At 45.5% G+C, this 115,343-nt stretch carries 90 protein-coding genes and 1 pseudogene (1 of these 91 running past the window's edge); 47 read left to right on the top strand and 44 right to left on the bottom strand.

Going from position 1 to position 115,343, the window contains the following annotated elements:
* From BWI96_RS22510 to cysM, 4 genes are all read left to right on the top strand, one after another.
* A protein-coding gene (locus BWI96_RS22510) for a VCBS repeat-containing protein (RefSeq protein ID WP_232793751.1) crosses the window boundary here: on the top strand, positions 1-395 show its final stretch. The gene continues 736 nt to the left of window position 1, outside the view; the window shows 395 of its 1,131 coding nt (coding positions 737-1,131); its start codon lies beyond the left edge, outside the window; its stop codon occupies positions 393-395.
* 7 nt (positions 396-402) lie between these two features.
* Complete coding sequence (locus BWI96_RS22505; protein WP_232793750.1) at positions 403-2,301, top strand: FG-GAP-like repeat-containing protein; 1,899 nt, start codon at positions 403-405, stop codon at positions 2,299-2,301.
* Positions 2,298-3,599: a vanadium-dependent haloperoxidase gene (locus BWI96_RS15110; protein WP_106637391.1), complete on the top strand. Its 1,302-nt coding sequence runs from the start codon at positions 2,298-2,300 to the stop codon at positions 3,597-3,599. Before BWI96_RS22505 ends, BWI96_RS15110 begins: the two co-directional genes overlap by 4 nt.
* Positions 3,600-3,706: 107 nt before the next feature.
* On the top strand, positions 3,707-4,582 hold the full coding sequence (gene cysM / locus BWI96_RS15105; protein ID WP_106637390.1) for a cysteine synthase CysM: 876 nt from the start codon (positions 3,707-3,709) through the stop codon (positions 4,580-4,582).
* 58 nt (positions 4,583-4,640) lie between these two features.
* Here cysM and BWI96_RS15100 read toward each other — a convergent pair whose 3' ends face one another.
* Together BWI96_RS15100 and yihA are read right to left on the bottom strand one after the other, a co-directional pair.
* Positions 4,641-5,084, bottom strand: coding sequence for a DUF5606 domain-containing protein (locus BWI96_RS15100; RefSeq protein WP_106637389.1), 444 nt, complete (start codon positions 5,082-5,084; stop codon positions 4,641-4,643).
* A gap of 164 nt (positions 5,085-5,248) precedes the next feature.
* Positions 5,249-5,860, bottom strand: coding sequence for a ribosome biogenesis GTP-binding protein YihA/YsxC (gene yihA / locus BWI96_RS15095; protein ID WP_106637388.1), 612 nt, complete (start codon positions 5,858-5,860; stop codon positions 5,249-5,251).
* A 665-nt stretch (positions 5,861-6,525) separates the two neighbouring features.
* On the opposite strand from yihA, the gene hemE reads away from it, so the two are divergent.
* Positions 6,526-7,557 (top strand): uroporphyrinogen decarboxylase, encoded by a 1,032-nt coding sequence (gene hemE / locus BWI96_RS15090; RefSeq protein WP_106637387.1) that lies wholly within the window; start codon positions 6,526-6,528, stop codon positions 7,555-7,557.
* 70 nt (positions 7,558-7,627) lie between these two features.
* Here the strand turns inward: hemE and BWI96_RS15085 are convergent, their stop codons facing one another.
* The 7 genes from BWI96_RS15085 to corA all read right to left on the bottom strand — a co-directional run bounded on the left by BWI96_RS15085 (position 7,628) and on the right by corA (position 14,496).
* Positions 7,628-8,608, bottom strand: a complete 981-nt coding sequence (locus tag BWI96_RS15085; protein ID WP_198555268.1) for a bifunctional heptose 7-phosphate kinase/heptose 1-phosphate adenyltransferase — start codon at positions 8,606-8,608, stop codon at positions 7,628-7,630.
* Positions 8,609-8,691: 83 nt separating this feature from the next.
* On the bottom strand, positions 8,692-9,315 hold the full coding sequence (locus BWI96_RS15080) for a porin family protein (protein WP_106637385.1): 624 nt from the start codon (positions 9,313-9,315) through the stop codon (positions 8,692-8,694).
* 163 nt (positions 9,316-9,478) lie between these two features.
* On the bottom strand, positions 9,479-10,228 hold the full coding sequence (locus BWI96_RS15075; protein ID WP_106637384.1) for an outer membrane beta-barrel protein: 750 nt from the start codon (positions 10,226-10,228) through the stop codon (positions 9,479-9,481).
* 158 nt (positions 10,229-10,386) lie between these two features.
* Positions 10,387-10,815 carry a c-type cytochrome gene (locus BWI96_RS22500; protein ID WP_232793749.1) on the bottom strand — a complete coding sequence of 143 codons (429 nt, stop codon included), beginning with the start codon at positions 10,813-10,815 and terminating at the stop codon, positions 10,387-10,389.
* Positions 10,816-10,841: 26 nt separating this feature from the next.
* The gene (locus BWI96_RS15070) at positions 10,842-12,701 is read right to left on the bottom strand and encodes a PVC-type heme-binding CxxCH protein (protein ID WP_255400700.1); all 1,860 of its coding nucleotides are present in this window, start codon (positions 12,699-12,701) and stop codon (positions 10,842-10,844) included.
* A 5-nt stretch (positions 12,702-12,706) separates the two neighbouring features.
* The gene (locus tag BWI96_RS22950; RefSeq protein ID WP_255400699.1) at positions 12,707-13,459 is read right to left on the bottom strand and encodes a PVC-type heme-binding CxxCH protein; all 753 of its coding nucleotides are present in this window, start codon (positions 13,457-13,459) and stop codon (positions 12,707-12,709) included.
* An 89-nt stretch (positions 13,460-13,548) separates the two neighbouring features.
* Positions 13,549-14,496, bottom strand: coding sequence for a magnesium/cobalt transporter CorA (gene corA / locus BWI96_RS15065; protein WP_106637383.1), 948 nt, complete (start codon positions 14,494-14,496; stop codon positions 13,549-13,551).
* A gap of 1,230 nt (positions 14,497-15,726) precedes the next feature.
* On the opposite strand from corA, the gene BWI96_RS15055 reads away from it, so the two are divergent.
* Positions 15,727-16,500, top strand: coding sequence for a hypothetical protein (locus BWI96_RS15055; protein ID WP_157830383.1), 774 nt, complete (start codon positions 15,727-15,729; stop codon positions 16,498-16,500).
* 36 nt (positions 16,501-16,536) lie between these two features.
* Here the strand turns inward: BWI96_RS15055 and BWI96_RS15050 are convergent, their stop codons facing one another.
* The 4 genes from BWI96_RS15050 to tpiA all read right to left on the bottom strand — a co-directional run bounded on the left by BWI96_RS15050 (position 16,537) and on the right by tpiA (position 19,788).
* Positions 16,537-17,043: a GNAT family N-acetyltransferase gene (locus tag BWI96_RS15050; RefSeq protein ID WP_106637380.1), complete on the bottom strand. Its 507-nt coding sequence runs from the start codon at positions 17,041-17,043 to the stop codon at positions 16,537-16,539.
* 82 nt (positions 17,044-17,125) lie between these two features.
* Positions 17,126-17,575 carry a hypothetical protein gene (locus BWI96_RS22495; protein WP_232793748.1) on the bottom strand — a complete coding sequence of 150 codons (450 nt, stop codon included), beginning with the start codon at positions 17,573-17,575 and terminating at the stop codon, positions 17,126-17,128.
* Positions 17,575-18,648, bottom strand: coding sequence for a hypothetical protein (locus BWI96_RS22490; protein WP_232793747.1), 1,074 nt, complete (start codon positions 18,646-18,648; stop codon positions 17,575-17,577). Before BWI96_RS22490 ends, BWI96_RS22495 begins: the two co-directional genes overlap by 1 nt.
* Positions 18,649-19,032: 384 nt before the next feature.
* Positions 19,033-19,788, bottom strand: a complete 756-nt coding sequence (gene tpiA / locus BWI96_RS15040) for a triose-phosphate isomerase (RefSeq protein WP_106637379.1) — start codon at positions 19,786-19,788, stop codon at positions 19,033-19,035.
* Between the two features lie 216 nt (positions 19,789-20,004).
* On the opposite strand from tpiA, the gene BWI96_RS15035 reads away from it, so the two are divergent.
* From BWI96_RS15035 to ispF, 3 genes are all read left to right on the top strand, one after another.
* The gene (locus BWI96_RS15035; RefSeq protein ID WP_106637378.1) at positions 20,005-21,252 is read left to right on the top strand and encodes an aspartyl protease family protein; all 1,248 of its coding nucleotides are present in this window, start codon (positions 20,005-20,007) and stop codon (positions 21,250-21,252) included.
* Positions 21,253-21,449: 197 nt separating this feature from the next.
* On the top strand, positions 21,450-22,136 hold the full coding sequence (locus BWI96_RS15030) for a hypothetical protein (protein WP_106637377.1): 687 nt from the start codon (positions 21,450-21,452) through the stop codon (positions 22,134-22,136).
* Between the two features lie 148 nt (positions 22,137-22,284).
* Positions 22,285-22,764: a 2-C-methyl-D-erythritol 2,4-cyclodiphosphate synthase gene (gene ispF / locus BWI96_RS15025; protein ID WP_106637376.1), complete on the top strand. Its 480-nt coding sequence runs from the start codon at positions 22,285-22,287 to the stop codon at positions 22,762-22,764.
* Between the two features lie 204 nt (positions 22,765-22,968).
* Here ispF and recR read toward each other — a convergent pair.
* A pseudogene (recR, locus tag BWI96_RS15020) lies at positions 22,969-23,576 on the bottom strand (recombination mediator RecR).
* Positions 23,577-23,677: 101 nt separating this feature from the next.
* Positions 23,678-23,971, bottom strand: a complete 294-nt coding sequence (locus tag BWI96_RS15015; RefSeq protein ID WP_369804180.1) for an ATP-dependent Clp protease adaptor ClpS — start codon at positions 23,969-23,971, stop codon at positions 23,678-23,680.
* Positions 23,972-24,281: 310 nt separating this feature from the next.
* On the opposite strand from BWI96_RS15015, the gene BWI96_RS15010 reads away from it, so the two are divergent.
* From BWI96_RS15010 to BWI96_RS14980, 7 genes are all read left to right on the top strand, one after another.
* On the top strand, positions 24,282-25,736 hold the full coding sequence (locus BWI96_RS15010; protein WP_106637374.1) for a sodium:solute symporter: 1,455 nt from the start codon (positions 24,282-24,284) through the stop codon (positions 25,734-25,736).
* Between the two features lie 286 nt (positions 25,737-26,022).
* Positions 26,023-26,871 (top strand): hypothetical protein, encoded by an 849-nt coding sequence (locus BWI96_RS15005; RefSeq protein ID WP_106637373.1) that lies wholly within the window; start codon positions 26,023-26,025, stop codon positions 26,869-26,871.
* Positions 26,872-26,892: 21 nt separating this feature from the next.
* Positions 26,893-28,434 (top strand): phosphatase PAP2 family protein, encoded by a 1,542-nt coding sequence (locus BWI96_RS15000; protein ID WP_232793746.1) that lies wholly within the window; start codon positions 26,893-26,895, stop codon positions 28,432-28,434.
* Between the two features lie 33 nt (positions 28,435-28,467).
* Positions 28,468-29,607, top strand: a complete 1,140-nt coding sequence (locus tag BWI96_RS14995; protein WP_106637371.1) for a DUF3179 domain-containing (seleno)protein — start codon at positions 28,468-28,470, stop codon at positions 29,605-29,607.
* Between the two features lie 63 nt (positions 29,608-29,670).
* Entirely contained in the window at positions 29,671-32,064 is a 2,394-nt protein-coding gene (locus BWI96_RS14990) for a TonB-dependent receptor domain-containing protein (protein ID WP_106637370.1), read from the top strand.
* A 93-nt stretch (positions 32,065-32,157) separates the two neighbouring features.
* Positions 32,158-34,116 carry a maltotransferase domain-containing protein gene (locus tag BWI96_RS14985; protein ID WP_106637369.1) on the top strand — a complete coding sequence of 653 codons (1,959 nt, stop codon included), beginning with the start codon at positions 32,158-32,160 and terminating at the stop codon, positions 34,114-34,116.
* Between the two features lie 919 nt (positions 34,117-35,035).
* A complete protein-coding gene (locus BWI96_RS14980; protein ID WP_198555266.1) occupies positions 35,036-37,789 on the top strand; it encodes a CHAT domain-containing protein in 2,754 nt (917 codons plus the stop codon).
* 94 nt (positions 37,790-37,883) lie between these two features.
* Here the strand turns inward: BWI96_RS14980 and BWI96_RS14975 are convergent, their stop codons facing one another.
* From BWI96_RS14975 to BWI96_RS14960, 4 genes are all read right to left on the bottom strand, one after another.
* A complete protein-coding gene (locus tag BWI96_RS14975) occupies positions 37,884-38,630 on the bottom strand; it encodes a hypothetical protein (protein WP_106637367.1) in 747 nt (248 codons plus the stop codon).
* The gene (locus BWI96_RS14970; protein WP_106637366.1) at positions 38,620-39,222 is read right to left on the bottom strand and encodes an RNA polymerase sigma factor; all 603 of its coding nucleotides are present in this window, start codon (positions 39,220-39,222) and stop codon (positions 38,620-38,622) included. Before BWI96_RS14970 ends, BWI96_RS14975 begins: the two co-directional genes overlap by 11 nt.
* A gap of 220 nt (positions 39,223-39,442) precedes the next feature.
* Positions 39,443-40,285, bottom strand: coding sequence for a 23S rRNA (guanosine(2251)-2'-O)-methyltransferase RlmB (rlmB, locus tag BWI96_RS14965; protein ID WP_106637365.1), 843 nt, complete (start codon positions 40,283-40,285; stop codon positions 39,443-39,445).
* On the bottom strand, positions 40,261-41,535 hold the full coding sequence (locus tag BWI96_RS14960; protein ID WP_106637364.1) for a GWxTD domain-containing protein: 1,275 nt from the start codon (positions 41,533-41,535) through the stop codon (positions 40,261-40,263). The genes rlmB and BWI96_RS14960 overlap by 25 nt, the downstream gene beginning before the upstream one ends.
* Positions 41,536-41,761: 226 nt before the next feature.
* Here BWI96_RS14960 and BWI96_RS14955 point away from each other — a divergent pair, with 226 nt between their 5' ends.
* From BWI96_RS14955 to mtgA, 3 genes are all read left to right on the top strand, one after another.
* The gene (locus BWI96_RS14955) at positions 41,762-42,532 is read left to right on the top strand and encodes a class I SAM-dependent methyltransferase (RefSeq protein ID WP_106637363.1); all 771 of its coding nucleotides are present in this window, start codon (positions 41,762-41,764) and stop codon (positions 42,530-42,532) included.
* Between the two features lie 123 nt (positions 42,533-42,655).
* Positions 42,656-43,789 carry a radical SAM family heme chaperone HemW gene (gene hemW, locus BWI96_RS14950; RefSeq protein ID WP_106637362.1) on the top strand — a complete coding sequence of 378 codons (1,134 nt, stop codon included), beginning with the start codon at positions 42,656-42,658 and terminating at the stop codon, positions 43,787-43,789.
* A 158-nt stretch (positions 43,790-43,947) separates the two neighbouring features.
* The gene (gene mtgA, locus BWI96_RS14945; RefSeq protein ID WP_106637361.1) at positions 43,948-44,622 is read left to right on the top strand and encodes a monofunctional biosynthetic peptidoglycan transglycosylase; all 675 of its coding nucleotides are present in this window, start codon (positions 43,948-43,950) and stop codon (positions 44,620-44,622) included.
* Here the strand turns inward: mtgA and BWI96_RS14940 are convergent.
* Positions 44,619-45,197, bottom strand: a complete 579-nt coding sequence (locus BWI96_RS14940) for a Maf family nucleotide pyrophosphatase (protein WP_106637360.1) — start codon at positions 45,195-45,197, stop codon at positions 44,619-44,621. The genes mtgA and BWI96_RS14940 overlap by 4 nt on opposite strands.
* A gap of 112 nt (positions 45,198-45,309) precedes the next feature.
* On the opposite strand from BWI96_RS14940, the gene BWI96_RS14935 reads away from it, so the two are divergent.
* On the top strand, positions 45,310-45,849 hold the full coding sequence (locus BWI96_RS14935) for a GNAT family N-acetyltransferase (RefSeq protein ID WP_106637359.1): 540 nt from the start codon (positions 45,310-45,312) through the stop codon (positions 45,847-45,849).
* A 54-nt stretch (positions 45,850-45,903) separates the two neighbouring features.
* Complete coding sequence (locus BWI96_RS14930) at positions 45,904-47,757, top strand: hypothetical protein (RefSeq protein ID WP_157830381.1); 1,854 nt, start codon at positions 45,904-45,906, stop codon at positions 47,755-47,757.
* 721 nt (positions 47,758-48,478) lie between these two features.
* On the opposite strand, the gene BWI96_RS14925 is transcribed toward BWI96_RS14930, so the two are convergent.
* Both BWI96_RS14925 and BWI96_RS14920 read right to left on the bottom strand, forming a co-directional pair.
* On the bottom strand, positions 48,479-49,327 hold the full coding sequence (locus BWI96_RS14925; RefSeq protein WP_106637357.1) for a TraB/GumN family protein: 849 nt from the start codon (positions 49,325-49,327) through the stop codon (positions 48,479-48,481).
* Between the two features lie 122 nt (positions 49,328-49,449).
* Positions 49,450-51,594 carry a S9 family peptidase gene (locus tag BWI96_RS14920; RefSeq protein WP_232793745.1) on the bottom strand — a complete coding sequence of 715 codons (2,145 nt, stop codon included), beginning with the start codon at positions 51,592-51,594 and terminating at the stop codon, positions 49,450-49,452.
* A 190-nt stretch (positions 51,595-51,784) separates the two neighbouring features.
* Here BWI96_RS14920 and BWI96_RS14915 point away from each other — a divergent pair, with 190 nt between their 5' ends.
* Positions 51,785-52,897 carry an AI-2E family transporter gene (locus tag BWI96_RS14915; protein ID WP_106637356.1) on the top strand — a complete coding sequence of 371 codons (1,113 nt, stop codon included), beginning with the start codon at positions 51,785-51,787 and terminating at the stop codon, positions 52,895-52,897.
* A 63-nt stretch (positions 52,898-52,960) separates the two neighbouring features.
* Here BWI96_RS14915 and BWI96_RS14910 read toward each other — a convergent pair whose 3' ends face one another.
* The 3 genes from BWI96_RS14910 to BWI96_RS14900 form a co-directional block, all read right to left on the bottom strand.
* A complete protein-coding gene (locus tag BWI96_RS14910) occupies positions 52,961-54,973 on the bottom strand; it encodes a plastocyanin/azurin family copper-binding protein (RefSeq protein WP_106637355.1) in 2,013 nt (670 codons plus the stop codon).
* 55 nt (positions 54,974-55,028) lie between these two features.
* Positions 55,029-56,852: a family 16 glycoside hydrolase gene (locus BWI96_RS14905; protein WP_106637354.1), complete on the bottom strand. Its 1,824-nt coding sequence runs from the start codon at positions 56,850-56,852 to the stop codon at positions 55,029-55,031.
* A 179-nt stretch (positions 56,853-57,031) separates the two neighbouring features.
* Positions 57,032-58,702, bottom strand: coding sequence for a sodium/solute symporter (locus BWI96_RS14900; protein ID WP_106637353.1), 1,671 nt, complete (start codon positions 58,700-58,702; stop codon positions 57,032-57,034).
* Positions 58,703-58,993: 291 nt separating this feature from the next.
* Between BWI96_RS14900 and BWI96_RS14895 the strand changes: the two genes are divergently transcribed.
* Positions 58,994-59,620 (top strand): DUF4230 domain-containing protein, encoded by a 627-nt coding sequence (locus BWI96_RS14895; protein ID WP_106637352.1) that lies wholly within the window; start codon positions 58,994-58,996, stop codon positions 59,618-59,620.
* A 597-nt stretch (positions 59,621-60,217) separates the two neighbouring features.
* Here BWI96_RS14895 and BWI96_RS14890 read toward each other — a convergent pair.
* A complete protein-coding gene (locus tag BWI96_RS14890) occupies positions 60,218-61,684 on the bottom strand; it encodes a M17 family metallopeptidase (RefSeq protein ID WP_106637351.1) in 1,467 nt (488 codons plus the stop codon).
* 135 nt (positions 61,685-61,819) lie between these two features.
* Here BWI96_RS14890 and BWI96_RS14885 point away from each other — a divergent pair, with 135 nt between their 5' ends.
* From BWI96_RS14885 to BWI96_RS14875, 3 genes are all read left to right on the top strand, one after another.
* The gene (locus BWI96_RS14885) at positions 61,820-62,119 is read left to right on the top strand and encodes a hypothetical protein (RefSeq protein ID WP_106637350.1); all 300 of its coding nucleotides are present in this window, start codon (positions 61,820-61,822) and stop codon (positions 62,117-62,119) included.
* Between the two features lie 193 nt (positions 62,120-62,312).
* A complete protein-coding gene (locus tag BWI96_RS14880; protein WP_106637349.1) occupies positions 62,313-65,291 on the top strand; it encodes an FAD-binding and (Fe-S)-binding domain-containing protein in 2,979 nt (992 codons plus the stop codon).
* Between the two features lie 347 nt (positions 65,292-65,638).
* Positions 65,639-66,925, top strand: coding sequence for a hemolysin family protein (locus BWI96_RS14875; RefSeq protein WP_106637348.1), 1,287 nt, complete (start codon positions 65,639-65,641; stop codon positions 66,923-66,925).
* 53 nt (positions 66,926-66,978) lie between these two features.
* Here the strand turns inward: BWI96_RS14875 and BWI96_RS14870 are convergent, their stop codons facing one another.
* Positions 66,979-67,224: a hypothetical protein gene (locus BWI96_RS14870; protein WP_106637347.1), complete on the bottom strand. Its 246-nt coding sequence runs from the start codon at positions 67,222-67,224 to the stop codon at positions 66,979-66,981.
* A 220-nt stretch (positions 67,225-67,444) separates the two neighbouring features.
* On the bottom strand, positions 67,445-68,653 hold the full coding sequence (locus BWI96_RS14865) for an acetyl-CoA carboxylase biotin carboxylase subunit family protein (protein ID WP_106637346.1): 1,209 nt from the start codon (positions 68,651-68,653) through the stop codon (positions 67,445-67,447).
* An 87-nt stretch (positions 68,654-68,740) separates the two neighbouring features.
* Here BWI96_RS14865 and BWI96_RS14860 point away from each other — a divergent pair, with 87 nt between their 5' ends.
* Positions 68,741-69,934 (top strand): MFS transporter, encoded by a 1,194-nt coding sequence (locus BWI96_RS14860; protein WP_232793744.1) that lies wholly within the window; start codon positions 68,741-68,743, stop codon positions 69,932-69,934.
* Between the two features lie 229 nt (positions 69,935-70,163).
* Here BWI96_RS14860 and BWI96_RS14850 read toward each other — a convergent pair whose 3' ends face one another.
* On the bottom strand, positions 70,164-70,973 hold the full coding sequence (locus BWI96_RS14850) for a TerC family protein (protein ID WP_106637344.1): 810 nt from the start codon (positions 70,971-70,973) through the stop codon (positions 70,164-70,166).
* A gap of 146 nt (positions 70,974-71,119) precedes the next feature.
* On the opposite strand from BWI96_RS14850, the gene BWI96_RS14845 reads away from it, so the two are divergent.
* The gene (locus BWI96_RS14845; RefSeq protein WP_106637343.1) at positions 71,120-72,139 is read left to right on the top strand and encodes an SDR family oxidoreductase; all 1,020 of its coding nucleotides are present in this window, start codon (positions 71,120-71,122) and stop codon (positions 72,137-72,139) included.
* Positions 72,140-72,307: 168 nt separating this feature from the next.
* Here the strand turns inward: BWI96_RS14845 and BWI96_RS14840 are convergent, their stop codons facing one another.
* From BWI96_RS14840 to BWI96_RS14830, 3 genes are all read right to left on the bottom strand, one after another.
* A complete protein-coding gene (locus BWI96_RS14840; RefSeq protein WP_106637342.1) occupies positions 72,308-73,240 on the bottom strand; it encodes a homoserine kinase in 933 nt (310 codons plus the stop codon).
* Positions 73,241-73,374: 134 nt separating this feature from the next.
* A complete protein-coding gene (locus BWI96_RS14835) occupies positions 73,375-74,271 on the bottom strand; it encodes a transglutaminase family protein (RefSeq protein WP_106637341.1) in 897 nt (298 codons plus the stop codon).
* Positions 74,261-76,870 carry a circularly permuted type 2 ATP-grasp protein gene (locus BWI96_RS14830; protein ID WP_232793743.1) on the bottom strand — a complete coding sequence of 870 codons (2,610 nt, stop codon included), beginning with the start codon at positions 76,868-76,870 and terminating at the stop codon, positions 74,261-74,263. The genes BWI96_RS14835 and BWI96_RS14830 overlap by 11 nt, the downstream gene beginning before the upstream one ends.
* Before the next feature lie 556 nt (positions 76,871-77,426).
* Between BWI96_RS14830 and BWI96_RS14825 the strand changes: the two genes are divergently transcribed.
* Entirely contained in the window at positions 77,427-78,968 is a 1,542-nt protein-coding gene (locus BWI96_RS14825; protein ID WP_106637340.1) for a SulP family inorganic anion transporter, read from the top strand.
* A 59-nt stretch (positions 78,969-79,027) separates the two neighbouring features.
* On the opposite strand, the gene thrA is transcribed toward BWI96_RS14825, so the two are convergent.
* From thrA to BWI96_RS14805, 4 genes are all read right to left on the bottom strand, one after another.
* Entirely contained in the window at positions 79,028-81,481 is a 2,454-nt protein-coding gene (gene thrA, locus BWI96_RS14820; protein ID WP_106637339.1) for a bifunctional aspartate kinase/homoserine dehydrogenase I, read from the bottom strand.
* A 246-nt stretch (positions 81,482-81,727) separates the two neighbouring features.
* Positions 81,728-83,491 carry an ABC transporter ATP-binding protein gene (locus BWI96_RS14815; protein WP_106637338.1) on the bottom strand — a complete coding sequence of 588 codons (1,764 nt, stop codon included), beginning with the start codon at positions 83,489-83,491 and terminating at the stop codon, positions 81,728-81,730.
* Between the two features lie 37 nt (positions 83,492-83,528).
* A complete protein-coding gene (tsaE, locus tag BWI96_RS14810) occupies positions 83,529-83,960 on the bottom strand; it encodes a tRNA (adenosine(37)-N6)-threonylcarbamoyltransferase complex ATPase subunit type 1 TsaE (RefSeq protein WP_106637337.1) in 432 nt (143 codons plus the stop codon).
* 18 nt (positions 83,961-83,978) lie between these two features.
* Positions 83,979-84,440 carry a YkgJ family cysteine cluster protein gene (locus tag BWI96_RS14805; RefSeq protein ID WP_106637336.1) on the bottom strand — a complete coding sequence of 154 codons (462 nt, stop codon included), beginning with the start codon at positions 84,438-84,440 and terminating at the stop codon, positions 83,979-83,981.
* Between the two features lie 195 nt (positions 84,441-84,635).
* On the opposite strand from BWI96_RS14805, the gene BWI96_RS14800 reads away from it, so the two are divergent.
* On the top strand, positions 84,636-85,679 hold the full coding sequence (locus tag BWI96_RS14800; RefSeq protein WP_106637335.1) for a Gfo/Idh/MocA family oxidoreductase: 1,044 nt from the start codon (positions 84,636-84,638) through the stop codon (positions 85,677-85,679).
* Positions 85,680-85,785: 106 nt separating this feature from the next.
* A complete protein-coding gene (locus tag BWI96_RS14795; RefSeq protein ID WP_106637334.1) occupies positions 85,786-87,009 on the top strand; it encodes a chorismate-binding protein in 1,224 nt (407 codons plus the stop codon).
* Positions 87,010-87,693: 684 nt separating this feature from the next.
* Here the strand turns inward: BWI96_RS14795 and BWI96_RS14790 are convergent.
* Entirely contained in the window at positions 87,694-92,505 is a 4,812-nt protein-coding gene (locus BWI96_RS14790; protein WP_106637333.1) for a translocation/assembly module TamB domain-containing protein, read from the bottom strand.
* Positions 92,506-92,646: 141 nt separating this feature from the next.
* Between BWI96_RS14790 and tsaD the strand changes: the two genes are divergently transcribed.
* A complete protein-coding gene (tsaD, locus tag BWI96_RS14785; protein WP_106637332.1) occupies positions 92,647-93,645 on the top strand; it encodes a tRNA (adenosine(37)-N6)-threonylcarbamoyltransferase complex transferase subunit TsaD in 999 nt (332 codons plus the stop codon).
* A gap of 158 nt (positions 93,646-93,803) precedes the next feature.
* Here tsaD and BWI96_RS14780 read toward each other — a convergent pair whose 3' ends face one another.
* Both BWI96_RS14780 and hisB read right to left on the bottom strand, forming a co-directional pair.
* Positions 93,804-94,142, bottom strand: a complete 339-nt coding sequence (locus BWI96_RS14780) for an ArsC family reductase (protein WP_106637331.1) — start codon at positions 94,140-94,142, stop codon at positions 93,804-93,806.
* A 323-nt stretch (positions 94,143-94,465) separates the two neighbouring features.
* Complete coding sequence (gene hisB / locus BWI96_RS14775; protein WP_106637330.1) at positions 94,466-95,599, bottom strand: bifunctional histidinol-phosphatase/imidazoleglycerol-phosphate dehydratase HisB; 1,134 nt, start codon at positions 95,597-95,599, stop codon at positions 94,466-94,468.
* A gap of 454 nt (positions 95,600-96,053) precedes the next feature.
* Between hisB and BWI96_RS14770 the strand changes: the two genes are divergently transcribed.
* The 5 genes from BWI96_RS14770 (at position 96,054) to BWI96_RS14750 (ending at position 100,923) form a co-directional block, all read left to right on the top strand.
* The gene (locus BWI96_RS14770; protein ID WP_106637329.1) at positions 96,054-97,796 is read left to right on the top strand and encodes a DEAD/DEAH box helicase; all 1,743 of its coding nucleotides are present in this window, start codon (positions 96,054-96,056) and stop codon (positions 97,794-97,796) included.
* Positions 97,797-98,065: 269 nt separating this feature from the next.
* Complete coding sequence (locus BWI96_RS14765; RefSeq protein ID WP_157830378.1) at positions 98,066-98,476, top strand: hypothetical protein; 411 nt, start codon at positions 98,066-98,068, stop codon at positions 98,474-98,476.
* 247 nt (positions 98,477-98,723) lie between these two features.
* Positions 98,724-99,332 (top strand): hypothetical protein, encoded by a 609-nt coding sequence (locus BWI96_RS14760; RefSeq protein WP_106637327.1) that lies wholly within the window; start codon positions 98,724-98,726, stop codon positions 99,330-99,332.
* Positions 99,333-99,530: 198 nt separating this feature from the next.
* Positions 99,531-100,130 (top strand): hypothetical protein, encoded by a 600-nt coding sequence (locus tag BWI96_RS14755; RefSeq protein ID WP_157830377.1) that lies wholly within the window; start codon positions 99,531-99,533, stop codon positions 100,128-100,130.
* Between the two features lie 181 nt (positions 100,131-100,311).
* Entirely contained in the window at positions 100,312-100,923 is a 612-nt protein-coding gene (locus BWI96_RS14750; RefSeq protein WP_106637325.1) for an outer membrane beta-barrel protein, read from the top strand.
* A gap of 3 nt (positions 100,924-100,926) precedes the next feature.
* On the opposite strand, the gene BWI96_RS14745 is transcribed toward BWI96_RS14750, so the two are convergent.
* On the bottom strand, positions 100,927-101,550 hold the full coding sequence (locus BWI96_RS14745; protein ID WP_369804177.1) for an O-methyltransferase: 624 nt from the start codon (positions 101,548-101,550) through the stop codon (positions 100,927-100,929).
* 230 nt (positions 101,551-101,780) lie between these two features.
* Entirely contained in the window at positions 101,781-102,167 is a 387-nt protein-coding gene (gene apaG / locus BWI96_RS14740; protein ID WP_106637324.1) for a Co2+/Mg2+ efflux protein ApaG, read from the bottom strand.
* Between the two features lie 174 nt (positions 102,168-102,341).
* Here apaG and BWI96_RS14735 point away from each other — a divergent pair, with 174 nt between their 5' ends.
* Positions 102,342-103,007 (top strand): uracil-DNA glycosylase, encoded by a 666-nt coding sequence (locus tag BWI96_RS14735; protein WP_106637323.1) that lies wholly within the window; start codon positions 102,342-102,344, stop codon positions 103,005-103,007.
* A 511-nt stretch (positions 103,008-103,518) separates the two neighbouring features.
* Here BWI96_RS14735 and BWI96_RS14730 read toward each other — a convergent pair.
* Both BWI96_RS14730 and BWI96_RS14725 read right to left on the bottom strand, forming a co-directional pair.
* Complete coding sequence (locus BWI96_RS14730; protein WP_106637322.1) at positions 103,519-103,890, bottom strand: cyclic nucleotide-binding domain-containing protein; 372 nt, start codon at positions 103,888-103,890, stop codon at positions 103,519-103,521.
* 166 nt (positions 103,891-104,056) lie between these two features.
* Positions 104,057-104,764 (bottom strand): Crp/Fnr family transcriptional regulator, encoded by a 708-nt coding sequence (locus BWI96_RS14725; protein WP_106637321.1) that lies wholly within the window; start codon positions 104,762-104,764, stop codon positions 104,057-104,059.
* Between the two features lie 312 nt (positions 104,765-105,076).
* On the opposite strand from BWI96_RS14725, the gene BWI96_RS14720 reads away from it, so the two are divergent.
* Both BWI96_RS14720 and BWI96_RS14715 read left to right on the top strand, forming a co-directional pair.
* Positions 105,077-107,485, top strand: coding sequence for a heavy metal translocating P-type ATPase metal-binding domain-containing protein (locus BWI96_RS14720; protein WP_198555265.1), 2,409 nt, complete (start codon positions 105,077-105,079; stop codon positions 107,483-107,485).
* Between the two features lie 26 nt (positions 107,486-107,511).
* Complete coding sequence (locus BWI96_RS14715) at positions 107,512-108,258, top strand: acyl-CoA desaturase (protein WP_106637320.1); 747 nt, start codon at positions 107,512-107,514, stop codon at positions 108,256-108,258.
* Positions 108,259-108,567: 309 nt separating this feature from the next.
* Here the strand turns inward: BWI96_RS14715 and BWI96_RS14710 are convergent, their stop codons facing one another.
* Positions 108,568-108,792 (bottom strand): hypothetical protein, encoded by a 225-nt coding sequence (locus BWI96_RS14710; RefSeq protein ID WP_106637319.1) that lies wholly within the window; start codon positions 108,790-108,792, stop codon positions 108,568-108,570.
* A 135-nt stretch (positions 108,793-108,927) separates the two neighbouring features.
* Between BWI96_RS14710 and BWI96_RS14705 the strand changes: the two genes are divergently transcribed.
* The 7 genes from BWI96_RS14705 (at position 108,928) to BWI96_RS14680 (ending at position 114,808) form a co-directional block, all read left to right on the top strand.
* Positions 108,928-109,341: a group III truncated hemoglobin gene (locus BWI96_RS14705; RefSeq protein ID WP_106637318.1), complete on the top strand. Its 414-nt coding sequence runs from the start codon at positions 108,928-108,930 to the stop codon at positions 109,339-109,341.
* A gap of 108 nt (positions 109,342-109,449) precedes the next feature.
* Positions 109,450-109,593: a cbb3-type cytochrome oxidase assembly protein CcoS gene (ccoS, locus tag BWI96_RS14700; RefSeq protein WP_106637317.1), complete on the top strand. Its 144-nt coding sequence runs from the start codon at positions 109,450-109,452 to the stop codon at positions 109,591-109,593.
* Between the two features lie 26 nt (positions 109,594-109,619).
* Positions 109,620-111,782 carry a cytochrome-c oxidase, cbb3-type subunit I gene (gene ccoN, locus BWI96_RS14695; RefSeq protein ID WP_106637316.1) on the top strand — a complete coding sequence of 721 codons (2,163 nt, stop codon included), beginning with the start codon at positions 109,620-109,622 and terminating at the stop codon, positions 111,780-111,782.
* Positions 111,783-111,877: 95 nt separating this feature from the next.
* Entirely contained in the window at positions 111,878-112,033 is a 156-nt protein-coding gene (locus tag BWI96_RS21660) for a hypothetical protein (RefSeq protein ID WP_157830376.1), read from the top strand.
* 71 nt (positions 112,034-112,104) lie between these two features.
* Entirely contained in the window at positions 112,105-112,893 is a 789-nt protein-coding gene (locus BWI96_RS14690) for a cbb3-type cytochrome c oxidase N-terminal domain-containing protein (RefSeq protein ID WP_106637315.1), read from the top strand.
* A 3-nt stretch (positions 112,894-112,896) separates the two neighbouring features.
* Complete coding sequence (ccoG, locus tag BWI96_RS14685; protein WP_106637314.1) at positions 112,897-114,276, top strand: cytochrome c oxidase accessory protein CcoG; 1,380 nt, start codon at positions 112,897-112,899, stop codon at positions 114,274-114,276.
* A gap of 106 nt (positions 114,277-114,382) precedes the next feature.
* A complete protein-coding gene (locus tag BWI96_RS14680; RefSeq protein ID WP_106637313.1) occupies positions 114,383-114,808 on the top strand; it encodes a FixH family protein in 426 nt (141 codons plus the stop codon).
* Positions 114,809-115,343: the final 535 nt, after the last annotated feature.

The following is a 115,343-nucleotide window of genomic DNA, read 5'->3' as shown; positions in this document are numbered from 1 at the left end:
GTCAGAAAACCTTGCAGCTTCAGGAAAATTACGAGTCGTATGAATTAATGCTGAAGCAGGATTTGCACAAGCAGTTCATGCGAAACATGCTTCAGCTTAATAATGGCGACGGCACCTTCAGCGAAATTGCCCAGACCGCAGGCATTTCTAATACGGACTGGAGCTGGAGTCCGCTCATGGCCGATTATGATAATGATGGGTACAAAGATCTTTTCGTGTCGAACGGGTATCTGCGGGATTTTACCAATAAAGACTTTTTAAAATATTGGGGTGATTACAAGATTCGCAAAGCGATGGATCGCGAGCCGATGCAGTTAATGGACTTAATTAAAGCCATTCCTTCGAGCCGTTTGCCCAACTACGTTTTAAAACAACCACGACCTCACGTTTACTAACAAACAAATGGAATGGGGGTTAACCAATCCCTGCGTATCAAACGGAGCCGTCTACGCCGACCTGGATAATGATGGTGATCTGGAATTAGTCGTTAACAATATCAATGAGCCTGCTTCTATTTATCAAAATCTGAGCCGGGAAAATAACGCCAGTAATTACCTGCAATTCAGACTGCGTTCACCCAAAGGCAATAGAAATGCCCTCGGTGCCAAGGTAACGATTTATACGAAAGGAAGTCTGCAATATCAGGAGCTGATGCCTGTGCGGGGTTATCTCTCCTCTCAACCGCTTACCTTACATTTTGGCTTAGGTACCTATACCAACGTAGACTCCGTTCAGATCATCTGGCCAGATTTATCGTTTGAAGTACTTAGAAACATAAAAGCCAATCAGCGTCTGGTGGTTGAACAAAAAAATACGAAACCCTGGGTAGCGTCGGCGATAAAGAAGCCCGTTTTATTCGAAAAAGTAAAACCGCTCATTACGCATACCCACCAGGGTTACTCGGAAAATGATTTTAAACGCCAGCCCTTGATGCTGTCTATGTATTCTCAATCGGGGCCTGTCTTGGCCAAAGGTGATGTGAACAAAGACGGCCTTGAGGATCTATTCATCAGCGGAGATCAGAGTAATACCGGAAAAATTCTGATTCAGCAAAAAGACGGAACCTTCAAAGGCATTGATAAGCTGGTTATTGGGGATGAAACTACTTCCGCCGCCTCCGCCGCAGTATTCTTTGATGCGAACGGTGATGGCTACGACGATTTATACGTGGCAATGGGGGGTTATTCGCTGTTCGAGCCGAATACCGCTTCGCTACAAGATCTTTTGTACCTGAATGATGGGAAGGGCAACCTAACGCTTTCTGCCCTACCCAGTGTCAATGCCAGCAGTAAATCATGCGTGCGTGTCGCTGATTATGATTTGGACGGCGACCTTGATCTTTTCGTAGGCGGTAGAGTTATTCCCGGAAAATATCCACTGAGCCCTTCTTCCTATTTACTGGAGAACAAGGGGAAGGGCGAATTTATCGCTCATCGGTTTCCGATTAACGGAATGGTAACGGATGCTCAGTGGGAAGATCTGGATCAGGACGGGCGAAAAGATCTGATTATTTGCGGAGAATTCATGCCCATTAAGGTTTTCAAAAATACGCCTGAAGGTTTCACCGATCAGAGCAGTCAGTATTTTTCACAGGAGGAAAATGGTTTCTGGTCTTCGATTCTGGTTACCGATTTGGATAATGATGGCGTAAAAGAAATCATTGCCGGGAATCTGGGTACCAATTCCCAAATCAAAGTATCACCCGAACAACCCGGCGAACTTTACTATGCCGACTTTGATAAAAACGGATCGATTGACCCCATCTTCTGTTTTTACATGCAGAACAAGTCTTATCCGTTCGTAAGTCGGGATGAATTGAACGATCAGATTTTTCCGATGCGTAGGAAGTTTATTTCCTATAAAGATTATTCAGAAGCCACGATTGACCGTATTCTCACGCCCGAACAACTTAGTTCAGCCCTTAAATGGACCGTTACTGAAGCTCGTAGCTTACTGTTCCGTCGGGATCAGGGCAAGTTCAAAAAAGAGATTTTACCGATTCAATCGCAGTTTGCCCCCATTACTCAGATTCTTGCGGGAGACTTCAGTCAGCACCATCAAACGGACCTATTACTGCTGGGTAACAAGTCATTTAATCGCCTCAAGCTCGGTACGATGGATGCCAACTATGGCTGTCTGCTCAAAGCTAAGGGATTAGGATTTGAATATGTTAATCAGGGAGAATCTGGCTTATCCGTCGACGGCGACGTGAAATCTGCTTTACAGCTACGGGTTAATAATCAGAATTATTTAGTCATTGGGGCTTTTGACCAGCCTTTACAATTCTACCATTTGAAATGAAACGTTTTCTGTTACTTTTCTTTAGTAGCCTTTCCATTACCTGGGCTCAGAAACCTAACCCTACCCAGCATTTACAGCCTTCTGTTTTTGCGGTAACGATGGTAATGATTCACGACGTGGTGAATCCTCCGGCAGCAGCCCGTTTTTACTCCTATTGCCTGATGGGTGCTCAGGAATTTGTTTCGGGTCAGGATAAGAAAATCCCCTCGCCTACGCTGCTTGCTAAGAATTTCAAAAAGCCGGACTTGAGTTCGTTGAAATCGTACGATTATGCGATGGCAGCAACCTATTGCATCCTGGAAACAGGTCGGCTCATTCTGCCTTCGGGTTATATGCTGGAAGAAGACGAAAAGAAATTGGTGGACGCGTGGAAGCAGGAAGGCAAAAGTCAACAACTCATTGACGAGGCCATTGCGGCGGCTCAGTTAATGGCCAAACACGTCATTGCCTATTCTACAACTGATCAATACGGCAAGCTCAGCACACGCCTGCGTTACCGTCCCATCAAAGGTGATGGTTACTGGTACCCAACGCCTCCAGGGTATATGGAAGCCGTGGAGCCTCACTGGAAAACCATCCGGCCTTTTATGCTGGATACTTGCAATCAGTTTGCCCCTAAGCGTCCGGTTACCTTCAGTCGAGACACTACCAGTGACTTTTATAAAATTGCTTATGAGGTCTATAAAGAGGGCAAGGATCTAAGCCCGGAACACCGAGCCATTGCTTCTTACTGGGACTGTAATCCCTTTGCCATTAATACTTCCGGCCACATGATGATTGGCTTCAAGAAAATCAGTCCGGGCGGCCACTGGATGAACATTACCAGCATTGCTACTACTCAGGCCAAGCTTAGCTTTAATCGCTCGGTTCTAGTTTTAGCCACTACGGCAATGACGCTACACGACTCCTTCATTAGTTGCTGGGATGAAAAATACCGCAGCAACCGGATTCGCCCGGAAACCTACATTCAGCAAAGTATTGACAAAACCTGGCAACCACTGCTACAGACCCCTCCGTTCCCTGAATATACGAGTGGCCACAGTGTGGTTTCAACCGCTGTAGCGGAAGTGTTAACTTTTTTTATAGGGGACGATTTTGCCTTTACGGATAACACAGAAGTCATTTTTGATCTGCCTACCCGGCAATTCAAGTCTTTCCGGCAGGCAGCAGCCGAGGCTGCTGTTTCACGTTTATACGGAGGCATTCATTACCGGGACTCTATTGAACATGGGCAGGAACAAGGCCGAAATATTGGCAATTATGTTATTGCCCGGGTAAAGAAGGCTGGCTACAAATAGAGTTCTTAAACAGATAAACGTAGATAATCTATAGAATCATGAGGCATTACCATACGCAACCCATTACTTTGCTCTGACGTTATTCGTTAGACAATCATTTGTTTGTTATGGCTTTACTTCTCGATTTTATAGGCAATACTCCGCTGGTTGAGATTACTCGCCTGCATGCTAACCCTAAGGTTAGAATTTTTGGTAAGCTGGAAGGACATAACCCCGGCGGTAGTGTAAAAGACCGTCCGGCTCTGAATATGATCCGCAGTGCTCTGGAACGAGGCGAGATCAAGGCAAATACGGCTCTCATTGAGGCCACCAGTGGGAATACGGGCATTGCCCTCGCCATGATTGCCCGACTCTATAATTTGGACATTGAGCTGGTTATGCCCCAGAATTCAACCCGGGAGCGGGTATTAACCATGGAGGCTTTCGGAGCGAAAGTTACCTTACTGGAAAGCATCGAAGCCTGTCGGGATTATGCCCAGGAAAAAGCAGATAACGGCACGCACTTTCAGCTCAATCAGTTTGCGAACCCCGATAATTACCTGGCTCATTACAAATCAACGGGGCCAGAAATCTGGAGAGACACCAATGGCACCATTACCCATTTCGTAAGTTCGATGGGTACGACCGGAACCATTATGGGAAACTCACTTTATTTGAAGGAAAAGAATCCTGACATTCAGATTGTGGGCTGCCAACCTACAGAAGGATCTTCCATTCCGGGTATTCGTCGCTGGCCCCAGGAATATTTACCGAAGATTTTTGACCCCAGCCGGGTAGATCGAATCATGGACGTAGCAGAAGCTGATGCCATTGCCATGACCCGTACATTAGCTCAGGTAGAGGGGATTTTCGGTGGCATGAGCTCGGGCGGGTGCGTTTCGGCGGCCCTTCAACTTGCCGAAGAGCTCGAAGAAGGAGTCATTGTTTGCATCATCTGCGATAAAGGTGATCGTTATTTATCAAGTAATCTTTTTGGTGAGTAATGACAGAAAAAGCCCCAAAATCGAAATTTCGGGGCTTTTTCATCCAGTTAGGTTACCCTTAAGCTGCGGTTTCTTCTTCTGTAGAGTTTTCTTCCGTAGCCGTTTCGAAAGCCTCTGGCAGGTATTGAGACAACAGGTTATACCAGGAGATCATTTTGCGGATATCCGAAGCATATACTTTCTCACGATCAAATTCAGGGAAAACCTCGCCTAAAAATTCACGTAAATCGGCATCACTGGCGTTTTTCGTGTCCACGTCTACTTTCTCGCCGTGTTTTTCACGAATCGCTAGAAAAATATCAGGAAGAGGTTTTGACCCTTCTTCATTATCCGAATAAACCGAGATTTCTTTCAATACAGAAACGCGAGCATTCGCTCCCACTACCGTACGACCTTTTTTCTCATCAATAGTCTCCACAATCACTCCCGTACGGGTTGGCTTCAGGATTCGGTACAGACCGGGTTTTCCGGAAATGTGGGCAATTTCTTTTAACAATTCCATGTAATCAAAGTTGTTGTGGCAAATAAGCGTTTTTAAGCTTAGGTTCGACCTTTTACCTATCTGTCTAATTATCAACAGATTAGCTTAGTCAAATCAATTTCTTTTCTATCAAAATAGAATGGTTTTCGGTAACCGAACCACAAAAGTAGCCAATCATCAGGCTATTACCGCTGGGCACCCCGAAAATCCGCATTCAATTCTCCAATGGCTTCGGCAATTTCATCGCGACCTAAACCGTCAACGGATGAGGTTACAAAGTATTTCGGCATTGCGGTAAAAAATTGGAGAAAGCCTTCCTTATACTTTTTTACCTTTTGCTCCAACTGACTTTTTGATAGTTTATCAGCTTTGGTAAAGACGATGTAAAATGGAACTTCAGCCTCTGTTAACTGTGACATAAATTCCAGATCAATCGACATGGGGTCATGGCGAACATCCACCAGCACGAACGTACACACTAGGTTGGGGCGATTTTGGAGGTACCCAAAAATCATGGGTTCAAATTTATCCCGCTCGCTCTTACTGATTTTTGCATACCCATAGCCCGGTAAATCGACCAGATACCAGGTATTGTCCACTGAAAAGTGGTTGATTAACTGGGTTTTACCCGGGGTCTGCGAAGTTTTAGCCAGATCTTTCCGACGTACCAGTGAGTTAATCAGGGAAGATTTACCCACGTTCGACCGACCAATAAAGGCATACTCGGGCCGATCAGGTTTGGGGCATTTCTCCCAATCTGTGTTACTCACCACAAAAGCGGCTTCTTTAATCTTCATGCTCTTAATATTTACAGCAAAGGTAAGGCTCAGTTTTCAGTTTTCCGTTTTATTAGGTAGAGACACGACTTCATCGCGTCTAGCCGGGCAATGCGAATCATTTGAATCGTAACAAGAACCGCCTCTTACCCAGACGCAATGAAGTCGCATCTCTACTTGAAATGCTTGATTGCTATGATTTTTCAGATGGGCAATCATCCGCCTTGGTTGGTGTCCTCACCAACCATTGAGCCTTTATGAATGGCTGGTGAAGACACCAGCCAGGGGCGGGAGCATGTAATTATATACGCCCCCCGGATTGTCATCCGAGGCTATCCAGCCTGGGGCTACCCATATTCAACCCCTCTGGGGTTATACCTCCCATTTCCAAACAACTCGCATCCACCATGGTTGGTGTCCTCACCAACCATTATGCTTTTAGTAAGGGCTGGTGAGGACACCAGCCAGGGCGGGAGTACCTATTATACGAAAACCCGGGATTGTCATCCAGGTCGATCCAGACCGGGGCTATTACTTTCATTTTAAAACCTCTTCCCTACCTTTATCGGTTTTTCCCTCCCAAACCCCAAACCCCAAACCGCAGCGGCGGCCGCTCTAAACTCTAAACCAACTGAAAACTCTAAACTGAAAACTGAAAACTCTAAACTGAACCTTACCTTTGCGGCATGGAAATTCTTCAGAACGATTTGTTTTTACGAGCGGCTCGCGGCGAACAGGTAGAACGCGTACCCGTTTGGATGATGCGACAGGCAGGACGTATCCTGGCTGAATACCGCGAAGTTCGGGCCAAGGCCGGTAGCTTCATTAACCTTTGCACAACGCCTGAACTGGCAGCCGAAGTAACCATTCAGCCCGTAGATTTGCTGGGCGTAGATGCCGCCATTATCTTTTCCGATATTCTGGTAGTGCCCGAAGCAATGGGCTTACCTTATGAAATGATCGAAGCCCGTGGCCCCGTTTTTCCGACTACGGTTCAGACCTTGCAGGACGTTGAGAAGTTAAAAGAAGTCGATCCTGAAGTAGAGTTGAAGTATGTGCTGGATGCCATCCGCATCACCAAAAAAGAATTAAATGGTCGGGTTCCGCTCATTGGTTTTGCCGGAGCTCCCTTCACCATTCTTTGTTACATGATTGAAGGGAAAGGTTCAAAAACATTCTCAGTAGCCAAGAAATACCTTTACGCCGAGCCCGAGCTTTCCCATAAACTTCTGCAAAAAATTACGGATACTACGATTGCCTATTTAAAAGCTCAGGTAGCGGCTGGGGCCAATTTGGTGCAGTTATTTGACTCCTGGGCGGGCATTCTTTCGCCTCAACAATACCGGGAGTTTTCGTTGCCTTATATCTCTCAGATTTGCGACGCATTGCAGGCGTTGGTTCCCGTTACGGTATTTGCCAAAGGGGCTTTCTTTGCTCGACGGGAAATGAATGCGTTGAATTGTTCGGTAGTAGGCCTCGACTGGAATATGGACATTGCCGAAAGTCGCGAAATGATTCCTTCGAAAGTATTGCAGGGTAACCTGGACCCTTGTGTGCTTTACGGCAGTTTCTCGGAAATTAAGAAGCAAACACAAGAGATGCTTCGTCAGTTTGGCGGTCAAAAGCACATTGCTAATCTCGGCCATGGGGTATATCCCGACACCAATCCTGATAAAGTGCGTTGCTTTATTGATACCGTAAAGGAATATCAATTTTAAAAGGAATAAATAACAGAAGGGTTGAATGATAGAATTGGTACTATCATCAACCCTTCTGTTATTCATAACGCTACAAATTAGCTACTAAAGCTTCGGCTAGTAAGAGCGATTTGTTAATAGGTACTACGCCCACTTCTTCACACACCAGCCCACCACCTAAATTAGACAGACCAGCGATGCGTTGGGGACTTAAGCCTAAGGCCACACAACAGGCGGCAATACTAATTACCGTATCTCCAGCCCCAGAAACATCCGAAATTTGACGAATGTGGGCCGGTAAGTGGCATTTTTCTTCCTTGAAGTCAATATAAACGCCGCGTTCGGAGAGCGTAATAAGCGTTCCATCGAGCGACAGAGCGTCTTTTAATTTCTGAGCAGCTGCTTCCAGTTCTAAAGGAATTCGAACATCAAAACTGATATTGAGTCCTTCGCGTAATTCTTTCAGATTGGGCTTGAAAAGCGTAGTGCCGTGGTAATGTAGGAAATTCCGCTTTTTGGGATCTACAACCGTTGGAATACCGTGCTCTTTTGCAAAACTGACTACCTGCTGAATCAGATCAGCCGAAATAACGCCTTTATCGTAATCTTCGAAGATAATAACCTGACACTGAAGAGCCAGCTCTTTAATTTTCTGCAAGAGACTTGCTTTTTCTTCCGTTGAAATAGGAGCTTCCGTCTCGGTATCAACCCGCACCACCTGCTGGCTTCCAGCAATAATTCTTTCCTTCACCGTTGTAATACGATCCCGGCTACGAACAATGCCCCGGGTAACTAATCCTTTGCTTTCCAGAAGATTGCATAACTCATCTCCGTACGAATCCGTACCAATCACGGAACAGGCGATGGCCTGGGCTCCCAGAGCTTGAACGTTCAGTAACACGTTTCCAGCCCCACCTAAACGGTATTCCCGCCGCTGGGCTACCACTACGGGTACGGGGGCTTCGGGAGAAATCCGGTCTACCCGACCAAAGACGTAACTGTCAATCATTACGTCTCCAATCACCAATACTTTTAATTCATTGAATGCTTCAAAGACAGCAGGTAATAACATAATATCTAATAAAATAGCTCAGAAACCTTCGCTGAATGATTCTATTCTTGCAATGGGGAAATACGTTCGAATGACCGCTCAACTTAAAATATATTGTCAAACAAGTAACTGATACTCAGACCAAAGGTTTGGTTCTTCGCATTTTGTGACATTTCTGACACATTCGCCAGTCCTTGCTGATAGAAAGCCGAAAGCTGGAAAAAATCAAACTGCACGCCTATGCCGCCCTGCACGCCATAATCGAATCGTTGTAGATCATAATTGAAACGAACACTATACTCCGTTTGAGGCTGACCGCTCTCCCGTTCGATGGTTTTTCCTCCCAATCCACAGGCTACATAACCACCTCCAAAAAGCAGAAATTTGGTATTCCTTTCTTCATTACCCAGTTTCAGTGTTACGTTGACGGGTAAATCCAGGTAATTGAGCGTGGTACTAGCCCGACGAGTATCCTGCTTAAAATCAGCAATATAACCGCGTTGAACAAAGAGTAAGGTCGGTTGAATAGTCAGATTGCCACTGCTGGTAAGCGGAATATCAGAACCTAGTCCCGCGTGAAAACCGGCTTTGGAAATTGGGGCATCCAGTTCAGAGCTTAACGCCTGACTCATGCTTGATACATTTCCGCCTGCCTTAAAAACTAACTTGCTCTGAGCCATTGCTCCCAGTGGAGCTAACAGGAATAAGAGCCAGGTAAAGAATTTCATACTAATGAGTTTTGAATGTGGGGTTTAGATTTATCTCAAGTATTAATAGCCAGAATGAGAGATTTGTTTTGAAAAACTCTACTTGTTCTTCTTACCTGCTGGCTCATTCCTTAAACCTAAACTATTTCAAAACGCAGTCCTTAAAAAAGTGATGCTAGAAAAGCTAGAAAGCATCATCAAAAAAGTAATTGATAAACAGACCGAACGAACGGTTAGTAATCGAACCACCTGAACCCAGGTTGGAGAGATTGGCTAATCCCTGGCTATAAGTAAGTCCAAAAACGGTATAATTGCGTCGAATACCTACGGCTAAGTTAATGCCGTAATCCAGGCGTTTGAGGTCACTTTTAAAGGGATCTACTTTCCGGGTTAAGTCTCGCTGGTCTGGAATAATTCCGAGATTAGACGAAGTAGAGTCGTGAACAAACTCTACGGTACGGTATCGAATCGTGTTTTTGCCATATACTCCTAAGCCTACGTAACCTCCCGCAGAAGCATAGAATTTGGTTCTTTCTCCGCCTACTTGCAAGACCAGATCAATGGGAACATCCACATAATGCAGGGAATTCCAGCTTCGATTTCGGGGAACGATGGTAGAGGCCCGGCGAGTATTATCAACTTTACGGTATACCACCTGCTCATCAAATTTCTGCTGCGACCAATAGCCTCGGGGGCTGTAACGTAGGCCGACATTCAGACTTAATAACTTAGGAACAAATTCAATATTGCGGGCAAAGCCAAACGTGAAAGCGGGTTTCAGAACAGGATCTCCGGTATTTTCAACCAGATTACGATTCATATCCGTGCCATTCAGCCCCATTTTAAAGACCCACTTCGGATCGGACTCACGCTGAGCAAATAGTGAAGTGGAAAGTAATGCTAATGAGATACTGAGAAAGCAGATTTTTTTCATGTGAAGGGAATACGACTACGTGTTGGAAACGCAAAGAAACGAAAGGATTTGAGAATGGCGTGCAAATACCCGTCAGATCAATCGCATTTAACTATTTCTAAGAGCGAAAAAACGAGAAGACCGGATCAAGATCCGGTCTTCTCTAACTTATTACTGCTTTATTTCTTTTTTAGAGTCATGAGGTATTCTACCAGATCGGCCAATTCCTGTTTGCTCATATTTTCGTGCAAACCAGCAGGCATCATAGAATCCTGCTGCTGTTTCATGCTCTTCACCTGCGTCATTTTTAAACGCTGGGCAGTTCCTCCGGGGTATTTCAGGTCCAGATCCGATTCGGTTTTACTAGCCACAATACCGACCAGATTGGTTCCGTCTTTCAGTTGAACATTCCAGCCTTCAAATCCAAAACTGATTCCGGCAGAAGGATAAAGAATCGCCATGTACTGGCCTTCCTTGGGTAACTTCGATCCGATCTCGGAAAGTTTGGGGCCAAAATCTGCTCCCTGTCCATTAATCTGGTGGCAAACTGCACAGTTTTGAGCGAAGACTTTTACGCCACGTTGCACATCTCCCGATAAGCTTACCATTTCCTCGATTTTAGGAATCGGTTTTCCTACACTGGTTTCGCCACCCAGGTATGTTGCCGCTCCTTCGGAATAGCTTTACGCCAGGCCGTTGCCACGCCCTGCACTGCATACAGAATATAAGGTTTTTCGATTTTCCCTTCCCGTAGCAAAATCAGAATTCGATCTTCACCCAGCATAGACCCGCCCAGATTCCGAGTTGCTAACTGACGCAACCATTGAGGCTGGCTCTTGGATAAAGCCAGTTGCTCCATAATTTCAATCGATTCTTTCTTTCCTACTCTACGTAATGCCGCCAGCGTTTTTCGAGTTTTATCCTCGTCTTTTCCCGCCAAAATCGCTCTCACTGTTTTGCCTCCCCCCTGCTGTAACAATAAATTCATGGCGGTTGAACCGATATGCTCATTGTCAGGATTTAAGGCAATTGCTAATAACTTCCCATTTTCTTCGGGTAAAGCATAGCGAGCTTCATATTCCAGGTACTCCTGCTGACTAAGCGTGGCCATCAACTTCTTCAGCACCGATTTCGCCGCAGGTGTAGCTTTTACAAACTCAGGATCAAGATGTCGCAAGGCTAATCTGGTTAACTCCGCCTGACGAGGATTATTCCCGATCAATAGCTTCATCAGAGCATCACTCTTGGCCTTTCCTGTATTGAAATCAAACGCCCGAAAATACCGTAAGCGTTCTTTGGAAAGCGACAAGCGATCATCTGCTGCCAGCTTAGCCAGAAAGGGACTGGCTTTTTCGGTACGGGCCCGCCAAACCAGATCCCGCTCGGCTTTGGTTTCGACGGGGTTTGGGTGACGTTTCAGGTAAGCCGCAAAATAGGAATCCCACTGCTCGTCGGCTCCTACCCCTAAAGCTTCCAGATACCAGCGATCTTGCCCATCATACTTCTCTGCCAGATTGGCCCATAATTCCGCTGCTTCTGGTGACTTCTGATGACGTAGAGCAATAGCACACTCCCGACGAACCTGGGCGGAAGTATCAGCCGATAATTTTTTAATGAAAGGAATAATATCCGCTTGCTGCTGACGAGCCGCCCGTAAACCCGCTATCCGAAGATTCGGATTAGCATCATTCAGGGCTTCTTCAATGACTGCATTGCCTTTCATCTTCGATAAAATCCAGAAAGCACGGGCCTGCATCCGGGGGTTTCCATCCGAATGCCAAAGTTTGGTTAAGGCAGGCACAGCTTCATCTCCCATGTGCATCAGGGCATTCCAGGCTTTGTACCGAATTGACATATTCGGGCTTTGCAGGGCGGCTAATGCACTGTTGGGATCTTCGTAGTTATAGGAAGGAGCCGTATAAGGCCGCCCCTGGGGAGCTACGCGATACACACGACCACGCGTCTGGTCGCCCGCCTGGTGCCCGCCTACGCCAGGATCGTACCAATCGGCAATGAGGATAGACCCGTCAGGAGCTACACACACATCCGCCGGACGAAACCAGCTATCTCCTTCGTTTTTAAGAATATTCTCAATGGAAGCCGAATAACCTGCCCCATCAGCCTTGACGGGATAACTCCGAACTACGTTATGCCCCGGTTCAGCATGAATCATCTGATTACGATACACTTCCGGCAAAAGGTTACCTTCGTAGATGACCATTCCGGTGGGTGAACCACTACCCGTTTGTAATAAATTGGGGACCACGCCGGGATCGTTCAAATGCCAGTGACGATACGGAATTTCTTCTTCCATATTGGTGCGATAGGCTGGCCAGTTTGCTCCTGTCACTTCATCGGTATAGCCATAATTTCCCCCTTCGAGGATGTAATTGATCCGAACGCCTTTATTGCCATCGTCATCATTATCCGACTGCCAGACGGTGCCGTAACTATCCACCGCTAACTCAAAGGGATTACGAAAGTTGTGAGCCAAAACCTCTACATTCTTGAAATCGGCATCACAGCGGAAGCTACGCCCTGTTTGAGCTTACTCTTATTGCCCGTTTGAATAGGGTTACCAAACTGGTCTTTAATGAGGTTACCCTGAGCGTCTTTGAGCTGTTTGCCTTCATTTCCGAAATTGAAATAAAACTTCCCGTCGGGGCCAAACACAAACGTGTGCATGCCGTGATCGTGTTGCTCACCTTCAATACCCTGAAAAATGATGGTCTTTTTATCGGCTTTATCGTCGCCATCGGTGTCCTCAAATAACCAGACGTAAGGGCTTTGCGATACAATGGCTTTATTGCCCAGCACCAGAATTCCCAGCGGGGCATTTAATTCAGGTCCCTGATACCAGACTTTCTGAACATCCGCCTTTCCATCACCATTGGTGTCTTCCAGAATGATTATTCGGTCACCCTTGTCTGTGGTAGGATTCCCGTTAATAGCTGGGCGGTAATTATACGCTTCCGTAATCCAGACTCTTCCCCTTTCATCAATATCCATATTGGTAGGATTTTGAAGCATGGGTTCCGTCGCGAACGTTCTAACTTCCAGCTCATGCGAAGCTTTTAGCGTTTTTAACGCATTTTCGGGTAACCGTTTCTGTGCATCCGTCAGAACAGAATCCATCAATGCATTGATCGTTCGGGCAATCGGATGTTGCTGAGCTGCCGTCAGCGAAAGCATTAATCCGCCCACCGACAGCACCAGCCCCCAGCGAAGGGGATGAGAACTATTTCCTTTCATAGTATCAATAAGTGTTTAGAAGTCACCTAAGCTTTTATATATAATTCGAGGAATTATACCCTTTACTTACTGAAAATAATTCTGAATTATTAAATCCAGTGTTTACGCCGGAACCAGCCCAGAACGGCCACCGAAGAAAAGAGCATCATTGCCAGTGACAACCAGAAACCAAACGCATGACCAGTGGTCGGAATGGTATCAAAGTTCATCCCGAAAATACCCGCGATGAGCGTGGGCGGCATAAACACGATGGTTACTACCGTAAAGATTTTAATGATCTGGTTTTGTTCCAGATTGACTAGACCCATAAAGGTATTTTGCAGATATTCCAGTCGCTCAAAATTGAACGTCGAATATTCCAACAGGGAGCTAATATCCTTAAGAATCAGCCGTAAACGCTCACGATGTGAATCAGGGAAAAGGGAGCTTCGGTGAATGTTGGAAAGTACCCGCTGCTTATCAATAATGGTTTCCCGCAGCAACATCGTATTTTCCTGAAGCGTATTGATCCGAATCAGTAACTCCTGGCGGGGCTTCTGATCAGCAGTTAGTGATTTTGACAATAAAGACACATCCCGGGAGATTGATTCCAGCAAATCTGCATCCGTCTCAATCCGGGTTTCGAGTAAAAGGATCATGATGTCGGCTCCCGTCTGAAAGGTTTCATCACCCGTTACCTTCATCCGTTTCACAGTATCAGCGAAGGTCTTGGAATCCCCCCGACGGTACGTAAAAAGAACGCCGTTTCTTAAAATCATAGAAACGGGATAGGTGCGAAATCCTTCCGAGTCCAGACTCAGAAAGTTCGAGTTGGCATTCAGAGAATCGTTTTGCTCAAAGAATCGGGCAGAACTCTCAATTTCAACAATTTCCTGTGGGGTTTGAAAACTTACCATGTACTTGTTTTCTACCCACTCTTCTTCTTCCTGATTAGCCGACTGCAAGTCAATCCAGATCACATTTTGTAGGTGACCTAGTTCCTTTACATCGTTTTCTTTCCGAATCTGCTTCCCGTCTTTATAGTAAATTCTAACCACGTTGCTGCCTGTTATACTCGTTTGTTCTTCAAAACAAACAACTTGTCACGACAGAAACAACCCCCTACTGAGGCTTTACTATTTTCAAATGGTAAGCGACTCCGTTCTGAGGGCTCAGTTGAAGCTCAAAAAGTCGGTGAAATAGACCAGCTCAATGTCAAAAAGAAGATTACTGCCCTGACAAATGGCATCCGTAGAAATGGCAATACACGGATAATGATGAGGTTTAGGTAAGGGAAGCCATTCAGGAACCTGATGACCCGGCCAGGCTTTTTCGTAGGTCCCACTTAAAGCTAAAAGGTGTTTTAAATACTCTTCTTTGGTTTTGACGAGTTTTTTTTCATACTAATTTAATATAGGCGGATACCAGGATTAATAAAAAAGCCCAGCCCTTATGGGGCTGGGCCTTAGTTGCAAGAGTAGGTTAATTCAGCGAATTTTGTAATGTAACTGCTGGCATCTTTCGCGTCGAAACCAACAATGGGGGACATGATTAAAACTTTAACAAATAAATTCTACTTATAAATCCAATAATTACTATACTAGTAAATTAAAGAATATTTATAAGTAAAACTCGTTTGCTGAATCAATCTAAATACTTTATTAAAACTGACGGTTATTTAACTTTTACAAATTAATTAAACATTTTTTACAAAAACCAAGTTTAACTAATTATTCTATTTATCTAGGTGAGTTGTCATATCAAATATTTCACCGTCTCCCTACAACTATCACTAATAGACACCCTAAGAATTTCTACTTGCTAGAGTGACACAAAAAACGGCATTACAAACCCACAATTACAATTTTCAGCTATAGACTATGTATAGACAGGGTTATAATTCTGTATCACCTCTATCAATTCTGTAACCAATTATCTGTTACATTATGCCCTCACTTTTAAAAAAAATATTCAAACAAGTTCCAAAGGAGTATTTAAACGATTTTGAAAAACATCGTCAGTATTTAATTCGAAATAGAATTTATTTATTAACGTGGGCTGCTGCTGCTTATTTCATAGAACTAATTATTCTTAATTTTCTAGCTTATCATAACGGATCGACTTATGATGATGGAATAGATGGCTATCTTATTTATTCTCAGTTTCTAATTTTATTGTGTATTATTTCTGCTATTTATACCTTATCTAACTGGCCTAAAGATGGTCAATTATTAGCAGGTAAAACACGATATGTTTATTACTTTAATCTAATCATTACCTGTTCTTACTTGTTTATTCGATCCTTGTTGGTTTATCAAGCCCGGCAAAGTATTGTCTTTTACATTGTATCGCTCATCACCTGTCAGGTTATTTTCTTTACTGACTGGAAGCCCCGCCTGATCATTTCACTGATAGGTGTTACTTCTATGGTGCTGATGGTTCACTCCATTCCGCTGGATAATTCCGGGGAACAGATCATTCGGATGTTTGAATGCACAGGGATGACGGTTATGCTTTTCATTGCCTCCACGCATTTTTATAACATCGAAGTGCAATCTTTTTTGCACTTGCATGTCATTAATCAGCAGAATTCAAAACTGAGTACTTATACCAAGTTACTGGAAAAGGAGAAAGAACAGCGGGAAGAAGAACTGGAACAACGCAGTCGAGAGTTGACGAGTTATACCCTTCAGGAAGTAAAGTCCAGCCGTTTTCTGGAGGAAATCCGACAAACGATTTTACAGGAAAAAGCAGGTGACGTTCGAAAAATACCTCAACTGATTACGAATCATCTGCACGGTGAAGCCAAATGGAGTTACTTCAAGGATGTGTTTGAAAACGTACATCCCGATTTTTTCAATCGAATTACTGCTCAGTTTCCATCGTTAAATCCGAATGATATTCGTCTGATGGCTTTACTGAAAATGAATCTTAGTACCAAAGAAATTGCGGATATTCTGGGCATTTCTCCACAGAGTGCAAATACAGCCCGGTATCGACTCCGAAAAAGGTTAAACCTGAAACCTGAAGATGAGCTGGAGACACTGATCAGAAATCTATAACTAAAAAGACGTTGCTGCCACAACGTCCTCCATTCCCTAGCGACTTAGCTCCCAACGCCACATGATTCCATCCTGGGCGTGTTCTACTTCTCCTATTTTCTTAAAGCCCACTTTCGTGAGCACTTTCGTCGAAGAGTTTTCTTCGGTCAGGGTGTGGGCTACGATGAGATGAACTTCAGGAAAAGTAAAGGCATAGTCCACCAGGGCATTGGCTGTTTCGGTAGCTAAACCTTTCTCACGGTGGCTTGCTTTAATTTCATACCCAATTTCCACTTCTCCTTTTTCGTTGGGCTGGCCTTTATAGCCGCAGCTACCAATGAGCAGGTTATCCGGGCGATAAACAATGAGATGGCCTCCCCACTTTTCCAGCGAAGGGTCTTTTTTCACCTGCTGATAAAACTGAGCAAACGCCGAAGCATTTTCCGTCCAGCGACGGGGCACGTTGGCTCCTATGACTTGACTTAATACGTTATTTCCAGCCAGAACGGCCTCCCAAAGATTTAGATCACAGGGCAATAGTCGAAGACGGGAAGTTTCTATCATGCAGAATTTTCAGTACGAGTGGGGTGAATATAAAAAAAAGCGGGAAAGAGCTCTTTCCCGCTTCCGAATGACTCTAAATAACTTAATCCGTAAAAGGTACGAAATCACGGAAAGTACGTTGCAAACTCCGGTCCTGCTGTTCAGCATTCTTAGGCTTGTTACGATCCTGCCAGCCTGCGTCAAGCTCCAGAGCAATCAAATCGTTTACTTTCATGGATGCTTCGAAATCATCCAGATCTTTAGCAAATGTCTGCCCATTCTGGCCCCGACGGGCGGATTTCAGGTTGTACTTCCGGGCAAAAATGTCACCCTTGGTTTGAAGTTCGTTTCGCTTTACAATAATCTTGTTTAATTGATCCACTAAGGGGCTGATCGAACGGCCAATTACTTCAGTAGCTTCCAACGTGCCTACAGTCGCAGTTGCGGTTCCACCTACGGTAGGTATGATTCTTCTGGCATTCACAGCAGAAGCCCCGTCTCCGTTGATTGTCAACGGAGTAATGGCTGTGCCTGCCCCAATACCTGCGTTCATTACCGAGCGATTTTTTTACCCGATTTAGCTCTTCTGTATAGACGGCTTAACTCCTCCTGCTTTTCACTTAACTGAGCAATCAACTCCCAGGCCCGAATTAGGGAGGTGCGATACTGCGTATAAAGCTGAATATCCTTTTCCCGCTCATTTACCGCGTTTTCTACAGTTACGTGAATGCGTTTCTCATCTCGCTTCTGACTTTTATCGATCACGAAAAAAGTAAGGTTAAAGCCCAGCGTGTCCAACGGATCTTTTACGAAATCGTAATCGGGCCGCCAGATAAATTCGTACTGTGTATTGGTATTTTTCTTTAAGGCTTCTTTGGGGATCGAGCGGTTATCTGACACAAAGGAGAACTCCTGAATATCCTGGTCACCATTAGGATCGGTCAGATACAATGCCAGGTTCAGCGTAGTGTTTTCCCGTAGCCTGATGTTCTGTGAATTGGGAACGACGGACACCACTGGCGGTAAGTCCATCTGCGTGACGTCTATCTTTAAACGTCCTTTAGTCCGGGCTTTCGTAGGCTGATCTTCCACGTAAAACTCAACGTACAAAGGTGACGTTTTTAGTTTGTTAAACTGGGTTTGAGAAGGTTTCCAGCTAAACTCACCCTGAGCAGATAAACGGGCTCCTTCGGGTAACTGATCCGTGATAGGAATAAAAACCAAGGGATCGTGATCCGGGTCGCGAACTTCGTTAGGGTCAATCTGATACGTATTCTGAACGTTGAATTGTACGTAGAAAGGCTTCAATTCTCCCACCAGTGGGGGACGGTTCACGTGTAATACTCTAAACTCTACGCTTCGGCGAGCTTCTTCTCCTCTATCGTTACTAACTTCAAAAAGCACCGAAAAACCTTTATTCCCCTGAATCCGGTCTACCAGATCGTAACCTGGGGTCCAGTTAAAATAGCCCAGCGAATCGAGCGTCATTCCTTCCAGTTGACCTTCGGGAATATTGAAATGCACCCGCGTACTGTCCTGGTTAGGTTTGATCTGAATTTTGAATGTAAATGGCTTCCCTTCTTCCAGTACATTCCAGTTTGGAGTGCTGGGAAATATGATTTTCATTCCTGTTTGTCCGGGTACTGATGATTGAGCCTGGCTTACAGCAGACCAGCAAACTGCTACCACAAATAGGACGAAAGAAAGTCTTGTCTTGAAATGCCTTTTCATTGCGGTTATATCATGGCTAAGGTTTATTCCCTCTTGGTACGAACAAAAATGCCATTTATTGCTAATAGAGCGTATTTAGTACTAAAAAGAGGAAACGAGCGTGGCAAAAATAGGAAATTCTGAGTTAGAATAATCGGAAGCCGAAATTGGATTTTTTAAAAATTACGTTCTTAGCAGCTAAATGGTTTACCAGCGACAAAAAAGAATGAGTGATTTTCCAGTAATTGGAGTCCCACTCATTCTTTCAGGTACTATGTATCAGGCTAGTAGATTTGGCAATTAGATTGCTTTTACAATCTCCACAAAATCACGTGATTTCAGCGAAGCTCCTCCTACCAGACCACCGTCTACGTCAGGGCTGGCAAAGATCTCAGCGGCATTGGCAGCATTCACACTTCCACCGTACTGAATGGTAGTGTTATCAGCTACTTCCTGACCATATTTTCCAGCGATGTGGCTACGAAGAGCCGCATGCATATCCTGAGCCTGCTGAGCAGAAGCCGTCAGTCCCGTTCCAATCGCCCAGATAGGTTCGTAAGCGATAACAATCTGGCCAAACTGTTCCGCCGAAAGGTGAAATAAAGCGTTCGTTAACTGAGTCTGAACGATAGCGATGTAATCTTCATTCTGACGTTGTTCGAGCGATTCGCCGCAACAGAAGATGGGCTTTAGACCATTTTCCAGGGAAATATTTACTTTTTCAGCAAGAATTTCATCCGTTTCTCCAAAGTACTGACGACGCTCACTGTGACCCAGAATGACGTAAGGGATACCCACAGACTTCAGCATAGACGCCGAAATTTCGCCCGTATAAGCTCCAGAAGATTTCTGATGGCAGTTCTGAGCTCCAATGGAAACACGGCCCGTGGCGTACTGCTGCAAGGTAGATAAATACAGTGAAGGCACGCAAAGAACTACTTCTACGTCACTGGTTACTTCATCGGCAATCATATTAACCACTTCCGAAGTCAGAGCTACTGCTTCGTCAGCTGTTTTGTTCATTTTCCAGTTACCTGCAACAATTTTTTTTCTCATGCTTGAAAAAATATAAAAATCAGAAGAATATTTTTAATTAATCAAATAGTGCCTTTCTGATTCAGGAAAAGCCTTTTTTGGTTATTTATTCAGGCGACGAAAGTAAGGAAAATCCCTGAAAGTGCCGAAATGATCCTCATCATCAAAGCATACCCTCTTGATTATGAGCAAAAAAGCTTCTAAATTAAAGGCAGTTCTGTACTAAATCACGAAGCAATGAAATATGCTCTACCACTCGCACTTTGGTTCGGGCTGGTAATCGGTCTGTCAGAGCTCTGCCAAGCTCAGGAACGATTTGGCCTGCATCTTCAGGGACGTCACAAAACAACCCGAATTCCCTTCGAACTTCACTCTAATCTCATCATTGTCCCCATGAAGGTCAATGATTCTGATACGCTACGCTTCATCCTCGATTCCGGCGTTTCTACCATCCTGATCACTGATCCCAAAGTTCCCGCCGTCCGGCATATGAAACCCGTGCGGAGAGTGCACATTTCCGGGGCCGGTGAAGGGTCCGACCTATCGGCTACAGTCATGGTAGGCAACCGCATTCAAATGGGTTACATGAAAGGCTTCAACCAGAATATTGTAGTACTGGATCATGATATTCTTCAAATTTCGGAATACGTAGGCATACCCGTTCACGGCATCTTTGGCTACGAGCTATTCAATCAATTTGTGGTTACCATTGATTTTTCCCGCAAGGAGTTAATCCTTGAAGAACCCAGCCATTACCGCTATAAAGCGAAAAAAGGCGATCAGTTTCCCATTACCATCGAAGACGCCAAGCCTTACCTCAACGCCGTCGCTCTGGTCGATAAGAAGCGAACTGTTCCCATCAAAGTCGTGATTGATACCGGAGCGGGCCACGCCCTTTCGCTGGATGTCAATTCCCGCAATCAGATTCCTTTACCTAACAAGGTCATTCGCACGCAGTTGGGCCGAGGACTGAATGGCGTTATTAACGGCAGCCTCGGCCGAGTAGAGAAAATTCAGATTGGTCATCTGGAACTGAATAACATCATCGCCTCCTTTCCCGATAGCCTGGCCTACGGCATGAAGCTCTCCAAGACCGTTGATCGTCAGGGAAATATCGGTTGCGAATTACTCCGGCGATTCAAAGTAACTTTCAATTACCCGCAACGATACATCGTTCTGAAACCCGTGCGTCGAAGAATTCGGGAAGCTTTTGAGCATAACATGAGCGGCATAGACATCGTAGCCAGAGGTTCGCATTTTGATGAATTCATGATTGAACGCGTTGAGCTGAATTCTCCTGCTTCACTGGCGGGGCTTCAGGCTGGAGATCAGCTCATTAGCGTCGATGGCGAGTTTTGCCGATCCATTACCATGTCTGATTTATATAAAATTTTCCAGCGGGGTGAAGGCAAAGAAATCATTATGGCTATCCGTAGGAAAGGCGAACTCCTGGTTACTACTTTAACCTTAAAACGAATTATCTGAGCATTTCTCCTTAATTAACGTATATACTAAAGGGTTCAAACATAGGTTAACCTTCTTGTATAAATCGCTTTATGGTTTAACAAATTAATAATTTCATTAGCCCCTTTTCGTAAATTTCTTAACCTGGAAAAAGGCTAGGCATTAATTTTTATGCCTATTTTTGGTTTAACACAAGTCAACCAAACGCCGCCACGTTTATGAAACTACGTTATCTTCTTCCCTCGATCATCTTCTTGCTATTAAGCTCTCAGGTTCAGGCCTCTATCGATCCTCCCGGTAAATTCTCTTTTGGCGTACTCGGTGGTACACTGGGATACGGCGGAGAGTTTGGTTACCGCTACAGCGATGACTCACACTGGCAATTTCGCCTGGGTTATACGCACATCGGTTACAAGAAGCCCTTTAACGTTGAGATCAACAAAGATACCAAGGCTCAGTTTTCACCTTTGGTACGCATGAACCTGGCTCAAATCAAGGCCGATTACCACCCTTCCCTGCATAGTTCTTTCCGCATAACGGGCGGTATCGCTTACCAGATTAATCCCAGATACAGCGTTTTAGGGAGCTCCGAAACGGGTTTAGTTATTGATGATGTCAATATTAACCCGGAAGACTTAGGTCAGGTAGAAATTCGCTTGAAGTGGTGGAAGTTAACCCCTCACCTCGGCATTGGGGTAGGCCGGGCCGTTCCCCGCAAACGCGTAGGTGCTGGTTTTGAATTGGGCTGTTATTACCTCGGAAGTCCTAAAATTGATTTCTGGACGAATGGCTTACTTGACGAAACAACCATCCCCGATCAGATTCCCAAAATTGAGCATAACATGCGTAATTACAGTTTCTTACCCTATTTGCTCGTTTCATTACGCGTTCGTTTAGGCGATTAGATTTTATATACTTTTAAAAAATGGCCGATGATGAATCGGCCATTTTTGTTACTACTGCTGGGGCCATTCAAGTTATTACCTAAAGTTTTCCGACAAAATCGGGGCTTTGCTTTAGTTTTGCCTTTCAAATTTACCTTAGCTATTCATTATGTCATTTCGAATTGGTCACGGTTACGACGTTCATCAACTGGAAGAAAACCGACCTTTCTGGTTAGGTGGAATTCTGATTCCTCACACACACGGAGCTAAAGGACATTCAGACGCTGACGTGGTTTGTCATGTCATTTGCGATGCCCTGCTCGGAGCCGCCAACCTGCGTAACATTGGTTACCACTTTTCGGATAAAGATCCGCAGTGGAAAGGCGTTGATTCCAAAGTACTGTTAAGCCGGGTGCTGGAAATGATCCGTGAAAAGGGGTATGAGGTGGGTAACATTGACGTTACTGTCGTGCTTCAGGAGCCTAAGCTTAATCCTCACATCCCAACCATGAAGGAGGTATTAGCGAAGGTGATGAACATCTCAGAAGAAGATTTATCCATCAAAGCGACTACTTCCGAGCATTTGGGTTTTGTGGGCAAGAAAGAAGGAATTGCCGCTCACGCCGTTGCCTTAATTGAGCGAAAATAATAAACAATTGAGATGAAAATTACGTAGCGACGCAACGCATCTCGTCGAGGCTCTACATGTACCTCTAAAGAAAGACCCTACCTTCGCCTATGCATTTTCAGGAGACACAAGCCGTGATTGTGACTCCTGAAAAATGCTAACAAAAAAATGCCCCAAAGCAGTTACACACTACTTTGAGGCACTCGATTTTCGTCAGCCGCTTTCCTATTCGTAACTCACACGACCAATAATACTTCGGCCCAGTGTAATTTCATCGGCATATTCCAAATCACCACCAATAGGAATACCCCGGGCGATGGTGGTAATCTTCACGGCATATTGACGCAAGCGTTTCGTTAAATAAAACGACGTAGTATCGCCCTGCATCGTGGGGCTTAAAGCCAGAATTACTTCCCGAATTTCATTTTTCGGATCAGCCACTCGCTCCATTAAAGATTCAATCTGCAATTCAGCGGGTCCAACGCCCTCGAGTGGGTTAATCAAACCACCCAGTACGTGATATACCCCGCGAAACTGAGCTGTATTTTCAATGGCCAGTACATCGCGGGTATCCTCCACCACGCAAATCAACTGGGCATCCCGACGGGGGTTGGCACAAATCTGGCACAAATCTTCATCAGCAATGGTATGACACTGTCGGCAATAACGCGTCTGCGTACGCATACTAACCAGAGCATCTGCTAGTTGAGATGTTTGCTGTTCTTCGCGTTTGAGCAAATGTAAAGCCAGACGGAGAGCTGTTTTTTTCCGATTCCCGGAAGTTTACTAATCTCTTCGACGGCGTCTTCAATAAGTTTGGATGGATAATTCAAGAGAAATGCTGGCTAGTTGAATGGCCTGAACTAGTCAAATTCCCGTGGGGAAGTACCCCGAAATTTGCTTCCTGACCGGCCCATTCTTACTGTTGATTTTGTTAAACCACTTCGGCACTAATGCCCCGGTTACAAATGGCATTACGCATGGGAGCCAATTCCTCAAAGGCTCCTTTTTTCACTGAACATTTTCCTTTGAAATGAATCAGTATCGTACATTGTTCGGCTTGCTCGGGCGAATGACCGCAGACATCAATGAGGGTATCAATCACCCAGTCAAACGTGTTGACATCGTCATTGAAGACCATCAGATCATGTTCCTGAGTATCTTCCACTTCTTCCAGAACATCTACGCCTTCTTCTTCCCAAGGTTTCGGTAAGGTGTTCATCCACATGGCTATTTCCAGTAAATCAGTTACTTAATGAGAACAAATTTAACCTTTATAACCCGCATCCCCAACCGAAGGTTCATAGAAGTTTTAGATTCTTAGTTAAATAAAAACAATTGATGAAAAACGAAATTCGTGAGCTTGCCAACCGCTTCTTTACTCGACTCTACCTAAGCCTTTTACACGGCCTAATTGCCGTTCTTGAGCCTTTCCCAAAACTTCAATTTTGCCGTTCTCCTATCGCTTTTGCAAATATTTGGTCATATTTAAGGCTTATTTACGTTAGATACCTCTATTACTCGTCCCTGTTTCATTCATGAATGCTTACCTGGCTCTTGCTATTCTCCTGGGTTATTTTGCAGTGCTGGTGGCCGTTTCGTTCTATACTTCCCGCGGAGCCGACACACACACGTTTTTTACCGCCAACAAACAATCGCCCTGGTATCTGGTGGCGTTTGGAATGATTGGCACTTCGCTTTCCGGGGTTACCTTCATTTCCGTTCCGGGGAATGTGAGTACCTCCCAATTCACGTATTTTCAGGTCATCCTGGGTTATCTGGTGGGTTACTTCGTCATCGCCACGGTACTCATGCCCATGTATTACCGGCTGAACCTGATCTCGATTTATACCTATCTGGACAAAAGGTTTGGGTTCTGGTCGTATAAAACCGGGGCGGGCTTTTTCCTGCTTTCCCGAACGGTGGGTTCGGCGGGACGGATGTTTATTGCCGTGCAGGTATTGCAACTGGCCATTTTTGATCGTTTCGGTATTCCTTTTGAGGGAACGGTCGTTTTCGCCATTCTCCTCATCTGGATTTATACCTTCAAAGGCGGTGTTAAAACCATCATCATTACGGATACGCTCCAGACCTTTTTTCTGGTCACTGCTGTTTTCCTCACCGTTTTCCTGATTGCCAAACAGTTAAATCTGGATTTTGGCTCGCTCTGGACGACCGTTCAATCCAAGAGTTACTCTAAAGTTTTTGTGTGGGACTGGGCTCCCAAGAATAACTTCTTCAAAGATTTCGTTTCTGGAGCTTTCATTGCCATCGTAATGACGGGATTGGATCAGGATTTGATGCAGAAAAACCTCACGTGCAAGAATATCGGAGAAGCTCAGAAAAACATCCTCTGGTTTTGCGTCGTGCTGGTAATCGTGAACTTTGCGTTTCTGAATCTGGGAGCATTATTACTGGTCTATTCTGAACAAATGGGTATTGCCATTCCGGCCAAATCAGATGATCTATATCCGATGCTGGCATTGGGTAATCACTTCGGACCTATTGCAGCCATTACATTCCTGTTGGGCATTACCGCTGCTACCTACGCCAGCTCCGACTCCGCCCTGACGGCCCTTACTACTTCGTTCTGCATTGATTTCCTGAATATTGAGAATTACCCCGAAAAACAACGTCAACGCATCAAGACCTGGGTTCACCTGATGTTTTCGTTTCTATTCCTGCTGGTGATTATTCTCTTCAAACAGCTCAACAGCCAATCTATGATTCGGACGATTTTTGACCTGGCTGGTTATACGTACGGGCCTTTGCTGGGTTTGTATACGTTCGGGCTTTACACCAAATGGTCCGTGAAAGATCGTTATGTGCCTTTTGTCTGTCTGATCTCCCCCCTGGTCACGTACATTTTGGTGGATCATTCGCAGGAGTGGTTCCATTATACCTTCGGTTTCGAAAAGCTATTGTTAAACGGACTGCTTACTTTCGGCGGATTATTATTACTTAAAAAGCCCGAACGCGAATTATCTTTCTAAACATTACTCTGCTAAATCTGAGTAAAAACGCTATTTCTCTATCATTTGAAGGGAAGTAGCGTTTTTTGTTGGAATATACCTTGCTTAAAATTTGTTTTTCAAAGACTTACGTTCGTTCATTATATCCAAACTGTATAGTATCTTTAAACCCAAATTTTAAGTATTCACTCCCCCAAAATCATACTATATGCCTTTTTTTACTTATCTAAGATCACTTAGATTAGGGATATGGGCTACTCTCCTGTGGACTAGTAGCCTTTACGCACAAACTCCCACTGACGGAATCATGATGGGTAAAACCCTGATTTGTAACGTTGCCAGTTATTCCAACAGTCAATGGGATCAGTATTGGGAAGGCACGCTTAAACGCCGCAATGCCAACCTTGGCACCTTTACTGGTCAGAACGTCATGCTGATGAGTGCGTACGGGCTCACCAAAAATCTCAACGTTATGGCCGGATTACCCTACATCTGGAATAAGTCCGACGGGGGTCACTTTTCTCGTCAGGAAGGTATTCAGGATCTTTCGCTGTGGTTAAAATACCGGCCTTTAAAAGCAGAAACTTCCATCGGCACTTTTGGCTTACTGGCCACGGGCGGCATCTCTATTCCGATGAACACCTATATCCCTGACATGTTGCCTTACTCGATTGGTCTTCGTTCGAAAACGGCGTCAATCAAAGGTATTTTTCATTACAAAATCAAAGGCATTTACCTGACCGCTCACGGAGGGTACATTCGCCGCAGTAATATCCAAATTGACCGCGATTCTTATCAGGCGGGTGGCAAAGTGTATGATACCCATGAAGTGGCCGTGCCAGATGTGGTAGATGCTTCGGCTCGTTTAGGTTACATAAACAAATACGTTCAGGTAGAAGGCTTTATCGAGAACATGACTAGTCAGAGCGGCGATGATATTCGTCGGCAGGACATGCCCTTTCCTACCAACCGCATGAATCAGACTTCGCTGGGTGGTATGGCCAAGGTTCATTTATACCTGAAAAACGGGACGTTCTTTTCGCTCTTCGGTCAGTATGGTCAGGTAACGGCAGGACGAAACGTAGGTCAGGCCCGAATGTATACCGTGGGTATTCAGCATACGTTTAGTGTGACAGGTCAAAAAATCATTATGTAAGCCCTTATGACTCTCCTAACCATGCCTTATAAATTTCTACGATTGTTAACCCTGGCCGGATCGGTACTTTTTCTGGCTAGTTGCGATAAAAGCGTTGACCAGCCTACGCTGGAAGTGTATGAGCCTGCCGGGCTCGACGAAAATGGGGGCCAGTGGAAAACCATTGTGCTGAGCTCTACCGACGAGGTAACCGTTTCTGCTCCACAAGCCCTCGAATCATCCAGCTATAAAGCTGAACTTCAGTCCTTAAAAGATTTAAAAATTACGCCTGAACAACAAAAAACGGTTGATTTCTGGGCTGTTGGTGGCGTTTATCGCTGGAACGAAATAGCCCGGACGCTGGCAGCTAATTATAACCTCCCACCGGTATACGACGAAATTCAGAAGAAATATCCCGTCCCCGATCCCGCGAACCCAAAGGCCGAACCTAAATTTCCCTTTTGTAACCCTCCGTATGCTTCCCGGATGTTTGCCTATCTGGGCGTAGCCCAGTACGACGCTTTGGTAGCGGCCTGGAAGTATAAATACCAATACAGTCGCCTGGCTCCTTCGAAAGTAGATGCCAGTATTACTGCTACTTTACCCGTCAGCAGTTTACCTTCCTATCCTTCCGAAGATGCGGTGGTGGCGGCGGCTTCGCTGGAAATTTTGAAGGTGATGTTCCCCGGTGAAGTGGATAAACTCAATGCTTATTACGAAGCCCACCGTAACAGCCGGATCTGGGGCAAAGCCAATGTTCAGAGCGACCTGGATGCGGGTGAAGCTTTAGGAAAAGCCATAGCTGCCAAGGTAATCGCCCGAGCCAAAACCGATGGTATGGGAGCAGCCAATAATCAGTCGGCGGTTCCGGCTATGATCTCTGCTGCCAAAGCTCGTGGATTGAAAACAGAATGGGTAAGTCTGGATGCACCAGCCCGGCCACCGATGTTGCCCACCTTTGGTAATGTAAAAACCTGGAATTTCAACGAAACTCAAAAAGTAGCCATGCGGCCCAGCCCGCCGCCAGCTTTGGGATCGGCAGGTTTTGAAAAAGACCTTCAGGAGCTACGTGGGATGGGCAAAACCCTGACCCGCGAGCAACACCGCATCGCTTCCTACTGGTCAGACGGCGTGGGCAGTTTCACCCCTCCCGGACACTGGAATCGCGAAGCCGCTAACCTGACTCGCAAGTATAAAGAAAATGAATTACGGGCTGCCCGTACCATGGCTTTGGTAGGCACTTCATTAATGGATGCCGGTATTGCCTGCTGGGATACGAAGTTTTATTATTACACGCCACGGCCCTTTCAGGTTGACCATGCGGTGCGTTCAACGATTGGCACACCAAACTTTCCCAGCTTCACTTCTGGTCATTCAACGTTCTCGGGAGCAGCATCTACCGTTTTAGCCTACCTATTCCCGAACGAAGCGGATGCCATGATGGTTCTAGCCAATGAAGCCTCTATCTCCCGGATTTATGGCTGTATTCACTACCGCTCGGATTCGGAAGTAGGATTAACACATGGAAATGCCATCGGTCAGTACGCCATTAAGCGAGCTCAGAGTGACGGAGCCGGGCGTTAAGTCACTGATTACTTTTCATTACCCTTGCTCACTATGAAGATTTTATTTTATGCTGGATTAGTCGGTCTGGTATTATTTGAGTTAATGCACATTTATTTCATTATGCCGCTGCCCGGCAGTCAGGAAATGCCACACTTGGAAGTGGCTTATTTTCTTAACCGCTGGCAGTGGTCCTTTCGCGTTGGGGCTGCATTATTAATTTTAATCGGTGTTATCCCAACGTTTACGGCTTACGGTAAAAAATGGATCCCTATCCTTTCTATGCTTATTACTGCCGTACTCGTTTCATTGATTCATTATAAATTGGACGCGGCAGAACTCTTTCATGAGCCGGATATGGTTCAGTTAGCCCCCGCCTCTGGTAATCACGTCGATCCTAAACATTTAGTTCTCGGCGTGGTGATGGGTAAGGAAGCCCGGGCTTACCCTATTCCGTTTCTCGCCTATCACCATCAGGTTCGGGATACTGTTGCCGGAACGCCCATCCTGGTTACCTATTGCTCCGTTTGTCGAACGGGACGTGTGTTTAGTTCGCTCGTGGATGGTCAGCCTGAAACGTTCCGGCTGGTAGGAATGGATCATTACAATGCTCTTTTTGAAGATACCCATACGCATAGCTGGTGGCGACAAGCCAACGGGGAAGCCGTGATTGGTTCATTAACCGGAACGCATTTACCCGAAGTGGTAAGCCAGCAGGCAACCCTGAGCGAATGGTTAACGCTACATCCCAACAGTCTGATTTTCCAGGGTGATCCTGCGTATGCAGCTCAGTATGAAACGGATTTCAAGTACGAAGAAGGCACGAAGACGGATGAGCTAACAGGAACCGATCATCAATCCTGGCACGATAAATCCTGGGTAGTGGGTATTGACGCAGGTCAGGCTTCGAAGGCTTACGACTGGAACCGTCTGAAAAATCAGCATGTGATTAATGATGTCGTGGGTAACGTTCCCGTCTTGCTCGTGCTGGCTAAAGATAATGCCAGCTTTTTCGCCTATCAGCGACCCGACGTGAATACCACTTATCACCTCGAAAAGGATTCACTTATTACTACGGGCCATGCCTATGATCTGGCGGGACGTTCGTCTTCGGGACGATTGCGACCTCTGCTGGCTTCTCAGGAATTCTGGCATAGCTGGCGAACGTTTCATCCCAAAACCGAGAGGTATTAACTTTTCTGACGGCTGAGAATTTAGAATCTTCAGCCGTTTTTTCACCTTATCCCCAGAACACCCTTGAAAAATTTTACTTCATTTTTCCTCATTCTATGGTTTTTCCCCTGCTTTGCTTTCACTCAAACCCTTATTCAGGGACGGGTTCAGCAAACGAATGGAGAGGGCTTGCCCGGTACGGTTATTCGGGTCAGCGGAAAAACGCTGGAAAGTGATGCGGCGGGAAATTTCCAAATCGAATTACCCGCCGGGCGGCATACTTTTCGGGCTTCTCATATTGGTTTCCAGACCTTTCGGCAGCTCATTACCGTTCAGAAAAGTCCTTCGCAAAAACTGATCATTACCCTAAATGAATTCATTGAAAATCTACAGGAAGTATCCATACGGGAAGGGGCCGACCGTTCTGTAAAACCCATGGCGGATGTGCAGGGCACGTATCTGCTTTCAGGCAAACGCTCGGAGGTCATTTCGTTAAATCAGGTGGATGCCAATATTCCCGAAAAAAACGTCCGCCAGGTCTTTGCCAAAATTCCGGGTGCCTTTGCATATGATATGGATGGTTCGGGAAACCAGATTAACCTGGCCACCCGGGGTCTTGATCCGCACCGGGGTTGGGAATATAACATTCGCACCAACGGCGTTCTGACCAATTCGGATTTATACGGCTATCCAGCCAGTCACTTTTCATTACCCCTCGAAGCTGTCGAACGGATTGAATTGGTACGTGGAAACGCTTCCCTGCAATACGGGGCTCAGTTTGGCGGCATGTTGAACTACGTGCTGAAAGGGCCCGATTCAAGCCGGGCAGTTGCTTACGAAACCATCAACAGCATTGGTTCTTTCGGTTTACAAAGCACCTTCCATCGCCTCAGCGGAACCGTAGGAAAGCTGAGTTACAACGCCTATTACCACCGCCGGACTTCGGATGGGTATCGTAAAAATGGAAATTCTATTGCTGAAGGACAGTTTGTAAGTCTGAATTATGCCTTCCGTTCTAACCTCGTTCTACGGGCTGAGTTAGGCCGGTCGTATTACCAGTATCACATTCCTGGTCCGCTGACGGATGCTCAGTTTGCTCAGGACCCGCGTCAATCCACTCGTTCCCGCAACTACTTTAGTCCTGATATTTATTTACCTTCCTTACGGCTCGACTGGACTATTTCTCCCCGAACAACTCTCCAGGCTACGGCTTCGGCTGTATTGGGTCAGCGAAACAGTGTAACCTTCGAAGGTTTTGCTACTCGGCTAGATACCATCAGTCGCGTAACGGGTCAATATGCTAATCGTCAGGTAGACCGCGATCAGTTTCATAGTTATACCTTCGAAACACGAATGCTGCATCGGTATCAAATTCAGCGTGTGTCCGCTACTTTCATTGGCGGCGTGCAGTTAATTAATAACGATCTTCATCGTCGTCAGTTAGGCCGAGGTACCACGGGCACTGATTACGACCTGAGCATTACTGGTGATTATGGACGCGACATGCACTACAAAACGCAGAACATAGCATTTTTTGCGGAAAACCTTTTTCAGATAACCCCTCAGTTCAGTCTTACGCCCGGCATTCGAGTAGAAACTGGGGTTACGAATCTTTCTGGACGACTGGCTTACACAGATGCTTCAGCCATTCCGCCCAAATTGAGTCATCGTTTTCCTCTGTTAAGTATAAATGGTCAGTACCGCCTGAACAAAAGTGTGAATCTGTATGGTGGCTGGGCCCAGGCGTATCGTCCAGCGGTTTTCAAGGACATTATTCCCGGTTCCATTCTTGAAAGAGCCAACCCTAATACTTCCGACGCTCGTGGTTCTAATGCTGAGATGGGGATTCGTGGAAAAGAATTCGATGATCGCCTCACTTTTGATATTACCGCTTTTGATCTACTCTATCGGAACCGTCTGGGCAGTCAGATTATTACCGAAGGAGCGAAGTCCTTTATCTATAAAACCAACATTGGAGATAGCCGCACTCGCGGGATTGAAGCCTACGCAGAATACGCGTTCATCCAGCGTCCCCGCACCCGCGTTTCAGTATTTACTTCTACATCCTACATGGATGGCCGTTATATCAAGGGTTTCGTTTCGAACGGAGCTGAGAATATTAATATCAGCGGCAACCGTATTGAATCCGTTCCTCGATGGATCAGTCGGAATGGCCTGCAAGTGAGTCATCAGGGCTTTTCAACCACTCTGCAATACAGCTACGTATCCAAAACCTATGCCGATCCTTTAAATACGGTAAAACCATCGGCAACGGGTGGCGTAGGCCTGGTTCCTGTGTATGGATTGATCGACTGGTATGCTACCTATCGCCTTAATAGAAGCCTGACGATTCGGGGTGGAATTAGTAACCTCACTAATAAAAGTTACTTTACCAAACGTCCAACCATGTACCCCGGACCGGGCATCTGGTCATCAGATGGTCGTAGTGTACAGCTAACGGTTGGATTAAAAATCTAAAATTAACCAGCCTTCTTAATAAGGTGGCACGAATACTTCTACTTTTATTGCAAAAGAATTTCCGTGCCATCTTTTTATTTTCGGCTAGTTACTATGCATTCCTTAGAGCATTGGGCAGGTCAGCAACGGGTATTAATTACCCGGGTAAGTCCTGAAGTAGACGGCGGACGTTTTGCCGTCAAAGCGATTGTAAATGATCCTGTTTCTGTTCAGGTGGATTTATTAGTAGACGGTTTTGATCTGCCTTCGGGTTACCTGCTCTTCCGACACGAATCCGAAACGGAATGGCAGCGTGTTTCTTTACAGTCGCTGGGAAATGATCGATACGAAGCCACGTTTTACCCCCAGCAAATCGGACTCTATTCGTATACTTTCGAGGCCTGGGTAAATCATTTTCTAACCTGGCAACGAAACATTACCCGACACGCACGCGATTTTCAGCCCGTCGAAGATGAATTGAAAATAGGAATTCATTACCTGAAACGCATTTTAGCTCAGGCTTCCCCCGAAGATCACTACCTCATTCAGGAAGCCATTGGATTATTCCAAAATCCCGATCGGCATCAGGAAGCAGTTACCAAAGCTCTGAGTCAGCAAATGACGCAGTGGATTGAGAATTATCCCCTTATCGATCACGTCAGCACATATGCTCAACCCTTCCCTTTATCTGTAAGTCGGGAAAAAGCCGTTTTTTCTACCTGGTATTCACTTTTTCCCCGCTCCACTTCTACCGACCCTTTAAAATCAGGGACCTTCCAAACCACCATTGAGGTATTACCTAGAATTGCTTCAATGGGATTTGACGTATTACACCTGCCACCGATTCATCCCATTGGTCGTCATTTTCGGAGAGGAAAAAATGATACAGCTCCTGCCCAAAGTACGGACCCGGGTGTTCCTTATGCCGTAGGAAACGAGCAGGGAGGCCACGACAGCATTGCCCTTGAACTAGGCACGCTGGCTGATTTTAAGGCCTTAATCAGAGCAGCCCAGCAGCAGGGTATTGAAATTGCTATGGACTTAGCCATTCAATGCTCGCCCGATCATCCCTGGGTTAAGCAACATCCCGACTGGTTCATTGCTTTGGATAACGGTACTTTTCAAACTGCCGAAAATCCACCGCATAAATACGAAGACAGCTATTGTCTGAATTTTGAAACCGATGATTGGCAGAATCTATGGAAAGCTATTCGCGACCTGGTTTTCCAATGGGCCGAATGGGGCGTTCGCATTATTCGGGCCGATCAGCCCCACGGTAAACCTTTTGCTTTCTGGGAATGGTTGATTACAGAAACGAAACAAACCCATCCTGACCTGATTTACCTGGCCGAAGCTTTTACCAGTCCGGCCAAAATGCAGGAATTATCAAAACTGGGCTTTGATCAGAGTTATACCTATTTCATCTGGAGAAATCATAAATCAGAATTAACCGATTATCTGAAAGAGTTGACCGAAACCAACGTCAGGCATTATTTACGCCCCAATTTCTGGCCTAATACGCATGATATTAACCCATACAGCTTGCAAACAGGTCTGGAGCCCATTTTCCTGACTCGTTATTTTCTGGCTGCCACTTTGTCTTCCAACTGCGGCATTTTCGGGCCCAGTTTTGAACATATGGTTCACGAAGCCTATCCGGGTCGGGAAGAATACCTAAATTCTGAAAAATATGCAATCAGACATTGGGACTGGACGCTCGAAAACAAACTAACGCTTTTCATCCGACTACTGAACCGTATTCGCCGGGAAAATTCAGCTTTGCAACGAACGAACAATCTAAGCTTCGTTCCCATTACCAACGATGCGTTACTAGCTTATCTGAAAACTCATCCGAATGGGAATCGCATCTTATGCGTTGTAAATCTGGACCCGCACCATCGGCAATCGGCGGGAATCCAGGTTCCGCTCTCCTTAATCGGAAAACAGGCAGATCAACCCTTCACCGTTCATGACTTATTAACGGATAACCGCTGGCAATGGCAGGGTGAATGGAATTACATTGAGCTCGACCCCACTATTTTACCCATGCATCTCTTTCGAATTGAAGATTAGTTCTGAAGAGACGTATAGCGTAGTAACGGATGCCGCTTGTTCTTGCAATGCATTTTGCTTTTAACCTGAGCTCTACATTCAGCTTCTGCGACCATCAGATGTAGAGCCATGCATTTGTCTCGAAGTAGCTGATAGCTAGACAATCCTGAGCCGGAAGCGGATGAGCAAAGAAGCGATAAAAAACAGCCCTAAGTAAAAGATTACTTAAGGAGTATTTCTTAGAAAAGTACAATTAACAATTTAAGAAAACAGGGTTGGATAGAAAGATCAAAAAATCTTTTCTGAAAAAATTTTATATTTTTTTTATTATCACAAATCATTAATAGTCAGATGTTTATAAAATTATTAAACGATAAGTAAAAAAAAATTTCGTTTCCCTAGGTTACATTTTGCCTTCCCGATTGATATAGGTGTGAATTCGGGACATAAAACTTAATAAAATGAAAAAAATTGCACGCCTTTCTGTATACAGCTTGTTGCTGTCAGTTAGTCTTTTCTCGTTTACTTCATGCCAGCGTGAAGAAGAAATCACTCCTACAAAGCCCAAGTCAGGAGTCGTGCAAGATGCCTCTGAAAGCGATTTCCCTCCTACTCCGATCATTCGTCGATAGGTAGAATAACAATATAAGGACACACGGAATTTCCACCTGCCCTAAAAATATAGTACTGCGTCTTTGTATCCAACGCATCCGCATTTAAGCAGTACTGCATTAGCCAAAATATCACCTTCGGAACGCACCGCCAGGCTTCCGAAGGTTTTGGCGTTTTTAAGGGTTTATTTGTATTTTGCTTTATTTTGCTGAAGCAAAAAATTGCGAATAATTATATGTTTTTATTCGGAAAGAATAGAATCAATCTTAGCTATGTTATAGGGGTGTTGATGTTCATTCTAACGAATGCGTCCGCACAGAAAAAATCTTTGTCTTATCAGCAACAAATTCAGCTTTTACAGGCCGGTGCAGAAGATGCTTATCAGAAAGGATACAATGATAAAGCTGTAGCGTTATATAATCAGGCTATATCGTTAGCCGCTCAGGCGAAAGATATTTCTTCAGAAGCCAATTTATTAGTGGAGTCCAGTAATCTCAATTTTTCCAATGGTAACTCTTCCGAGGCTATTTATTATTGCTCGAAAGCCTTAAAAATCATTCCTAAATCTTCCTTAGATTCTACTCGATTCAAAGCTTTCTCAAACCTAAGCTACTTTTATTCAACACTTTACAAAAACGACTCTGCCCAATATTACTATTCACTAGCCGATCGACTTCTGGAACAAAAGCCGGTTTTAGTTAATCAGACCCCCATGTACGTGGCTGCTTATTATAATCAGCACGGCATGGATTATAACAATATTGGTGACTTCAGTCAGGCTGAAATCAATTTTCAAAAAGCCCTTCATGTAGCCTATCAATACAAGCTTGAGGCATTATACACCTACCTTGAAAATAATTTGAGCGGACTTTATGTCAATCTGGGTAAGTATGATCAGGCTTTAGCCATTGCATTGCCCAGCCTCAAGAACAGTAAGGAAAAGGTCACAACTATTTCTTACCTAATCAATATTAGCCATATCTATTTTCTGTTAAACAAATTCCCCCAGGTAAAACTCTATTTAACTAAGGCTCAGAACCTTATTAATTTATACAAGAAGGAAGACGTTAAAGAAGCATTTGACTCAGAACCTATGCTCTGGAGGAATTGGGGACAATATTATGCCGCCATTGACGAAAACTTGAAAGCTCTATCGGCTTATAATAGATCGCTTGAACTGGGCCTGAGAAGGTGGGGAAAACACCATACGTATCTATCCCTCATCTACAGAGATAAAGCTAAGCTTCTGCAAAAGCAAAATGATTTAACCGGAGCATTGAATAACTATCGTTATGCGATGAATGCCGTATATATAGGCTCGACACTGCAGTCGTTTCAGGATTTGCCCGACCTGAATAATGGCATAATTTCAGAGCCTGATTTGCTTGAATCGCTCATTGGCCAAGCTGCTGTTCTCCGGCAATTACCTAACCAGAATCTTTACTTAAAACCCAGCTTTCAATCCTACCAGTTAGCCTTAGAACTGGCCGAGCGTATTCGTCTGAATTACGATGTAGCCGATACTAAACTTTTGTTCGGTCAACAGATCGCTGCCGTCAGTGAAGAAGCTCTGTCGGCAGCCTTTGACTTATATCAGAAAACAAAGCAGCCTTATTACTTAAAGCAGGCGTTTCATTTTACTGAAAGCACCAGAGGTTCAACGCTTTCAGACGCCAGAAGAGAACAGGCTTTGAAGAAAACGTTTGTTCCGGAACCGCTGCGGATCGAAGAAAGTCAGCTTAAATCTTCGATTTCGGCATTAAAGGTTCAATTAATGCAGCCCCTGTCGGAACAGGAAAAAAAACCGATTAAGTATAAAATGCTCGAAGAAGAGCTAAAGCTGGATAAGCTCCGACAAAAACTTCGAAAATTCATTCCCTTGCAACAGCTTCGGGCTAGTCAACCCGTGCAGATTGCTACCCTTCAGAAAGACCTCCTCGATCCTACTACAGCCTTGCTTTCGTACGTTATGACGGCTCGTAGTTTGTACGCATTCGTTATTACTTCGCAACAGGTTAAATGGGTTGAAATTCCTTTCGGACCTAATGAAAGAAACGTCATTGCCCATCTTCAGCAATGTCTATATGATAACCCCGGACTAGACCCTTATAAGGGCCACAAATGGGCCAATCTTGCCTATAATAGTCTTTTCCAACCCATTAAAGCATTCTTGTCCAAAATTGATCGTCTCATTATCATTCGGGATAAGGAGTTAAACTATTTGCCTTTTGAAGTGCTGGAGCAAAGTACCAGTGGTCGGGATTACCTGTTGAAAAATTACTCTATTCGTTATGCCTACGGAGCCTCTATGGCTCAGATTCAACAGATCAATGGATTGACCAGAGGGACTAAACAGGCTCTGGCGATGGCTCCTTTTTCGGATTCTTCCGTCCAGAAAAATCCCATGCGGGACAAATCCCTAAATCCGTTACCTGCTTCGCTGGAAGAAATTCAGGCCGTTGGCGGAACGCAGTTTGTGAATAAAGGGGCTACTAAAGCTGAATTTTTAGACCATTATAAAACAGCAGAAGTCATTCACCTCGCCACTCATGCCCGAACGGATGATAAAGAGGCAGAGCGTTCGTTTATTGCATTCTATCCTAACAATCACAACTATAAACTTTATACCGACGAGCTTTACAACCTTTCCTTCAGCCATACACAAATGGTAGTGCTGAGTGCCTGCGAAACGGGTCGTGGACGTTTGCATCGCGGAGAAGGACTGATGAGTTTGGCCCGGGGGTTTTTATACGGCGGCTGTCCTAGTGTAGTAACGACGCTCTGGAATGCCCACGATCAATCTTCGGCCTTTTTATCCGAACGACTTTATTTTCATCTGCACCAGGGGTTACCCATCGATCAGGCTCTACAAAAAGCTAAGCTGGATTTTTTTGCTTCCCCACTCGGAGCGTCCTACGATCATCCTTATTTCTGGGCCAATCTGGTGCTGATTGGCGACGCATCGGTCGTCTATCAATCGCACTGGACAAACATAGGCCGCATTGCTTTAGGCTTTACGTTGCTCGGCGGAATTTTCCTCCTTATTTTTCTGGCCCGCCATCGATTAACCTCTAAAAAATAGAAACCCTTCCCCGGGACGAAGGAAGGGTTTTGGGGTTGGATGTTGCTTGTACTCTTTAATTTTTTAACAGATGGTTATAGGTTGAACAGGAATCCTATCCTATTGTTTTTTCTTCACTTTTACCGAACCATTTAGCGATTCTGATCTGCCAGCTAATTTTTTGCCGGTCTAACCAGCTAATGTCATAGCTAAATTCGGGGTTGCTGATGATTTGCTGATACATGCTTTCTGCTTCTTCAGGCTGGTTATCCTGTAAATAGGCAACCGTCAGATACCATCTGGAAGCATCCTTGAAGTAAGGACGAACCTCACAATCAATCACTTGCTGAAGTCTTGGAATAGCATGAGTCGGTTGTTGAGTCATAACGAACGATCGACCGGCATAGAAATTCTCAAAGCAAATACGACTGGGTTGCTCCGAAATTCTGGCCTCGCCGCCCCGTAAAGCCTGATTCAGCGTATCACCTACGCGAATTGGACTGAGGGTAATATACGTCGTGAAAGCTATCGTTACCGCAGCAGCTGTACCAGCGGACCATTTCCACCAAGGCACAGCGGCCCGATTGGGGGTATGTAAAGGAATAACAGGGGTTTCTTCTTCAGTCTCCTCAGTTTCTGTATTCCATTCTTCTACTTTTTCCGCATGAATTTCTGCGACCAGATCAGCCAGCAAAAAATCATCGATTACCGAATCGGCCTGTTGCATAAATTCAACTTCGCGGGCAAATTCAGCATTGGTATTCAACTCCTTTTCGAACTCTTCACGTTCGGAGGGAGAGAGAGCATTCTGGAGGTAGGATTCAATCCATTCCATTTGCTCCTGGCCTGATTTAGGTCTCATAGCGAAAGAGGGCTTTGAGTTTTTGTAAACACTTGTACTTTTCATTAATGGCAACGCGTTCGTTTTCGAACCCCATCTTCTGGGCAATTTCTTTCATAGAAAGCCCGTCTCGGCGATAGGCTGTCAGTATCGTCTGACACCTCTCCCCAAGGAGCTTAAATAACTGTATATAACGTTCCTGTTCTTCCCGTTCTTCCATGATCCGCTGGGCAGAAGCATCCCAGGAATCCTGTCCTTTACCTGTTGCTTCCATCTCCTGAACGTACTCACGCATCAACCCACGCTGTTTTAATGTATTCCGCCAACGGTTCTTGGCCAATACAAATAAAAACGCTTCAATCGTTGTTCCCTCTTGCAGTTCAAAGCTGCCTTTTCGAACAGCCTGTACGAAGTTGAGAACCGTAGTCTGTACTAAGTCGTCAGCATCGTGGGAATCCCCCCCATTTTGCATAACGAAGTATCGAACAGGGCTGATATGATGATTATATACATCCCGAATAGCCTCATTTAATTCGCGACGATCATTCGAACGGAGCCGAGCGACTAACTGTTCCTGGCTCTGAGTTCCTGTCAATACCTTGAAATTTTGCATATATCAATCGAGAGAGCAAAATGTAACCTTAACTTTCTAAAAAAAATTTAACTATACTTACAAATAACTGATTTTCAGATACTTAATTTTTAATTAAAATAACAAACTTGAACTCCTCCGAGTTTCTGATTCCAGTCAATTCAAGCCATCTGTTTTTGCCGTTAGGCGTAAAAAAAGGCCATTCTTGGTAGAATGGCCTTCCTGTTATTTTAAGAAAATCTTATGAAATTCGCTGACGGATGGCTTCGTACAGAATAATTCCATTCGCTACCGATACGTTCAGCGAAGCCACTCGCCCCGCCATTGGAATACTTACCAATTCATCGGCGGTGCGTAGTAACTGATCTGAGATGCCATCTTCCTCCGACCCCAGGATAATGGCCGTGGGTACCGAAAAATCGGCTTCGTACAAAGTCTTGGAAACCTTCTCCGTACAGGCGACTACCTGAATACCCGAATTTTGCAGGAAACGAACCGTTTCCAGTAAATCGTTTTCCCGGCAGACGGGTAAGAAGTTCAGAGCTCCTGACGACGTTTTCATCGCATCAGAGTTAATTTGGGCTCCCCCTTTAGCGGGAATGACTAAAGCCTGAACTCCGGCACATTCAGCCGTACGGGCAATGGCTCCGAAATTTCGAACGTCCGTGACCCGATCCAGCACCAATAGTAAGGGCGTTTTACCCTGCTCAAAAATATCAGCAACGACATTTTCCAGTTTGGCGTAATGAATCGCTGAGATAAAGGCAATAACCCCCTGGTGGTTCTTACGGGTAATCTGATCCAGCTTTTGCTTGGGAACTTTCTGCGTAGGAATGTTTCTCAAACGAGCAAACTCCAGCACTTCTACGTTACCCAGCTCTCGCTGAACTAAAAGCTTATCAATTTCCTTTCCCGCCCGGATTGCCTCCAGTACGGGCTGAATACCAAATATAAACTCTGACTTTGCCTCGCCCTGTGGCCTTGGTCTAGGCCGGGCATAAAAAGGCTTTTTCTCGCGATGTTCGCCACCCTCTACCCTTGCTCTGGGCTCATCACCCTCTACTCGATTTCCCCGTTTCTCCATGCTTCGACGGCCGGATACCAGATCGGCTGGAATTCTACGAATCTTGAAAGTTCATAGTGGTCTTCCACAAACTGGTTGTTCCGTTTATTGAACGTAAAATTTATTTCTGAAAATTGTGAATTTCTTTTGGTGTACACCCATACTTCGCGGTCTTTACTGCGATTAACACGATTGGGTGTCCCCATGATAATATAGACCATTCCCCGGTCGGTTTTCCAACCTTCCTTGTAAGACGTAAATAGAGCGTTGGCCCGTTCTACACGTCGGTAAAATGAGGCGATGGTCCGTTTAGCCGTTTGTTGATTTCCGTTTGAAACCGCCAGCCAATACCGGTCCAGCGAACGTTTAGCCTCAGGCCCATTCCGTAAGTCATTGATTTCCTGATTGGTACTCATGTAAACCAACGGACGGGCCAGTTGCTGAGGATAGGTATACCGAGGGTATCGATCGGCCACGCCAATAATGCCAATTCCATAGGTATCCGTCGTGTCCCGAACGATGTAATGCAACCCTTCCTGATTGATGCGGAAGGTTTTATTCGTGGCAATCCGGGCGGAAGAATCTACAAAAAGTCGCTTAGGCTGAGGCCTCAGTGTAGCCATGGGCGGCAGGGCGACGTCAAAATCGAAGTTGTAATGAAAGATATAAAAACTTGTATCGATTTTATTCAAACTGGCGAGCTGAACCGTATCGCCCTGGCGAACGAAATTTTCCAGTAATGGCGTTTTTCCTTGAGCGTCAAAAAGAGCATAATAATCGCCTACTTTTCCCGAACGGAACCGAACGAAGGTATCGTGCGTGGACATGCCTCCCTTGGCATCGGTAATTTCCGTCATTACAACGCCCGTATAAACCTGCCCTTCCGGCTTGGGAACATCAAACCAGACGGTGAAGTAAGATCCTTCAGCATTTTTCTTTCGGGTGAAGTTCTGACCTTCGGCTAAGGTAAGTTGCTTGTTGGACTGTAATTCCTGACGACTGTTATAATCGGGTAATACTTTAAAACGAACCCGAAATTCCTGAGCGAATTCAGCCGCTGATAACTCGCGATCCGGCTGAATGTGAACGTACGTACGAATCTGAGAACCATTATCCAGGAAACGGCTTCGCACTGAAAACAAAAATGCATCAGACGAACGGTTTACGGAGCTTCCCCCGGGCACTGCCGTACGCGATTGGGTCTTGACGGACGACGACTTGCAGCCAGCCAATACGATCAAGATGGAGCTTAGGTAAATCAGGTGTTTCATGAATTCATGGACGAATGGTACAAAGATGCGTTATTTTCTTAAGATCACCCCGAAAATGAGGGGCTTGTCTGAAAGCTATAACGAAAAAATGGCTACTTCTCACTTTCAATCGCTCAGAAATTTTCCGGTTTTGACGGGAAGGTGGTATTTTTGAATCCTGAATCACGAAATTTTAAGCGGAATTCGTTTCTATCCAGATACGTTACTCGTCCGTTTTACTGATACCATGTACAAAACCACTGAGATTGCGTCTTCTGAAATTGCCTCAGATAACCCCATTCACCAACGTTTGTTATTCCCCTACATTGAAGCCGCCGGGCTGGTGAGCGGAAATCTTTTGGAAATCGGTTGCGGTACGGGCCGCGGCGTGGCAGTACTGGCTCCTTCGGTTCAGCATTACACGGGCGTGGATAAAAACGAGCCTTTGATGAACAAGTTAAGTCAGCAATATCCGGCTTTTCAGTTCATTGATATGTTTCTGCCACCACTGAAGAATCTTCCCGATAATCATTTCGATTACATCGTTACTTTTCAGGTAATCGAACACATCGAAGATGACGACTTTTTTATCCGTGAAGCCTATCGGGTTCTGAAGCCCGGAGGAAAACTGATTCTGACCACGGTTAACCGGAAATATTCCCTGTCAGTGAACCCCTGGCACGTTCGTGAATACTCGGCTACGGAGTTAAAAAATCTAATCCTGAAGTACTTCCCCACCATTGATACCAAGGGTATTCATGGCAATGAAAAAGTCTGGAGTTACTACGAGCAGAATAAAAAGTCCGTTCAGAAGATTACGCGTTTCGATATTTTCGATCTTCAGCATCGCCTGCCCCGTCGCTGGTTACAGGTTCCTTACGACATTGCCAATCGACTAAGCCGAAATCTCATTCAGAAGTCTGATAATACCCTCGTTTCTGACATTACCTACAAAGATTACTTCCTAAACAACGACGCCGAGAATTGTTTCGACTTTTTTTACGTTGCAACTAAGTAGTTTTCAGTTGTCGGTTTTCTGTTTTCAATTAATGATCTGACCATTTTTAGCTTGGCATTAACTGAGAGAGCATAACACTCTTTTACTAAAACTGAAAACCGACAACTGAAAATTGTAAACTGAATGCATTTATACCTCCACATTCCCTTTTGCCGGCAGGCTTGTTATTATTGTGACTTTCATTTCAGTACGTCTCTGAACGGACGAGCTGACATGGTGGAAGCCATTAGCCGGGAAATTGTTTTGCGGAGAAATTACCTGCCCAGCCCTCAACTCGACACCATTTACTTTGGCGGCGGTACTCCCTCACTTCTGGAAGAAGCTGATTTTCAGCAAATCTTTCGCACCATCCACGAGCAGTTTTCGGTTAACCCAGCCGCTGAAATTACCTTGGAAGCCAATCCTGATGATCTTTCACTGGAAAAGCTAAGGATATTCAAACGGGTGGGGATTAATCGATTAAGCATTGGCATTCAGTCTTTTCACGAACCCCATTTGAAGCATCTGCATCGCATTCATTCGGCAGAAGAGGCTCAGCACTGCGTGCGTATGGCCCAGGACGTGGGGTTTGAAAACATTACTATCGACTTAATTTACGCCATTCCATCCAGCGAAGCCGATCCGCACGCCATCTGGCGAAGTGATCTGGCTAAGGCTATGGACTTAAACGTGCCCCATATTTCGGCGTATTGCTTGACCATCGAACCGCAAACCGTTTTTGGTAAATGGCTAAAAAGCAAACGTATTGCCCCCATTGACGATTCGTTCGCGGCGGAGCAGTTTCAAATTTTACTGGAAACCTTACGCAAACACGGCTATGAGCAATACGAAATTTCCAACTTTGCCCGTCCTGGTCGTCATAGCCAGCATAATAGCAGTTACTGGCTTCAGCACCCTTACTTAGGCGTTGGGCCGTCGGCTCATAGTTACGATGGACAGCAGAGCCGACAGCACAATCTTTCGCACAACACGCAGTACGTCTCTGCTATTCAACGGGAACAGATTCCCGCTGAGATCGAAGAGCTTAGTGAACAGGATTTGATTAACGAATACGTGTTAACCAGCCTCCGCACCCACTGGGGAACGAGTCTGAAACGGATGCGTGAACTCTCTTCAGCAGGTTTTAGCTTCATGGAAACCGTATTACCTGAGTTAAAAGCCAAAGGCTGGATTCGGGAAGAAGAATCCATGATTTACTTAACCGAAGCGGGCAAATTATTTGCCGATCGCGTAGCCGAGGAGTTATTCTGGGTTTAGGGTTTTTTAGGGGTACGTTCGTCAAAATTGCCGCCAGCGTGTATTTTTGCTGTACTCTCGTCCCGGCTGACTGCCGAAGAAACCCTATTCAGACGCAGAGCTGACCACTACTCAACGTTCTCTATGCCCGCTCCCAAACCAACGAATACCTACCGTTCCTGGCCTCAGCAGGTTCTTCGTTTTTTGGCAAAATCCTTTTCTATTTTCTGCTGATTTCCATCGGTGGGACACTGATTTTCCGGTTTGTACCCATTCCCTTTACCTGGACGATGCTTGATCGGAAAATCAGTAATGGCGGCACCATCCATTACGACTGGACTTCCTACGATGAGATTTCGCCCGAAATGGCCCTGGCCGTCATTGCCTCAGAAGACCAGCGTTTTCCCCAGCATTTTGGCTTTGATTTTGAAATGATGGGGAATGCCTTCAAGGGTAATTTGAAAGGCCGACGCATCAAAGGAGCCAGTACCATCAGCCAGCAGGTAGCTAAAAACGTGTTTCTCTGGCAGGGCCGCAGTTACTTCCGAAAAATTATGGAAGCCTGGTTTACTTTGTTAATCGAAGTCATCTGGGGAAAACAGCGAATTCTGGAAGTCTACCTCAACGTAGCCGAAACGGGTCCCATGACTTTTGGCGTAGAAGCTGCTGCCCAGCGGTTTTATGGAAAAACGGCCGCTCAGCTCAGCCGCAGTGAAGCCGCCCGCATTGCCGCCGTATTACCCAGCCCCAACCGCTTTTCAGTTACCAACCCTTCCGGTTATGTAATCCGCCGCACCAATGCTATTACCCGCCAGATGCGGGCGTTGGGCGGCAAAACTTACCTGGTTTTTTAACGTCTGATTTTAGCACTCAGGGCTTCATAAACCCGGTGGATGGGTAAGCCCATCACGGTAAAATAAGATCCCTCCAGCCAATCAATACCGACCATTCCGATAAAATCCTGCACGCCATAGGCTCCGGCTTTATCGAAAGGGCGGCAGGCTTCGAGGTAATAATCAATCTCCCAATCCGTTAATTCCCGAAAATGGACGCGGGCTGTGTCGGCAAAGCTTAAGGTCTGTTCCGCACTCATCAGGCATACACCCGTAGTTACTTCGTGAGTATGACCCGAAAGCAGCTTTAACATTCGCCGGGCATCGGCTGGATCAGTAGGTTTATTTAATATTTTTTCGTTGATTCGAACAACTGTATCTGCTGTTAACACCAGGTTATTTTCTAACACAGGCCGAAATGCTTCTGCTTTTTTTCGGGCTAAAAACACAGGCACTTCCTGACTAGGCATATCTTCGGGGAAATCTTCTTCCGTAGGTAATACCTGTACCTGAAAAGAAAAACCTGCATCCCGCAGAATTTGCTGCCGACGCGGAGAGTTAGAACCCAGAATTAAGGGTTGAGTGAGCAAAAGCATAGTTTAGAATTTCATTGACCGGGGTTGTTGGATCAGCTTTACCCAAAGGTTTTCACTGAATTTAAAACAACCCCCTGATCAGATCGGTTGATACGATCTAACTTTTTTTGATATGAGCGACACCGCAAAAGTACCGGTTCAGGTTCGTCCGGGCACCAAAGAAGATGCAAAGATTATCGCAAAACTTGCCACGGAAACCTTGAGAGAAGCTTTCGCCGAGCACGAAAATTCAGCCGATACGGAAGCATATATCACCCAATATTTTCATAAATTAAGCGTACAATCGGAGTTGGCAGATCCTAAAAACCATCCCTTCTGGATTGCTCTGGACGGGGAAGAGGCCGTAGGGTATGCCAAGCTGAATCGTAAAACCGAAAAGCCCCGTAACCTCAAAGGATTCAGGGCCGTTGAGCTTCAGCGACTCTACGTCTACGAAAAAAACAAAGGGGCCGATCTTGAAAAGCAGTTACTGGAACTGGCTTTACAGCAAGCTCGAGAGGATAAATTTCAGGCGGTTTTTGTAAGCGTTTGGGAGAAAAACGAACAGGCCCTGAATTTTTACGCAGAAATGGGCTTTGAACGTTTTGGCTGGCACTATTTTCTCTTTGGATTTGGTCGCCAACGTGACTTTTGGATGGTTAAATATTTGTGACAGTTGATCGCTTCGGGACGCATCTTTTCTTTCTTTCTATTCCTGATCGGATGTATGGCATTGCCATATACTTGTCTGGCTCAGGAACCTAAGAAAACCGTTGCAGATTCCATCAAAATACTAACCCCAGCCGAACGAGACAGTATTCGTTACACCAACCTTCGCCATTCCATGCGAAAACGGAAGTGGACCAGCGGCATTTATGATTTACTGTTTCGATACCCTTACAATACAAATGCCCAGAGCCAGAGTGTATCTAAAATTGAAGACAATCCCTTTAAGGTTCACGATGGTAAACACATCCGTAATATCTCTATCAAACGGCTGGAAGTGTTCGGCCCTACCGTTTACGATACTACTCGTGTTGCTCAGGGCTGGATAGAAAAACTGGGCAACCGACTTCACCACGATACTCGCGAAAGCACCATTGCTAAATCGCTGCTCTTTTTTAAATCGGGCGACGAAGTGAACCCCGATGTACTAAAGGATAACGAACGGATCATGCGGCAAACGCCGATCTTTCACGATGCTCGTATTTTCCTGATTCCGGTACCGGGTAGTCGCGACCTGGTGGATGTGCTGGTAATTACACAAGATGTCTGGTCGCTGATTCCTGATGGCAGTGCGGGTGGCTTTAATAACTTTAGTTTTGCCGTCGAACAAAAAAACGTACAAGGCATGGCTCACGCCTGGAAAACAGGCATTAGTTATAATGCCACTGCTCCTTACCAGCCCTTTGAATTTTTCTCCCGTTATACCCTGCCCTACATTGGTCGCTCGCTGACGACAACACAGTTTTATGCCGAAGATTTTCGGGATCGTAAGCGGTTTGGTGGACGTATTGAGAAGGACTTCATTCGTCCCGAAATTCAGTACGCTGGAGCCTTTGAAGCCACCTATCTGGTAGAAAATAAATTTGTTTTCATTGACCCGAATTCTGATACTACGGTTCGTTCTACTCTGCGTTACTGGTATCAGGATGCCTGGCTGGGGCGAGCATTCCGGCTGGGGTTCCGGGATCGTAAACTGGATCGTCGTTCACGTTTAATTGTGGCTCTTCGCACCAGCGGTTATAGTTACATCAATCGGGATAACCTTCCCGAAGAGGCGGCTCCTCTCTTTCCAACGTCCCGACAATACCTGGGCAGTGTAGGTTACTCTAACCGAAATTACCAAAGGGACGTATTGATCTACGGTTTCGGTCGCACCGAAGACGTTCCCATCGGATTCCTGGCTTCCTGGACTTGGGGTAAGGAGAAGTCAGACCTTGGGCTGCGAACGTACTCGGCCCTACGACTTGCTCATGGCACCTACATCAACGACAAAAAGGGTGGCTACGTGTATGGGTTAGGGTCTATCGGTGGTTACATGGAAGATGGAGAACCTCAGCAAGGCACTTTTCACATTGAAGGCAATTACTTTAGCCCGCTTATGGCGGTCAAGCGGTCGCATTTTAGACATTTCATCACCGTTAAATACACCGGTGGTGTTAACCGCTTTGCCTATGAATACCTGACGCTCAATAACGAAGAGGGCTTACGAGGCATTCGTAGTAACTTCTTACGGGGCAATAAACGACTGGTGATTAACCTCCAGAGTGTGTTTTTCTCTCCCTTGCAGATTATGGGCTTCCGAACCGCAATCTACACGTACGCCGATCTGGGTTTTCTTTCTTTTTCGAACAAAAACCTATTTCAGCACATGTATCAGGGGTATGGGGTGGGCATTCGTTTCAGAAACGAAAACCTGAACTTCAATACCTTTCAGATTCGACTGGGTTATTATCCCAATATTCCCGGGAATACCATGCCTTTCCGTACGCAGGGCAGCGGAGAAGCCACCCTACAAATGCCCGATTTTAGAATCGAAGCCCCCGACCGAACCGATTACTTCCGAACAGCCAGGTAGATTGAACAACATTAGTCTATAGTTTGAAGGGTTTGATTCGGTTTGAAGTTTGATCAATAAAAAACTTCCCGAAAACTTAAAAAGTTGTCTAACATTTAGAATCGAAGACCTCAACTAACAGGCTTGGAATAACAGCAGGTGGAACCTGCCTTTTCATCGCGTCTGGTTACGCGGCAGTTATCGTTGCTGATTGGGATTATAAATCCCTGACAGAAGGCTTTCGGATTGCAAATCCGAAAGAGCGGTGCCGTGGTTAGTGTCTCACCAACCACGGTGGGGCTCTTTTCATTTCCCGGCCAGACGCGATGAAGTCGCGTCTCTACAATTCAAAATCAAAATTTCGGGTTAAATTACGTTCACTACATCATAGATCCCCTCGCAATCGCTCGGCTCCCAGGTTAGCAAGCTTGTTTTGGGTCGGTAAACGTGTTTTGCAACTTCATACGGGCTTGAATCATACCAGCAGAGGCCTAGAGCCAGGTAAGTACTCGGCCAGAGCCGAGCGACTGCGGGAGATTAACTTGCAGCCAGAAAGTGTTACTCAATCCTAAGTAAGGTCCTTCGCTTCGCTCTGGATGACAGGAGGAGAGGCAACCCCCAAATACTTCAGCTCAACCGATGCCAGCTTTTTCGCTGGTACCATCCCCAGTCACTCAGCTCTAGCCGAGCGACTGCGGGAGAACCATCAAACCTCTTCCAACGTAATCAAACGCTAGTCAAACTATTTCACCGCTTTAACCTTATACCCTTGCTTTTTCAGCAAAGCAATTACTCCTTTGTCGCCCCCCAAATGCCCTGCTCCGACGGCGAAAAAGCTGGGCTTTTCCTGAATAGCTTTAGTAATGATGGGAACCCAGTTGGCATTCCGGTTCCAGAGCAAATCTTCCATCTGATCTTTAAATTTCTCGTCTTTTTGAGTCGCCAGGTATAGAGCCTCAACATCCTGACTTCTATACAAAGCCAGCAATTCATTAAACTCTTTCTTTGACTTCTGGAAATCTTTCACGAATTCAACCAGTTGCTCAGCGGCTTTTTTATCACCAGGCTTGGTAAGAATCGAAAACTGGTAGTCAGCCGTTTCAAGTCCTAAAACGGGCTTTTTTGCAGTTGTAGCCTGTTGAACAAACAATAGCTCTGGCGAACCGGGTGTACAGCCCAGCATTTTGGGATACATCATCGACATAATGACAAAAGGCTTCATTTTCTGCATCGATTCCAGATTCATTTTCAGCGAATCTTTAAAGAAGCCATTCAGATATTCATAGTCCGAAGTAGAAACCAGATCCTTCAGTCCCTGATCTTTCATGTACATTTTGTTCATCATGGACATCATTTCCTTCGGATCGTCCATATCCAGTTCCAGATAAACCTGATCGCTATTTTTTACTTTTTCCAGCGTAACAGGACTCAATTTCAAATCCTGCTGACACAGTAAATGAAAAGTACCGTAGATGTACGAAGGATGCGTTAGCCCTTTGCCGGAAATTTCATACAACAAGGACTTTTCACCAGATTGACCAAAACTCTGAAAAGAACAAATCAGGCAGATAAGGAGGAAGAAGTTTCGCATAATGGGTTGGGGTTTAGAGTTTGGTATTTAGGGTTAAAATTATCTGATAATTTGTATGCTCGGAAGCAAGATGTGTAATTAGACAACTCAAAACCCTAAACACCAAACTCTAAACAAATTAGTTACAAGCCAATTCGGTTTATGATGAATGCGTATTGGAAGGCTACTTCTTTCAAGTAATCAAAGCGGCCCGTTGCCCCGCCGTGACCTGAGCCCATGTTGGTTTTTAGTAAGGTAATATTATCGTCCGTTTTCAGGGTCCGTAGTTTGGCTACAAATTTGGCGGGTTCGTGGAAACCTACCTGAGAGTCGTTCAGACCACCCGTCGCCAGAATATTGGGATACTTTTGAGCCTTTAGATTATCATAAGGCGAATACTGACGGATGTAGTCATAATCAGCCTTTACTGTAGGATTGCCCCACTGCTCGTATTCCTGCGTGGTTAAAGGCAAGCTTGTGTCCAGCATTGTATTAATCACATCTACAAAAGGTACTTCGGCAATGACGACCTTAAACAACTCAGGTCGCATATTGACAACCGCTCCCATTAACAAACCACCGGCACTCCCCCCCTGAATGGCGAAGCGATCCGCAGCAGTATATTTCTCCTGAATCAGGTATTCAGCACAGGCGATAAAGTCGGTGAATGAATTCATCTTCTTCTGTAACTTTCCGTCTTCGTACCACTGCTCCCCTAAATCACTACCGCCCCGAATCTGGGCAATGACGTAGACAAACCCCCGATCAACCAGACTAAACACATCACTATCGAAATACGCATCGGAAGACATGCCGTACGAACCATAACCCGTCATCAGAGCCGGATTTTTACCGTCCAGTTCGAGGCCTTTCTTATAGACTACTGCCATTGGAATTTTCACCCCATCTTTTGCTTTCGCCCAAAGACGCTTCACTTCGTAGGCATCGGGGTTAAAGCCGCCAGGAACTTCTTTTTCCTTGAGCTTAGTGCTTTTTCCGCTTTCCATGTCATATTCAAAAATACTCATGGGCCGATTCAGCGAAGTATATGCATATCGGAATTTCGTTGATTTGAAATCGGGTAAGCCAGAGGCATACGCCGAATACACCGGTTCAGGAAAGTTAATAGCCTTGGTTGCTCCTGAGGCCAGGTCACGCACCCGCATTTCCAGCAAGCCGTTATTACGCACCTCAATGACCAGGTATTTCTCGTAAACGTCAGTATCCTCAATCTTTACTTTCGGATCATGGGGAACAATTTCCTTCCAGCTTTTCCGATCCTGATAACCCGTTCGGGGCAGCTCGTAGATTTTCTGATTCAGGTTCTGCTTGTCCTTATAGGTCAGGTAAAAATGCTGCGGGTGAACGTCCACTCCATACATCACATCCTGCTGACGAGGCAGAAACACCTCAAACGTCCCGTTCGGATCTGAGGTAGGTAATAGCTGAACCTCCGAAGTCGTGAAACTGCCGGAATAGAGGATAATAAACTCTTTAGATTTCGACCGACTGATACTCAGCGTGAATAAAGGGTTTTTCTCTTCATATACTAAAACATCTTTCGTTTTCGAACCCAGCGTATGGCGATACAATCGATACGGACGCAGAGCCTCATCATAAGTAATGTAATAAAGCGTCTGGTTATCCGTTCCCCAGACAAATCCACTGATGTCTTCAATTTCGTCGGGTAATACCTGGCCCGTCTGTAAGTCCTTTACTTTCAACGTAAATTCAGCGTAAGAACCCGTAGTATTACTTTGATAAGCCAGTAAGTTCTGATTTTCGCTCACCTGCATACCAGACAGGATAAAAGCTTCGTGACCTTCGGCAAGCTGGTTACCATCCAGAATTACTTCTTCTGGATTCGATAAGCTTTCTTTTTTACGGCACTGAATACCGTATTGCTTCCCCGTTTCGGTACGGGAATAGTAATAATATCCATTCGAAAACACGGGAACCGACTGATCATCTTCTTTAATACGGCTCCGCATTTCTTTGTAGAGCTCTTCCTGAAGAGGCTTCGTAGTCGCCATTACCGCATCAGCATACGCATTTTCAGCTTTCAGATACTGAAGAACTTCTGGATTTTTCTTGTCTTTCAGCCAAAAGAAATCATCTACCCGGGTATATCTGTGTTCGGTAAAGGTTTCAGGCTTTTTAAGGGCTATGGGCGGTTTAGGAAAGTCGTTTTGAGTAGGCACGTTACTTAATTCTTTGGTTGACTGAGAGGTGCAGGAATATAGACCTGCCATGGCTACTAAATACGTAAGTGAATAGAAAAGTTTCATACATTTTTGTAGAAAGGTCTCTCAAAAGGGCTCAACAGTAGCCGTTTAAATATACATATGTTTACTGAAAAAGGATTTTTGCTACCCCGATTTCTTCTTAACGGGTAGCTTAAATTAAAATCCATTTATTTTCTCCCTAATCTCGAACAAAAATCCACCTGATCGAGTACTTACCTCAAATCAACACCCCATGAAAACTACCCAATTGCCTTTCATCCAGAAATTAGCCTTCGTGCTGGTAGTACTCATCAGCTTAGGATACCTGGCTATTCTGGGGCATTCGCTGCTGGCACCTCTGCTCTTTTCATTTTTAATGGCCCTGGTGCTCTTGCCAGCTGCCAATTTTCTCGAACATCGACTGAGGTTGAAACGCAGCATGAGTACCATTATCTGCGTGGTACTCATGATCATCGTAGTCTCGGGAATTATGTATTTTATTGGTAATCAACTCAGTGCTTTGTGGGCGGACTGGCCCTTGCTGGAAAAGCAGGTAGCCCTTTCCATTCATAACTTACAGGACTGGATTACCACCACGTTTAATGTTGACTCTAAGAAACAATTAACATACTTAAATGAAAGTGCAGAAAAGGCTTTGTCTACCAGTGCGGTAGTCGTCGCTACAACGTTGGCTACGCTTTCTTCTACTTTACTTTTTCTGGGTTTTACGCTGCTTTTCACTTTCTTTTTACTCAATTACCGTCGCATCCTGTTCACGTTCTTAACCTCAGTTTTTGACGAAAAACACGAAGCGAAAGTCATTGATATTTCTTCTCAGGTTCAGTCGATTATCAAAAAATACATCTCCGGGCTTTTCATTCAAATGGTGATTGTCACGGCCCTTTTCATTACTGTCTTATCGCTTCTCGGCGTTAAATATGCGGTACTACTGGGCGTGATTACGGGCGTCTTCAATGTGGTTCCTTACCTGGGTATTTTCACCGCTTTGTTATTAAGTACGCTCATTACCTTCGCCACTGCTGGTTTGGGGAAAGTAGTGCTGGTACTGATTGTTTACATCGCCGTGCATGCCGTGGATGGAAATATCATTATGCCGCTGGTGGTAGGTTCCAAAGTAAAAATCAATCCGCTCATTGCCTTTTTAGGCATCATCATCGGCGAAATGCTTTGGGGGATTTCCGGCATGTTCCTCTGCATTCCGTATCTGGCGATTATGAAAATCATCTTCGACCGGGTGGAAGAGCTTAAACCCTGGGGCCGGCTGATGGGTGAAGAAGAAACCCCTTACCGAAAAAGACGAGTCTATAAAATCACCAAAAATATTACCCTGGAAGAGCAGGAATGAAAAAGAGGAAGCGAACGATTTCGCTTCCTCTTTTTCGTTAATGACCTTCGTATGAACAAGCCTTTACTTAACTACTTTCAGTTTACCCTGCATAACCGTGTGGTGACCGGGATAGGTACACACGAAGGTGTAATCGCCGGGCTGTGACGGGGCCGTAAAGTAAATCGTTTCCGTGGATTCGGGTTGTAGTAAGTTTGTGTGAAACAACACTTTGGGTGAAGCGGGCACATACTGTAAATCAGGCCCTTTCAAGCCCAGGTTGATAGCCTTCATTCCTACTTCATCCACCGCTCCGGGAGCTACGATTACGCAGTTATGCGTCATGTCATCGTTATTATTGAAGATAAACTTGATCTTCGCTCCGGCCTGTACCTGTACTTCAGAAACATCAAATTTCAATCCGGGTTTGGTTCCCACCGTAATGACCTGATCGGGAGCGGACCAACTGGCAGGCATTTCTGTTACCCGCTTGGCTGAACTGGCTTTCGTTGCCGTTTTTCCAGGTTTCGTAGTTTCAGCTTTTGCTTCAGCCATTTCGTGATGATGCACCGCAGCCGTAGCCTTGAAAGGCGTAAATTGAGAAGCCGTTACCAAATCCCCCTTAGCTACTGCATTCAGCGTATAATAGCCTACCGGATGCAGAACAGACTCCTGATCGGCTGACTTGACGCCTTCGGGTTTGATTTCGTAGATGTAATGTTTACGGAAAGCTCCTTCCAGCACTACTCGGGCCGAAAGCCCATCGGCTGCTACCTTAATGCCTTTGATTTTGCTTTCTTCCGCATTGATAATGGGGCTTCCGTAGAGGTGATGGTACTTGTACGTAAAGCTCGAAATTTTGTAGTTCGCCGGATTAGCCGCCGTTTCAGGATCAACGGGTTTGGTAAACACAATCTCAAAACCATCGGGTTTGGAATGGATCTCCTGCATTTCAAAAGGCGTTTTTCCCGACCAGATTAACCGCTGGATTGCGTACGGAGCTTTACCCGTTGAAGACCAGCCGCGACTGGTCATGCCGCCAATTAACGAACCATCTAATCCCCATTGCAAACGCAGTAACCCTGAGGCCCAGCCTTCACGGAAAGGGAAACAGGCTCCCTGATACTCCCCGTCCACTTTTTCCAGGTACATCCGCATCACTTTGGAGTGTCCCTGATCGCCGACGAAGTATTGGCCTTTGAAATGAGGGCCGAGGTTACCCTTTGTGTCTTCAATAATATCGGAAGTGGAAATGCCCATCAACACGTGCGGAAACCAGCAGGCCGGATACTGGTAATGCGGAATCTTCTCCCCCGCCGTCGCCACGGGTTCGCCCGTATCAGGTAATTGCTCCTTGGTTAGTTTCAGTGGTGAAGCCGGGTCACTCGTCCATTTCAGACTTTCGCCGTGACCGTTAAAACTGCCTTTTTTCAGTTGGGAAACTTTGCCTGAAGCGACCCAGTCACCCTGGTTTTCGGAATAAAACAGATCTCCTGACGAATTATACATGTAACTCGACGGGGAGCGTAACCCGGCTGAAATGGGTTCAATTTTTCCATCAGGAGACACTTTCACCAACCAGCCCCGCCATTTGGTAAGGCTGGCTCCGTAACCCACCCAACCCACGTTCAGCGTCACGAGCATGTCGCCGTTAGGATCAAACAGCGGGCCATAACTGTATTCGTGGTAATTACCGACGATGGGTAACTGCGTCACGGCTTCGTAATGATCCGCCCGACCGTCGCCGTCTTCGTCCGTAATCTTGGTTAACTCCCCCCGGTTGGAGGTATAAAACGAACCATTGCGGAAGGTTAGTCCCAGAGGTTCGTGCAAACCCTGAGCGAAACGTTTGAAGTACGGAGCAGTTCCCTTCTGCTGATACGGGTTCTCAATCAACCAGATTTCACCCCGACGCGTACAAACCGCCAGACGGCCATCGGGTAATACGGTCATTCCCCCTACTTCCAGAATGGCATCCTGCGGAATGGGTAGCGTTCGTAACTGGTAATAATCATTTTCGGTCGCTGGCGTTTGAGCCCATAGGCCCGTTGCCGCCAGCGAAAAAGCTATCGTTAAGGATCGAAAAATTTTCTTCATCGTATTGTTTGATAGAGGTAAACCTGCGGGATCTTTTGCTCTGACCTGGAAGCATTTACCAAATGACATCGTAGCTAACTGAAGGGCTGTTCGATACTCGCAGTTCTTGCCCGCCGTTATTAGTTACTACCTGAGCTTTAGCCGGAGTTTGCACATAATACTGTCCGTCCACGAGGTATAAACCTTTTTGTAACAAGGTAATAGACTTACCCTTAGCCAATCGGTATTCGAGGTTGTTTCCATTTTTCAGCGAAACTGTCCGGCTTAAGCCGCGACCATTTTCATAGGGGAGAATGGAATCCATAAACTCACTACCTGATAGTTGATACTGGAAGGTAGGATGTCCCAAATTGTCCAGCAAGTAACCTTTATAGGTCAATCCAGCGGTAGAATCAGGTGTGGTTGAGCCGGTGGTACCCACAGGAGCTGTCCCCCAGAGGGATAATAGGGCGGCTCCTAAAGCTTCGCTCGTTTGGGCTTCGCCGCGTTCGTGCCAGGCGTCGCTCATGTTTATGAAATCACCCCGCCAGCTTGTTAATACCGTAGCCTGATCCAAATCATAGCTGTAATGAATGCCCTGTGGATCACCGATGTGTAATACCCGTAGTTTTTTATGACCATCGCCTTCGTTATAACCCGGCTCATAGACAAAGGAGCGAATCTGCTCCACCTGATCTTTGGGTGTAACGGCGATAACCGGTACCGGATCAGTATCGGGCACGGAGCCAAAGCCATGTAACTCCTGACGATGAGCCCCTTTGCGTTGTACGTAGATACCAATTACCTTGGGTAACCAGGACATCGTTTTAGAATGCAGCAGTGTAAATTTATGTTCGCCAGCGGTTAAGGGGACAGAAATTGTACGGGGCTTATCAAAGGAAAGCATTCCATCGAAAATCGTTTTTCCGTCAATCATCAACTGACCCATTTCCATCCATTGTAGGATGAATTCGTACTGATCGGTTTCGGGAACTTGTAACGTCCCATTGAAGACGATTAGAAAATCTGACCTCCCATCGGCCAGCGTACTGCTGAGTTTCTCGACCGTTCCCGTCCGAATAGGCTTTGCTTTTAGGGTATCCAGTTTAGGAATGGTATTAAACCTGCCCGTATAAAAAGCATACTGCACGGGCCCCAGTTTCACCGGAGCTTTATCAAGTGTTTCAATGGAAATATTACGAAAAGCTACTGCTCCATGATCGCCCTGGAAAACCAGCGGACCTCTGGCTTTTTCTTCGGCCAAAAGAGGACCACGCGTAGGGCCAGATAACTGAATATTTTCGTGAATAGTAGTTCCGTTCAGTACTACTTTCACAAAACGGGCATTGGCCGTTTTCTTACCCGAAGCATCAAATTTCGGAGCTTCAAATTCAATGTCCAGATGTTGCCAGAGGCCGGGGGCTTTCGCTGCATTCTGTCGGGGAGCATGGCCTTCGTATCCTTGTGGCTTGCGATTTTCATCCCAACGTTCGTAGATACTTCCACAGTCGGAAGGCTTGGGTCTTTGCACGCCCCAGCTATCGAATAACTGGATTTCATAACGTCCCATCAGGTAAATACCCGAATTAGAACCTTGAGGAAGCATAAAATCGAGCGATACTTTTACATCACCGTGTTCCAGTTGAGTAACCAGTTGATCGGCTGCTCCGGCCTGTTTTCCGGGCATGGCCACCAATACTCCCGTGCCTTTTTGGGTTTTCAGAGAAGTCTCTTTTGGGGAACCACTTACATTCCCAACGATAGCCCAGGTTTTGGAAGGATTTTTAAAAGCCGACACGTCGGTTAAGGGCAAAGTCGTTTGTGCGGATAAACTCGTCCAGCCCAAACTTAACCCCAACAACCATTGCAGTGTCGTCTTGGGTTTTATTAGAGGTGTCATTGTACTTTGGTTTGTCTATTTTTATAACAAGATGCTAAAATAATCCTCACATACTCATCCAACCCACAAATTAATTGTCAATTAAACACAAAACACCCCAGCCCTTGCAGACCGGGGTGTTTTTGAATTCATGAAAGAGCATTATTAATGTTTTATCAGAAGGAATACGCTTTCGTTTTCTACCAGAAAATAGTGTAAAGAATCACTACTAAAACCAGGATAGCACCGGCTCCAACCGCGAAAGTTGGATTTACCTTAAACATGGCCGCGTCTACTTCCAGACCTTTATTACTTGGTTTTTGTAAGCCTAGTACAATCATGACCGCCACGCAAATCAGGAAGACGAAGCCCATGGTATCGAGGAACGGAATCACATAGAGGCCTTCTGCATTTTGTACCGCAAATCCCGTGGGAGCCAGGAATTCGAGATTCACCAACTCAGGTAACTGATACTTGAAGAACAGAGACAGCAGGAAGCCCCCTACGATGGCAAATAAGGCTCCGGCTGAGTTTGTTTTTTTCCAGAAGAAACCTAGGATAAAGGCGGCAAACACCCCCGGAGATACCAGACCCGTCATTTCCTGAATAAACTGGAATCCCCCTTTTTTATCGATCCCCATATAAGGAGAAATGAAGATGGCCATAATCATCGCCACCACGATGGTGATCCGACCAATGTTTACCAATTTTTGCTCGGAAGCTTCGGGAGCGATGTATTTACGATAAATATCAAGGGTAAAAATCGTTGAAATGGAGTTGGCTTTACCCGCCAGCGAGGCTACTACCGCCGCCGTTAACGCAGCAAAAGATAAGCCTTTCAAACCCGTTGGTAATAGGTTCAATAACACCGGATACGCATGGTCTTTATTCACCTCGCCCGTTGCGTCGAGCATTTCCTGCTGGAATAAACCCTGCTGATACAGCGTGTACGCCGCAATACCGGGTAATACCACGATCAAAGGCATGAGGAGTTTCAGAAACGCCGCGAAAAGAATTCCTTCACGAGCGGTTTTTAAATCAGCCCCTAACGCTCGTTGCGTAATGTATTGGTTACAACCCCAGTAGTTCAGGTTTACAATCCACATGCCTCCGAATAATACGGTCAGGCCGGGTAAGGAAGCATAATGCGGGTGATTTTTCGGGAAAATCATGTGGAAGTGATCCGCCGATTTGGTTAACATCAAATCGAAGCCTTCCACTAACCCCTGCGTTCCATTTTCAGTAGATACCAGATTAATTGCCAGATACGTCGTTGCTAAACCACCCATAATCAGGAAGAAAACCTGAATTACGTCGGTAAAACCAATAACCTTCATTCCACCAATGGTAATGATAATGGCGAAAATGGCTAGCCCAAACATACAGGCCGTGAAGTTCAGCCCCGAGATGGTAGAAACCGCTAATGCACCCAAAAAGAGAATAGAAGTCAGGTTAACCAACACGTAGAGAAACAGCCAGAAAATGGCCATAATCATGGAAACGGTGTTGTTATACCGCTGTGTCAAAAACTGGGGCATCGTGAAGATGCGGTTTTTTAGGTAAATCGGCATAAAAAATACCGCTACGACAATCAGCGTAGCCGCAGCCATCCATTCATACGTCGCAATGGCAAGCCCCATGGCAAAACCATCACCGGAAGCTCCAATGAACTGCTCGGCAGAGATGTTGGAGGCAATTAAAGAAGACCCGATGGCCCACCAGGTCAATGAACCTTCCGCTAAAAAGAAGTCGGTTGTCGACATGGTAGCCGACTGTTTCTTTTTGTAGATGTAATACCCATAACCGGCAACAATGAGAAAATAGACCAGGAAGACTATGTAATCAAGCGTATCTAGCTGTTTAGCTGGCATTAGTTGTAAGTTATATGAATTCCTAACACAAAAATTCTTCGAAAAATAAGGGTTTTCCGCTTATATCCGATAATAGTAATATAGTTTTCGCGGAATAATCAAATTAATAGGTAGGATTAGCGGTATTTACCAATGTTTTGTACTAAAACCGGTAGCGGAAGGCTACTCAATCATTAAACAAAAGAATCCCTTTCAGGGTATCATCAGCGAAACCAGCATTACGACAAGTTTACAGGCAGTTACCCTAACGGTTCTATTGTATTTTTACTTCAACCATCAACCCCTGTCTTTATGGATTTTCTATCACTTTTCTGGATCGGTTTGTTAGGAGCCGTTGCGGGTTTTGGAATTGCTTTTGTGTTTGGAAAGTCCCGCCGGAATCAGGATAAGATGCTTCGTTCGGAATCGGCTGTATTACTCGAACGGATTGAGAAAGTTTTCAAGGTTGTGCTGGCAGAAGGGCATTTCTCGGAAATTCATGATTACAACGACCGCCGGGATTTATTCATGGGTTTGAAGGCGGGGTCTAAAAAGGCATTAATCGTAACCCGAGCGAAGGTGTTGGTGGGATATGATTTCATGAAGGTGCGGATGCATTGGGTAGAAGGCCAACGTCACATTCGCGTGGAATCATTACCCGAACCTGAAATTCTGAGCATTGACTCGGATTATACCATTTATGACATCGACCAGGGCATGTTCAACCGCTTTAATAAAGACGAATACACCAAGCTTTTCTCGGATGCCAAGCAGGTGATTCATAACAAAGCGGTGGCATCAGAGTTGCCTGCTGTAGCTGAAAAGCAGGTGAAGTTATTACTGAGCCAGCTGGCGATTACTTCCGGCTGGACCATTGAGTTTTCGGGTCAGGATCAAATCAGTACTGAAGTAGCCCTGGCGTTAAAAAAGCCGCTCTGAAACAGAACGGCTTTTCTATTAATCCACTTGTTACGCAATGATTCAGATGAGTCAAAGGGTCTTTCGACGGCCTACTTCACTCCTGACAGTTGGTAGATAGAAACCCGGGGCGTGTTTCTACAACTGCTTCATCTGTCCATGTTTACTACAAAATTGGGTTATCCTTTCCCTGAAGAAAATGACTTTTATCAGTCTTCATAAATGGCTGACTCATTACGGTAGAGACGCGACTTCATCGCCTCTAGTTGGGAGATGACAGTAACGTAGGGGTGTTAAAAATCACCCCTTACTCAGAAGCATCCGCCCTGGTTGGTGTCCTCACCAACCACTGTTAATGGCTGGTGAAGACACCAGCCAGGGCAGGAGTAACCAAAACCGTCTCTACCCCAACATCAATCCCTGAAAGCAAAAACATTCAAAAAAAACGCCAGCCTGAGACAGACTGGCGTTTTTGTTTACTTGTATCGTTAATAAAACGAGTTGCCCGGTTGAGAGACACGGCACATTCAGCTTTGAGACCCTAAGTCGAATGTTCCAGCACAACCTTAAGAAATGCTCTGCAAAGGTCGACGGAAAGCGTCTTTAAAAGAATGCTTATTACCAGATCGAAGACTGACTTTTGTCATTGATTAACTGCGTAAGAAATTCCGTTAACAGACGCACCCCATAAGCCGTACCGGCCCGCTGGGGTGCCAGATCCATATCGCCATAAGCCGTACCGGCAATGTCTAAATGAGCCCAGGCGGTATGGTTTTCAACGAATAACTCTAAAAATTTAGCAGCCGCGATGGCCTGAGAATGCGGCACGCCCGAAAAATTCCGAACATCGGCAATGTCTGACTTCAGGTGATCAGCGTAATCTTCCCACATGGGTAATCGCCAAAGCCGCTCACCCGTGCGTTCTCCCGCCCGCTTGAGTTTTTTACCCAAGAGATCGCTCGTGGTAAATAATCCGGCGGCGTGATACCCCAGCGTTCGAATGATACTTCCCGTTAAAGTTGCCAGATCAATTAATACGTCAGGCTTGAAGTTTCTAACGGCATAAGTTAAGCCATCGGCCAGAATCAGGCGGCCTTCCGCATCAGTGTCAGTTACTTCAATGGTTTTCCCAGCGTAGGACTGGATCACATCGCCGGGCTTCATGCTTTCGCCATCCACGCTGTTTTCGGTAGTCGGGACGATCCCGATCAGGTGAATGGGTAACTTCAGTTTGGCCGCTACTTCCACCGCTCCTAATACCGCCGCCGCTCCGCCCATGTCGGATTTCATAAGGTGCATGTTTTCGGAGGGCTTGATGGAAATGCCACCCGTGTCGAAGGTTACTCCTTTGCCCACCAGTCCCACCTTTTGGTTTGCTCCTTCGCCTTTGTACTCCATGACGATAAACTCAGGTTCGCTTTTGCTTCCTTGCCCTACGGCCAGCAGGGCAAACAGGCCCAGGGAATGACATTCACCAGAATCAAAAACCCGAACTTTATACCCATATTTCTCGCCCGAATGCATGGCCCAGCTTGCCAGCGTTTGTGGCGTTTTGAAATTGGAGGGAGCATTCAACAGCGTGAATAATTGCAACTGCGTTTCGGCGATGCTCTTGCCTTTTTCAATCAGTTCAGGGTTGACCTCGGCACTTAACAGCTCAACCGTTCCTTGTTCGAATAAGGCAACTGGCGTTTTAGGATCAGACTTGTAGAGGCCAAAATCGTAAGTCCCTAAGATGATTCCGTTAACAACGAATTCCGTCCAGTCGGCGGGCCGGTTCTGCAACGAAATACCGATTTGCGAACCTACTTTTGTTTTATGCTTGAAAATCAGCGTTCGGAAGGCTTTGATGAGGTGATGGGAGTTAGCCTCCGAGCCCAAGCCCAGAACATAGATTCGCTTTTCGCCCGAAAAAAAAGTAGTAATCTCCGCTTTTTCAGCTTTTACTTCTGTTTCAAGCACTGCCAGGGGCAAGGCCGTCTGTTCGGCAATAACCGCCAATTGAGAAGCCAGTTCTTCTTTTCGTACCGGATAAATAATGGTTTGCGTATCCGCAGAGAATTGGGAAACCGCCAGAAAATTCATTTTCAAAATCGTTTACAGTTTCATTAGTTTTGACTGCTATTTAAATCTAAGGTATGCATATTTTGTGAAGCTCATTTGAAGTCTGATCGACAAAATCAGTTTCACTAGTACCCATGACTTATTAAAAAATCAACCATGACTTACGAAGCTTTTCAGCAAAGTCTTTCGCTCGACACACCCCCTGCTGGCCTATCCCCTTTACTAACAGCTTTATGGCATGACGGTAAAGACGACTGGGAATCAGCCCATGAGATTGCCCAGTCTGCCGAAGGAACCCCCGCCTACGACCGAATCCACGCCTATCTACATCGGAAAGAAGGTGATCAGTGGAACGCGGGTTATTGGTATCGTCGGGCAGGAGCATCGATGCCTTCTGGCAGTCTTGATAAAGAATGGGAAAGTCTGGTTCATCACCATTTATCCCTCCTCTCCTAAGGGGTCTACCTGCACGAACCATTGAAATTTTCAGATTTTACTTTAGCATCCGCCCGTCAATTCCCGAAGTGCATTAACTTTGTTTATAAATTAACTCCCACCGTATCCGGTTAAGACAGTCTTTGAAATTTGTAGATTTATTGATTGGCATACACATCGTTTACCGTGCATGCCTTGTGTTGGGTAAAGTAACATGTCTGATACGATTACGGCTTCCAGTTTCGATGCACTGCGAGTAGCCTTTGAAGGGGAACTGTATTATACGAATTCGACAGAGCACGAAGCTCAGCGAATTCTATATGCTACCGATGCTTCCGTTTACCGCGAAAAACCACTGGCCGTCGCCATCCCAAAGTCGATTACGGATGTAAAGAATCTACTGACCTTTGCTCGTAATCATCGGGTTACTCTAATTCCGCGAACCGCTGGCACTTCACTAGCCGGGCAGGTGGTTGGCTCGGGAATTGTGGTTGATTTATCCAAATACTTCACGGAAATTCTGGAAATCAATGCCGAAGCTCGCTGGGTACGTGTACAACCCGGCGTTATTCGTGATGATTTAAATAAAGCCCTCGCTCCGTACGGACTCATGTTCGGACCTGAAACGTCTACGGCCAACCGGGCCATGATTGGCGGCATGGTGGGCAATAACTCCTGCGGTCTGCATAGCATGGTTTGGGGCAGCACCCGCGACCATCTGCTTTCCGCGAAAGTATTCCTGGCCGATGGTTCGGAAGCAGAATTCAAGGCCCTTTCTCCCTGGCGTTATGACTTGAAGCGGGAAGCTGAGGAGCATTCGCTGGAGACCTCGATTTATCAGGGGCTTCATACGCTCCTGTCCGACCCCACGAATCAACAGCAGATCAGAGATCGTTTTCCTAAAAAATCGCTTACCCGTCGTAATACAGGCTACGCACTCGATTCTTTACTTGAGAACGAGCCCTTTACCGCCGGGGGAGCTGACTTTAACTTATGCCATTTACTCGCCGGTTCTGAAGGAACGCTGGCCCTGGCCACGGAGTTAAAGCTTAACCTCATCCCTTTACCTCCCAGCGAAGTAGCCGTAGTTTGCGTGCATTGCCGATCCATTCAGGAATCGCTTCAGGCCAATTTGGTTGCTTTGAAGTACCAACCGATGTCTTCGGAACTGGTGGATAAGTACATTCTGGATTTTACGAAGGATAACCCCGAGCAGAGTAAAAATCGCTTTTTTATTGAAGGCGATCCGGCGGCTATTCTGATGGTTGAATTTATGGCCGAAACGCCACAGGATCTTCAGCAACAGGTAGATCAGTTTGTGACGAGCCTGAGAAATCAGCAAATTGGCTTTGCCGCTCCGGTCATTTTTGGTGAAAAAACCAAACAGGTCTGGGAAGTACGAAAAGGAGGATTGGGCCTGATTCGTAACCTGCCTGGCGACACGCAACCCGTCAACCTGATTGAAGATTGTGCCGTAGCTCCCGAGGAGTTACCCCATTATATTGCCGAGCTCGAAGAGATGCTTCGTCGGCATAACATCCACGCCAGTTATTACGCCCACGCGGGAGCCGGAGAACTGCACGTGGAGCCCATGATTAACCTGAAAACCTCCCAGGGGCAGCAGTTATTTCGTCAGGTTTTAGCGGAAACCGTTGAACTGGTGAAGAAATATCGAGGCTCGCTTTCGGGGGAACACGGGGACGGACGATTACGCGGCGAGTTTATTCCGCAAATGATGGGTCAGGAAGTGTATGCCCTCTTCCGCGAAGTCAAGCAACTCTTTGACCCTCATGGTGTTTTCAACGCTGGTAAGATTGTCGATACCCCACCAATGAACCAGTTTCTTCGGTATGAAGCCGACAAACCCGTTCGAAAAATCAATACTTATTTTGATTTCAGCAAGCAGGAAAACATCCTTCGCTTAACTGAAAAATGTTCGGGTTCAGGCGATTGCCGTAAAACGGAATTAAGCGGCGGAACCATGTGCCCCAGCTTCATGGCTACCCGCAGCGAACACGATACTACCCGGGCCCGGGCGAATATTCTTCGGGAATTTCTGACGAATTCAACCCAAAAGAATCCATTCGATCATCCGGAAATTAAGGATGTAATGGATTTATGTCTGAGTTGTAAAGGCTGTAAGTCCGAATGCCCCAGTAGCGTTGATGTTGCCAAGCTAAAGGCTGAATTTCAGCAGCATTATTACGATGCTCACGGCGTTCCGTTCCGGTCTAAAATGATCGGTAACTTTACTCGATTGTCCCGCATGGGTAGTCGTATGCCGCGTCTGTATAACTGGGCCATGACGAGCAAATTCCCGTCTTCGATACTCAAAAAAGTGATGGGTTTCGCTCCTGAACGCTCCATGCCGCTCATTGCCCAGCAAACCCTACGGCAGTGGTTTGCCCAGCACGAATTCCGTCTGAATTCGACGGGACGGGTTAAATTCAAACGGATTCTTTTCTTCTGTGATGAATTTACTAACTATAATGACGTTGAAGTCGGCAAGAAAGCCATTCTGTTACTAAGTGGCTTGGGCTATAAGGTCGAGATTCCTTACCACGTTGAGTCTGGCCGCACTTACCTGTCTAAAGGTATGGTGAAAGAAGCTCGTAAAATTGCCATTAAAAACGTTGAATTATTAACCGAAGCGATCAAAGACGGCCCCCCCATCGTTGGACTGGAGCCTTCGGCCATTTTGACACTTCGCGATGAGTATTTAGAACTAGTGCCTGCGGAATTAAAAGAACAGGCGAAGCTAATTGCCGAACGGGCTTTCATTTTCGATGAGTTTCTGGCTCAGGAAGTAGACAAAAAGAATATTAAATCCGATCAGTTTACGTACGAAAAACGGCTCATCAAACTGCACGGGCATTGCCATCAGAAGGCCTTATCCAGCTTAACCCACACAAAGAAAATTCTCTCATTACCAAGCCAATACGAAGTTCATCTGATTCCTTCGGGTTGCTGCGGCATGGCAGGTAGTTTTGGGTATGAAGCCAAACATTATGAAGTTTCCATGCAGATTGGTGAACTGGTCTTATTCCCTACCGTTCGGAAACAGCCTGATGACGTAACCATTGCCGCTCCCGGCACTAGCTGTCGACATCAGATTAAAGATGGAACGGGTAGAATAGCTCAACATCCGGCCGAAATTCTTTGGGAAGCTTTTATTAGTAACGAATATAAATAATCACTTTATCTAAATATAATCAATTGATAAACAAACACTTAATAATAATTTCATTTATTATTTAAGCAAATAGAAACATTATTAATTCCCTAAGGTTTTATATTCATTGAGATAAGTACTTCACATCATTCCGATACTGTTTGCCCTCCTTTACCGCCAAAAAGGAGTCCTTAAGAATGCCTGCCAGCAATTTGCTGGCAGCATTAAGGTATTTGCACCGAGCTCCGGGTATCTCCCCTTTTACCTAGTTATTTGACAAACTGTCCTATCAGAAAGTCGTTCATGAAAATAATTGCTGTTGGCAATGTTTTTTAGCGGATATTTGGTCTGAACTTCCCGGCTCGTCCATGACCGAACTACTTATCTTATTACTCCTGATTGTTGTTAACGGTATTTTTTCAATGGCTGAAATTGCTTTGGTTTCGGCCCGAAAAATACGTCTTAAAAATGACGCCGAACGAGGCGATACCCGAGCCCGTCAGGCCCTCCAACTCGCCGAAGCACCCGATACTTTTCTTTCAACTGTACAGATTGGGATTACCCTTATCGGTATTCTGACGGGTATTTATTCCGGGGAAAAACTGGAAGGTAACCTCACCGAATGGCTTCGTCAGTTTACGATTATCGCCCCTTATGCAAATACCATTTCCCGGGTTTTATTACTGGTTTTCATTACATACATCACTTTAGTAATCGGTGAGCTGGTTCCGAAACGCATTGGCCTGACCCGAGCTGAAAGTATATCCAAGACCCTGGCTCTGCCTATGTCGCTGCTTTCCCGCGTGACGTACCCTTTTATCTGGTTACTTTCTATTTCTACTAATCTGATTGTTAAAGTTTTAGGCATTCGCCGGGGCGATGACAGCATGGTTACAGAAGAAGAAATCAAAGCCATCGTCAATGAAGGACTGGAACAGGGCACGATTGACGTAATTGAGCAGGAAATCGTTGAGAACGTTTTTAATGTTAGTGATCGGCACATTGTTTCGCTCATGACGCACCGCAGTGATCTGGCCTGGATCGATATCAACGATACGGTAGAACAGGTACAGCAGAAAATCAAGCAGGAACGTCATTCGGTGTACCCGGTCGGTGATAAGTCTCTCGACAAAATGATAGGCGTTATCACCGTTAAAGATCTATATCTGGCCTCACCCGGCACACCGCTTAAAAGCCTGATTCATAAGCCTGTCTTCCTCCCCGAAAACATTTCGGCGTATCAGGTACTGGATGAATTCAGAAAATCTAAAGTTCATCACGGGTTTATTGTGGATGAATACGGCGTATTGCAGGGCATGGTCACAGTTAATGATATTTTTGAAGCCATTGTAGGCCACATGCCCGATGCGGAGGTGATTGATTTTACCTTCGTCAAACGGGAAGACGGCTCTTTCCTGGTGGAAGCTCAAATGCCCTTTATTGACTTTCTAACCCGCATGGGTCGTCGGGACATCCGTGATTTTCTGGAAGAAGACTATTCTACCGTAGCTGGCTTTATTCTTCACCATCTCCGTCGAATTCCAGTGGAAGGCGAGCACTTCCGTTGGAGTAACCTCATGTTTGAGGTAATCGACATGGACGGCCAACGCATTGATAAAGTACTGGTTTCGGAATTAACCGATCTTGATGAGTAATAAAAAAGAGGCCGTTCCAGTGGAACGGCCTCTTTTTTGGCAATCAACCTTATTTACCCAATAGCCATTTCCTGTTGAGTAAGAAACACTTCCAGAGAAATACCGTCTCCATTAAAGCCAAAACAAGGATACGCATCGCCCTCATTCGTAAACAGGCGAGCCTGTAAATATTTCTTCGTAGGATAGTATGATTGTAATTCTACTAAACGCTCTTGTGAATCAACAAGTCCAAACCATAAATTTCCGTCAAAAAAGAAGGCATTGGCAGGCTTAGCAGAAGGGTTTAATGAACTTGACATTTTCATAACTGTTAGGGCTGTAGATTGGAAATAAATCATCACTAATAAGTGTGTGCACACTACTTTCTGGATATCATCGGGAAGAAATATTTGCAAATCACCAACTTTTAAAAAAGCCAGCGGAGCATTTTACACGAATTTCAAATTTTACCCGATGAGGTGCAGTAAATAGCCGATGTTTAGTATGCTTGCAGCCTAACAGTTAAGTAGTCATTAACTATCAATGAGTAGGTTTATCCCGGAGGGGTGCTGAGGCATGTAACTCATGGTATATTTTTAACGTATATTCTTCTAAAATAGCCAAGACTTTCTCCCGACTTAGGTCATTCACTATTAATCCAATATGATACTCTTCATCCATTTTCCAATAGACTTCGGGTCGGTCATAGCTGCTTAAATCCGGGCGAGCCTGATTGATGAGGGAGATCACTATACCCGAATAGTTAGGTTGGATTTCAGGTAAAGTATAGGTTAACTTTCCAGCAACTGCTGTTTCCATCCGGGCCCATTCCCGCCAGAGATTAATGCCGCTGGCGGCCTCTACCATCTCTGCTAAATGAGCCCCGCCCACCCGTGAAGCCGTCTCCAGAAAGTAATACTGTCCGTCTTCGTGGCAGTGAATAAACTCGCTGTGACTGGCGGAATATTCCAGCCCAAATGCCTGTAACAATTCTTCATTAAACGCCAGCAAAGCCTTCGACTCCGGCGAATCGAAAGGAACCGTTACCGAGCGAAAAATGCCCCCGCCGTGAGCTACCTCCATGGGCGTGTCGAGGTATTGACTCGCCCAGTTGAAAATCACTTTTCCCTGATACGTTAAAGCATCCACATGATATACATGACCGGGTTTAAACTGCTCGGCCAGATATTCATGCCGCCGCTCGCCTAACGCATGGACAGCCTCCCAGAGTTCGTGCCGATTATACACTTTTTTGATCCCCGAAGTCGATGCTTCGCCCCGAGGTTTTATGACGACGGGATACGTTACTGAATCAGCAAAAGCGGTTACTTCTACGTCATTAAATAAAGCCGTAAACGCTGGAATTCGCAGGCCCGCTTCGGCGGCTTTCATCCGCATGGCCAGTTTATCACGGAAGTAACGAGCGGTGGTTTGGCCCATGCCCGGAATCCTGAATGTTTCTCTTAGAAAAGCCCCTTTCTCTACATCAAAATCATCCAGAGCTACAATGCGGTCGATCTTCCTGCTTCGCATGGTATGAGCCAGACCTTTCACTAATTCTTCCAGATTTAAGACTCCATTTTCGGGTGTTTCTACGAAAAAAATTTCATCGATGAATTCCCGAACCCAAGGCTTATGTTCCAGTTTTTTTTCGGTTAATAAATACACTTGATTTCCCGCTTCTTTGCAGGATTTCAGAAATTCATTTCCCTTGAAGTAAGTAGCAATGCACAAAAAAGAGAGCGACATAGAGAGCTGGTTTTGGTCTAACGGTTTCTGAAGATAGAACTTCCCGGGCGGATTCGCGGCCAAATCAAAAACAATTCTTCCGGGCCATTGGCAATCTATTACTTTTGCGGGATGGATTCCAGCCGCAGTATTTATAGTTTTCAATTCTGGCTTCTCTGTGCCAGTAATTTCCTCTTCACGGCCAGCTTTAACATGATGATTCCCGAACTGCCGGGGTACTTGTCTGCCCTCGGAGGTCGGGAATACGTTGGTCTGGTTATTAGTCTCTTCACGCTGACAGCCGGCATCTCCAGACCCTTTTCAGGAAAACTTACGGATACCATTGGCCGCGTGCCTATCATGGCTTTCGGCTCGCTGGTTTGTTTTGTTTGCGGACTGCTGTATCCCTTCATGAGCAGCGTTTATGCTTTTTTATTACTGCGGTTATTTCATGGTTTTTCAACGGGATTTAAGCCTACCGCTACTTCCGCTTACGTTGCCGACGTTATGCCCGAAGGCCGCCGCGGCGAAGCTCTGAGTATGCTGGGAATCTCGGCCAGTATTGGCATGTCTTCCGGTCCTCCACTGGGCAGTTGGCTAACGGCTGCCTTTTCCATCGATACCATGTTTTACGTTTCGTCGCTTTTTGCCTTTTTATCGATTGGTATTCTGGCTAATCTGAAGGAAACGCTTCAACACCGGCATCGGTTTTCTCCGCGATTATTACTCATTAAAAAACACGAAATTTTTGACCCCAAGGTATTGGCTCCGGCGTTGGTAACGCTTTTGGTTAGTTATGCTACGGGACTGATTTTAACCATTGGCCCGGATTTGTCTTTATCCGTGGGAATTTACAACAAGGGGCTGTTTTTCATGACCTACACCGTTTCATCCTTACTGATCCGATTGGTAGCGGGCAAAGCTTCCGACCGCTACGGACGGGTAGCCGTGTTACGGATTTCAGTGTTGATTCAGGTAGCAGCGATGGCTGGGCTGGCTTTTGCCTCTACTATTTACATGGTGTTAGCGATGGCGATTCTGTTTGGTATTCCCTGGGGACTTAACATTCCCGCCCTGCAAGCCTGGACGGTCGATCTTTCCAATCCACTTCATCGGGGCAGAGCCGTGGCTACGACGTACATTGCTTTGGAAGTAGGCATCGGCATTGGGGCCTTAACCTCAGGCTGGTTACATAATAACTTACGAAACAGCTACTTTGTCAATTTCCTGATAGCGGCAATTATTACCTTCGGAGCCTGGATTTACATGGCCTTCCGAAAATCCCCAGCCTTGCAACGTTGAGAAAAAGAATAGAAGCTACTACACAAAACGCTAGACTCGCAACTTTAAACGCTAAACGCCAATGACTTTTGAAGCCTACCTTACCCAGAAAAAATAAACGCTCAGGCCTTCCAGCAAGCAGAACCTGAGCGTTTTGAAGAATGGAAACAGTTATTCGAACAAATGCATCCAGACAGTTTTACGGCTCAAAAGAAATTTCTGATTAATCCCCTTCGCCGAAAATATAGCCTCACTGAGGCTTAAGCGGTTCTTCGCGATCTTCAAACGGCATGCGGTCGGAATTGAGTTTCACCATTTCCGTATTCTTCCGCATTCGCATGTTAATCAGTTCGACAATTAGCGAGAAGGCCATTGCTACGTAGAGATAGGCCTTATTCACTTCCTGGTGGAAGGATTCAGCGACGAGCATAATTCCAATAGCAATCAGGAAAGACAGAGCCAGAATCTGAAGCGTTGGGTTCCGGTTGATAAAATCGGCAATAACACCCGAGAAGGCCAGCATAATTGCCATGGAAACGACAACGGCCATAACCATAATCCAGACGTTCTCAACCAGTCCGACGGCGGTCAGGATACTGTCGATGGAGAAGACCGCATCCACGAGTACAATCTGTACGATAATCGCACTGAGTTTAGAATATTTGGGCTTTGCACCGCTAGCTTCGTCAGAAGACGCTTCTAATTTGTGGTGAATTTCCAGTGTACTCTTCGCCACCAGAAATAACCCTCCTGCCAGCAAAATCAAATCTTTCCAGCTAATACCAACCAGATCCTCAGAGTTGTGTTCGTGTAAAAAGGGTATTTCGAACAAAGGCGTCGTCAGCCGTAACAGCGAGGTAATCCCGAAAAGCAAAACAATCCGAAACACCATGGCCAATAATAAACCAATGGTTCGGGCCTGTTTCTGCTGGGCCTTTTCGAGCTTTCCAACGATGATGGAGATGAAGATGATGTTATCCACCCCCAAGACAATTTCCAGAAACGAAAGCGTTAATAAGCTTATGAGTACTGCGGGATCGGCCAAATTGGGAAAGTCCATGATCTCTTGTGGATAAATTGACAATAATGAAAGCTTAAATCTGGATTAAAACTGCCGTTCCACCACCCGGAATAGGATCGAAGGTGAATAAGCGGTTTGGAATGGATTTTTGATTAAATGTAAAACAAACCAATCTTGAAAATACTATGGCACGCAGCTCTCGTTTTATTTCTCTCGCTATCGGAGTAAGCGTCGTTTGGGCCATTCGACAAATGGTTCGTTCCAGCCGTCGCTTCGAAGTTCAGAATAAAGTTTTCGTCATTACGGGAGGTTCACGGGGTCTGGGATTAGTTTTAGCCCGCCAACTGGCACGTCAAAAAGCGAAGCTCGTACTGGTCGCTCGCGATTTGGATGAGCTCCGTCGAGCCGAAGAATACATTGCCGATCTGGGAGCCGAGGTAATTACCCTGGCCTGTGATATGACAAACCCGGAAGAAGTAGAGGAAATGATCGAGCAAACGCTCGATTACTACGGTCGAATTGATGCATTGATTAATAACGCTGGCGTTATTCAGGTAGGCCCCATCGATAATATGTCGCTTCAGGAATACGATGAAGCGATGGAAACTCACTTTTTCGGTCCACTACATGCCATTCGGGCGGTCTTACCTCACATGCAAGGTCGTGGAGAAGGACGCATCGTTAACATTTCTTCGATTGGCGGAAAAGTAGCCATTCCTCATCTGTTGCCTTATTCAGCCAGTAAATTCGCCTTAAGCGGCCTTTCCAAAGGGCTTCGGGCCGAGTTACTGAGTCAGGGTATTCACGTTACCACCGTTTACCCCGGACTGATGCGAACGGGAAGTCCTCGAAACGCTATTATTAAGGGCAAACACCACAAAGAATACGCCTGGTTTAAAATTGCTGATTCGCTCCCAGTATTAAGTGTTAGTGCTGAATATGCGGCGGAGCAAATTATTGAAGGACTAAAACAGGGCCGAGCCGAAGTTACCATTAGCTGGCCTGCAAAAGTGCTGTCATTTCTGGACCATCGATTCCCGGAATTATCGACAGATCTGTTCAGCCTGCTGAATCGTCTGTTACCCGATGCCGTCCCTGAAGCCATGAATCCCCGGAAAAAAGGCTACGAAGTCGAATCAAAGCTTACGTACAACGGCTTCTCAAAACCAACCAACGAAGCGGCGATTCAAAATAACGAAATCTAGTTCGTTTACCGTTTTGAATCACCTTCGTAGAGACGCCGATTTATCGCGTCTGGGTAGTTAGCTTACTATAGTTCAGTTATCATCCGACTCATTTTCGGAAAGTTCTTCAATAAAAAAGGGTCGCCAGAACTTAAAATCTGGCGACCCTTTTTTCAAGTATAGAAAAATTTAACCAATCACCACCGGACCATTTTGGTTGATGCTGGATACGTAAATTTCACTGGCAATGTCTACACTGGCAAAGGCCCGTTGCATGGCCTCTCCCACTTTCTTAGCCGAATCCCGATCTTTACTTAACGCAAACATCGAAGGACCCGCTCCTGAAATACTGCAACCTAAAGCACCCGCTTCGATAGCTGCGGCTTTCACTTCATTAAATCCGGGAATCAAAATGGAGCGAACGGGCTCAATGATAACATCTACCAAGCTGCGGGAAATCAGACCGTAGTCACCTTTCATTAAGCCAGCCACTAAGCCAGCCACATTACCCATTTGAGTAATCGTATTTTTAAGCGAAGTTTCCTTGCGAAGAATGTTACGGGCATCCCGGGTATTCACCTCAATTTGTGGGTGGACAATCGTCGCAAAAAGTTCGGCTGGGGTATCTACTTTAATCACATCCAGTTTAGGCTCGTAACTACGAATGGCAATGAAACCACCCAACAAACTCGGAGCTACGTTATCGGCGTGGGGAGTACCACTGGCAAAACGCTCGCCTTCCATGGCAAAAGGCAACAAGTCAATTTGCTCCATAGGCCGACCCATCAGTTCGTTCAAAGCAAAAACACCGGCCACCGAACTCGCCGCCGAAGAGCCCAGACCGCTACCCAGGGGCATTTTTTTCCGCAACTCAATACTAACCCCCTGATTAGCATTGAGGTGTTTCATGTAAGCCAGCATCGAAATACAGGCCGTATTTTTTTCAGGATTAAGCGACAAACGCCCTTGATCGCCTTCAATTTTCACTATCTCCAAACCAGGAGTAGCTTTTTTACGAAGAATAATTTCGTCGCCGGGATTATCGACGGCAAAACCAAATATGTCAAATCCGCAAGCTACATTGGCTACGGTCGCCGGAGCGAAAACTTTGATGGATTCCATGAAAAGAATAGAACTAAAGGCCTTTCTCTGCGAAAGTCGCCTCAATACGTGAGGGTGAGAACTTCCGACAAATGTACAAAATGAGTTTGATGGATACCGTCTAAAAAACGCTTATCCTGAATTTTAAACCATCCCTAGAAGGTATTCAAAAGTTGCTTTTCGTCCGAAGTAACCGGAATGACATCCACTCCAACTTTAATGGTATGCTTGCCGCCGCTAAAAAGAATACCTTTAAGCGGGGAAACATCCCCAAAGTCCCGCCCCCAGGCCGTGGTAATGTGCCGTTCCTGCGGAACCAGATCATTGGTCGGATCAAAGTCACACCAGCCAATACCCGGAGCATACACCGAAACCCAGGCATGGGTAGCATCGGACCCCTGCAACTTAACTTTACCCGGTGGCGGTTTGGTTTCCAGATACCCACTTACGTAACGAGCCGCAAAGCCCAGGCTCCGAAAACAGGCAATAGCCAAGTGAGAAAAATCCTGGCAAACGCCTTTGCGTTCGTGAAAAGCAGTCTTCAAAGGCGTATGAATCGTCGTGAAGCCCGAAACATATTTAAAATCCGTGTAAATTTTATGACACAGCTCCCGGGCACTTTGATAAAATGACTGATCCTCACGAAAACATTCCGAAGCATAATCCCTGATTTCGGCATCCCATTGCACGTAGGGACTTGGCAGGGTATATTCCAGCACTTCATTCTTCACCACCAGATTCCGCTGAATTTGCTCCCGAACCTGGCGATTCGTCATGAATAAATCCGTAATAATTGTAGAGCGGGTTTCCACTAAACTGGTGGCTAATACGCTCAGTTGCTGGTGTGGTTTATGAATTGAAAAGTGATGTAATGTATTACCAAAATAATCCATTCGCTGGTTAATTTCATCCGGCATCGGACTAATAATCAGCGAAAAATTAGTAACCTTCTGCTTAGGAAACGTCTTGGGCATAACGCAGGCGATACCGTGATAACTATTGACATCACCCGTATAATTATACTGCGTTTTATGAATGAGCTTATAAATCATTATCTACATCCATTAAAGTATCTGTAATTGAATGCTGCGTGAACGTATGTTTAAAATATAGATTCGCAATGAAGTTGGAAACGGTGCTTACATGGCCATAAATATCCAAAAGCATCTGATCTAATTTTAAATACGGTTTATCCGCTTCTATAACCTTATTCAGTTCATTAACATCTACTAATTGTAACTGTGTAGAAGCCTGTAAAATTGCTTTTTGAGCTTCATTCAATCGTTCTGAATTTTGAGGTAATTTGCTAAGAGCTTCGTTTAGAGCTTTTAATAAATAAGATAAAGAAGTCGGTACCTGCTGATCTAATAATAGCATATCCAGTACGTATTCCATCTCAAAATTTGACTTATACGCTAAGCGATAATTTACTAAAGCGAAGTGGCTCATTAAAGCCGCCTCCATCAATTCCGTCTCTACAAACTGTTCCGTCTTCGTACTGAAAATAGAACGAAGAATGGTTACTTTCGAAAGAATACGTTCGACCAGTTTTCCTACTTCAAACAGGTAATAACCGTGATTTCGAGGAAGCGTTTCGTTAACAAGTCCGTAGAAGGTAAATAGGTTATTCTGCAACGTATTCAACGCGTTCTGAATATCGTTTGGATTTTGACGAGTATGAATGTTTTTTAATCGCTGATTGATGTTTTCAATGTTATCAACGGTTCGCCACGTTACCTGATTCCAGCGATCACGAACGGCTATAATGGCTTTCATATAAGACTGTATGCTCGACGTTATCGTACCCCGTTGATTATCGTTTGCAATACTTTCATAAATCAAGGGATATGGATTTTCAAACGCTTCTTTATTTTCGTCCGTAAATCCATTTTCCATTCGAATCAACCGCGAAACGGTTTTCAGAAGAATTTCGATATGTTCGGTCTTATTCGTACTGCCAAAATTTCGCTGAAAATTCAGAGCATTAAGGGTAATGATTAAAAAGCTACTGGCTACCATAGTCCGCTCGGCATAACGAGCCGTCCAATAGAGATTTTCGGCACTTCGGCTAGGCAGTGAAGACTGAGCTTTCTGAGATAGTAAACCCGGTAACTTGATACGCTCGCGAATCACCTCTGCTTCATCCGAAATGATCCAGGTATCTTTTGATAAGCCTCCGTATTGATTGGAAAAGGTGAATTTATCCTTGATAGGTGAACTTCGGGTCAGCCCTCCCTGCATAACCTGATACCCCGTGGGCGTGGCCGTGAGAAAGGCCCGAATAGCGGCATAACGAGGTTCGATATGATCCTCAACGAAGGCCGGAGTCGTTGAAAAACTTGTTTCCTGCTGAGCTACGTATTCCGTTGGGTTTTGCAGGATTTGTTGTTTCAATTCCTGCAATTGCTGGTGCGTTAACTGCCTTCCGTATACCGATCTAAATACTTGTTTCCGATTCGCTTTTTTAATGATTAATTCATGCAAATGCTCCAGTACATATGCCCGTTCTTTTTCCTGACCACACCACCAGGTAGCTACCGAAGGCAGGATTAATTCCTCCCCTAAAAAGTGCCGGGAAATGGATGGTAAAAAAGCATTTAAAGCGGAGTTCTCCAGCATACTGGTCCCCGGAGGGTTAATTACCAGTACGTTTCCATTCCGCATGACCTGCAATAATCCGGCTACTCCCAAACGCGAACCTGAACGCAATTCCAGTGGGTCGCACCACTCATCATCAATCCGGCGAATAATGACATCCACCCGTTGTAATCCTTCAATGGATTTCAACCAGACATAGCCATTCTTGACAATTAAATCATCTCCCTGAACCAGCGTATAGCCTAGGTAAGAGGCAAGATACGCCTGCTCGAAATACGTTTCATTATTGGGACCTGCCGTCAGATAAACGATGTTTAAATGTTCTGATTTTTCTCTGAACACTTTAAACATGGACTGCTGAGCCTGCGTGAAAAAAGGTGATAATCGGCTGATGTAGACATCCTCCGCCAACTCAGGCATGATCTTACTGATGATTACCCGATTTTCGAGTGTATAACCCGACCCCGAAGGAGCCTGCGTACGATTATCCAGCACCCACATCCGGCCATCCGGCCCCCGAGCCATGTCGGCAGCGTAAGTCATTAACTGATTTTCGGTGGGAAGCTTTACGTCCAGACAAGGGCGAAAAAAGCCGGTATTTTCAAACACCAGTTCGGGAGGAAGAATCCCTTCTTTCAGGAGTCTTTTATCTCCGTACGCATCACGGTAGATTAAATCCAGTAATACGGCCCGTTGCTGTAATCCTTTCGAAATAGATTCCCATTCTTTTTGTTCAATTAAAAAAGGGATGGGATCTAATTTCCAGGGAGAATTTAGGCCTTTAGGTTCCTGATACACATTATAGGTAACCCCGTTTTCACGGATTTTATTCTTGATTTCCTGTAACCTATTTTTTAACTCTAAATTTCCTATTTTCTCCAGTCCTATAAATAAATTTTTCCAGTAAGGTTTTATACTTCCATCGGAAGCTAAAATCTCGTCATACGAACTAATCTGGCTTTTGTAAGAATCTAATAAAGAATGAATCGTTTCTGTTACCATGCGTTCTGCTTGTGCGAGTAAGGTCGAAACCTCTCCTCCAGTTTTACCCACATTTTACCAAATACACTAGTTCATTTCTACTATGTCCGTGAGTTTGCTTAGTCAAAAATAGGACTAAAAAAATAGATTAGCCTGCTGACGAAAAACTTTAAACAGAGCTATAAGCCAAATTTTAACTAATACAATAGCTACTTATCCAAAATAATAACTACGAAACAAGCTAGAAACCATAATAAATATACATTTTAAGCTCTTAGTGAATTTTAAACGTGCCTTGATTTTAAGAGAAACGGTATTAAAAGCATACCAGAAACCAACCCGTTAGCCCTGAATCCGTTAACTTTCGAAAGTTACCTGATCAAGTTCTTCAAAGTATTAAACTATTACAGGGTTAATTATGCTTATTCCCACATTCCCCCCGGGATTCAAAAGCTATTCTTACTTTTGCAACTAGATGAATCACCTGACGTTATCTTCTTTTCTGCATCTAGTCCTTACTCCACCCTGAGTTTGGTCTTTTCCTGCTTCCCTTTTCCAATGATTAATCTTTCTGGCCATCCCAAGCCGCGGAATTACTGCGTTCCGTTCGGTGTAACTATACTGTTTTATGAACTCACGATTGAATCTGTTCGATTTAAGTCAAAAAGTAAATTACAAAACTGAAGTACTTTCGGGTCTTACGGTTGCCCTGGCCCTCATTCCCGAGGCCATTGCTTTTGCCCTGATTGCAGGTCTTTCGCCTTTGACTGGCTTATACGCTGCCTTTACGATGGGTTTCGTAACCTCTATTTTGGGAGGCCGCCCCGGCATGATCTCAGGAGCAACGGGAGCCGTCGCCGTGGTTATTGTTAGTCTGGCTCAATCGCACGGTGTTGAATATATTTTCGCTACTGTAGTTCTGGCGGGACTACTTCAAATTCTGGCGGGAACTTTAAAACTTGGCAAATTCATCCGGCTGGTACCTCATCCCGTTATGTTCGGATTTGTAAATGGCCTGGCCATTGTCATTTTTATGGCCCAGCTTAATCAGTTCAAGTATACTGATGCCTCAGGCACTTTGCGGTGGTTACAGGGTACGCCTTTATGGATCATGCTTGGCATTGCAGGTATTACCATGCTCATTATCTGGGGGCTTCCTAAGCTTACCAAGGTAATTCCGGCCTCATTAACCGCTATTGTGGTTGTTTCGGCGGCTGTGATTGGGTTTAACATCGACACTAAAACCGTTGGAGACATCGCTTCTGTTCAAGGTAGTTTTCCACCTTTTCACATTCCATCGGTTCCGTTTACCCTTGAAACCCTGCAAATTATTTTTCCCTACGCCTGTATCGTGGCTGGTGTTGGCCTGATTGAAAGTCTGTTAACCCTCAACCTTATTGATGAAATAACTGAAACCAAAGGCCGAAGCAATAAAGAATGCATGGCTCAGGGAACGGCCAATATCGTTTCCGGGCTTTTCTCAGGCATGGGTGGTTGTGCGATGATTGGCCAGAGTCTGATTAATATTTCGTCTGGTGCCAGAGCCCGGTTATCGGGAATAGTAGCTTCCGTGATGCTGCTCGTATTCATCATGTTTGGAGCAGGTCTGATTGAAAAACTGCCTATGGCCGCCCTAACTGGCGTGATGATTATGGTTTGCATCGGAACTTTCGAGTGGGCGAGCCTAAAAACGATTGGACGGATGCCCGTAATCGATGTGATCGTCATTATACTGGTCACATTGGTAACGGTATTTTTACATAACCTGGCTCTGGCGGTGCTCGCCGGCGTTATCATTTCTGCCCTTGTCTTTGCCTGGCAGAATGCCCAACGCATTAGGGCCAGAAAATACACGGACGAAAGCGGTGTCAAACATTACGAGCTTTTTGGTCCGCTGTTTTTTGGTTCGATTCAAACCTTTAACGAAAAATTTGACATCACGAACGATCCAAGTGAAGTGGTTATTGATTTTGCCGAAAGCCGGGTTGCTGATATGTCTGCGATTGAAGCTCTGCATAAACTAACCCAACGATATGCATTAGCGGGCAAAGTCGTTCATTTACGCCATTTAAGTCCTGATTGCCAGCGATTGCTTCGGAAAGCGGAAAGTATTATCGAGGTTAATATCATGCAAGACCCCCATTACCAGGTGGCTTCTGATCTGGAATAATCACAATAAAAGCCCGAGGTAACAAACCTCGGGCTCTTTTACTATCATAGCTATTATGCCTAGGAAAGATAGCTTCCAATCGAAACGATATCGGCAAATACGCCTGAAGCCGTTACTTCAGCACCCGCCCCGGGGCCTTTGATCACCAGCGGGCGATCATGGTAACGCTTCGTGGTGAAAGAAATGATGTTGTCGGCACCTTCCAGAGCGTACAGCGGATGATTCGGCCCAACGGCTTTCAGGCCAATGGTAATTTTGCCACTTTCCAGCGTAGCCACGTAACGTAGCTTTTCGCCTTTGGCGTCGGCATCATCCACCCATTTCTCGAATACGGCATTACAGTTCTCCAGTTCTGCAAAGAAATCATCCACCGAAGGAGCATTCTGGCAACTTTCAGGCAGTAAGGGTTTGATTTCGATATCTTCAAAATTCAGTTGCATCCCAATTTCACGAGCCAGAATCAGGATTTTTCGAGCTACGTCCTGACCACTTAAATCGTCGCGAGGATCGGGTTCGGTGTATCCTTTGGCTTTCGCTTCGCGAACCACTTCCGCAAAACGTAATCCCGGACGGAAATTGTTGAAAATGTAACTCAGTGTTCCCGAGAAAACGCCTTCAATTTTCAGGAAACGATCCCCCGACGCGATGAGTCCCTGAATGGTATTAATGACGGGTAAACCCGCCCCGACGTTGGTTTCGTACAGGAACTTTACTCCTTTTTTCAAAGCCATGCGATGACGACGAGCGTACTCTTCATAAGAAGCCGCGTTGGCCGTTTTATTAGGCGTAACGATGGAAACCGAAGCTTCCAGCAGGCCTTCGTAATAGTCTACTATCGATTTATTCGCCGTACAATCAACGAAGATACTGTTTGGTAAATTGAGCGTTTTGATCCGTTCGATAAAGCCCGACAGATCGGCCTTTTCCCCATCGTGATCCATGCGTTCATCCCAGTGTTCCTTGGAAATACCGCCTTCGTCAATCACCATAACCCGGCTGTTGGTTACGCCAATCAGACGAATCTTCAGGTTGCGGAATTTCCGCATGTAACTCTCCTGCTGCGACAACTGATTGAGTAACGTCTTTCCAATCAGTCCCGTACCCATCAGGAACATGTTCAGCGTTTTTACCTGATCGGCAAAGAAGCTTTCGTGAATAACATTCAGTGCTTTGGAAAGATCTTTCCGCTCAATCACAACTGAGATGTTCAGCTCCGAACTTCCCTGAGCCGTAGCCACGATGTTAATCCCGTTTTTACCCAGCACGGAGAACAAACGGCCCGAAACGCCCGTGTGCTGACGCATGCCTTCACCCACTACGGCAATTACGGAAAGGTTTTCCTGAATATCCACGCCTTCTACGTCCCCCATGCGAAGTTCATTGGCGAACTCCGTTTCCATGATTTCCCGCACTTTGGCTGAGAATTTAGGATCAATAGCAAAACAGATGGAATGCTCAGAAGAAGCCTGTGAAATCAGAATGACCGAAATTTCGTGGCGAGCCAGCACGGTAAATAACTTAGCCGAAACCCCGGCTACTCCAATCATTCCCGAGCCTTGCAGGTTAACCAAAGCCAGGTTATCAATGGAACTGATCCCCGTAATTGTATACTCATGCGGCGGAGCCTGACGTGTGACAATCGTGCCCGGGTGCGAAGGATCAAAGGTATTCAGTACCTTGATGGGGATATTTGCTTTGAACGCTGGCGTTAAGCTGGGGGGGTAAATTACCTTGGCTCCAAAGTGCGTCAGCTCCATCGCTTCCGCATAGCTCACCACGGGAATCGTAAAGGCGTTACGAACCTTTCGGGGATCGGAAGTCATCATGCCTGGTACGTCCGTCCAGATTTCAATTACCGAAGCATTCAGAGCGGAGCCAAAAATACTGCCCGTATAATCTGAGCCCCCACGACCTAAGGTTGTGGTAATACCATCTTCAGTCGAACCGATGAAGCCGGTAATGAGCTGTAAACTTTTATTTTTTGAAAAATGATGCTGAATCAGGTGGTTGGTTAACTCAAAATTTACCTCGGCCTGCTGGAAGCTGGCGTTGGTTTTAATGAGTTTACGGGCATCGAGAAAGTCACAGTCCACGCCCTGATCTTTCAATACTTCAGTTACTAAGGTCGTAGAGAGACGTTCCCCAAAACTTACTAACAAGTCAGACGTACGAGGGGAAATTTCCCGAATCAGGGTAATCCCCCGCAGCAGATCTTCCAGTTCATTGAAAAGTCCCATCACATCAGCAATCACACGACTGCGAAAACGGGGGCCAATGAAATGATTAATAACTTCCAGGTGACGATCCGATGCTTTCTTGAATACGTCGCGATATTCTTCATTACGAGCAGCCCGGCTGCCCATTTCGAGCAAATGGTTGGTAAAACCACCCATGGCCGAAAAAACTACGGCAATTTTCTCACCGCGTTGAAGATTATCATGAATAATGCCCAAAACCGCCTCAATGGCTTTGATGCTTCCTACGGAGGTGCCGCCAAACTTTAGAACTTTCATACGCTAATGAACGGCCTGATCGCCGTCCCGATAAAGTAAATGAGCCTCTGGGGAATAGGCTATTTAGACAATAGAGCCGCAAAGATAGCCGAGACACCCATTATGCAGGTGAAGAATTAGAAATTCTGATGGAGAAAAGCCAATTCACCCCATTTATTTACTCAGTTAATTCGGGAAGAGAAATAGATTATTTGGCTAAAAACGAAAAAATCCCGAAGTTTTCGAAGCTTCGGGATTTTACTTGTTTCAGAGCGATTGTTCCATCTTTTCTCCCTGATGCCACCAAAGTTCATTGAACTTCTGGCCATTTTTACGTAAGAACTCAAAAGAACCTTCTTCCAGAATCCGCCCTTTGTCCATGACGTAGACGTAATCGAAATCCCGCAAGAGGTGCAGTCGGTGCAAAGAAGAAATAATGGCTTTATCCGAGAACGCCTTAAACATGCTGTTGTAAATCAGGGCTTCCGTTTTGGGATCGACACTGGAAGTAGGTTCATCCAGTAATACCACCTGACTTTCCTGAGCCGCCAGAATGCCCCGAGCCAGAGCCAGCCGCTGTTTTTGTCCCCCCGAAAGGTTAACTCCTTTTTCCTGAATACTTGATTCCAATCCCTGAGGTAACTGCTCAACGACCGTCTGAAAATGAGCGATTTCACAAACCTCCCGAATCGTTTCTTCCGTAAAGGGCAAACCTAGCGTGATGTTGTAGGCAATGGTATTTTCAAAAATTTCAGGCTCCTGCGGAAATAGCGTTACCGTATCATACAGCGTACCCATGCTTTGAGCTTCTACGCCATCTACTTTTAATTGAGCACCTTCTTTGGGTTCGTACAGTCCTCTCAATAAGGCAAGTAAGGTACTTTTTCCGCTGCCACTTTCGCCGATTAATGCGATGCGTTGACCCCGTTGAATACGTAAATGGAGTCCATGTAAACCCGTAATCTGCTCCGTCTGGTGAGAGAAGTTGATGTTGTGAAGCGTGATTTCTTTCCAGTTTTCAGGCACTTTGGTAGCGGCTTCCGGGCGGTGATAATCGTTGTAGGCTTCCGCAATCTCATTGGCCGCCTGTAAGTCGGTATTATGTCGAATGATGTCCGTATACTGCCAGGCTACGTCCTGAAAAACGCTGGTAAACTGATTGACGTATCCTAGTAACGTTACCAAACCACCGACGGCAAAAGCTCCCGTTGGACTATAATTCTGGTAGACATAGCCCAGCGTGATAACCGCGTAGATCAGACCAATCATCATTTCGGCGGTAAACCATTTCCATTCATTAATGACTGCCGTTCTGCGAAAAGGCTGGAACATAGCGGATACTTTCCCCAGCAAACCCGTTTCCATGCTTTTTTCCAGTCGAAGCGTAATGACCGTAATGATGTTGGAAAGGCTGTCAAACAAAGTTGCGGAAACCGTGTGCTCATGTTCGTTCACCTCATTTAATGATCTAATGAAAGGTTTGTCAAACATGAAAATAACCCGCAGGGTAATCGCCCCAATGAGCACTCCAATGGTTCCGAAAACCGGGGAAAAGTAGAGCATCGCACTCAGCGAAAATACGAATTTGGCCAGGGCGTGTAGATAAACGAAGCCATTCTGGAAAAACTCCCGCAGAGCTTCAAAAGCTTTTCGAATCCGGTTAATCGTCGCTCCCGAGTGGTGATCTTTGTGCCATTTCACGGGCAGGTGGAGTGCCTGATGATACCGTTCCTGAAGGAAATTTCGACTCAGATTAAAGGCTAGTTCCCGCTCCATTACCCGGGCTGGGCCGTGACAGGCCCAGAACAGAAAACGAATCAGTAAATAGCCCAGAGCGTACCAGAGGGCATAACGCAGGGCATGCATTCCATCCTGCTGAAGCTTATTTACCAGCCAGCCCAGCATCAGCGGCAAGGCTGCTTCAATTAAGTTGGAAAGAATAAAAAGAGCGTACACGAGCAGATACCTTCGACGTTCCTGTCGGGCATACTGCCAGGCCGTGCGTAGCAGTGAGATATAAGGATTATTCATGGTTTCGGGATGGATGGGAAAATCGGCTTGCGAACTTTCAGGAAACTTTAGTTACTGAAATACTCCGCGAATCATCAGCATTACTCTCAATCCGTACCGATAAATAAGCTTCGGGCCAGAGATGAGGTATCTGGGAAGGCCATTCGACGAAACAAAAGTTCCCGGAATAAAAATATTCTTCAACACCGATATCAAAAGCCTCTATTTCGGACTTAATCCGGTAGAAATCAAAATGATAAATGGTGTCATTCTGATCCGTAGAATATTCATTCACTAAGGCAAACGTTGGGCTTTGCACCGTTTGAAGCACTCCTAGTTCGCGACATAAAGCCTTCACGAATGTGGTTTTGCCTGCTCCCATCTCTCCTTCGAATAACCATACCCGCAAATCCTGGCCGTAAGCCAGTACCTGACGAACCGTTTCGGGTAAATCCGTCAATGAGGCACAATGAAAAACTTTCTCCTGCATGAATGTATCTCTAAGAATTTAGGCGGGTATTACCTTTTGCAGACGTTCCACAATTTCAGCCACCGCCGGACAAACCTGAGTATTCGCCAGCGTTAAGTCCAGAATCTGGTGCATCCGCCGCCGATCCGTGTGCGGGTATTCCCGACAGGCTTTGGGCCTTACCTCATAAATGGAACAATAATTGTCGTAACCTAAAAAAGTACAGGGCGAACTGTTTAGGACATAATGCCGGTCTTCATCCATGTGAAGATAGCGAGCAATCAAATCCGCTGGACGCATCCGCAGGTGTTTGGCAATCCGCTCAATATCGGCATCCGTGAAGATGGGACTGGTAGTTTTGCAGCAATTGGCACAGGTGAGACAATCCATATCGTCAAAAACTTCTTCGTGCAATTGCTCAAAAGCTTCGTCTAATTTTTTAGGTTTACGGGCCTTAAGCCGGTTCAGATACCGTTTGTGCTCCGCGTAACGCTCGTTCATTTTACAAAATTAATCTAATTAGTTTTCTGTTTGCAGTTTTCTGTTGATGTAACATATAACCAACCACAGGGTTACTCAAAGTTGTAAGTCTTATGATCCTGTTCTTTACGGATTTGCAATCTGAAAGAGATCTATTACTCTGAGTAACCCAGTGGTTCCGTCAACAGAAAACCGGAAACTGTAAACTCTATATCTATGATACGTACCGCTCTAGCGGGTTTTGGAGATTCTGCCCGTTACCTTCATGCCCCTTTTATACTCGCCAATTCCTCTTTTCAACTCACGCATGTGTTCGAACGTTCCAAAAATCGAGCAGCAGAGGTTTTTCCTTTTGTAACGACCGTTCGCAGTTTTGAAGCCCTGCTCGAAGAGCCTTCGATTGATCTCATTATCATCAATACGCCCAACGAAACGCACGCTGATTATACCCGGCAAGCTCTAGAGGCGGGCAAGCACGTGGTCGTTGAAAAGCCTTTTACGCCTACCGTTGAGGAAGCCGAAGAGTTAACGCAGTTAGCCAAAGAAAAAAATCTGGTATTAACTATATACCATAACCGTCGCTGGGATAGTGATTTTCTGACCGTTAAGGATGTACTCGAGTCGGGAGAACTGGGCGAAATTTTGAGTTATGAAGCTCATTATGACCGCTATAAGCCCATTTTGAACGTAAAAGGCTGGAAAGAAAAGCCGTCTCCCGGTAGTGGAACACTCTACGATCTCGGTTCGCACATTCTGGATCAGGCCCTGCATCTGTTTGGTATTCCTACTAAAGTCTGGGCTGACATCTGGACGCAACGGGAAGGTTCCACCATCCATGATGCCTTTGATCTCCATCTGACTTATGATAAACTTCGGGTTCGCTTACGTTCAAGCTTGTTAGTTCTCGAACCCGCTCCTCGTTATACCATCAATGGAACGTTGGGAAGCTTTCTAAAACCCGGTATTGATATTCAGGAAGATCAATTGAAAGCCGGAGAAATCATGCCCGGTCACCCTAATTTTGGTGTAGAACCAGAGTCGCTTTGGGGCATGATCCACACTCAGTTAGGCGATACTTCCATCAAACGAAAAATAGAAAGTCACGCTGGGAACTGGGGTCTTTTTTACGAAAATGTAGCCGATGCGATCCTGAACGGAGCTGAGCTTGCCGTGAAGCCTGAACACGTCATCAATCAGATTAAAGTCATTGAGGCTGCCTTTTTAAGTACGCAGACGGGTAACGCCGTTTCTCTACGATAATTGGTAAAAGATCGGAAAGTTTTTGGCAGACTTTCCGATCTTTTTCTTTCTTTCAAGCACCATTTCTGCCTGTAAATAGTTATAGTTGCATCTTGAAATGGAGGCTATGGAAACAGTTCAATCTAAAAATACTTCAATTCGTACCCACTCATTATCCAATCTATGGAGTACGGCTGAACGCGGAGGCTACCCTGCCGCGTTATGGCGGTTACCACGAGCAAGTGAAAAACAGTTAATCATTGACTTATCGAGCGAAGACCGCCGTACCAAGATTGACCTGGAAGAATTGCCCGCTGGTTTTGCCATTAGTCCGTTTATAAATCCCGAAGGAGATCAGACGCGTTTTTTAAGGGCTGATCTTTATTTTTCTTTTGATTCAGAAGAAAATTTAGTGGCCGAAAAGACTTCCCCCTCGGCTGACTTCTGGCGAATTCAGGCATTTGAAGACGATGCCTTTGAGGAAGTGGATGCTCCCGACTATAACCTGTCTCCCATTCCACTAGATCTAGAGTCGTTGAGTGAGCGGGAGAAATTTGAAGAATCGGTGCGGCAGGCAGTTACGGAGATGAAGCTCGGTGCTTTTCAGAAGGTTGTACTTTCACGAAGAAAATGGGTGCAACTACCGGCCCAATTCGATCATGTGGCGGCTTTTCATCGCCTTTGTGAAGCGTACCCGCATGCGTTTATTTCCTTGGTTTCCTTACCCGAATCGGCCTGTGTCTGGCTGGGTGCTACGCCCGAAATTCTGGTTAGTCAGGACCAACAGGGTATGTTCAGAACCATGTCGCTGGCCGGAACGCAGTCCGCTCTGGATGAGAATAATCATCCTATTCCCTTGGGCGAAGCTCGCTGGTCGCATAAGGAGATTGAGGAACAGGCTCTGGTGAGTCGTTATATTATTGAATGCTTCAAGAAAATCCGATTACGGGAATACGCTGAAAGCGGCCCACAGACGGTAAAAGCAGGTAATCTTCTGCATTTACGGACGGATTTTAAGATTGATACTAAATCAGTTAACTTCCCGCAACTGAGTACGGTTATGCTGGATTTGCTGCATCCTACGTCAGCCGTTTGCGGCACGCCTAAATCTTCTGCTCTCCGATTTATTGAACATTACGAAGCCTACGACCGCACCTATTACAGTGGTTTTTTAGGTCCAGTGAATATCAATAATGAATCTCATTTGTTTGTGAACCTTCGTACGATGAAGATCGAAGGCGATCAGGCGATTCTTTACGCCGGAGCGGGTATTACTGAAAGCTCTGTCCCCGAACAGGAGTGGAACGAAACCGAAATGAAGTGCCAGACTTTATTGTCAGCTTTGCTTTAGTGGTTAGTTTTCAGTTTGTTATTGTCAGTTTTCAGTTGGGTAACCAGGGAGTTACTCGAAGTAAGGACTCTTTGGTTTCATCATTCCACGGCCCAAATAAAATCTAATGGAAAACCCCGGGTTTGACACCTGGGGTTTTCCATTCTTAAACCCTGCTGGGGTTATTCTACTCATTTTGGATTTACGACCCAGAGCTTCCCCGGATTTCATTCGGGGCTATCCATATTCAACCCCTCTGGGGTTGTTATTTGTTATTATGATAGGTTTACTACAAATAACCCCAGAGGGGTTATTTGTAGTAAACCTGTATAGCTTCGGCCTAGATAGTCCCAGGCTGGATAGCCCCGAATGAAATCCGGAGACACGGTTGGTAATGATAGCTTATTTCATACCTGAAGGATATGTCATTACTTAATCATCCGCGTCTGTCATTCAGAGCGAAGCGAAGAATCTTATGGCCATTTGCGAGCTGGTTGGGTCATGCGGTAAATTGAATAAATCAACCCCACCCCATTTCACAGAAGGTCTCTCACTGCGTTCGAGAGGTCAGGGATCATACCCAATTTTTCCTTTATAGAAACTCCACTGGTGCGAGATTCCATCTCGTTCCTACGATCAGGCAGAAACCCGGAGGTCCTGAGCAAAGCTGTAGTTACCAACGGAAAACTGAAAACTACAATCTAACTACTCCCTGAATTGCAGGACGTTCGAAGAATTGATGAAGACCGGCAGCAAGTTATTACCCGTGGAGCTAGTTGATTTAACTGGCGTCGGCAAGGGCTTCTGAGCTACTTTTTTCCGGGGAAAGATATAGTTGAAGCTCTTGGTATAAAGCACACTTCCGCCCACCGTCGGCGTGTTCTGGTTGATGGTACTTTGCAGGAATGTATTCTGCGGGAAACGGCTAAAGGCTTTCAAACGCCAGCGGGCATCAGGAGTGACAGTCCATTCGGCTGCCCAGTCACCAATCAGATTGGCATTTTGCGTACTATACACCGAAGAAAATCCTCCATCTCGACTGATAGTCAATCCATTACCAAAGTTATAGGAAACCCTCGCTCGCAACTGATCGGCCAAAGTCGAATTCGAACCAATGATATTAACCGTATTAATATCCACCTCTACCCCATTCGCCACTTTCGAGAGAATATCACTTAAGACACTCGTCCCGGTTTCGGCTAGTAGATTCAGTAACGTTCCCTGCGAGAAAGAAGCCTGCGAGTTCTGCGGTAATAAACGACCCGAGAAAAGCACGCTACTGACCTGATTATTCAGCTCCTGCTCATCATTGGCAATGCGGGCTTCAAAGGCCTGCACCGAACCCGAAAACTGGGGTTCCAGCGGATATTCCTTGATTTTTAAACCAAAGGCAACGTTTGGTTTCATTAAGCGGTCCTTTAAACTAATCGTTACCTCTACGGGATACGCCCGCCGGGCCTGAGCGGAAGAGGTTTGCTCATTCGTCAGGTTCATGATAGGGGTCAGCGACGTTAGTTTCGTGTAAGAAGCTTTTACATCCACAAAGGCCTCATAAGGATCGCCGTACCAACTGATGCGGCTGTTGGGCTGGATGGCAAATTCTTTCGAAACCAGAGCCTCGTATTTATAGAAGTATTTCCCTTTTTCCAGTTCGTAACTTCCCCGCATGGAAAAATCCCCTTTGGTATCCACTTCCAAAGCCAGGTTACTATTTCCATAGGCTTCCAGGCGGTCGCCCGTGCGACGATCCAGCACCAGAATACACTTGGCATCGGGGGTAATATTAAAGTTGAAATCCATCCGAATACCCGTGCGAACCCGACGTTTCAGGCTAAAATCTTCCTCTTTTTTCTTAGGAATGGCCAGATTAACAAACTGGATATAATCGGTATTACTTACTTCACTGGCATTGTCAATTGGAATGGTAATCTCCGTTCCGGGACGCGTGGTCGCGTTAGATTTAATCACCAGATTTTCCAGCGTCCCTACACTTTCTACGCTTACATCGCCCGTAACGTAAGCTTTTCCGAAGAACAACTTATTCTCCTTAATGGTGGTATTCAGTACTTTGAAGTTTCGCAAATTGGCTTTCAAATCCAGAGCATAATTCCCATTGCCACCCGAGTAAAGTCCAATCCGCACATTTCCGGGGTTACCTTCTTCATCCGTCACCGCCATTTTCGCTAATGCTTCACTTCCCCGGAACCGAATGGTATCCGCGAAATTCAATCGAACGCCCAGGTAATCGAACCGTAATTGACCTTTTTTTACGTCTGCTAGTCCCCGAATCTGTGGCGATTTAGGGGTTCCTTTAATGGTTAACTTTCCACTCGCCTGACCTTTAATTTCGGAGAATAAGCCTTCCACGAAAGGTTCAAAAATCTGTAAATCCGTACGATTCAGGTTTGCGGCTAAATCCAGAGCATTTTCTCCCTGATCAGGCGTGTAAGTGCCTTTTATGTTCAGAATCGGATTATTCATCCGATCTACATTCACGTTCACATTCACCCGCTGATTGGCCTTGTCCCACTGCGAAGACGCGTCTACATTACCGATCAGAAAGCCTTTATACACCAGCTCGTCGATGTTGAGTTTTCCATCCAGATTGATATTCTCGTAGGCGTCCCGCATTCGAACATCCCCATTAAGCGTCCCGTTGATCTTCACCTGCAAAATCGGTTCAAGCGTTTGCAGATTAAAGTCACGGGCGTTCAGTAATAACGTTTCCTGCGGATTTTCTGAGACTCTTCCGTTTAAAGCAATGGACTGTTCGGTATTCTGGAAGGTCAAATCTTTCACGTCCACCGTTGAACCCGTCAATCGAATCATATTACCCGTGTTCACATTCCAGTCCTGATCCAGAATTCGGATTCTGGAACGACGGAAGTGTAGATCAGTACCTTCGGCTCTAAAGAAGATATCTCCGTTTAAACTCAGGCGGTTTGTACTGGCTTTCTGCTGTAACCGACTGGTAAAAGCAATGTGATCTTTATCCCAGGAAGCTTCCACCTGAAGATTTTCGGTGGGAGCAGCGGAATAAATTTGCTGATTATCAGAGGTAATAACGGCAGAAGCCAGCACATCGTTCTGATGGGCAAACTTCGAAGTATTGATATCGACTTCGGAGTGGAAGAATTTATATCCCCCCATTAAAAGCGTGTCGGCTTTCGCATTCAGCGTAAAAACGGAGGTATTTCCCATCGTGAAATTACCCTCTACTTTACTATTGGGAGAGAGGTAACCGTCGGGATAAAGAAAAGCCATCAATGGCCGGGAATCTTTAAATTCGACGGCATAATTCAGATTATAGGGGTTTGGAATGGGCTTGGTAGCCTTTTTCTGGTAATAACTTTGCCGGGCAGAATCCAGCTCGGTGAAGTAGATTTTATACTCTTCAATCAGATTGGGTAAATCCTTCAAAGCCTGCGAAAGCTTAAAGGGACCCTCTACGCTGGCATTCAGAATATCGGTTTGCAGGGAGATATACCGCTTATCCACCGGTTTGGGCATAAACAGATACAGCGTATCAATCAGCAGGTTCCGATCACCGTCCTTTAAGTCACGGGTTAAATAGGTGTTTTTCAGGCGAGCTACGCCGTACATTTCGTCAATATCCAGTCCCGTCCAGACGACGTGTACTTCCGACTGCAATCGCATGTTTTCTTCGGAAATACCCAGCGGATGTAGCATCGCCTTGCGAATCGTTCCGTCAATATCGAAGTAATTCCGTTTTTTCCGAATATCAGCCTTACCCGTCAGATCGAACACCAGATTGGTATCCTGCATAGCAATTCGTCCATCGAATTGACCTAACTGTAGATTCCCGTCAACGCGAATATGACGGTAATCGTACCCCTGAAAACCAAACCTACGAACGTCAGTATTCAGCTTCACTATGGCCGTTTCCTTATCAAAACCCTTGCCTTCAATCTGCCCTTTCAGATCAATCTTCTGAAGCATCTTCGGATCGTTAATCAAATCGCCCAGAGCAAAATTAACCAGCTCAATATCCCCCTTATAGGTTGAGTTATCGATCTTGTTGGCAATTTTCATGCTTAAGTTGGGCTTCGCAATGCCGTATCGGGTCTTCAACGATCCATTCGCCCGGAAATCATTATAGCGTCCGGCAAACAGTCCTGTGTATTCCAGCGTACCAAAATCATCCAGCGTTTCAGCGGCTGTTTTGCCCGTATATTGAGCCAGATCCTGAGCGTTGGTAGAGAACTGCGTCAGGTTGAAATTCATGTCGGTGGTTTCAAAATCGGGCAGGCCCTTAAACGCGAAAACACCCGCCGCCTGGCTTTTCTTGCCATACCGCAGGTCTTTAGCCCAAAATTTGAAATTCCGAACGATACCATCAAAATGCCCCGTCGCTTCCCACCGATCATTGAATTCGTATAACGGTCGCGAGAAACGGGCCAGGTCATTCGCATACACCACACTATGATCCAGATCGGCTAGAATGCGGACTTTCTCGTTAAAATCGCCCAGATCACGACTTCGTTTGTACCGGAATTCAATGTGCTTGCGAAGTGTGGAGCGATTCACCTGCACCAGCAAGTTTTCAAACCGCATCTGTTCCGAAGAAAAGAAAAACTTGGTATCGAACTTATGAATCCGCATTTGAGCCACCCGATCAATTCCTCGCAGGTTCGTAATATCGGCGGCAATGGTATCGGCAAAAACCAGAAAGTTTTTTACGTCTCCACTTAAGTCATTGATCACAAAATGATTGTAATCAAAAGTCCCCTTTCGGTTCAGAGGTTGGGTTCGCGGATCGTCGTAATGGAACTCTCCGGCTTCCACTTCTCCGGTTCCAATGGTAAACGGAATAATTTTGGGCGGGCCTTTACGGAGTGTTTTCGGAGCCGTTAATCGATCAATTGCCGCAATGAATCCATCAATATTCAAATCTCCGCTCGGCTGAACAACCAGACGAACATCGGGATTGACTAGCTTGACTTTATCGAGGTGAATATTGGTACTGGCGGAGTCGATCAGGTTAAAGAGGGAAAGATTAACTTCCAGCCGATTCACATCAATCATCGGCTGACGTAACGTGTCAGGAATCGAAACCTTCTCCAGAATCAGGTAATCAGGAAACTGGTAGTTCACCCGTCCAATGGTTATCGGATATTGTGTTTCCTTATAAAACCAGTCAGTTATGTAACGGGTAATCCTGGTCTGCACTTTCGGAATCCGCAGAAACGCCATGATACTTACGCTCAACCCAACCGTCAATAAAAAGAAGAAGGTAACGTTTCGGATTAAAATCGGAACTTCCTGACGAATCAGGCTGGCGACTTTGCTTCGTACGGCAGGAAAAAAAATAATCAGGAATAGCCCTACTAGTGCGGCGGGTAATCCTACCAATAGCAGTCCCCTTTTTATTTCCGTAATCTGATTGGGAGTAAGGGTTATCCAGGCTAAATAATGACCTACGCTCAGCCCAATGACTGCCACTACGAGGAGTGTCAGCAGAAATCGGGATATAAAACGCAGTAAGTAAGTCATCATGGAAAAGAAAGACAGTCAATGAAACAGCAGTAAACCTGCCATCAATAACTGTTTTTAGAACGTTTCAGGCGTACTTTTGTTGATAGTTCAGTAGTTAAAATTAATAAAATCAGGCCGAAACCTTCGGTTACTCCCCAGATTATGGTATTACTTGCCATCGAATCTTCCTGTGATGAAAGCTCCGCTGCGGTGCTGGTAGACGGGCAGATTCGTTCCAATATCGTAGCAACTCAGCTTATTCATCAGCAATACGGCGGCGTAGTGCCCGAATTAGCGTCCCGAGCCCACCAGCAACACATCGTGTCGGTGGTACAGGAAGCCTTAGCACAGGCCAAAGTTACAAAAAAGGACCTGAACGTGATTGCCTTTACCCGCGGACCGGGCTTATTGGGAGCTTTATTAGTAGGAACTTCCTTTGCTAAATCGCTGGCCTTGGGTCTGAATATCCCGTTGGTGGATGTGCACCACATGCAGGCTCACGTGCTGGCTCATTTCCTGCAAACGCCTCATCCCGCCTTTCCTTTTCTGTGCTTAACGGTTTCGGGCGGACATACGCAAATTGTACTCGTCCGGGATTACCTCGACATGGAAGTCATCGGAGAAACGCAGGACGATGCCGTAGGCGAAGCCTTCGACAAAACGGCGAAACTCCTGAACCTTCCCTACCCTGGTGGCCCTTTGATTGACAAATATGCTAAAGAAGGTAACCCCGAACGGTTTCCTTTTCCGGCTGTGGATACGCCCGGATTAAGTTATTCTTTCTCTGGAATCAAGACGGCCATTTTATACTTTTTAAAGAAAGAAACGGCTCAGAACCCTAACTTCATTGAAGAAAATCTGGCGGATATCTGTGCTTCGGTGCAGGCGGCGTTAGTTCGAACGTTATTAACCAAACTCAAACGAGCCGCCCGCGAAACAGGTATTCGGGAAATTGCCATTGCTGGTGGTGTTTCCGCTAATTCTGGTTTACGGAAAGAACTTCAGGAAACGGGCGATAAACTCGGCTGGAATGTCTACATCCCTGATTTTGAATATTGCACGGATAACGCCGCCATGATCGGCATGGCTGGTTATTACAAAGCCGTACGAGGTGAATTCTGCCCGCAAACCGTTTCTCCTTTACCCCGAATGGACTGGTAATCACAAACATCGAGCACTCGCATTTCCATGAAGCAGAAAATGCAGTGGGCTCGATGTTTGTCAAATTCTTGTAAAGATGCGATTGTAAAACGTCGACTATCAATCGAATAACCGCAGCGGCCGCCGTTAGAAACGATCAACTACTTTTGTTATCTATATTACTTAAACGTCTTTTCGTATTCGTCTGGCTTAAAGCCCAGAGCCACTATCTTTCCATTGGACTCAATCAAAGGGCGGCGAATGACGGACGGTTTTTCCAGCATTAAGACTACCGCAGAAGCTTCGTCCGTTGGTTTTTCTTCCAGTTTCTTCCAGGTCGTTCCGGCTTTGTTGACCAAGTCCTCCCAGGATTTTTGCGTTAACCAATGTTCAATGATTTCCCGACTAACTCCCTGCTTTTTGTAATCGTGGAATTGGTACGTAATGCCCTGATCGGCGAGCCATACGCGGGCTTTTTTTACGGTATCACAATTCGGAATGGCGTATAATGTATACATATGTATGCTGGCAAATCAGGTTATTTATCAAACTTACGCAAACCTGAAATTTTCAAACTAATGAGTATTTCACGAAAAAAGAGCGGCATTCCCAAAGGATACCGCTCTTTTTTGTCTGTTCTTAGATCTTATTTTCTAGGTTCGCGTTTTTCCAGGAATGATCCAATGTAGAACGCAGAAACCATCAGCAATACGAAGAATGCCAGAGGAACATAAGTAGGAAGTGGAATATTCAGTAACATATCTGTGTAATGATCAGTGTTCAGAATTCGGTACGTGCAAAAGTAAGCCACAAAGCTTAAACTCTAAAACCATTTTTCAAATTACAGCACACCTTTTGTACTGGGCAGATTATTGAGCTCTTTTACTTCCCGGCGAACGGCCATTTTAATGGCTTTTGCCCAGGCCTTAAAGATGGCTTCAATTTTATGATGCTCGTTATCCCCTTCTACCTTAATATTCAGGTTCGTAAGCGAAGTATCGGTAAAGGATTTGAAGAAATGGTGGAATAACTCCGTTGGCATATCCCCAATTTTCTCCCGGCGGAAATCCGCCTCCCAAATCAGCCAGGGGCGACCGGAAAAGTCAATGGCTACCTGAGCAAGAGCCTCATCCATGGGTAATAAAAATCCGTAACGGGCAATGCCGCGTTTGTCACCCAGGGCTTTGCGGAAGGCTTCACCGAGAGCTAAAGCGGTATCCTCAATGGTATGGTGTTCGTCAATGTGCAGATCGCCCTTGACTTTAATGGTCAGATCCAGTCCACCGTGTTTAGCTAACTGATCCAGCATGTGATCGAAGAATCCAAGACCCGTCTCAATGTTGGCTTTACCCGTTCCATCCAGGTTAAGTTCAACAAAAATCTGCGTTTCCTTCGTATCGCGTTGAACCCGTCCGATTCGGTCTTCGAGTCTTACTTTCCGGTAAATTTCATCCCAATCAGGTGTAGCCAAAGCCACTACGGCTTCCAGCTCGGGGGTTAATAAGCTACGTTCGGATTCCTTATAATCGGGCTCCACCAGAATCGCTTTTGCCTCCAGATTTAAAGCCAGCCGCACATCCGTCAGACGATCACCAATCACGTAACTATTCGCCAGATCATAACTGCCGTCCAGATACTGCGTCAGGAGGCCCGTTCCGGGTTTGCGGGTAGGTAAATTTTGCTCCGGGAATGAACGGTCAATGTGTATGGCGGAGAACTTCACTCCTTCCTTTTCCAGCGTTTTCAACATTTTATTCTGAGCTGGCCAGAAGGTATCTTCAGGAAACGAATCCGTGCCGAGGCCATCCTGATTGGTAACCATGACGAGTTCATAGTCTGTTTCTTCGGCAATTTTCCGAAGGGCAGAAATGGCTTTGGGCAGAAATTCCAGTTTTTCGAGGGAATCAATCTGAAAATCGGTTTGCGGCTCTACGATAATCGTTCCGTCCCGATCTATGAATAAGGCTTTTTTCATGTAAACGATTTTGCTGCAAATTTGAATAAGAATCAGTGACTTTGAACGGTTATCGGCTCATTTGATGAACAGATTCCAGGAAAATTTACAAACAATGATACATTTCATTGATTATACTGGATTTTTCCACCACATAGTACAATTTAGTTGCAGAAGCGAACTCTTTCACCGTATTTTGCATTTGTATTTATAGCAGTGGAAGATATACATAGTTCTGCTGACTAAAAAGGCCTCCCGTCTGCCTTGCTCTGATTAGGTTCGCGTGCCGAACCCTCCTTTGTAGCTCACACTTTGGTCATCAGAAGCCCGACGGATGTGTAGGCATCGTTGTGGTTTATTTTACATCATTTTAAAACCGATTGTACCACAAACTTCCTGTTTGTGACGTCTTTGGTTACAGGCAGCCGCCTGTGGATGACCGGAGCACAAGGAACTCTTGTGGTATTACTAATTCATGGAGAATCAAATTTTATTTGCTGACCTGGGTCTTTCCGACGAGGTTAAGCAAGCCGTCGCGGAAATGGGTTTCGTGGCACCTTCGCCTATCCAGGCAGAATCTATTCCTCACTTACTTGAAGGTCGTGACGTTATTGGCCAGGCTCAAACGGGTACTGGTAAAACTGCCGCCTTTGGTATTCCCTTAATTGACATTATTGACCCTAACGAAAAAGTGATTCAGTCGCTTATTCTTTGCCCCACCCGCGAATTAGCGGTGCAGGTATCTGAAGAGCTTCGTCGACTTGCTAAATTCAAAAAAGGGGTATGGATCACTGCTATTTATGGTGGTGACAGTTACGAACGCCAGAACCGTGACCTGCGTAAAGGCTGCCAGATTGTGGTAGGTACGCCGGGCCGGGTAATGGACCATATTGATCGCGGAACACTCCGTCTGGATAATATTCGTTACATCGTATTAGATGAAGCGGATGAAATGCTGGATATGGGCTTCCGGGAAGATATTGAAACGGTATTAGCTGACTGTCCTGAAGATCGTCAAACGGTGTTCTTCTCGGCTACGATGCCTAAGCCTATCATGGACTTAACGAAACGTTACCAGAAGAATCCCCAACTGGTAAAAGTAACGAAGAACGAAGTAACCAATGTTAACATTGAGCAGAGTTGGTATGCCGTTCGTCCAGATGCAAAATTCGAAGCAATGTGCCGTCTGATTGATTTCCACCAAATCAAATTGATGCTGGTGTTTAGTAATCAGAAAGCACGGGTAGACGAAATCGTTGAGCAATTCCAGATGCGGGGTTATGCCGCTGAAGGTCTGCACGGCGATATGCGTCAGGCTGCCCGTACTCAGGTGATGAGCAAGTTCCGTGCCGGTACGACTCAAATCCTGGTAGCAACGGACGTAGCTGCCCGTGGTATTGACGTAGACAGTGTGGAAGCCGTATTCAACTACGACGTTCCTATGGATTCTGAGTATTACGTACACCGGATTGGTCGTACGGGCCGTGCGGGTAAGTCTGGAAAAGCCTTTACGCTGGCTTCAGGCTCAGAAAAATACCGCATCCGCGACATTCAGAACTATACGAAAGTAGAAATCATCCGTGGTAAATTACCCACTTTTGCTGATGTATTTGCAATCAAGAAAAACCGCTTTATCGAACGCGTACAGCAGACGATTGAAGAAGGTACTTCTGAGTTTTACGCTGACGTATTAAGCACCCTCGAAGAAGCTGGACATGAGCCTGCGGCAATCGTATCGGCTTTGGCTCAGTTAAATCTGGGTGGTGTAAAAACAACGGAAGATAACCTGGAAGAACAACCTCGGAATAATAAATTCGAAGGTCGTGATTCTCGCGGTGGTGATCGCAATGGCAGCCGTTTTGGCGAACGTCGCAGCAACGATCGCTTCGGTGATCGTCGTGGTAACACTGCCGAACGTAACGGTAACACGCGTGAGCGGGTTGATCGGGAAGGTAAGCCTTTCCGTCGGGGTGCAGATGCCGGTATGGTTCGTCTGTTTATCAACATCGGTAAGAACTTCAAAATCACGCCTAGCCACATCGTTGGAGCCATCACTGGCGAAACCGGTCTGCCTGGTAAAGTGATTGGTCAAATTGATTTATTTGACAGCTATTCATTCGTGGACGTTCCGAAAGAACACCACCAAACGGTTCTGAGTGCTCTGGATGGCAACACCATCAAAGGCAAACGCGTAAACGTTGAAGTAGCGAAAGGATAATAGGGTTTAGGGTTGTGTGTTAGGGGTTCTGAGTTTTTTTATCCTTTACATTAAACCTGCCTATATAAAAAAGCGAGTCTGGGTATCTATTTGATACTCAGACTCGCTTTTTTATTTTAAGCTATTCATTAACTCCGAACGCAAAACTCTCCACACTAAACTATAAACGCCAAACCTGTTAAAGAAAGTTAAGGCTTTAAACGTGGCTGATGGTTTCTTTTCATAGTCTCGAAAATGAAAAAATCATTGATACTATAAACAAAAACGCCATGAAAACCTCCTTGTTAAACAAAGCTTTCTTTTTCGCTGCTACCCTTGTGATTGGTTCTGTTGCCGCTGCTCAGGCTCAGTCTTACGGTCGGTATGATGACCGGTATGATCGTCGGGACCGGTACGAAGATCGTCGCTCCGAAAGCCGGGGCCGTTTTAATCCTGAGTTTCGTCAGCAACAACAAAATAGAAGAATTGAGCAGGGAATCCGTTCCGGTCAGTTGAGTCGTCGTGAAGTGCGTAACCTGAAACGCATGCAGGCTGATGCAGATCGTGCCATCTGGTCTGCTCATGCCAATGGGTACTCTTCCCCCCGCGAACGTTTGATCATTAATGACTTACAGGATCGCATTGACCGGGCCATTACCTGGGAAAAACGCGACGGACAACGTGGTTATGACCGCTGGTAATTATGGACTTTCATTTCTCTCCATTGCTTTCCTATTAATAGAATACCGTAGTAATTGGTTTGACAGGTTATCAAAGTGATCGGTGAATATTTCGCCGATCACTTTTCTTGTTAACGCCTAAAACATTACCTATTTTTCACCGTTATCTACTTGACACATAGCGACTAAGCCGCTTGTAACTAGTTCTATGTGTTCCGGCGATTACAGTCTTTTACTCTTCCAGGTTTCAACCTTATTCAACAAATCAATGATTTATCCTAAAAACCTCCGTCGTTTCTTCAGTATGGGTGCATTGGTAATGCTCCTGATTCCCGCCGCAGAAGCCCAGGTAGCTTTTAGTCTTCACGGCACCCTGGCAGCTCCAACGCTGGATGATGCCAATACCCGTGGTGGGGCAGGTGCCAATCTGAAATTATTTCTCGGCAAACAATTTGCTATTGGAGCGGCTGCCAAGTACATCAGCCTTTCTTACGAAGCTAATAACAGCATAGGTTTACAGGCCATCGGTTCGCTGATTCCAGTAACGGCTACTGCTGACTATTACCTGACTTCCGGTTTTATTCGGCCCTATATTGGTGGAGAAGCTGGAGCGTATATCCAACGTTATGATTTACGCCAGGGTACTAATAGCCTATACGAATCTAAAACTACCCGATTTGGGGCAGCTCCCAAAGTTGGCTTAGCCATTGCTATCGGAAACTTGGGAGTCTTTGCCGAAGGGAATTATCACTTCATCTTTTCAAACAAAGACGGTAGCCCCGATATTACTTCAAGCAGTAACATAAGCTTCAAAAGACCTCAGAACCTTTGGTCGCTTAATGCTGGCATTACCTTCGGATTCCCCAATTCCAATTAATCTACGTTACGTAGATTAAACAGGAAGTTAGCCTACATTGTGTAGATAAATAGCCTCTTTTTATTGAAAAAGTACTAATTATATTCACATAATTAGTACTTTTTTTATTTTACATTCGTGTATATTCTTGATCTAATAAGCCGTTACAGTTCTTGAAACTCAGGCTTGCTATTTTTTCATTCACTGATCCGATTATACATGAAAAGTACTGCATTAGTACCCCGCCTTCTGCTATTTGTTCTGTTCATCCTCTCTGCTCAGCTCGCTAATGCCCAAATTGCCTATACCTTACATGGTACGGCAGCAGTAGCCAATTACCCCTATGCTCCACTTAAACCCGGTTTTGGGGCTGGGGCCAAGCTGTTTATCACTTCGTATTTTGCCGTGGGAATTGCGGCAAAATATACGGCTCTTGGTTACAAGCATAAACAATCCTCATCTTCGATTATTACAAATACGGGGTCGCTTATTCCTATTACTACTACTGCTGATTTGTACTTAGCTAAGGGGCCCGTTCGTCCTTACATGGGTCTCGAAGCGGGAGCTTATTTCCATTCCCTCAAAACGGATGTAGAAGGCAATGGCTCTTACAGAGCTACCTATACTAAACTAGGCACTGCTCCGAAGCTTGGTATTTCATTCAAAGTCAATAAGTTATCTCTATTTGCTGAAGGTAGTTATCAGTTTTTATTTGGAAGTACAAACGGTAGTGTAACCGATCAAACCGTAAAGTTCAGATGGCAAACGCCCAATCAATACTGGTTTTTTAACGCCGGAGTCTCTTTCGGAATGCCCTGATCAAAATAATATTTGGCTATTACCGCTAATATATGTACCCATCTGAGGGCATACACATAGGAGCACAAACCAATGTTGTAGATATTATTACCCATTATTCAAAGCTATGCCAAGCCCTATGTATGGTTTGGCATCTTTTTTTATATTACATAAGTACAATTGTTAAACTAGACAACTATCCATGAAAACAATTCGATTCTACGCTAGTATGGCTCTGGTGGCTATGTTAGCTACCTTCAGCACAAAATCATTCGCACAAGTTGGTTTCACGCTTCACGGTACAGCCGCCGCTCCTAATATTGACGGTGCGGAAGTAAAGCCAGGGGTTGGTGCAGGTCTGAAAGTATTCCTCGGTCCTAACGTAGCCGTAGGTGCAGCCGCCAAATACATTGCTCTTTCTTATGATTACAATCAATCAGTTGGAAGCAACGTGGAAAACAAAGGTTCTTTGGTTCCTCTTACTGGTACATTAGACATTTTCCTGACCAGTGGTGTGGTTCGTCCTTATATTGGTGCTGAGGCTGGTGCTTACATCCGTAACACCAAGGCAACCATTTTGGGTAACGAATTCAAAAGCTCACGTACTAACTTCGGTGCCGCTCCTAAAATTGGGGTAGCCTTTGCCTTAGGTGGTGTAGGCCTGTTTGCCGAAGGTGCTTACAACTTCATCTTTGGTAACAAAAATGGTAGTGCAAACATTGGTTCAGGCAGTAATATTAGCTGGGATAACCCAAGCAAACTGTGGGCCGTTAACGTTGGTGTAACCTTTGGTTTCCCACGTACGAACGACTAAGATCTAAAATCGAAGTACGAAGTGTTGTTTAGGCTGTTTATTGCCAAAAAAGACTAAGCCCACGAAGAACAAATCGATTGTTACCGTCACGCTTGGATGAGCCTGGATTTCGATCCAGGCTTTTTCCATTTCTGGTGACCAGTGGATATCATCAAAGACAAAAACGCTGTCCTGATGAGCTTTCTTTAGGCATTGCAGAAAGTATCGAACCGTAGGTTCATAGCGATGGTTGGCATCGAAGAAGACAAAATCAATTTGCGAAACCTGTTGTGTTTGAGTAACCAAAGTTTCATCGAGATTCCCTATTACTAATTCAACCTTTGAAGCCTGAAGTTTTTGAAGGTTTTTAGCCGCCACCTGAGCCGTCTGCGGACAGCCTTCAAAGCTATAAATTTGAGCTTCAGGAGCAGCTTTGGCCTCGTAAAGTGTAGTAATACCCAGTGAAGTGCCCAGGTCAAAGAGAACGGTAGGCTGAAAATACTGAATCAGGCGATACAGCAACTGGGAAAATTTGGGCGTCTTCTGAGCGTTTCTTGCAATGGTGGAAACCTTCCGAAGCGGAGTATTACTTAGTCGGGAACCCGCTCCGTAATCGACGACTTCAATCTCCAGTGTACTACTTTTCATCTCCGAACGAATAGCCTCAATTTCCTGAAAACCGACTTATCTACCGAGTTACGAATAACTTTGGTGTATAGTTCGAAAACAAACGGAGAGTGAATCGAATGCTCGTTTTTCGCAGAAAACAGGTAACGCAGGAAAGCAGTAATCAAAATATATTCGCCCGTAAAGGTTAACCTGAGTTAACCTTTTTGAAGCCGTTAAAATGAGTAACAAAAAGAAAATAGCTCTAAAGCTTAGTTGAGCTTGTAAGGAACAATAAGCAGGAATTCAGGAATCTGAACGGAAAACTCGCGACCGTCGTACGTACGCTCCATCAAATAGCTACCGGCCATTTTACCCATGGTGGTTTGCAGGTTGCTTCCCGAAACGTATTCATGAATTTCGCCCGGCTCCAGCACGGGTTGTTGCCCGATAACGCCTTCCCCTTCTACTTCGCGAATAGTGCCGTTGGAGTCATAAATGAACCAATGCCGACGACGAAGACGAATGGTGTGATCCGACTGATTTTCAATGCGTACGCGATACGTGAATACAAAATGCTGCAAGGAAGCATTTGAATGGTCGGAAATAAACTCCGTAATCACACTAACTTTGACGCCTTCTGTAATAGCCGTTACCATAATCGTTTCGTAGTTTGCCGAATGGATTCTTACTTACTAAACAATCGAAATTAACCATCATCCCGATACGGGGCAAATCCTGGAATTGATTTTTATGAATTCTTAATAAAATATCTACGGGAAAAGCTCTATTCAGGTCGTTAATGATCCCTGTTATTCTTAATTTTTTACCTTATGAACGTTCAAATCGCCGAATCCTGGAAGACCTATCTACAGCCGGAGTTCGAAAAACCTTATTTTCAGACGCTCGTAGAATTTATTAAGCAAGAATACGCCACCAAGCAGGTTTACCCACCGGGCAAGTTAATTTTCAATGCGTTCAATCACTGCTCATTTGAAAATACGAAAGTAGTTATTCTCGGCCAAGACCCTTACCACGGCCCTAATCAAGCTAATGGATTGGCCTTTTCGGTGAATGATGGCGTTCGTACACCGCCCTCACTGGTTAATATTTTCAAGGAAATTAAAGACGATCTGGGTAAGCCTATTCCACATTCGGGTAATCTCGAACGTTGGGCAGATCAGGGGGTATTACTTCTTAACGCGACCTTAACCGTTCGAGCGGGAGAAGCAGGTTCACATCAGGGAAAAGGCTGGGAAACCTTCACTGATGCGGTTATACGTATCTTATCGGAACAGAAAGAAAATCTGGTTTTCCTGCTTTGGGGAGCTTATGCTCAAAAGAAAGGAGCCGTTATCAATACCGAAAATCACCTGGTCTTGAAGTCCAAGCACCCCTCTCCTATGTCAGCCAATTATGGAGGCTGGTTTGGTAATAAACACTTTAGCAAAACTAACGATTACCTGCGAAGCAAGGGATTACCGGAAATTAACTGGTAATGGAATAAGGTTGAAGGTTGGTTCTTGACTGTTTAAGAAGTTTGAGGCGACGTTTGATACATTAAGCTGCTGACAACGTACTATAGGGTTCATTTTACCAGACTACCATTTGGGATAACTTATTGATAGTTACCATGCCGTTACCAGCATGGCCCGGCCAGCTTTCTCGCTGGTACTACTACTCCTTGTAACTCGACAGTAACTCGACACGATCAAACACACTGCTGCCAGCTTTTTCGCTGGCAGCGGTAATTCCTCTAAAATTATTTTACTAGGCTACCTACCATTTGGGGTAACCCAGCGTTAGTTAGCATGCCGCTGCCAGCGTGGCCCGGCCAGTGAAAAAGCTGGCAGCGGTAACCCTACTATTGTTTTACTAAACTACCGTTTTTGGCAATTAACTATACAGTAGATTCGTCATTAATTGGATTGAACTCATACTGGCGGCAATACCACTAAAATAACTTCATCAAAGCATTCTCAAACTTTCAAAAGAAACCAAATGATCACGTCATTCAAATTTCTTCCGCATTAACTCCATTTGATCGCACATTTTTATCATGAAATAGCGGCGAGCCATGTCATGTTCTTCGATGAAATGTTCGATTTGCTGTTTATCAAAAACGAGTAAGATTGACTCATCATTCACCTTTACAGAAGACTGATGAGATTCATTTAATAAGGCTTCATGCAGCCCTAAAAAGCAGCGACATCCCTGCAAACGATGGCCCGTCTGAGCTTCTTCATCCAGAATATCTACCGATCCATCTTTCAGATAGAAAACGAACTCTGCGAGTTGTTGTTTTCGGTATAAATATTCTCCTTTGTGAGCATAAAGTTCAGTCCCACGGGCCAACAGTATTTTCTCCGTATCTAGTAGCATAGCTCTTCGTCTGGCTTTTGGGAATCAATTTCACCTGATTCATTAAAAGCTTATTTCTAAGGCGAAGTTGTTGAAAATCTGGCAAGTAAGAAATGATATAAATCAGTCGAAGAATTGAGAATTTCCGAATATTAATAAACAGAAACCCGATTCTTATCCATATTTATTAATCGTACAATTGACTGATTTTTAATAAGCGATCAGGCTTCACAATGGTAATGGTGCTACCGTGAGAAGTAACGATTCCATCCTCCTTAAATTCAGACAAAAACCGAATAACCGTCTCCTTAGCAGTACCTACAATGGCTGCTAAATCTTCCCGGGAAATGGAAATACTAAAGGGAGCATTTTCTTCTTTTTTCTGATACGTCGAACGCAGTAATAATAAAGCCTCAGCGAGTCGTTCACGTACGGGTTTCATCGCTAAATGAATCATTCTTTCCTGCGAATCACCGAGTGCTTTAGCTAACATTTTCATCAAATCATTAGCCACTTTTACGTTCGAGTCAATCAGGTTATTAAAATCCGAAGCGGGCAAAAAACAGGCTTGTGTATCGTCTAAAGCCACAGCTGAAGCTGTGTATTTCGCATTTTCAATTAGCGAACGATAGCCTAACGTATCGCCGGGTTTAGCCAGACGAATAATATGTTCTTTACCATCAGAATTCAGGCGGCTGATTTTTACTTTTCCATCGAATACACAGAACAAGCCAAAGGGTCGATTTCCTTCGTGGAAGATAACCTGTCCCTTTTTATACGTATGAAAGCACTTGTTTTCATTCATGCCTTCCAGCTCTTCATGCTGACAGTTTTTGAAAAGTGAAAATTCACGAAAAGCACAACGTTGGCATTCGGGAGCAGCTTGCGATTTCATCAGATTCTAGTGGATCTCGGGCAACGGTTCCGATTGAATCCCATGTTCGAACAACGGGCCGTTACGCTTATTAACAATACGCCGTTCCGTTTAGACTATTCTTCCGGGTTGGCATTACAAAGGTGACAGAAGTTATCAGTTCAAAAAATGATATAAATCACTTTGTGCACTTATTCCTTATCATAGGCCGCCGGGGCAATGAATCGGAGCTTTGATGTCGAATTGGGGGCCTTATCTAAAGAACTACTCGTACCGCAGAAAAATTTCTTTCCAGTGGGTATTTCTTGTTAACGTCAGCCCCTTTCCTGATCCATGCATACAATCCAGGATTCCGTTCTTACCCCGACGCATTGTTACCACTGCGGTAACGAATGCCCTGAAAAGGCCTTCGAGCAGGACGATCATTCGTTCTGTTGTGAAGGATGCCGGACGGTCTATGATCTGCTTTCGCAGAATAATCTATGCCGTTATTATACCCTTGAAGATCAGCAGGTAGGCATTTCGCCTTCTTCCAGTCGATTTGAATTTCTCGACCATGCGGAAGTGAGCCAGTCTTTACTTGATTTTCAGAACGATACCCAGTCTAAAGTTACTTTCTATATCCCCAGCATTCACTGCTCGTCGTGTTTGTACTTACTGGAGCATCTCAATCGGCTGAACCCGGCGGTGCTGAGTAGCCGAGTGGATTTTCTGAAAAAGCAGGTTTCCGTTTCATTTTCGAAAGAGGTAACGCTGCGGCAGTTAGCCGAGTTGTTAACTTCCATTGGTTACGAACCGCTGATTAGCCTTCAGGATGTAGTCAAAGAACAGCAGAATCCTGGCTATCGAAATCTGTTAAGCCGCGTGGGTGTGGCGGGATTCTGTGCGGGGAATATTATGCTTTTCAGTTTCCCGGAATACCTGGGGCTGGAAGATGCCTCCTACAAAATTCTTTTCGGGTGGCTGAGTTTAGTTCTGTCCATTCCAGTAGTGTTTTACTCCGGCTGGGAATACTTCGAGTCCGTTTACAAAAGCCTGCGTGCCGGGCGTTTAAATCTGGATTTTCCGATTCTGCTCGGGATTCTGGTGGCCTGGTTGCGGAGTGTCTACGAAGTTATTTTTCTGCACCAAAATGGATATTTTGACTCCCTTACCGGACTAACTTTCTTTTTATTAGCCGGAAAATGGTTTCAGCAGAAAACCTACTCCTTTTTGTCTTTCGAACGGGATTATAAATCCTATTTTCCTTTAACCGCTACGCTGGCCGAAGCATCTGGTTCGACTCTGGAAGTTATCCCTGTTCAACAGTTACAGAAAGGTAATCGCATTCGCATTCGTCACGGCGAGTTAATTCCCGCCGATGGTTTATTATACCGGGGCTCGGGACTGATTGATTACAGTTTTGTTACTGGAGAAGCCCTACCGGAACCGCATCAGGCGGGGGATCTGGTTTATGCCGGTGGCCGACAAATGGGGGATTCCATTGAAATGGAAGTTCTCAAAAACGTTTCTCAAAGTACACTTACCCAGCTCTGGAATCACGCTTCGTTCTCCAAAAATCAGAATAGCGTGCTGAAAACCTTTGCCGATCAGGTAGGTAATTACTTTACCATCAGCGTGCTGATTCTGGCCTCATTGACAGCAGGGTACTGGTACTTTCATGATCCCTCTAAAGTGCTCAATGCCTTTACGGCGGTATTAATCATTGCCTGTCCCTGTGCGTTGGCCCTTTCTTATCCCTTTGCTCTGGGGCATGGCTTGCGAATGTTAGGCCTCCGCAAATTATACCTGAAAAACGCCGAGGTGATTGAGCAAATGGCTCAGTGCGATACCATTGTTTTTGATAAAACTGGAACATTAACAACTACCGAAGAACAACCCATTCAATTCATCGGAATGGCTTTAAGCCCCGAAGAACGGCGGATGGTGGCTTCGCTGGTTCAGCATTCCAATCACCCCCTGAGTATAAAAATCCAGCATTTTCTCCATGAATCCTACCCTCTTGAGTCCGTCGAAAACTTTGCCTCTTTTACCGGTAAAGGGTTATCAGGAACCATTCAGGGACATGCGATCAAAATAGGTTCCGCATCCTGGGCGGGAGCGAATGTAGCTCCACAGGAAGGCAGTACAGTATTTGTCAGCGTGGATCAGATATGCCGAGGTTATTTTCTCCTGCATACGTCCTACCGCCAGGGACTTGACTCCATGCTGACCCAACTTCGCCCCAGGTATCAGCTTTACCTGCTTTCCGGCGATTCTGATTCCGAAAAAACGGCTTTACAGCAATGGTTTTCCCCAGAGAATATGCGTTTTCGGATGAAACCCGAAGATAAACTGGCCTTTATCGAGCAATTACAGAAAGCAGGAAAACGAGTGATGATGCTGGGCGATGGGCTGAACGATGCCGGAGCCTTGAAACAGGCTCATGTGGGTATTGCTTTAACGGATAACACCCTGCATTTCAGTCCCGCCAGCGACGGTATTCTGGAAGCCAGCCAACTCAGAAATTTACCAAAGATGCTTAAGTTCAGCCGCATGGGACTCTGGGTAATTCGCTTCAGTTTTCTGATTTCACTCATCTATAATTTCATCGGACTGAGTTATGGCCTAACGGGACACCTCGCCCCCATTGTGGCCGCCATTCTTATGCCCGTCAGCTCTGCTACCATGGTTTTTATTGCTACGCTGGGAATGAACCTGGCTAGCCGCCGACACCTGCCTCAACCTTCAGCCTACCTTTAAAACAGCTCTTACTAACTCTTTTTTTCATGTACATCTTTTTGTTTTTCATTGCCCACTGGTATCTATCCTTATTTTCACAAACGTTTTTTCTACATCGCTACGCAGCACACCAGATGTTTACCATGTCGAAGGGATGGGAGCGGTTTTTCTACTTTTTCACCTGGGTAACTCAGGGTTCCAGTTTTTTAAGTCCGTATGCGTATGGGGTTATGCACCGCTTACACCACGCCTTTGCGGATACCGAAAAAGATCCGCACTCCCCCAGTTTTTCGGACAATGCCTTCGACATGATGTGGAAGACCAAAACCATTTATAACCGCATTCTGCACCACAAAGAGAACGTGGACCCTAAGTATTTCAAGAATGTGCCCTACTGGGGTTTCATGGAAAAGATTGGCGATAACTGGATTTCACGGGTGGGCTGGGGAACTGCCTACACCCTATTTTACATCCACTTCGCAACGAGCCCCTGGCAATATCTGTTACTGCCCATTCATTACCTGATGGGTCCCGTTCACGGGGTAATTATTAACTGGTTTGCTCACAAATATGGCTATACCAATTTCAAAGTAAATGATACTGCGAAGAACCTGTTACCCTTCGACTTTCTGATGATGGGAGAATCGTATCACAACAATCACCACAAGCTTGGCGGTCGGGCTAACTTCGGTGTTCGCTGGTTTGAATTTGACCCTACGTTTCCAGTTATTCTGCTACTGAACGCCGTTGGTGTGCTGAAGCTGAAGAAGAACAATGATTTGAATTATATGTAGGTAACTTACCGCTCCCAGCGAAAAAGCTGGCAGCGGTTATAGCCTTCCACAGTCGCTTGGCTTTATCGGAGTAACTGCGAGAGGCAAATCTGTGAGGTAGTAAACATAGTTTACCCCGAACTTGGTCTTTCCCCAAACAAACGTAGAGACGCATTATCGCGTCTCAGCCGAGGAAAGGGAAATCATTGGGAGGTTATAAATCAATTCTACCCAGACGCGATAAATCGGCGTCTCTACTAAGGCGTTCTTTAAAATGTAGTACGACGCAGTCTCAATAAATGAAAGTTTATCAGGGCGGCACCTAGCCTTTTATTTTCTACGAGGCTGGTAATCTTCGTAAAAACGATCCTCGAAGGTATGGCCACTGGGAACCCCATCTTTCAGAATGCGATAAACCATCCAGCCTACCAAGACCGGAGCCAATATCCAGAGGGTAACGATGAGAGGCAGGGAAAACCAGCCCATGTTCGCTCCGATGGTGTAAAGGAGTAAATAAAGCGTAGCAAAAAAGACCGGGAAGCGAACGTTTTTCATGGCTGGATTGATTGAATGGTTAATTCAGAATCCTTATACTTGAATTCTGCTTAAATGATTCGCCGCCCGCTTTTCGCGAGTAGCCCCATAACTAACAACTAACTGCCAGCAGAAAAGCTGACAGCGAAAGACGATATGAATCCTCCCTCAAAAAAGATGTACCTTGATAGTTCAGAAGCCGTTCGGCATTTGGTGGATTCTTTCTATGAAAAAGTTCAGAAGGATGAGTTCCTGGCTCCTATCTTCACCGACGTTGCTCAGGTAGATTGGGCCAAACACTTACCCAAAATGTACGGTTTCTGGGAAAACCTGCTGTTAGGGAATAACAGTTACCACGGTCACCCCTTTCGTCCGCATTTGATTATTAATCAGAAGCATACCTTAACCATCGAGCATTTTGAACGCTGGTTAACACTCTTTACGGAAACCCTTGCGGAAAATTTTGAGGGCGAAGGGGCGGAAAACGCCCGACAACGAGCCACGCAGATTGCCCTGGTCTGGAACAGTAAGCTCGAATACCTCAATAACGATTCTTATATGGAGAATTAAACTCCATTTCTTGCTGGCCTACCCTTCGAAAATCACCCTCCGGGGTGATTTTTGTCATTTTTAAGAGTGTCCTTTCTCCTGACCTTTGAAACTGAAAATCAAAGGTTTATGAAAATCATTTTTCTTCTTATCGGCATTAGTCTTCTGCTGGCTTTAGGCTTTTTGGCTGCCTTCTTCTGGGCCATGAAATCCGGGCAGAATGATGATTTGTATACACCCAGTCTCCGAGCCTTACTCGACGACGAAGCCTGAGTTCACATTAACCATTCCTGTATCCCATGATTTCCTATTCTTCTACTGAAATCGCCCCACCTAAGCTCGAACGCTTCGCGTACGACAACAAGGTCGTTAAAGCCTTTTCCATTGCTACCATCATCTGGGGGTTAATCGGTATGCTGGTCGGTGTGATTGCCGCCACGCAGTTGTTTCAGCCCGCCATGAACATGGATAACCAGTACACCACGTTCGGTCGCATCCGGCCTTTACACACTAATGCCGTGATTTTTGCCTTTGTGGGTAATGCCATTTTCATGGGCGTTTATTACTCTCTGCAACGGCTGCTGAAAGCCCGGATGTTTTCGGATGTATTAAGCTGGATTCACTTCTGGGGCTGGCAGCTCATCATCGTTTCTGCCGTAGCAACGCTGCCTTTGGGGATCACCTCTTCCAAAGAATACGCCGAATTAGAATGGCCCATCGACATTGCCATTACGATCATCTGGGTGGTTTTTGGCATTAACATGTTCGGAACGATCATCAAACGCCGTGAACGTCACCTGTACGTGGGAATCTGGTTTTACATCGCCACGTTTATTACCGTAGCCGTTCTGCACGTGGTGAACTCCTTCTCCATTCCGGTTACCTTCCTGAAGAGTTATTCTATGTACGCTGGCGTTCAGGATGCTCTAGTGCAATGGTGGTACGGACACAACGCGGTGGCGTTCTTCCTGACCACGCCTTATCTGGGGCTGATGTATTATTACCTGCCCAAAATGGCCAATCGGCCCGTTTACAGTTATAAACTTTCCATTCTACACTTCTGGTCGCTGATCTTTATTTACATCTGGGCTGGCCCTCACCATCTACTTTATACAAGTTTGCCTGACTGGGCTCAATCCCTGGGAACAGCCTTCTCTATTATGCTCATTGCTCCGTCCTGGGGTGGTATGATTAATGGTCTGCTGACCCTTCGCGGAGCCTGGGATAAAGTACGGGAAGATGCCCGGCTGAAATTCATGGTCGTGGGGGTTACGGCTTACGGGATGGCGACCTTTGAGGGTCCGATGCTTTCGTTGAAAAACGTAAACGCCATTGGCCACTTTACCGACTGGATTGTGGCTCACGTACACGTAGGTGCTCTGGGTTGGAACGGCTTCCTAACCTTTGCCATTCTGTATTACCTGATTCCTAAAATGTGGAAGACGGAAATTTACTCGAAACGGATGATGAACATCCACTTCTGGCTAGGCACACTCGGTATTCTGTTCTACGCCGTTCCGATGTATATCTCAGGCTTTACGCAGGGAATGATGTGGAAAGAATTTACGCCCGAAGGAACGCTCAAGTATCCCGCTTTTCTGGAAACAACGCTGCAATTGTTACCCATGCACATGATGCGTGCCATTGGCGGAGCCATCTATCTGCTTGGGGCTATTCTGATGGCCTATAACCTCTTCAAAACCATGGCTAAAGGCAGCTTCGTAGCTAACGAATCCGCCGAAGCTCCGGCTCTGGAGAAAGCATACGTACCCACAGGGGAAGACACCTACTGGCACCGCGTCTTCGAACGTCGCCCCATGCAGTTATTGGCAGGTTCATTAATCGTTATTCTGATCGGAACGGTGCTGGAATTGATTCCAACCTTTACCGTTGAGTCCAACGTGCAAACCATTGCCTCTGTCCAGCCCTATACGCCACTGGAGCTTCAAGGACGCGATTTATACATCCGCGAAGGTTGCAATAACTGTCACAGCCAGATGGTACGTCCCTTCCGTTCCGAAACCGAACGCTACGGGGAATACTCCAAAGCGGGCGAGTTCGTATATGATCACCCGTTCCTCTGGGGTTCTAAACGTACCGGCCCGGATTTACACCGCGAAGGAGCCAAATACCCTGATTCCTGGCATTACCACCACATGAATGATCCGACGAGTATGTCTCCGGGATCGATCATGCCGGCCTACCCTTGGTTGTTAACCCAAAAGCTGGATAACTCCACTCTGGAGGCCAAACTCAAAGCCATGCAGTCCCTCGGGGTTCCTTATGATGACTACGCCATTTCACAGGCTTCTGCTGACGCCGAACAACAGGCCGAAGCCATCTCGGTACGCCTGAAACAGGAAGGGATCAAAGTTAAATCAGACAAGGAAATTGTCGCCCTGATTGCCTACTTACAACGTCTGGGAACGGACATCAAGAAGGACGAAGCGGCTTTGAAATAAGTTGATGGTTGTTGGTTCGTAGTTGTTAGTTCTCCCGACTATAACCGCAACGGCAGCCGCCAACAACCATCAACCAACAACTAACAACCAAACACATGTTTCGCAACCTCATCACCCAGCTTCAGGGAACCGATTTCTTTATGATTTCGTCGCTCGTCATCTTCGTTGCCTTTTTCGTTACGGTAGGTCTTTTCGTTTTTCTGACCGACCAGAAACACCTACAGGAAATGAGTAAAATGCCTTTGGAATAAATGAGTTTTCAGTTGTCTGTTTTCAGTTTTCAATCGTAAACGGACAACTGTAAACTGCAAACTGACATAAAATGAACTTTGAAATAAAAACGGGCGAAGAGTTACTACTGATGGTATTACTCATTTGCCTGATCTTCGGAGCTTTAGCCTTGCTGTTTTCTACCCTTCACTTATACTTAACGGTAAAAAGTACCTTACCTACGAAGGAAGAAACCAAAGTAGATGTCTACGAAGGCAGTAGCATCTGGAATCGTATTTTCCGGGTACCGCCCTCTTCTACCAACGAACAGTTACTCATGGCCCATGCTCCCGATGGCATTCAGGAATTGGATAACCCAACGCCAGGCTGGTTTATGGGCCTGTTCTATATCACCATTATCTGTGCAATTGGCTATCTGATTACCTACCACGTCATCGGCGACGGCGATGTGATGCATCAGGAATACACCGCCGAAATGGCCGCTGCTGAACAGGCTCACGAAGCGTATCTCAAGAAGTTTGCTAATGCGGTGAATGAATCGAATGTAACGGTACTGAAAGATCCAAAATCCATCGAAGCTGGGAAAAAGCTCTTTGACCAGAACTGTACCGCCTGTCACGGAGCGGCAGCTGAAGGCAAAGTAGGTCCGAATCTGACGGATGCCTACTGGCTACACGGCGGAACGATTAAAGCAGTCTTCAAAACCATTACCGAAGGCGTGCCCGACAAGGGAATGATTTCCTGGAAGAAGCAATTGAACCCCATTCAGATTCAGCAGGTTTCGAGTTATATTTTTTCACTCCAGGGCAGTAAACCCGCCGGAGCTAAGGCACCTCAGGGCGAGGAAGTGAAGCCCGAAGAGGTAGCCCAAAAACAGTAAGTCATGACTACCGCAGATGATCTATTAGAGGACCTCGCCATCACTTCGGGGAAACGTCAGTATCCGCGTTTACCCGAAGGCGGGCGACTCTATCGCTGGAGAGGAATCGTAGCCGGAGTTTTATTGCTCACCCTCTTCGGCTTACCCTGGCTTGAATTTGAAGGGCATTCGCTGTTTCTTTTTAATGTTCTAGAGCGGAAATTCATTTTCTTCGGGGTACCGTTCTGGCCACAGGATTTCCACCTGGTAGCCATCGGCCTGCTTACTTTTATCTTGTTTATTGTGGTTTTTACGGTAGCGTTTGGACGCCTCTGGTGCGGCTGGGCCTGTCCGCAGACGGTTTTCATGGAAATGATCTTCCGGAAAATTGAGAACTGGATTGAAGGCGATTACAAAGCCCAGAAACGACTCCAGGCAGCTACCTGGACGGCTGAGAAAATCAGAAAAAAGGCACTCAAACACGGACTGTTTTTACTGATTGCTTTCGCTATTTCCAATACCTTTCTGGCTTACATCATTGGTAAAGATGAATTGCTTCGTATCCAGACGGATGATCCCGCTAACCACCTCGGCGGCTTGGCTGCGATCCTGATTTTTACGGTACTTTTTTATCTCGTTTTCGCCAAAGTTCGTGAAATGGTATGCGTCGTCATTTGTCCCTATGGACGATTGCAGGGTGTATTACTGGACAAAAAATCAATCGTGGTTGCTTACGATTACGTTCGGGGTGAGCCTCGGGGGAAACTCAAAAAACAGGATACGGCTCCCAAAGGCGATTGTGTGGACTGCTCGCTCTGCGTACAGGTTTGTCCGACGGGCATCGACATTCGAAAAGGTACCCAGCTCGAATGCATCAATTGTACGGCCTGTATTGATGCCTGTGATGGGGTCATGAACAAAATTCAGAAGCCCATCGGACTGATTCGTTATGCCTCCCAGGAAGGTATTGAGCAACATAAAAAATTCCGTTTTGATGGTCGATTACAAGCGTACACCGCTGTATTAGTGGTATTAATCAGCGTACTCAGTTATCTATTAATTAATCGAAAAGACGTCGAAACAACGGTGTTACGGGCTTCTGGGTTAACTTTTCAGCAACAGGACAACGGACAGGTTTCCAATCTCTACACGGTAGAAGTTATTAATAAAACCTTCCGCCCCATCGAACTAAATTTCAAAGTAAAAAATCCTGATTTTCAGTTACAATACGTGGGGCAGGCTCTAAAAACAGTCCGACCAGGCGAGTTAACGAAGGGTTCTTTTTTCTTACTAACACCCGCCAAAAAGATTACCGAAAATAAAACGCCCATCGAAATTGAAGTAACCGCCAACGGTCAGCTCATCGACCAGGTAAAAACCAATTTCATGGGACCAGTAGAATGAGTTTTCAGTTTGCGGTTGTCAGTTTTTAGTTAAATAAAATAACTCACAATCGCCGCCCCAAGTCTAGCAACTGAAAACTGAAAACAAACAACTGAAAACTAAAAAGATGAACTGGGGAAAATCGATCATTCTTGCCTTTGTTGCCTTTGGCAGCTTTATTGGCTTTCTGGTCTATCGCATGGCCAGTACTAAAGTAGATCTGGTGCGGAAAGATTATTACCAGACTGAAATGGCTTATCAACAGCAAATCGACCGGATTCAGAACAACAAATCCGCTCATAATCCTTTCAAAATCAACCACCAGCCTTCCAAGAAGGAAATTCAGTTTTCCATCCCTAAAGGTTTAACGAAGGGCCGGATTCAGTTTTTCCGCCCCTCCGACGCTCAATTGGATTTCAATGTAGCCGTTGAGCCCAACCATACCGAACAAATCGTTTCTACGCGAAAGCTAAAAACGGGTCACTGGCGAATCAAAATCACCTGGACCGATGGACAACAGGAGTATTATACGGAAGAGGAAGTTAGGTTGTAGGTGCTAATCTAACCCCTCATGAGGTTAGATAGGCTTGGATATAATCCGGGGTTCGGTTCGTACAAACTGGGTCATCCGCCGTGGTTGGTGAGGACACCAACCACTAGGCTTTATATGAATGGCTGGTGAAGACACCAGCATGGCGGGAGAGGAAGTTAGTTTGTAGAGGGTTCTCCAACTCCAAGGGGGGTTAAATAATCCGAGACCCGCCAGGGGGACACATTTTCCGCCGTGGTTGGTGAGGACACCAACCACTTCCTTTACCCTTGGCTGGATACCCCGGATTAGCATCCGGGGCTACTCATATTAAACCCCTCCGGGGTTAGGGTTCCCTTTTCAAACAACTCCCCTACCTTTATGGGTTTTCTCTTTCCAAACTGAAAACTGAAAACTGAAAAACTGAAAAACTGAAAAACTCAAAACTCAAAACTCAAAACTCAAAACTCAAAACTCAAAACTGAAAACTGAAAACTGAAAACTCAAAACTGAAAACTCAAAACTCAAAACTCAAAACTGAAAACTGAAAACTCAAAAC

This window comes from Siphonobacter sp. SORGH_AS_0500 (genome assembly GCF_002838835.1).
Lineage (GTDB): Bacteria > Bacteroidota > Bacteroidia > Cytophagales > Spirosomataceae > Siphonobacter.
Note: the sequence above shows the minus strand (reverse complement) of the source record. Positions and strands in the feature narration are given on the sequence as shown.

Bases quoted from the DNA above. Each gene is read 5' to 3' on its own strand.
- BWI96_RS22505 (WP_232793750.1), top strand. From the start codon at position 403: ATGGAATGGGGGTTAACCAATCCCTGCGTATCAAACGGAGCCGTCTAC.
- BWI96_RS15110 (WP_106637391.1), top strand. From the start codon at position 2,298: ATGAAACGTTTTCTGTTACTTTTCTTTAGTAGCCTTTCCATTACCTGG.
- cysM (WP_106637390.1), top strand. From the start codon at position 3,707: ATGGCTTTACTTCTCGATTTTATAGGCAATACTCCGCTGGTTGAGATT.
- BWI96_RS15100 (WP_106637389.1), bottom strand. From the start codon at position 5,084: ATGGAATTGTTAAAAGAAATTGCCCACATTTCCGGAAAACCCGGTCTG.
- yihA (WP_106637388.1), bottom strand. From the start codon at position 5,860: ATGAAGATTAAAGAAGCCGCTTTTGTGGTGAGTAACACAGATTGGGAG.
- hemE (WP_106637387.1), top strand. From the start codon at position 6,526: ATGGAAATTCTTCAGAACGATTTGTTTTTACGAGCGGCTCGCGGCGAA.
- BWI96_RS15085 (WP_198555268.1), bottom strand. From the start codon at position 8,608: ATGTTATTACCTGCTGTCTTTGAAGCATTCAATGAATTAAAAGTATTG.
- BWI96_RS15080 (WP_106637385.1), bottom strand. From the start codon at position 9,315: ATGAAATTCTTTACCTGGCTCTTATTCCTGTTAGCTCCACTGGGAGCA.
- BWI96_RS15075 (WP_106637384.1), bottom strand. From the start codon at position 10,228: ATGAAAAAAATCTGCTTTCTCAGTATCTCATTAGCATTACTTTCCACT.
- BWI96_RS22500 (WP_232793749.1), bottom strand. From the start codon at position 10,815: ATGGTAAGCTTATCGGGAGATGTGCAACGTGGCGTAAAAGTCTTCGCT.
- BWI96_RS22950 (WP_255400699.1), bottom strand. From the start codon at position 13,459: ATGAAAGGAAATAGTTCTCATCCCCTTCGCTGGGGGCTGGTGCTGTCG.
- BWI96_RS15050 (WP_106637380.1), bottom strand. From the start codon at position 17,043: ATGATAGAAACTTCCCGTCTTCGACTATTGCCCTGTGATCTAAATCTT.
- BWI96_RS22495 (WP_232793748.1), bottom strand. From the start codon at position 17,575: ATGAACGCAGGTATTGGGGCAGGCACAGCCATTACTCCGTTGACAATC.
- BWI96_RS22490 (WP_232793747.1), bottom strand. From the start codon at position 18,648: ATGAAAATCATATTTCCCAGCACTCCAAACTGGAATGTACTGGAAGAA.
- tpiA (WP_106637379.1), bottom strand. From the start codon at position 19,788: ATGAGAAAAAAAATTGTTGCAGGTAACTGGAAAATGAACAAAACAGCT.
- BWI96_RS15035 (WP_106637378.1), top strand. From the start codon at position 20,005: ATGAAATATGCTCTACCACTCGCACTTTGGTTCGGGCTGGTAATCGGT.
- BWI96_RS15030 (WP_106637377.1), top strand. From the start codon at position 21,450: ATGAAACTACGTTATCTTCTTCCCTCGATCATCTTCTTGCTATTAAGC.
- ispF (WP_106637376.1), top strand. From the start codon at position 22,285: ATGTCATTTCGAATTGGTCACGGTTACGACGTTCATCAACTGGAAGAA.
- BWI96_RS15015 (WP_369804180.1), bottom strand. From the start codon at position 23,971: ATGTGGATGAACACCTTACCGAAACCTTGGGAAGAAGAAGGCGTAGAT.
- BWI96_RS15010 (WP_106637374.1), top strand. From the start codon at position 24,282: ATGAATGCTTACCTGGCTCTTGCTATTCTCCTGGGTTATTTTGCAGTG.
- BWI96_RS15005 (WP_106637373.1), top strand. From the start codon at position 26,023: ATGATGGGTAAAACCCTGATTTGTAACGTTGCCAGTTATTCCAACAGT.
- BWI96_RS15000 (WP_232793746.1), top strand. From the start codon at position 26,893: ATGCCTTATAAATTTCTACGATTGTTAACCCTGGCCGGATCGGTACTT.
- BWI96_RS14995 (WP_106637371.1), top strand. From the start codon at position 28,468: ATGAAGATTTTATTTTATGCTGGATTAGTCGGTCTGGTATTATTTGAG.
- BWI96_RS14985 (WP_106637369.1), top strand. From the start codon at position 32,158: ATGCATTCCTTAGAGCATTGGGCAGGTCAGCAACGGGTATTAATTACC.
- BWI96_RS14975 (WP_106637367.1), bottom strand. From the start codon at position 38,630: ATGAGACCTAAATCAGGCCAGGAGCAAATGGAATGGATTGAATCCTAC.
- BWI96_RS14970 (WP_106637366.1), bottom strand. From the start codon at position 39,222: ATGCAAAATTTCAAGGTATTGACAGGAACTCAGAGCCAGGAACAGTTA.
- rlmB (WP_106637365.1), bottom strand. From the start codon at position 40,285: ATGGAGAAACGGGGAAATCGAGTAGAGGGTGATGAGCCCAGAGCAAGG.
- BWI96_RS14960 (WP_106637364.1), bottom strand. From the start codon at position 41,535: ATGAAACACCTGATTTACCTAAGCTCCATCTTGATCGTATTGGCTGGC.
- BWI96_RS14955 (WP_106637363.1), top strand. From the start codon at position 41,762: ATGTACAAAACCACTGAGATTGCGTCTTCTGAAATTGCCTCAGATAAC.
- hemW (WP_106637362.1), top strand. From the start codon at position 42,656: ATGCATTTATACCTCCACATTCCCTTTTGCCGGCAGGCTTGTTATTAT.
- BWI96_RS14940 (WP_106637360.1), bottom strand. From the start codon at position 45,197: ATGCTTTTGCTCACTCAACCCTTAATTCTGGGTTCTAACTCTCCGCGT.
- BWI96_RS14935 (WP_106637359.1), top strand. From the start codon at position 45,310: ATGAGCGACACCGCAAAAGTACCGGTTCAGGTTCGTCCGGGCACCAAA.
- BWI96_RS14930 (WP_157830381.1), top strand. From the start codon at position 45,904: ATGGCATTGCCATATACTTGTCTGGCTCAGGAACCTAAGAAAACCGTT.
- BWI96_RS14925 (WP_106637357.1), bottom strand. From the start codon at position 49,327: ATGCGAAACTTCTTCCTCCTTATCTGCCTGATTTGTTCTTTTCAGAGT.
- BWI96_RS14920 (WP_232793745.1), bottom strand. From the start codon at position 51,594: ATGAAACTTTTCTATTCACTTACGTATTTAGTAGCCATGGCAGGTCTA.
- BWI96_RS14915 (WP_106637356.1), top strand. From the start codon at position 51,785: ATGAAAACTACCCAATTGCCTTTCATCCAGAAATTAGCCTTCGTGCTG.
- BWI96_RS14910 (WP_106637355.1), bottom strand. From the start codon at position 54,973: ATGAAGAAAATTTTTCGATCCTTAACGATAGCTTTTTCGCTGGCGGCA.
- BWI96_RS14905 (WP_106637354.1), bottom strand. From the start codon at position 56,852: ATGACACCTCTAATAAAACCCAAGACGACACTGCAATGGTTGTTGGGG.
- BWI96_RS14900 (WP_106637353.1), bottom strand. From the start codon at position 58,702: ATGCCAGCTAAACAGCTAGATACGCTTGATTACATAGTCTTCCTGGTC.
- BWI96_RS14895 (WP_106637352.1), top strand. From the start codon at position 58,994: ATGGATTTTCTATCACTTTTCTGGATCGGTTTGTTAGGAGCCGTTGCG.
- BWI96_RS14890 (WP_106637351.1), bottom strand. From the start codon at position 61,684: ATGAATTTTCTGGCGGTTTCCCAATTCTCTGCGGATACGCAAACCATT.
- BWI96_RS14885 (WP_106637350.1), top strand. From the start codon at position 61,820: ATGACTTACGAAGCTTTTCAGCAAAGTCTTTCGCTCGACACACCCCCT.
- BWI96_RS14880 (WP_106637349.1), top strand. From the start codon at position 62,313: ATGTCTGATACGATTACGGCTTCCAGTTTCGATGCACTGCGAGTAGCC.
- BWI96_RS14875 (WP_106637348.1), top strand. From the start codon at position 65,639: ATGACCGAACTACTTATCTTATTACTCCTGATTGTTGTTAACGGTATT.
- BWI96_RS14870 (WP_106637347.1), bottom strand. From the start codon at position 67,224: ATGTCAAGTTCATTAAACCCTTCTGCTAAGCCTGCCAATGCCTTCTTT.
- BWI96_RS14865 (WP_106637346.1), bottom strand. From the start codon at position 68,653: ATGTCGCTCTCTTTTTTGTGCATTGCTACTTACTTCAAGGGAAATGAA.
- BWI96_RS14850 (WP_106637344.1), bottom strand. From the start codon at position 70,973: ATGGACTTTCCCAATTTGGCCGATCCCGCAGTACTCATAAGCTTATTA.
- BWI96_RS14845 (WP_106637343.1), top strand. From the start codon at position 71,120: ATGGCACGCAGCTCTCGTTTTATTTCTCTCGCTATCGGAGTAAGCGTC.
- BWI96_RS14840 (WP_106637342.1), bottom strand. From the start codon at position 73,240: ATGGAATCCATCAAAGTTTTCGCTCCGGCGACCGTAGCCAATGTAGCT.
- BWI96_RS14835 (WP_106637341.1), bottom strand. From the start codon at position 74,271: ATGATTTATAAGCTCATTCATAAAACGCAGTATAATTATACGGGTGAT.
- BWI96_RS14825 (WP_106637340.1), top strand. From the start codon at position 77,427: ATGAACTCACGATTGAATCTGTTCGATTTAAGTCAAAAAGTAAATTAC.
- thrA (WP_106637339.1), bottom strand. From the start codon at position 81,481: ATGAAAGTTCTAAAGTTTGGCGGCACCTCCGTAGGAAGCATCAAAGCC.
- BWI96_RS14815 (WP_106637338.1), bottom strand. From the start codon at position 83,491: ATGAATAATCCTTATATCTCACTGCTACGCACGGCCTGGCAGTATGCC.
- tsaE (WP_106637337.1), bottom strand. From the start codon at position 83,960: ATGCAGGAGAAAGTTTTTCATTGTGCCTCATTGACGGATTTACCCGAA.
- BWI96_RS14805 (WP_106637336.1), bottom strand. From the start codon at position 84,440: ATGAACGAGCGTTACGCGGAGCACAAACGGTATCTGAACCGGCTTAAG.
- BWI96_RS14800 (WP_106637335.1), top strand. From the start codon at position 84,636: ATGATACGTACCGCTCTAGCGGGTTTTGGAGATTCTGCCCGTTACCTT.
- BWI96_RS14795 (WP_106637334.1), top strand. From the start codon at position 85,786: ATGGAAACAGTTCAATCTAAAAATACTTCAATTCGTACCCACTCATTA.
- BWI96_RS14790 (WP_106637333.1), bottom strand. From the start codon at position 92,505: ATGATGACTTACTTACTGCGTTTTATATCCCGATTTCTGCTGACACTC.
- tsaD (WP_106637332.1), top strand. From the start codon at position 92,647: ATGGTATTACTTGCCATCGAATCTTCCTGTGATGAAAGCTCCGCTGCG.
- BWI96_RS14780 (WP_106637331.1), bottom strand. From the start codon at position 94,142: ATGTATACATTATACGCCATTCCGAATTGTGATACCGTAAAAAAAGCC.
- hisB (WP_106637330.1), bottom strand. From the start codon at position 95,599: ATGAAAAAAGCCTTATTCATAGATCGGGACGGAACGATTATCGTAGAG.
- BWI96_RS14770 (WP_106637329.1), top strand. From the start codon at position 96,054: ATGGAGAATCAAATTTTATTTGCTGACCTGGGTCTTTCCGACGAGGTT.
- BWI96_RS14765 (WP_157830378.1), top strand. From the start codon at position 98,066: ATGAAAACCTCCTTGTTAAACAAAGCTTTCTTTTTCGCTGCTACCCTT.
- BWI96_RS14760 (WP_106637327.1), top strand. From the start codon at position 98,724: ATGATTTATCCTAAAAACCTCCGTCGTTTCTTCAGTATGGGTGCATTG.
- BWI96_RS14755 (WP_157830377.1), top strand. From the start codon at position 99,531: ATGAAAAGTACTGCATTAGTACCCCGCCTTCTGCTATTTGTTCTGTTC.
- BWI96_RS14750 (WP_106637325.1), top strand. From the start codon at position 100,312: ATGAAAACAATTCGATTCTACGCTAGTATGGCTCTGGTGGCTATGTTA.
- BWI96_RS14745 (WP_369804177.1), bottom strand. From the start codon at position 101,550: ATGAAAAGTAGTACACTGGAGATTGAAGTCGTCGATTACGGAGCGGGT.
- apaG (WP_106637324.1), bottom strand. From the start codon at position 102,167: ATGGTAACGGCTATTACAGAAGGCGTCAAAGTTAGTGTGATTACGGAG.
- BWI96_RS14735 (WP_106637323.1), top strand. From the start codon at position 102,342: ATGAACGTTCAAATCGCCGAATCCTGGAAGACCTATCTACAGCCGGAG.
- BWI96_RS14730 (WP_106637322.1), bottom strand. From the start codon at position 103,890: ATGCTACTAGATACGGAGAAAATACTGTTGGCCCGTGGGACTGAACTT.
- BWI96_RS14725 (WP_106637321.1), bottom strand. From the start codon at position 104,764: ATGAAATCGCAAGCTGCTCCCGAATGCCAACGTTGTGCTTTTCGTGAA.
- BWI96_RS14720 (WP_198555265.1), top strand. From the start codon at position 105,077: ATGCATACAATCCAGGATTCCGTTCTTACCCCGACGCATTGTTACCAC.
- BWI96_RS14715 (WP_106637320.1), top strand. From the start codon at position 107,512: ATGTACATCTTTTTGTTTTTCATTGCCCACTGGTATCTATCCTTATTT.
- BWI96_RS14710 (WP_106637319.1), bottom strand. From the start codon at position 108,792: ATGAAAAACGTTCGCTTCCCGGTCTTTTTTGCTACGCTTTATTTACTC.
- BWI96_RS14705 (WP_106637318.1), top strand. From the start codon at position 108,928: ATGAATCCTCCCTCAAAAAAGATGTACCTTGATAGTTCAGAAGCCGTT.
- ccoS (WP_106637317.1), top strand. From the start codon at position 109,450: ATGAAAATCATTTTTCTTCTTATCGGCATTAGTCTTCTGCTGGCTTTA.
- ccoN (WP_106637316.1), top strand. From the start codon at position 109,620: ATGATTTCCTATTCTTCTACTGAAATCGCCCCACCTAAGCTCGAACGC.
- BWI96_RS21660 (WP_157830376.1), top strand. From the start codon at position 111,878: ATGTTTCGCAACCTCATCACCCAGCTTCAGGGAACCGATTTCTTTATG.
- BWI96_RS14690 (WP_106637315.1), top strand. From the start codon at position 112,105: ATGAACTTTGAAATAAAAACGGGCGAAGAGTTACTACTGATGGTATTA.
- ccoG (WP_106637314.1), top strand. From the start codon at position 112,897: ATGACTACCGCAGATGATCTATTAGAGGACCTCGCCATCACTTCGGGG.
- BWI96_RS14680 (WP_106637313.1), top strand. From the start codon at position 114,383: ATGAACTGGGGAAAATCGATCATTCTTGCCTTTGTTGCCTTTGGCAGC.